This is a genomic window from Methylobacterium sp. ME121, from assembly GCF_000974725.1.
GTDB classification, from domain to species: Bacteria; Pseudomonadota; Alphaproteobacteria; order Rhizobiales; family Beijerinckiaceae; genus Methylobacterium; species Methylobacterium radiotolerans.
In genome coordinates, this window is record NZ_BBUX01000006.1 from 1 (window position 1) to 113,516 (window position 113,516).

The 113,516-nt window shown below is 72.5% G+C and carries 101 protein-coding genes and 1 pseudogene (1 of these 102 running past the window's edge); 56 read left to right on the top strand and 46 right to left on the bottom strand.

All coding sequences use genetic code 11. The annotated features are described in order from the left end of the window. A partial coding sequence (locus tag ME121_RS06725; protein WP_491892823.1) for a response regulator occupies positions 1-731 on the top strand: 731 nt, incomplete at its 5' end. Between the two features lie 33 nt (positions 732-764). Here the strand turns inward: ME121_RS06725 and ME121_RS06730 are convergent. The 4 genes from ME121_RS06730 to maiA all read right to left on the bottom strand — a co-directional run bounded on the left by ME121_RS06730 (position 765) and on the right by maiA (position 3,572). Continuing rightward, on the bottom strand, positions 765-1,079 hold the full coding sequence (locus tag ME121_RS06730; protein WP_059408562.1) for a hypothetical protein: 315 nt from the start codon (positions 1,077-1,079) through the stop codon (positions 765-767). Continuing rightward, positions 1,076-1,387, bottom strand: coding sequence for an EthD family reductase (locus ME121_RS06735; RefSeq protein ID WP_012320616.1), 312 nt, complete (start codon positions 1,385-1,387; stop codon positions 1,076-1,078). Before ME121_RS06735 ends, ME121_RS06730 begins: the two co-directional genes overlap by 4 nt. A 65-nt stretch (positions 1,388-1,452) precedes the next feature. Beyond that, entirely contained in the window at positions 1,453-2,784 is a 1,332-nt protein-coding gene (locus tag ME121_RS06740; RefSeq protein WP_053621509.1) for an NAD(P)/FAD-dependent oxidoreductase, read from the bottom strand. Positions 2,785-2,924: 140 nt separating this feature from the next. After that, positions 2,925-3,572, bottom strand: coding sequence for a maleylacetoacetate isomerase (gene maiA, locus ME121_RS06745; RefSeq protein WP_043074248.1), 648 nt, complete (start codon positions 3,570-3,572; stop codon positions 2,925-2,927). Between the two features lie 155 nt (positions 3,573-3,727). Here maiA and moaB point away from each other — a divergent pair, with 155 nt between their 5' ends. Then, a complete protein-coding gene (moaB, locus tag ME121_RS06750) occupies positions 3,728-4,285 on the top strand; it encodes a molybdenum cofactor biosynthesis protein B (protein ID WP_012320613.1) in 558 nt (185 codons plus the stop codon). A gap of 7 nt (positions 4,286-4,292) precedes the next feature. Here moaB and ME121_RS06755 read toward each other — a convergent pair whose 3' ends face one another. After that, on the bottom strand, positions 4,293-5,741 hold the full coding sequence (locus ME121_RS06755) for an amino acid permease (protein ID WP_012320612.1): 1,449 nt from the start codon (positions 5,739-5,741) through the stop codon (positions 4,293-4,295). 149 nt (positions 5,742-5,890) lie between these two features. Beyond that, positions 5,891-6,421: a hypothetical protein gene (locus ME121_RS06760; RefSeq protein ID WP_083461000.1), complete on the bottom strand. Its 531-nt coding sequence runs from the start codon at positions 6,419-6,421 to the stop codon at positions 5,891-5,893. Positions 6,422-6,578: 157 nt separating this feature from the next. Here ME121_RS06760 and ME121_RS06765 point away from each other — a divergent pair, with 157 nt between their 5' ends. Both ME121_RS06765 and ME121_RS06770 read left to right on the top strand, forming a co-directional pair. Beyond that, positions 6,579-7,694, top strand: a complete 1,116-nt coding sequence (locus tag ME121_RS06765; RefSeq protein ID WP_058607417.1) for a PA0069 family radical SAM protein — start codon at positions 6,579-6,581, stop codon at positions 7,692-7,694. A 745-nt stretch (positions 7,695-8,439) separates the two neighbouring features. Then, positions 8,440-10,542: a methyl-accepting chemotaxis protein gene (locus ME121_RS06770; protein ID WP_059408563.1), complete on the top strand. Its 2,103-nt coding sequence runs from the start codon at positions 8,440-8,442 to the stop codon at positions 10,540-10,542. Positions 10,543-10,557: 15 nt separating this feature from the next. Here ME121_RS06770 and rnhB read toward each other — a convergent pair whose 3' ends face one another. From rnhB to ME121_RS06785, 3 genes are read right to left on the bottom strand one after another with little or no spacing between them, the layout of a single operon-like run. Next, complete coding sequence (gene rnhB, locus ME121_RS06775) at positions 10,558-11,256, bottom strand: ribonuclease HII (protein ID WP_012320608.1); 699 nt, start codon at positions 11,254-11,256, stop codon at positions 10,558-10,560. A gap of 38 nt (positions 11,257-11,294) precedes the next feature. Further along, positions 11,295-12,341 (bottom strand): glycosyltransferase family 4 protein, encoded by a 1,047-nt coding sequence (locus ME121_RS06780; protein WP_024829182.1) that lies wholly within the window; start codon positions 12,339-12,341, stop codon positions 11,295-11,297. Positions 12,342-12,351: 10 nt separating this feature from the next. Further along, positions 12,352-13,167, bottom strand: coding sequence for a UDP-2,3-diacylglucosamine diphosphatase (locus ME121_RS06785; protein WP_024829183.1), 816 nt, complete (start codon positions 13,165-13,167; stop codon positions 12,352-12,354). A 519-nt stretch (positions 13,168-13,686) separates the two neighbouring features. Between ME121_RS06785 and ME121_RS06790 the strand changes: the two genes are divergently transcribed. From ME121_RS06790 to ME121_RS06825, 8 genes are all read left to right on the top strand, one after another. Then, entirely contained in the window at positions 13,687-14,895 is a 1,209-nt protein-coding gene (locus ME121_RS06790; protein WP_012320605.1) for an aminotransferase class V-fold PLP-dependent enzyme, read from the top strand. 103 nt (positions 14,896-14,998) lie between these two features. Next, on the top strand, positions 14,999-15,943 hold the full coding sequence (locus ME121_RS06795) for a D-2-hydroxyacid dehydrogenase (protein WP_012320604.1): 945 nt from the start codon (positions 14,999-15,001) through the stop codon (positions 15,941-15,943). 179 nt (positions 15,944-16,122) lie between these two features. Continuing rightward, complete coding sequence (locus tag ME121_RS06800; protein ID WP_012320603.1) at positions 16,123-16,986, top strand: NADP-dependent methylenetetrahydromethanopterin/methylenetetrahydrofolate dehydrogenase; 864 nt, start codon at positions 16,123-16,125, stop codon at positions 16,984-16,986. 10 nt (positions 16,987-16,996) lie between these two features. Further along, positions 16,997-17,638: a methenyltetrahydrofolate cyclohydrolase gene (gene fchA / locus ME121_RS06805; protein ID WP_029359841.1), complete on the top strand. Its 642-nt coding sequence runs from the start codon at positions 16,997-16,999 to the stop codon at positions 17,636-17,638. A 433-nt stretch (positions 17,639-18,071) separates the two neighbouring features. Next, positions 18,072-19,250: a malate--CoA ligase subunit beta gene (locus tag ME121_RS06810; RefSeq protein ID WP_012320601.1), complete on the top strand. Its 1,179-nt coding sequence runs from the start codon at positions 18,072-18,074 to the stop codon at positions 19,248-19,250. 16 nt (positions 19,251-19,266) lie between these two features. After that, positions 19,267-20,157 carry a succinate--CoA ligase subunit alpha gene (sucD, locus tag ME121_RS06815; RefSeq protein ID WP_010687110.1) on the top strand — a complete coding sequence of 297 codons (891 nt, stop codon included), beginning with the start codon at positions 19,267-19,269 and terminating at the stop codon, positions 20,155-20,157. A gap of 223 nt (positions 20,158-20,380) precedes the next feature. After that, positions 20,381-23,131, top strand: coding sequence for a phosphoenolpyruvate carboxylase (locus ME121_RS06820; protein ID WP_059408564.1), 2,751 nt, complete (start codon positions 20,381-20,383; stop codon positions 23,129-23,131). 188 nt (positions 23,132-23,319) lie between these two features. After that, positions 23,320-24,291, top strand: a complete 972-nt coding sequence (locus tag ME121_RS06825; protein ID WP_059408565.1) for an HpcH/HpaI aldolase/citrate lyase family protein — start codon at positions 23,320-23,322, stop codon at positions 24,289-24,291. 189 nt (positions 24,292-24,480) lie between these two features. On the opposite strand, the gene ME121_RS06830 is transcribed toward ME121_RS06825, so the two are convergent. From ME121_RS06830 to ME121_RS06845, 4 genes and pseudogenes are all read right to left on the bottom strand, one after another. Continuing rightward, positions 24,481-25,332 (bottom strand): glycosyltransferase family 2 protein, encoded by an 852-nt coding sequence (locus ME121_RS06830; protein ID WP_012320598.1) that lies wholly within the window; start codon positions 25,330-25,332, stop codon positions 24,481-24,483. Next, the gene (locus ME121_RS06835) at positions 25,329-25,922 is read right to left on the bottom strand and encodes an SAM-dependent methyltransferase (protein WP_012320597.1); all 594 of its coding nucleotides are present in this window, start codon (positions 25,920-25,922) and stop codon (positions 25,329-25,331) included. The genes ME121_RS06830 and ME121_RS06835 overlap by 4 nt, the downstream gene beginning before the upstream one ends. After that, a pseudogene (locus ME121_RS06840) lies at positions 25,919-26,657 on the bottom strand (PIG-L deacetylase family protein). The gene ME121_RS06835 and the pseudogene ME121_RS06840 overlap by 4 nt, the downstream one beginning before the upstream one ends. A 177-nt stretch (positions 26,658-26,834) precedes the next feature. After that, the gene (locus ME121_RS06845; RefSeq protein WP_024829187.1) at positions 26,835-27,158 is read right to left on the bottom strand and encodes a helix-turn-helix domain-containing protein; all 324 of its coding nucleotides are present in this window, start codon (positions 27,156-27,158) and stop codon (positions 26,835-26,837) included. A 221-nt stretch (positions 27,159-27,379) separates the two neighbouring features. Between ME121_RS06845 and ME121_RS06850 the strand changes: the two genes are divergently transcribed. Both ME121_RS06850 and ME121_RS33400 read left to right on the top strand, forming a co-directional pair. Further along, positions 27,380-27,895 (top strand): META domain-containing protein, encoded by a 516-nt coding sequence (locus ME121_RS06850; protein WP_012320594.1) that lies wholly within the window; start codon positions 27,380-27,382, stop codon positions 27,893-27,895. A gap of 94 nt (positions 27,896-27,989) precedes the next feature. Then, entirely contained in the window at positions 27,990-28,154 is a 165-nt protein-coding gene (locus ME121_RS33400; RefSeq protein WP_165851008.1) for a hypothetical protein, read from the top strand. Positions 28,155-28,520: 366 nt separating this feature from the next. On the opposite strand, the gene ME121_RS06860 is transcribed toward ME121_RS33400, so the two are convergent. Continuing rightward, entirely contained in the window at positions 28,521-28,799 is a 279-nt protein-coding gene (locus ME121_RS06860) for a hypothetical protein (protein ID WP_053621504.1), read from the bottom strand. Positions 28,800-28,956: 157 nt separating this feature from the next. Between ME121_RS06860 and ME121_RS06865 the strand changes: the two genes are divergently transcribed. Beyond that, positions 28,957-29,490, top strand: coding sequence for a gamma carbonic anhydrase family protein (locus ME121_RS06865; RefSeq protein WP_024829190.1), 534 nt, complete (start codon positions 28,957-28,959; stop codon positions 29,488-29,490). A gap of 42 nt (positions 29,491-29,532) precedes the next feature. On the opposite strand, the gene ppa is transcribed toward ME121_RS06865, so the two are convergent. Further along, the gene (gene ppa, locus ME121_RS06870) at positions 29,533-30,066 is read right to left on the bottom strand and encodes an inorganic diphosphatase (RefSeq protein ID WP_012320589.1); all 534 of its coding nucleotides are present in this window, start codon (positions 30,064-30,066) and stop codon (positions 29,533-29,535) included. Positions 30,067-30,177: 111 nt separating this feature from the next. Then, the gene (locus tag ME121_RS06875) at positions 30,178-30,684 is read right to left on the bottom strand and encodes a GNAT family N-acetyltransferase (protein ID WP_012320588.1); all 507 of its coding nucleotides are present in this window, start codon (positions 30,682-30,684) and stop codon (positions 30,178-30,180) included. Positions 30,685-30,893: 209 nt separating this feature from the next. On the opposite strand from ME121_RS06875, the gene ME121_RS06880 reads away from it, so the two are divergent. Beyond that, positions 30,894-31,619 (top strand): tyrosine-protein phosphatase, encoded by a 726-nt coding sequence (locus ME121_RS06880; protein WP_012320587.1) that lies wholly within the window; start codon positions 30,894-30,896, stop codon positions 31,617-31,619. 4 nt (positions 31,620-31,623) lie between these two features. Here the strand turns inward: ME121_RS06880 and ME121_RS06885 are convergent, their stop codons facing one another. Beyond that, the gene (locus ME121_RS06885; protein WP_012320586.1) at positions 31,624-32,481 is read right to left on the bottom strand and encodes a prephenate dehydratase; all 858 of its coding nucleotides are present in this window, start codon (positions 32,479-32,481) and stop codon (positions 31,624-31,626) included. 24 nt (positions 32,482-32,505) lie between these two features. After that, positions 32,506-33,249, bottom strand: a complete 744-nt coding sequence (locus ME121_RS06890) for a 3-deoxy-manno-octulosonate cytidylyltransferase (protein WP_012320585.1) — start codon at positions 33,247-33,249, stop codon at positions 32,506-32,508. Between the two features lie 366 nt (positions 33,250-33,615). On the opposite strand from ME121_RS06890, the gene ME121_RS33405 reads away from it, so the two are divergent. Both ME121_RS33405 and ME121_RS06900 read left to right on the top strand, forming a co-directional pair. After that, complete coding sequence (locus ME121_RS33405; protein WP_024829192.1) at positions 33,616-34,587, top strand: c-type cytochrome; 972 nt, start codon at positions 33,616-33,618, stop codon at positions 34,585-34,587. 176 nt (positions 34,588-34,763) lie between these two features. After that, positions 34,764-35,924: a multidrug effflux MFS transporter gene (locus ME121_RS06900; RefSeq protein WP_012320583.1), complete on the top strand. Its 1,161-nt coding sequence runs from the start codon at positions 34,764-34,766 to the stop codon at positions 35,922-35,924. 37 nt (positions 35,925-35,961) lie between these two features. Here ME121_RS06900 and ME121_RS06905 read toward each other — a convergent pair whose 3' ends face one another. Then, complete coding sequence (locus tag ME121_RS06905; RefSeq protein WP_012320582.1) at positions 35,962-36,471, bottom strand: GNAT family N-acetyltransferase; 510 nt, start codon at positions 36,469-36,471, stop codon at positions 35,962-35,964. Positions 36,472-36,535: 64 nt separating this feature from the next. Beyond that, positions 36,536-37,732, bottom strand: coding sequence for an MFS transporter (locus ME121_RS06910; protein WP_059408566.1), 1,197 nt, complete (start codon positions 37,730-37,732; stop codon positions 36,536-36,538). Positions 37,733-37,794: 62 nt separating this feature from the next. Here ME121_RS06910 and ME121_RS06915 point away from each other — a divergent pair, with 62 nt between their 5' ends. Further along, positions 37,795-38,613, top strand: a complete 819-nt coding sequence (locus tag ME121_RS06915; protein ID WP_024829195.1) for an AraC family transcriptional regulator — start codon at positions 37,795-37,797, stop codon at positions 38,611-38,613. A gap of 7 nt (positions 38,614-38,620) precedes the next feature. On the opposite strand, the gene hmpA is transcribed toward ME121_RS06915, so the two are convergent. Beyond that, positions 38,621-39,862 (bottom strand): NO-inducible flavohemoprotein, encoded by a 1,242-nt coding sequence (hmpA, locus tag ME121_RS06920; protein WP_059408567.1) that lies wholly within the window; start codon positions 39,860-39,862, stop codon positions 38,621-38,623. A gap of 192 nt (positions 39,863-40,054) precedes the next feature. Here hmpA and ME121_RS06925 point away from each other — a divergent pair, with 192 nt between their 5' ends. Beyond that, positions 40,055-40,546, top strand: coding sequence for an Rrf2 family transcriptional regulator (locus ME121_RS06925; RefSeq protein ID WP_029359850.1), 492 nt, complete (start codon positions 40,055-40,057; stop codon positions 40,544-40,546). Positions 40,547-40,565: 19 nt separating this feature from the next. Here the strand turns inward: ME121_RS06925 and ME121_RS06930 are convergent, their stop codons facing one another. The 7 genes from ME121_RS06930 to ME121_RS06960 all read right to left on the bottom strand — a co-directional run bounded on the left by ME121_RS06930 (position 40,566) and on the right by ME121_RS06960 (position 52,774). Further along, positions 40,566-41,672 (bottom strand): microcin C ABC transporter permease YejB, encoded by a 1,107-nt coding sequence (locus ME121_RS06930; protein ID WP_012320577.1) that lies wholly within the window; start codon positions 41,670-41,672, stop codon positions 40,566-40,568. Positions 41,673-41,676: 4 nt separating this feature from the next. After that, positions 41,677-43,524 carry an extracellular solute-binding protein gene (locus ME121_RS06935; protein ID WP_059408568.1) on the bottom strand — a complete coding sequence of 616 codons (1,848 nt, stop codon included), beginning with the start codon at positions 43,522-43,524 and terminating at the stop codon, positions 41,677-41,679. Between the two features lie 14 nt (positions 43,525-43,538). Further along, entirely contained in the window at positions 43,539-45,464 is a 1,926-nt protein-coding gene (locus ME121_RS06940; RefSeq protein ID WP_059408569.1) for an extracellular solute-binding protein, read from the bottom strand. 148 nt (positions 45,465-45,612) lie between these two features. Next, positions 45,613-47,694 carry a hypothetical protein gene (locus tag ME121_RS06945; RefSeq protein ID WP_059408570.1) on the bottom strand — a complete coding sequence of 694 codons (2,082 nt, stop codon included), beginning with the start codon at positions 47,692-47,694 and terminating at the stop codon, positions 45,613-45,615. A gap of 334 nt (positions 47,695-48,028) precedes the next feature. Then, the gene (locus ME121_RS06950) at positions 48,029-50,848 is read right to left on the bottom strand and encodes a DUF4159 domain-containing protein (RefSeq protein ID WP_053621501.1); all 2,820 of its coding nucleotides are present in this window, start codon (positions 50,846-50,848) and stop codon (positions 48,029-48,031) included. A gap of 7 nt (positions 50,849-50,855) precedes the next feature. Then, positions 50,856-51,767 carry a DUF58 domain-containing protein gene (locus ME121_RS06955; RefSeq protein ID WP_012320572.1) on the bottom strand — a complete coding sequence of 304 codons (912 nt, stop codon included), beginning with the start codon at positions 51,765-51,767 and terminating at the stop codon, positions 50,856-50,858. Positions 51,768-51,769: 2 nt separating this feature from the next. After that, complete coding sequence (locus tag ME121_RS06960) at positions 51,770-52,774, bottom strand: AAA family ATPase (protein ID WP_012320571.1); 1,005 nt, start codon at positions 52,772-52,774, stop codon at positions 51,770-51,772. 345 nt (positions 52,775-53,119) lie between these two features. On the opposite strand from ME121_RS06960, the gene ME121_RS06965 reads away from it, so the two are divergent. The 5 genes from ME121_RS06965 (at position 53,120) to ME121_RS06985 (ending at position 60,649) form a co-directional block, all read left to right on the top strand. Next, the gene (locus ME121_RS06965) at positions 53,120-56,254 is read left to right on the top strand and encodes a rhamnan synthesis F family protein (protein WP_059408571.1); all 3,135 of its coding nucleotides are present in this window, start codon (positions 53,120-53,122) and stop codon (positions 56,252-56,254) included. Positions 56,255-56,273: 19 nt separating this feature from the next. After that, complete coding sequence (locus ME121_RS06970; RefSeq protein WP_029361350.1) at positions 56,274-57,806, top strand: glycosyltransferase family 2 protein; 1,533 nt, start codon at positions 56,274-56,276, stop codon at positions 57,804-57,806. A 128-nt stretch (positions 57,807-57,934) separates the two neighbouring features. After that, positions 57,935-58,438, top strand: coding sequence for a cupin domain-containing protein (locus ME121_RS06975; protein WP_012320568.1), 504 nt, complete (start codon positions 57,935-57,937; stop codon positions 58,436-58,438). 133 nt (positions 58,439-58,571) lie between these two features. Beyond that, positions 58,572-59,624 (top strand): acyltransferase family protein, encoded by a 1,053-nt coding sequence (locus ME121_RS06980; RefSeq protein WP_012320567.1) that lies wholly within the window; start codon positions 58,572-58,574, stop codon positions 59,622-59,624. 74 nt (positions 59,625-59,698) lie between these two features. Next, complete coding sequence (locus ME121_RS06985; protein WP_059408572.1) at positions 59,699-60,649, top strand: phosphatase PAP2 family protein; 951 nt, start codon at positions 59,699-59,701, stop codon at positions 60,647-60,649. 21 nt (positions 60,650-60,670) lie between these two features. On the opposite strand, the gene ME121_RS06990 is transcribed toward ME121_RS06985, so the two are convergent. Further along, complete coding sequence (locus ME121_RS06990; RefSeq protein ID WP_059408573.1) at positions 60,671-61,936, bottom strand: FAD-dependent monooxygenase; 1,266 nt, start codon at positions 61,934-61,936, stop codon at positions 60,671-60,673. A 100-nt stretch (positions 61,937-62,036) separates the two neighbouring features. Between ME121_RS06990 and tesB the strand changes: the two genes are divergently transcribed. The 3 genes from tesB to ME121_RS07005 all read left to right on the top strand — a co-directional run bounded on the left by tesB (position 62,037) and on the right by ME121_RS07005 (position 65,156). Next, complete coding sequence (gene tesB, locus ME121_RS06995) at positions 62,037-62,936, top strand: acyl-CoA thioesterase II (protein WP_083743690.1); 900 nt, start codon at positions 62,037-62,039, stop codon at positions 62,934-62,936. 300 nt (positions 62,937-63,236) lie between these two features. Next, positions 63,237-63,575, top strand: coding sequence for a P-II family nitrogen regulator (locus ME121_RS07000; RefSeq protein ID WP_010683623.1), 339 nt, complete (start codon positions 63,237-63,239; stop codon positions 63,573-63,575). Positions 63,576-63,656: 81 nt separating this feature from the next. Further along, positions 63,657-65,156, top strand: coding sequence for an ammonium transporter (locus ME121_RS07005; protein WP_024829209.1), 1,500 nt, complete (start codon positions 63,657-63,659; stop codon positions 65,154-65,156). 152 nt (positions 65,157-65,308) lie between these two features. Here ME121_RS07005 and ME121_RS07010 read toward each other — a convergent pair whose 3' ends face one another. Next, a complete protein-coding gene (locus ME121_RS07010) occupies positions 65,309-66,478 on the bottom strand; it encodes a phosphoserine transaminase (RefSeq protein WP_059408574.1) in 1,170 nt (389 codons plus the stop codon). A gap of 352 nt (positions 66,479-66,830) precedes the next feature. Continuing rightward, positions 66,831-67,595, bottom strand: a complete 765-nt coding sequence (trmD, locus tag ME121_RS07020; RefSeq protein WP_059408575.1) for a tRNA (guanosine(37)-N1)-methyltransferase TrmD — start codon at positions 67,593-67,595, stop codon at positions 66,831-66,833. A 75-nt stretch (positions 67,596-67,670) separates the two neighbouring features. Between trmD and ME121_RS07025 the strand changes: the two genes are divergently transcribed. Then, positions 67,671-68,402 carry a class I SAM-dependent methyltransferase gene (locus ME121_RS07025; RefSeq protein WP_012320559.1) on the top strand — a complete coding sequence of 244 codons (732 nt, stop codon included), beginning with the start codon at positions 67,671-67,673 and terminating at the stop codon, positions 68,400-68,402. A 7-nt stretch (positions 68,403-68,409) separates the two neighbouring features. Here the strand turns inward: ME121_RS07025 and ME121_RS07030 are convergent, their stop codons facing one another. Together ME121_RS07030 and ME121_RS07035 are read right to left on the bottom strand one after the other, a co-directional pair. After that, complete coding sequence (locus ME121_RS07030) at positions 68,410-69,447, bottom strand: aromatic ring-hydroxylating oxygenase subunit alpha (RefSeq protein WP_408902620.1); 1,038 nt, start codon at positions 69,445-69,447, stop codon at positions 68,410-68,412. A gap of 450 nt (positions 69,448-69,897) precedes the next feature. Then, a complete protein-coding gene (locus ME121_RS07035) occupies positions 69,898-70,527 on the bottom strand; it encodes a hypothetical protein (RefSeq protein WP_012320557.1) in 630 nt (209 codons plus the stop codon). 311 nt (positions 70,528-70,838) lie between these two features. Between ME121_RS07035 and ME121_RS07040 the strand changes: the two genes are divergently transcribed. The 5 genes from ME121_RS07040 to rimM are packed head-to-tail and all read left to right on the top strand — an operon-like array spanning position 70,839 to position 74,045. Further along, positions 70,839-71,057, top strand: a complete 219-nt coding sequence (locus tag ME121_RS07040) for a glutathione S-transferase (RefSeq protein ID WP_012320556.1) — start codon at positions 70,839-70,841, stop codon at positions 71,055-71,057. Positions 71,058-71,075: 18 nt separating this feature from the next. Further along, on the top strand, positions 71,076-72,638 hold the full coding sequence (gene ffh / locus ME121_RS07045; RefSeq protein WP_024829213.1) for a signal recognition particle protein: 1,563 nt from the start codon (positions 71,076-71,078) through the stop codon (positions 72,636-72,638). Further along, positions 72,635-72,967 (top strand): chorismate mutase, encoded by a 333-nt coding sequence (locus ME121_RS07050; RefSeq protein ID WP_012320554.1) that lies wholly within the window; start codon positions 72,635-72,637, stop codon positions 72,965-72,967. The genes ffh and ME121_RS07050 overlap by 4 nt, the downstream gene beginning before the upstream one ends. 7 nt (positions 72,968-72,974) lie before the next feature. Continuing rightward, positions 72,975-73,337, top strand: a complete 363-nt coding sequence (rpsP, locus tag ME121_RS07055; RefSeq protein ID WP_012320553.1) for a 30S ribosomal protein S16 — start codon at positions 72,975-72,977, stop codon at positions 73,335-73,337. Positions 73,338-73,349: 12 nt separating this feature from the next. Beyond that, the gene (gene rimM, locus ME121_RS07060; protein ID WP_059408577.1) at positions 73,350-74,045 is read left to right on the top strand and encodes a ribosome maturation factor RimM; all 696 of its coding nucleotides are present in this window, start codon (positions 73,350-73,352) and stop codon (positions 74,043-74,045) included. 72 nt (positions 74,046-74,117) lie between these two features. On the opposite strand, the gene ME121_RS07065 is transcribed toward rimM, so the two are convergent. Both ME121_RS07065 and ME121_RS07070 read right to left on the bottom strand, forming a co-directional pair. After that, positions 74,118-75,782, bottom strand: coding sequence for a DHA2 family efflux MFS transporter permease subunit (locus ME121_RS07065; protein ID WP_012320551.1), 1,665 nt, complete (start codon positions 75,780-75,782; stop codon positions 74,118-74,120). Continuing rightward, positions 75,779-77,047, bottom strand: coding sequence for an HlyD family secretion protein (locus ME121_RS07070; protein ID WP_029361078.1), 1,269 nt, complete (start codon positions 77,045-77,047; stop codon positions 75,779-75,781). Before ME121_RS07070 ends, ME121_RS07065 begins: the two co-directional genes overlap by 4 nt. A gap of 194 nt (positions 77,048-77,241) precedes the next feature. Here ME121_RS07070 and ME121_RS07075 point away from each other — a divergent pair, with 194 nt between their 5' ends. Both ME121_RS07075 and ME121_RS07080 read left to right on the top strand, forming a co-directional pair. Continuing rightward, a complete protein-coding gene (locus tag ME121_RS07075) occupies positions 77,242-77,904 on the top strand; it encodes an HdeD family acid-resistance protein (RefSeq protein WP_024829216.1) in 663 nt (220 codons plus the stop codon). A gap of 160 nt (positions 77,905-78,064) precedes the next feature. Further along, the gene (locus tag ME121_RS07080) at positions 78,065-80,509 is read left to right on the top strand and encodes a PBP1A family penicillin-binding protein (RefSeq protein ID WP_059408578.1); all 2,445 of its coding nucleotides are present in this window, start codon (positions 78,065-78,067) and stop codon (positions 80,507-80,509) included. Between the two features lie 4 nt (positions 80,510-80,513). Here ME121_RS07080 and ME121_RS07085 read toward each other — a convergent pair whose 3' ends face one another. Next, positions 80,514-80,942 carry a DUF1810 domain-containing protein gene (locus ME121_RS07085; RefSeq protein ID WP_012320547.1) on the bottom strand — a complete coding sequence of 143 codons (429 nt, stop codon included), beginning with the start codon at positions 80,940-80,942 and terminating at the stop codon, positions 80,514-80,516. A gap of 138 nt (positions 80,943-81,080) precedes the next feature. On the opposite strand from ME121_RS07085, the gene ME121_RS07090 reads away from it, so the two are divergent. After that, positions 81,081-81,464, top strand: a complete 384-nt coding sequence (locus ME121_RS07090; protein WP_043074220.1) for a hypothetical protein — start codon at positions 81,081-81,083, stop codon at positions 81,462-81,464. Positions 81,465-81,518: 54 nt separating this feature from the next. Here the strand turns inward: ME121_RS07090 and ME121_RS07095 are convergent, their stop codons facing one another. Then, the gene (locus ME121_RS07095; protein ID WP_012320545.1) at positions 81,519-81,788 is read right to left on the bottom strand and encodes a hypothetical protein; all 270 of its coding nucleotides are present in this window, start codon (positions 81,786-81,788) and stop codon (positions 81,519-81,521) included. A 207-nt stretch (positions 81,789-81,995) separates the two neighbouring features. Between ME121_RS07095 and ME121_RS07100 the strand changes: the two genes are divergently transcribed. Continuing rightward, positions 81,996-82,268: a DUF2061 domain-containing protein gene (locus ME121_RS07100; protein ID WP_012320544.1), complete on the top strand. Its 273-nt coding sequence runs from the start codon at positions 81,996-81,998 to the stop codon at positions 82,266-82,268. An 88-nt stretch (positions 82,269-82,356) separates the two neighbouring features. Continuing rightward, positions 82,357-83,154, top strand: coding sequence for a 3-oxoadipate enol-lactonase (gene pcaD, locus ME121_RS07105; protein WP_043074219.1), 798 nt, complete (start codon positions 82,357-82,359; stop codon positions 83,152-83,154). Positions 83,155-83,227: 73 nt separating this feature from the next. Here pcaD and ME121_RS07110 read toward each other — a convergent pair whose 3' ends face one another. From ME121_RS07110 to ME121_RS07140, 7 genes are all read right to left on the bottom strand, one after another. Further along, entirely contained in the window at positions 83,228-83,515 is a 288-nt protein-coding gene (locus ME121_RS07110) for a hypothetical protein (protein ID WP_059408579.1), read from the bottom strand. A 355-nt stretch (positions 83,516-83,870) separates the two neighbouring features. Next, on the bottom strand, positions 83,871-84,284 hold the full coding sequence (gene lanM / locus ME121_RS07115; protein ID WP_012320541.1) for a lanmodulin LanM: 414 nt from the start codon (positions 84,282-84,284) through the stop codon (positions 83,871-83,873). A gap of 196 nt (positions 84,285-84,480) precedes the next feature. Further along, positions 84,481-84,726, bottom strand: coding sequence for a hypothetical protein (locus ME121_RS07120; RefSeq protein WP_012320540.1), 246 nt, complete (start codon positions 84,724-84,726; stop codon positions 84,481-84,483). Positions 84,727-84,824: 98 nt separating this feature from the next. After that, positions 84,825-86,444 carry an ABC transporter substrate-binding protein gene (locus ME121_RS07125; protein ID WP_059408580.1) on the bottom strand — a complete coding sequence of 540 codons (1,620 nt, stop codon included), beginning with the start codon at positions 86,442-86,444 and terminating at the stop codon, positions 84,825-84,827. A gap of 185 nt (positions 86,445-86,629) precedes the next feature. Next, positions 86,630-87,691: an MBL fold metallo-hydrolase gene (locus tag ME121_RS07130; protein WP_012320538.1), complete on the bottom strand. Its 1,062-nt coding sequence runs from the start codon at positions 87,689-87,691 to the stop codon at positions 86,630-86,632. Positions 87,692-87,808: 117 nt separating this feature from the next. Further along, positions 87,809-88,045, bottom strand: a complete 237-nt coding sequence (locus ME121_RS07135) for a DUF6894 family protein (RefSeq protein ID WP_012320537.1) — start codon at positions 88,043-88,045, stop codon at positions 87,809-87,811. Positions 88,046-88,507: 462 nt separating this feature from the next. Continuing rightward, complete coding sequence (locus tag ME121_RS07140) at positions 88,508-89,728, bottom strand: transglycosylase SLT domain-containing protein (RefSeq protein ID WP_024829223.1); 1,221 nt, start codon at positions 89,726-89,728, stop codon at positions 88,508-88,510. 337 nt (positions 89,729-90,065) lie between these two features. On the opposite strand from ME121_RS07140, the gene ME121_RS07145 reads away from it, so the two are divergent. The 11 genes from ME121_RS07145 (at position 90,066) to ME121_RS07195 (ending at position 102,482) form a co-directional block, all read left to right on the top strand. After that, positions 90,066-91,256, top strand: coding sequence for an inositol-3-phosphate synthase (locus ME121_RS07145; protein WP_012320535.1), 1,191 nt, complete (start codon positions 90,066-90,068; stop codon positions 91,254-91,256). 40 nt (positions 91,257-91,296) lie between these two features. Then, a complete protein-coding gene (locus ME121_RS07150) occupies positions 91,297-92,226 on the top strand; it encodes an HD domain-containing protein (protein ID WP_059408581.1) in 930 nt (309 codons plus the stop codon). 44 nt (positions 92,227-92,270) lie between these two features. After that, entirely contained in the window at positions 92,271-93,452 is a 1,182-nt protein-coding gene (locus tag ME121_RS07155) for a class I SAM-dependent methyltransferase (protein ID WP_059408582.1), read from the top strand. Then, entirely contained in the window at positions 93,452-94,447 is a 996-nt protein-coding gene (locus ME121_RS07160; RefSeq protein WP_059408583.1) for a Gfo/Idh/MocA family protein, read from the top strand. The genes ME121_RS07155 and ME121_RS07160 overlap by 1 nt, the downstream gene beginning before the upstream one ends. A gap of 216 nt (positions 94,448-94,663) precedes the next feature. Continuing rightward, positions 94,664-96,265, top strand: a complete 1,602-nt coding sequence (locus tag ME121_RS07165; RefSeq protein ID WP_059408584.1) for a YcaO-like family protein — start codon at positions 94,664-94,666, stop codon at positions 96,263-96,265. After that, positions 96,262-97,134: a sugar phosphate isomerase/epimerase family protein gene (locus ME121_RS07170; protein WP_059408585.1), complete on the top strand. Its 873-nt coding sequence runs from the start codon at positions 96,262-96,264 to the stop codon at positions 97,132-97,134. Before ME121_RS07165 ends, ME121_RS07170 begins: the two co-directional genes overlap by 4 nt. Before the next feature lie 85 nt (positions 97,135-97,219). Continuing rightward, positions 97,220-98,458, top strand: coding sequence for a glycosyltransferase family 4 protein (locus ME121_RS07175; protein WP_024829228.1), 1,239 nt, complete (start codon positions 97,220-97,222; stop codon positions 98,456-98,458). Positions 98,459-98,573: 115 nt separating this feature from the next. Beyond that, the gene (locus ME121_RS07180) at positions 98,574-99,332 is read left to right on the top strand and encodes a PIG-L deacetylase family protein (RefSeq protein ID WP_024829229.1); all 759 of its coding nucleotides are present in this window, start codon (positions 98,574-98,576) and stop codon (positions 99,330-99,332) included. After that, positions 99,322-99,951, top strand: a complete 630-nt coding sequence (locus ME121_RS07185) for a uracil-DNA glycosylase (RefSeq protein ID WP_012320527.1) — start codon at positions 99,322-99,324, stop codon at positions 99,949-99,951. Before ME121_RS07180 ends, ME121_RS07185 begins: the two co-directional genes overlap by 11 nt. 151 nt (positions 99,952-100,102) lie before the next feature. Beyond that, on the top strand, positions 100,103-101,191 hold the full coding sequence (locus ME121_RS07190; protein WP_059408600.1) for a lysylphosphatidylglycerol synthase domain-containing protein: 1,089 nt from the start codon (positions 100,103-100,105) through the stop codon (positions 101,189-101,191). Positions 101,192-101,210: 19 nt separating this feature from the next. Continuing rightward, positions 101,211-102,482, top strand: coding sequence for an ATP-binding protein (locus tag ME121_RS07195; RefSeq protein WP_012320525.1), 1,272 nt, complete (start codon positions 101,211-101,213; stop codon positions 102,480-102,482). Here ME121_RS07195 and ME121_RS07200 read toward each other — a convergent pair. Further along, positions 102,464-103,075 carry a glutathione S-transferase family protein gene (locus tag ME121_RS07200; protein ID WP_024829230.1) on the bottom strand — a complete coding sequence of 204 codons (612 nt, stop codon included), beginning with the start codon at positions 103,073-103,075 and terminating at the stop codon, positions 102,464-102,466. The genes ME121_RS07195 and ME121_RS07200 overlap by 19 nt on opposite strands. Positions 103,076-103,250: 175 nt before the next feature. On the opposite strand from ME121_RS07200, the gene ME121_RS07205 reads away from it, so the two are divergent. From ME121_RS07205 to chrA, 4 genes are all read left to right on the top strand, one after another. Continuing rightward, positions 103,251-105,725: a heavy metal translocating P-type ATPase gene (locus ME121_RS07205; protein ID WP_089231576.1), complete on the top strand. Its 2,475-nt coding sequence runs from the start codon at positions 103,251-103,253 to the stop codon at positions 105,723-105,725. Continuing rightward, complete coding sequence (gene cueR, locus ME121_RS07210) at positions 105,722-106,180, top strand: Cu(I)-responsive transcriptional regulator (protein ID WP_059408587.1); 459 nt, start codon at positions 105,722-105,724, stop codon at positions 106,178-106,180. Before ME121_RS07205 ends, cueR begins: the two co-directional genes overlap by 4 nt. A 65-nt stretch (positions 106,181-106,245) precedes the next feature. Continuing rightward, complete coding sequence (locus ME121_RS07215; protein WP_059408588.1) at positions 106,246-107,418, top strand: M20 aminoacylase family protein; 1,173 nt, start codon at positions 106,246-106,248, stop codon at positions 107,416-107,418. Further along, a complete protein-coding gene (gene chrA / locus ME121_RS07220) occupies positions 107,376-108,758 on the top strand; it encodes a chromate efflux transporter (RefSeq protein WP_059408589.1) in 1,383 nt (460 codons plus the stop codon). Before ME121_RS07215 ends, chrA begins: the two co-directional genes overlap by 43 nt. Positions 108,759-108,795: 37 nt before the next feature. Here the strand turns inward: chrA and ME121_RS07225 are convergent, their stop codons facing one another. Further along, complete coding sequence (locus ME121_RS07225; RefSeq protein ID WP_059408590.1) at positions 108,796-110,196, bottom strand: leucyl aminopeptidase family protein; 1,401 nt, start codon at positions 110,194-110,196, stop codon at positions 108,796-108,798. A 126-nt stretch (positions 110,197-110,322) separates the two neighbouring features. Between ME121_RS07225 and ME121_RS07230 the strand changes: the two genes are divergently transcribed. After that, positions 110,323-111,141, top strand: a complete 819-nt coding sequence (locus ME121_RS07230; RefSeq protein WP_089231580.1) for a tetratricopeptide repeat protein — start codon at positions 110,323-110,325, stop codon at positions 111,139-111,141. A gap of 414 nt (positions 111,142-111,555) precedes the next feature. After that, positions 111,556-113,516 carry the 5' portion of an aconitate hydratase AcnA gene (gene acnA / locus ME121_RS07235; RefSeq protein ID WP_059408591.1) on the top strand. Its footprint extends 739 nt past the window's final position, so only the first 1,961 of its 2,700 coding nucleotides appear in the window; it begins with the start codon at positions 111,556-111,558; its stop codon lies beyond the right edge, outside the window.

Sequence of the window (113,516 nt, forward strand, 5' to 3'; positions counted from 1 at the left end):
ACGTGCCGCTCAACCAGGAGCTCGCCTGCGCGGTGCTCGAATCCCAGGGCTACGCGGTGGACGTGGCCGGAGACGGCGCCGAGGCGATCACAGCCGTCGGGTCGTCCGTCGCGGCCGGCCGGGCCTACGATCTCGTGCTGATGGACGTCCAGATGCCCCGCGTCGACGGGCTCACGGCCACGCGCCGCATCCGCGCCCTGGCGCCGCCCGCCTGCGACATCCCGATCGTCGCCATGACCGCCAACGTCCTGCCGTCGCAGATCGAGGAGCTGCGCGAGGCCGGGATGGACGATTACGTCGGCAAGCCGTTCCGGCGGGCCGACCTCTTCGCCACGATCAGCCGCTGGACGGCGCCGGGCGCGCGGCGGCCGGCGCGGGCCGAGGAGCCGCGCCGCCTGCCGCAGGTGGATTCGGCGGTGCTCGACGCGGCTGTGCTGACCGAGATGGAGGCGAGCTTCGGGGCCGACCGCGTCGGGGCGCTGCTCGATCTCCTGGCCAACGAGCTGTCCGAACGGTTCCGGCCGAGCGAGACCGACCGCCTGCAGATCGCCCACGACGCGCACGCCCTGGTGGCGGCGGCCGGGCTCCTGGGCTTCGTCGGGCTGTCGAGCCTCTGCCGCGAGGTGGAGGCCGCCGCCCACGCCGGCGCCGACCTGATGCCGCTGATCCGGCGCCTGGAGATCCAGCGGGCGACCGCGCTCCGCGCCATCCGGCAGCTGCGCGCGGCCTGACCCGGTGCGGCGCCCGCCGGCGCCGCACCGCTCTCAGGGGCCTTCCGCCGCGTCGGCCTCGGGCAGCGGGTCGCCGGTCCAAGTCGTCGCGAAGGCGGCGAGCTCCCGCGCGTCGGCGAAGGCCGCCACGGTGACCTCGCGCGCGACCGGCTCCGCGCCCGGATAGGGCGCCAGCAGGACGCGCACCCGGGCGAGCCGGCCGCCGGGTGCCTTCTCGGCGATCCAGGCCTGCGCCTCCGGCGTGAAGCGCTCCGGGCCGTCGAGGGCCCGGGCGTCGGTGCGCAGCACGACCACGTAGGTGCCGAGGCTCGGATCGGCCTCCTGCACCGCCTTGACGATGTCGATCACGGGTTCTCCGCGAAGTCGTTGAGCTGGACCTGGGCCTGCGCCGAGGTGAAGTTCGGGATGTCGGCGAAGATCTCCTCGCCGTGGGCGGCCACGGCCTTCTTGAAGGCGTCGACCGACTCGAAGGTGAGCAGGGCCATCACCTGGAACGGGGCGGCGCCGCCGTCCGGCGTGCCGGCGCCCTTGACGACCTTCGCGTCGTGGAGGCCGAGGGACGACCAGCGCTCGCGCACCAGCGGCATGTGGTGGCCGAGATAGTAGCCCATGTCGAAGCTCGGGCCGGCCGGGTACATCACGCTTACCAAGATCATGGTGTTTCCTTCCTGTGGCGCGCCCGGTCGATCCGGGCGCCCGTCCTCGGTTCGTACGGCGACGGTCAGTGCAGCTTCACCCGCGGCTCGGTGCGCCGGGTGAGCGCGCGGGCCAGGGTGTCGAGGGCGGTCTTGGCCGTGCCGTGCAGCGCCCGCTCGTGCATCTTGTAGAGCGAGCGGTACATCATCCGGGCGAACAGACCGGCGATGAGCATGTTCTTGCCGCGGACGAACCCCATCAGGCTGCCCACGGTCGAGTACTCGCCGAGGGAGACCAGCGAGCCGAAATCCTTGTACCGGAACGGCTTCAGCGGCTTGCCGTCGATCTTGGCCGGGATCTGGCCGATCAGGTGGCTCGCCTGCTGGTGGGCCGCCTGCGCGCGCGGCGGCACCGGCGTGTCGGATCCGGCCTCCACCAGGTAGGCGCAGTCGCCGATGGCGAAGATGTCGGGATCGCGGGTCGTCTGCAGCGTCGGCGTCACCACCAGCTGGTTGGTCCGCGTCGTCTCCAGGCCGCCGATGCCCTGCAGGAAGGGCGGCGCCTTCACGCCCGCCGCCCAGACGACCAGCTCGGACGGGATGAAGGTGCCGTCGGCGAGCTGCACGCCGTCCGCGCGGACCTCGGTGACCCGCGCCTTCACGCGCACGTCGACGCCGATCTTGCTGAGGAGCTGCATCACCTCCGCCGAGAGGCGCTGCGGCACCGCCGGCAGGATCCGGTCGGCGGCCTCGACCAGGGTGATGCGGATGTCCTTGCCCGGGTCGATCTTGTCGAGCCCGGTGGAGACGACGTGGCGCAGGGTCCGGTGCAGCTCGGCGGCGAGCTCCGTCCCGGTCGCGCCCGCGCCGATCACCGTGACGTGGAGCTGCCCGGGCCGGACCGGGCCGGCCTGCGTGTGCGCCCGCAGAGAGGCGTTCACCAGACGCTGGTGGAAGCGCACCGCCTGGTCCTGGGTGTCGAGGGCGATGGCGTGCTCGGCGACGCCCGGCGTGCCGAAATCGTTGGTGGTGGAGCCCACCGCCATCACCAGCGTGTCGTAGGGGACGGCGCGCTCGGGCGTGACCTCGCGCCCTTCCGCGTCGTAGCTCGCGGCGAGCTGGATCGTGCGCGCCTCCCGGTCGAGCCCGGTCATCCGCCCGATCCGGTAGCGGAAGCCGTGCATGTGGGCGTGGTGCAGGTAATCCACCGCGTGGTGGCCGACGTCGAGGCTGCCGGCCGCCACCTCGTGGAGCAGCGGCTTCCAGATATGCGTCCGGGCGCGGTCCACGAGGGTGACGTGCGCGCGCTTGCCGCGCCCGAGCTTGTCGCCGAGCTTCGTGACCAGCTGCAGTCCGGCGGCGCCGCCGCCGACTACCACGACGCGATGAAGGCCCGACTCGTTCTCGACGGATGCCATCGACACTCTTTCTCCCCCCGGACCGGGATCAGTCGCCGGCCTCCTTACACGGCCTGGGTTGCCGAATACCACATCGCCGGCCGCGACCCCCGGTCACGAGTGCGACGTCGCGCACCGGGCGGGCGGCGCGCGGAGCCCGGTCACCCCTGCGGGGCGCCCGGCTGGCGCAGCGGGTGTGCCTCCGCGACCGCCGGCAGGGCGAGGCAGGCCTCGCCGATTCGCGCGACCGTCGGGTAGGCCGCCGTGTCGATGCCGAAGATGCCCGTCCCGACCCAGAGGCTGACTAGGCAGAGGTCGGCGTGGCTCACCGAATCGCCCTGGCAGAACCGGCCCGTTCCCGGCTCGGTGGCGAGGCGCGTCTCCAGGGTCCGGAGGCCGGTCTCGAAGGCGTTGCGCAGGAAATCCAGCATGCGCTCCCGGGGCAGGCCGTAATGCTCCATCAGGAAGGTGCGCACCCGGGGCACGTAGAGCGGGTGGGTGTCGCACGCGACCACCTGCGCCAGCGAGCGGGCCCGGGCCCGCGCCCGGGGCTCCTCGGGCAGGAGGCGGACGCCGTCCCGCGTCTCCTCCAGGTAGTCGAGGATCGCCAGCGACTGGGTGAGCGGCGGGCCGTCGCCGTCGAACAGCGCCGGCACCGCGCCCTGTGGGTTGATCCTGCGGAACTCCGGCTTGTGCTGGTCGCCCGCGTCGAGGTCGATGAAGGTCTCCTCGTACGCGATGCCCTTCAGCTTCAGGGCGATCCGCACCCGGAAAGCCGCGGCCGAGCGCCAGTTGCCGTACATGTGCATGGGTGAGCGATCTCCGACGGGGCCGGACGAGCACAGCCGAGTTTGCGGCGGGCCGCAAGGGGGGGCGCGGGGGGGGCGCGGGCGCGGCGGCCCCCGGGGGCGACAAGCGGTCCCGCCGGGCCCATATCGGTCTCCCGCACCGGAGAGCCCGCACGATGGCCGATCAGACCGACGCCCGCCGCTTCATTCCCCTGAACATCGCGGTCCTGACCGTCTCCGACACGCGCCGTCCGGAGGACGACCGCTCGGGCGACACCCTGACCCAGCGCCTCACCGAGGCGGGGCACAGTCTGGCGGCCCGGTCCATCGTTCCGGACGAGATCCCGGCGATCCGCGAGCGGGTGGAGGCGTGGCTGCGCGATCCCGGCGTCGACGTGGTGATCACCACCGGCGGGACCGGCTTCACCGGCCGCGACGTCACCCCCGAGGCGCTGGAGCCGCTGTTCGAGAAGCGCATGGACGGCTTCTCGGCCGTGTTCCACCGGATCTCGTACGACAAGATCGGCACCTCGACCCTGCAATCCCGCGCCACCGCGGGGGTCGCGCGGGCGACCTACGTGTTCGTGCTGCCGGGCTCGCCCGGCGCCTGCCGCGACGCCTGGGACGGGATCCTGGCCCAGCAGCTCGACTACCGGCACCGGCCCTGCAACTTCGTCGAGATCATGCCGCGCCTCGACGAGCACCTGCGGCGCGGCGCGAGCCTCACCGTGTGAGGCGGCGCTAGGCCAGATTCCCCTCCTTGCGGCGCAGGACAGAGTGCTTGCGGCCGTAGAAGAAGTACACGACGAGGCCGATCGCCATCCAGATCACCAGCCGCAGCCACGTGTCGAGGGGCAGGCCGATCATCAGGAGCAGGCAGGACAGGATGCCCAGGATCGGCACGACCGGCACGGCGGGCGCCCGGAACGGCCGCTTCATGTGGCGCTCGGCGCGCCGCAGGTAGAGCACCGAGCCGCAGACGAGGATGAAGGCGGCGAGCGTGCCGATGCTGACCATCTCGCCGAGGATGTGGATCGGCACCAGGGCCGCCACCACGGCGACCGCGGCCCCGATGAGCGCCTGGCTGCGATACGGCGTCTGGTAGGTCGGGTGGACGTGGGAGAACATCTTCGGCAGCAGGCCGTCCTGGGCCATGGTGAAGAAGATCCGGCTCTGGCCGTAGAGCAGGACGAGGATCACCGTGGTCAGCCCGGTCAGCGCCCCGAGCTTGATCAGGAGGGCGAACCAGCCGATGCCGATCACGTCGACGCCCTTGGCGATCGGGTCCGGGACGTTCAGCTCCTTGTAGGGCACGAGCCCGGTGAGCACGGCGGCGACGAGCACGTACAGGATCGTGCAGACCGCCAGCGAGCCCAGGATGCCGATCGGCATGTCCTTCTGGGGTCTGCGCGCCTCCTGGGCGGCGGTCGAGACCGCGTCGAAGCCGATGAACGCGAAGAACACCACGCCCGCGCCGCGCAGGACGCCGCTGGTGCCGAAATGTCCGAAGGTCCCGTCGTTCTCGGGGATCAGCGGGCTCCAGTTCGCGGCGTTCACATGGCTCCAGCCGAGAACGATGAAGGCGATCACGACGGTGAGCTTCACCGCGACCATGACGTTGTTGAAGCGCGCCGATTCCTTCGTGCCCCGCATCAGCAGGATCGTGATCAGCGCCACGATCAGCACGGCCGGCAGGTTGAACAGGGCGGTCCCGCCGCCCTCGATCGGCGTGCCCGGCGCGTTGGCGAACTGCGCGGGGATCACGATGCCGACACTCTTGAGGATGCTGGTCATGTAGCCCGACCAGCCGACCGCCACGGTGGCGGCGCCCATGGCGTATTCGAGGATCAGGTCCCAGCCGATCAGCCACGCGAAGAACTCGCCGAGCGTCGCGTAGGTGTAGGTGTAGCTCGAGCCGGCGACCGGGATCAGCGCGGCCATCTCGGAGTAGCAGAGGCCGACGAAGGCGCAGGCGATGCCGCCGAGCACGAAGGACAGCATGATCCCCGGCCCGGCATACTGGGCCGCGGCGGTGCCGGTGAGGACGAAGATGCCGGCGCCGATGATCGCCCCGATACCCATCGCGGTGATCGAGAGGGCGCCGAGCGACTTCGAGAGCTGCTGCTCGCCCTCGCCGCTCTCGACGATGTCGTCGACCGACTTCCGCCCCATCAGGCCCGACGAATCCATGGCACCATCCTTCCAAGTCGGGGAGATTCAGCGCGCGTCGACACGGCCGGAGGCGGCGCCGTTTCTGCCGCGCTTCCAGAGTTGTAGCGGCGAATCGACCGACAACAACGTGAGCCGGCGCAAGATTCGCACGGTCGCGATTCTTCCGGTCAGGCGCGCTCGATCCGGGCGATCAGCGGCCTGACCTTGAGGCGGCCCGCGAACGCGCCCTCGGCCCGCAGGGCCTCGCGCCGGACGACGTCGCCGGCCCGGGCCTGCCGGGCGCCGGCGACGGTCTCCGCGCGCCTGACGAGGCGGCCGAGCCAACCCCCGGCCGGGCGGTGCAGGCGGCCGAGCGCCGTCTCCGGCCGCGCCGTCCCGACGAAGCGGTCGAGGGTGCGGATCCAGCCCTCGGCCGGGACGTCGCCCGCCTCCAGGCACAGGATCCAGTCCCGCCGGGCCGCGACGGCGCCCGCCGCGTAGGGATTGCCGCCCCGGTGCAGCACGAGGGTCGCACCCGTGGCCTCCGCGACGGCCGCCACGGCCTCGCTCTCGCGGCCCGCGACGATCACCGCGTCGCCGACGAGGCCGCCGGCCACGCCGGAGACGAGCACGCTGAGCGTGTCGGCCAGGCGATCGATCGCGTCCGGCTCGGCCGGGTCGGCCAGATAGGTCACGGCGGAGAGCATGAGCGCGCGCATAGACGATTCTGCGGCGCCGTAAACTGCCCTGCCGTCTCCGCGCGGACGCGCCGCTGCCCGGACGGGCCGCGGAGCCGGATTTGCCTGAAAAAGAGGCGATCGCCGGCGGTTTGTTCGTTGTATGTTCCGATCCGTTTCCGGAGTGGGGCGAGTCGGGATGGTGGACACGCGCGACGGAACCGCGTCCGGGACCGTGACGCGACTCGGCACGAGCGCCGCGGATCCGGCCGCCCGGCGCGGGCGCGGCGCGACGGCCAACCCGACCGGCCGGTACGAATCCGCCCGGCGCGAGGCGTTCCACGACGGGACCTGGACGGCGGACCCTCCGGCGCCCCTGCGCACGCAGGTCACGCCGGAGCGGTCCGCCCGGATCATCGCGCGCAACGGCTCGCCCGACATCCCGTTCGATCGGTCGATCAACCCGTACCGGGGCTGCGAGCACGGCTGCATCTACTGCTACGCGCGCCCCACCCATGCCTGGCTCGGCCTTTCGCCGGGGCTCGATTTCGAGTCGCGGATCTTCACCAAGCCGGACGCCGCCCGGCTCCTCGCCCGCGAGATCGCCGCGCCGGGCTACCGGCCAGAGACGATCGCCCTCGGCACCGCCACGGATCCCTATCAGCCGGTCGAGCGGGAGCACCGGCTCACCCGCGGGGTGCTGGAGGTGCTGCGAGAGGCCCGCCATCCCGTCAGCATCACCACCAAGTCGGACCTCGTGCTGCGCGACCTCGACCTTCTGGCCGAGATGGCGGCGGACGACCTCGTGCTGGCGGCGATCTCGCTGCCGACGCTGGATCCGGACCTCGCCCGCCGCCTCGACCCGCGGGCGCCGCGGCCGGACAAGCGGCTCGCGGCGATGCGGGCGCTGAGCGCGGCGGGAGTGCCCGTCATGGTCAACGTCTCGCCGATCATCCCCGGCCTGACCGATCACGAGATCGAGTCGATCCTGGACGAGGCGCGCGCGCACGGGGCGAGCCGCATCGGCCACGCGCTGCTGCGCCTCCCCGGCGAAGTCGCCGACCTCGTGGCCGACTGGTTCGCCGAGCACTATCCGGAGCGCCGGGCGCGGGCCTTCGCACTCCTGCGGGACGCCCGGGGCGGGCGCGAGAACGACCCGCGCTTCGGCCACCGCTTCCGCGGGGAGGGGGCCTACGCGGCGATGATCGGCCAGCGGGTCCGACTCGCCGGCACCCGTCTCGGCTTCGCCTTCGGACGGATGGATCTGAACCGCGACGCGTTCCGCAAGCCCGGCTCGCAGCTTGTGCTGCTCTGAAACGCGACCGACGCGGTGTAGCCCGCGCGCGAGGCGGCGGATCTGCCCGATCACCATATCTCCTCGATAAATTCAGTAGTTGTTCCATGATCGTCGTCAATATATTAAATACAAGTTATATTTGTTCCGCGGTTGTGAATGTTTTTTATAGCGTGATATTCTATGACGCTCAACCTAGGAACGTAAGGTTGACATCTGTTGTTTTGTGAGTCAAATGCCGGGAACGATGAGCTTTCGTGGTGCATAATGAGTCCACAGCGATTAATATATTGTATTAATGCAAGATATTGAGGTCGATGCTATGCGTAGAAAAGGGATTGTGTTCGGCGTTTGTGTCCTCCGATCGCACCTCTGTACCGCGCGCGCGGTGATCCGGTCGCGGGCGAGCCGCGCTCCGCGGCCCTGCCCGATGCGGCCGGTCGCGGCTGCCGGCCTCCCTTGAGGCGGTGGAGTCTCGGGACGCCGACCTCGATGCCGACCGGGCGCGCTTCCTGTCCGATGACCGGACCGGGATCGCCGGCGAGCCCGCGACCTCGCCGCGCCCTCCGGGCGAACCGGGCCGGCGCCGCGTCGGGGTGCCCCTGGGGGTCCGGCCGTCCCCGGATCGCGCGGTCACGGCCCCCGGGGGCCGTCGTGTCGCTCAGCCTTTCCGGCGACCGAGGCCGACCGGCCGCCCTGCTCGAACCGGGCAGCCCGGCGGCGGGCCGCACGTCTCGACGCACTGCGAAGAGAGAACTCGACCCTCATGCTGCGTCTTCCGCGTCCTTCGATCGGCACGATCCTGTGCGCGATCCTGTTCTCACTCAGCGCCATGCTGCTGGCCGCGGGCGCCCGGACGGCACACGATGCCCGCGCGCAGGAGCGGGAGAGCCGCCGCGTGGTCGCGCTCACGGAAGGCAGCCGGATCCTCCTCGAGGTCCTGCTCGCCGTGCGCCTCGAGCGGGCACGGACTCTGCAGGCGCTGATCGCCGCGGGCAGGATCCCGCCCGCCGACGCGGCCCTGATCGCCCGACAGCGCGCGACCCGGACCGAACGGCTGGAGGCTCTCCTGATCCTGGTGCGCGCGATCGACACCGCCGCGGTGGCGAAGACGGTCGATCCGCTCCGACGCGCGCACGAGGCCGTCACCGGCCTGTCCGCGCGGATCGACGCGGCCCTCTCGGTCCCGATCGCGGAGCGCGCCGCCGCGACCGCGGAGGTCGCCGCGACCGCTTTCCGGGATCTGCTCGACGCGCTCTCGGCGACCAGCGGGGCCGTCGACGTCACGATCCCGCGCCGCGACGCGGCGCTGGCCCGCGCCCTGGACATCAAGCGTGCCGCCTGGATCACGCGGGTCGCGATCGGCGGCAACGTGGCGCGGGCCGAGACGGCCGTGACGCGGGGGACGGGCTGGTCCGAGGAGGAGCGCCTCGCCGAGGCCGAGGAGCGCGGCCGCGTCGCGGCGAGCTGGGCGAACCTCGTCGAACACATGGACGACACGCTGCCGCGGGAGGTCCAGGACGCCTTCGTGAGGGCGGGCGCCAGCAACTTCGAGGGCGAGGTCGCGGCGCGGCGGCAGGCCCTGCGGGCGGCCCTGAGCCGGGGCCAGTCGCCGGGCGTCGCGATCCAGGACCTGCGTGACCGCAACACGCGGGAGGTCAACACCATCGCCGACCTCGCCCAGGCGGCGCTGAACGCGATGGTCGCCCGCGCGCAGGCGCTCGCCGCGGAGGCGGAGGCGACGCTGCTCCACACCAGCCTGTTCCTGGCCGCCTCGGTGGTGCTCGCCGGTGTCGGCGCCGTCACGGTCTTCCGCCGCGTGCTCGGACCGCTGCAGGCCATGATCCGGGCGATGCGGGTGCTCGCCTCCGGGAACGTCGCCGTGGAGATCCCGGCCCGCGGACGGCGGGACGAGATCGGCGCGATGGCGGCGGCCGTGCAGGTCTTCCGCGACAACCTCGTCCGCACCCGCGCCCTGGAGGCGGACGCGGCCGAGGCGGCGCGCGCCGCGGAGGCGCAGCGCCGGACGATGACGCACACGCTGGCGCAGACCTTCGAGGCGGCGGTGGCCGGCATCGTCGGGCAGGTCTCCGCAGCCGCGACCGAGCTGCAGACCACGGCCTGGCAGATGACCACGACCGCCCAGGAGACCGCCAGCCAGTCCGATACCGTGGCCGCCGCCGCCGAGGAGGCCTCTGCCGGCGTCAGGACCGCCGCCGCCGCGGTGGAGGAGCTCGGCACCTCCGTCCAGGAGATCGGCCGGCAGGTCCAGGGCTCGTCCGAACTGGCCCGGATCGCGGTCGGCGAGGCCGACCAGACGGCCGCCCTGGTGGCGGCGCTCAACGCGTCCGTCGCCCGGGTCGACGCCGTCGTCGAACTGATCGCCGGCATCGCCGCTCAGACGAACCTGCTCGCGCTCAACGCCACGATCGAGGCGGCGCGGGCCGGTCAGGCCGGGCGCGGCTTCGCGGTGGTCGCCACCGAGGTCAAGGAGCTGGCCGCTCAGACCGGCCGCGCCACCGACGAGATCGGCCGGCAGATCGGCGAGATCCGGACCGTGACCGGTCAGGCGGTGCGGGCGATCGGCACGATCACCGGCCGGATCGGCGAGATCGACACCGTGGCCGCCGCCATCGCGGCCGCGGTGGAGCAGCAGGGGGCGGCCACGCGGGAGATCGTCCGCAACGTCGCCCAGGCCAGTGTTGGCACGCAGGAGGTGACCGGCAACATCGCCGGGGTGGCGCAGGCGGCCGACCAGACCGGGCGCGCGGCCGACCACGTGCTCACGGCCGCCACAGCGCTCACGCGTCAGTCGGAGGAACTCGCCGCGGAGGTCCACCGCTTCCTGGCGGGCGTCCGGGCCGCGTGACCCGTCTTGCCCGGCTCAGTCGAACCCGCGGGTGAAGCTGAGCCGGTGATGCGCGCTGCGCCCGAGCTGCGTCAGGCCGGCGCGGTGGACGGCCGTCCCGTAGCCGACGTTCCGCTCCCAGCCGTAGCCGGGATGGCGCCGGGCGAGGCGCCGCATCAGCTGGTCCCGGAGCACCTTGGCGACGATCGAGGCGGCGGCGATCTGCGGCACGAGGTGGTCGCCGCCGATCACGGCGCGGCCGGGCAGGCCCGGCAGGGCGTCGCGCCCGTCGACCAGCACGGGCGCGGCGAGGCCGAGTCGCGCCACCGCCCGCGCCATGGCGTCGAGGGTCGCGCCGCGGATGTTGATCCGGTCGATCAGGGCGCGCGATCCCGCCGCCACCGCGACCCGCGCGTGGGCGCGGATCAGGGGCGCCAGCCGCTCCCGCACCGGCTCGGGAACGCGCTTGCTGTCGTCGAGGGCCGCGAGCAGGTCGGGCGGGATCGCCGTCGGATCGAACCAGACCGCGGCCACCACCACCGGTCCGCAGAGCGCGCCGCGCCCGACCTCGTCGCAGCCGATCGCCGCCGGATACGCGGCGGCCCGGGCGGGATCGAACGGGCCAGCGCCCGGGGACCGGGTCCTGACGGACGCGCGCGGTCCGGCGGTCGATCCAGTGGGCGGTCCGGCGTGCGGCTTGGCGTGCGGCTTGGCGAACGATTTGGCGGACGGCATCGCGCCGTCCTGCCATCCCGCGCGGGCGCCGTCACGCGTCAGGCGGCGTCCCGGGTGCTCCGGGCACCGCCATGCGCCTCGACGATGTTGCCGAAGAACTGCCGGGCGCTCACGTCCCAGCCGCAGCGCAGCGCCTCGGCCCGGCACTCGGCGCGCGACAGGCGCAAAGCCGCCAGCGCCGCGACCCGCAGATCCGGGTCGAGCACCCCGACCCGGGTGCCGCCGACGACGTCGTTGGGGCCCGGCACCGGGAAGGCCGCCACCGGAAGGCCGCTGGCCAGCGCCTCCAGGAGCACGATGCCGAACGTGTCGGTGAGGCTCGGGAAGACGAAGACGTCGCAGGCCGCGTAGACGGCCGAGAGGTCCGCGCCGGTGCGGGTGCCGAGGAAGCGGGCCTCCGGCGCGAGCGCCTGCAGCCGCGCGCGGTCCGGCCCGTCGCCGACCACCACTTTCGTGCCGGGCAGATTGAGGCTCAGGAAGGCCGCGACGTTCTTCTCCACCGCCAGCCGCCCGACGTAGAGGAACAGCGGCCCCGGCAGGCCGGCGAGTTCCGCCGGCGCGGGCGTCCCGGGCTCGGCCGGCCGGAACCGCTCCGTGTCCACGCCCCGAGTCCAGCGCATCAGGCGGCCGAAGCCCCGCGCCGCGAGCTCGCCCTGGAGCGAGGCGGTGCTGACCATCGTCCCCCGGGCGGCGCCGTGGAACCGGCGCAGATACGCGTAGGACCACGCCTCCGGCACCGGGGCGCGGGCGGCGAGGTATTCCGGGAAGCGCGTGTGGTAGCTCGTCGTGAAGGGCAGGCCGTGCGCGAGGCAGTGCCGGCGCGCCGCGAGGCCCACCGGCCCCTCCGTGGCGATGTGCACGTGGCTCGGCCGCTCGGCCCGCCAGCGCGCCGCCACCCGCTCGCGCCCGGCATAGGCGAGGCGGATCTCGGGGTAGCCTGGCAGCGGCAGCGAGCGGAAATCCGCCACCGACAGCAGGGCCGTGGCGAAGCCGTGCTCCGGCGCGCGGCGGACCATCTGCTCGAGGGAGCGCACGACGCCGTTCACCTGGGGGTGCCACGCGTCGCTGGCGATCAGGAGCTTCACGGCGGCGCCCTCACGCCACCGCGCGCCGGCCCGGCAGGGTCTGCGGCACGATCTCGGCCGCCCGCGCCCGCAGGAGGCTCGGGTAGTGCAGCACCTCGATGCGGCCGTCGTAGTGCTCCACGAGCCCCGTGCAGGATTCCACCCAGTCGCCGGTGTTGAGGTAGCGCAGGTCGCCGATCGGCCGGTCGGCCGCGTGGTGGATGTGGCCGCAGATCACCCCGTCGGCGCCCTGGCGGCGCGCCTCCTCGGCCAGGATCGTCTCGAAGCGGCCGATGAAGCTCACGGCGTTCTTGACGCGCAGCTTCGCCCAGGCGGAGAGCGACCAGTAGGACAGGCCGAGACGCCGCCGCACCTTGTTGATCAGCGTGTTGAGCGAGAGCGCCAGCGTGTAGGCGCCGTCGCCCAGATGGGCGAGCCACGGCGAGTGGCGCACGACCATGTCGAACTGGTCGCCGTGGATGACGAGGTAGCGCTTGCCGTCGGCCGCCTCGTGGATCGCGGTCTCGGCCAGCTCGATGCCGCCGAAGCTCGTGCCCACGTAGTCGCGCAGGAACTCGTCGTGGTTGCCCGGCAGGTAGACGATCCGCGCGCCCTTGCGGACCTTGCGCAGGAGCTTCTGCACGACGTCGTTGTGCTCCTGCGGCCAGTACCAGCCCGAGCGCAGCTGCCAGCCGTCCACGATGTCGCCGACGAGGTAGATCGTGTCGGCGTCGTAGTCCTTCAGGAACGACAGCAGCAGGCCGGCCTGGCAGCCGCGCGTGCCGAGATGCAGGTCGGACAGGAACAGCGTCCGCACGCGGACCGGCATCTCCTCAACCTCGGCCACGGCACCCTCTCCCGGCGGCTGTACGGTGCCGGGATCCAGAGCGCGATCCGATCTCAGTTTGATGACGCGGGTTCGGACGGGGCGGAAAGACTTCGGTGTGCGGTGCCGCGAAGCCTCTCAACCGGAGCTCGACTTCGTTGCGTCGCACAAAAAATTTTTTTGGCAAGTTCCGGAAGTTTTTCCGGTTTTCCTTTCGAGCTTCACCGCCTCATAATACCAAGAACCGGCCGCTCGGCACGAGCACGGCCGGACCTTGACAGGAAGGCGGCGAGGACGGCCCTGGAGCCGTTGGACGGGACGGCAATTCGGAGGCGACCGGCGCGCGGGGGCGCGCCGCGACGCGAGCGGCGTGAGGCCGCCTGCCGCTCCGCGGAGACCCCCCGATCACGGCAGAGGATGGCGTTCGAGGGGGTGCGGCGCGAGCCGCTTTCGACGGCGCCGGACCGACTCCCTGAGGACGCTTGGACAACCCGGCGCGGGTTCACGCCCGCGCGCAATGGACTTTTCGGAGGAAACATCATGGCCGCAACCCGGCGCCCCGGTCGCAACCACCTCTTCATCCCGGGTCCCACCAACATCCCGGAGCGCGTCCTGCGCGCCATGCACGTGCCGTCGGAGGATCACCGGTCGCCGAGCTTCCCCGAGCTGGTGAAGCCGCTGCTGCAGGACTCCAAGATGGTGTTCGGCTCGACCAACGGGACGGTCATCCTGTTCCCGTCCTCGGGCACCGGCATCTGGGAATCGGCCCTGTCCAACACCCTCTGCCGCGGCGACAAGGTGCTCACCGCCCGCTACGGCCAGTTCAGCCACCTCTGGGTCGACATGGCCCAGCGCCTCGGCCTCGACGTGATCGTCCAGGAGGAGGAGTGGGGCGCGGGCGCCGACCCGCAGAAGATCGAGGAGGCGCTGCGCGCCGACAAGGACCACGCCATCAAGGCCGTGATGGTCGTCCACAACGAGACCGCCACGGGCGTCACCAGCGACATCGGCGCGGTGCGCAAGGCGATCGACGCCGCCGGCCACCCGGCGCTGCTGTTCGTGGACGGCATCTCGTCGATCGGCTCGCTGCCGTTCAAGATGGACGAGTGGGGCGTCGACTGCGCCATCGCGGGCTCGCAGAAGGGCTTCATGCTCCCGGCCGGCCTCGGCCTGATCTGCATCAGCCCGAAGGCGCTCAAGATCGCCGAGGGCGGCACCGGCCGCAACGACCGGCTCGGCCACGCCTACTTCGCCTGGAAGGACCAGCTGGCCGCCAACGCCACCGGCTACTTCCCCTACACCCCCGTCCTGCCGCTGCTCTACGGCCTGCGCGAGGCGCTGGCGATCGTGAAGGAGGAGGGGCTGGAGAACGTCTACCACCGCCATCACGTGCTCGCCGAGGCGACCCGTCAGGCCGTGGCGGCCTGGGGCCTCAAGCCCTGCGCCAAGGAGCCCAAGTGGAACTCCGACACGGTCACGGCGATCGTGGTGCCGGAGGGTGCCGACGCCGCCAAGGTGATCACCCACGCCTACGAGCGCTACAACCTGTCGCTCGGTGCCGGCCTGTCGAAAGTCGCCGGCAAGGTGTTCCGCATCGGCCACCTCGGCGACCTGAACGAGCTGTCGCTGCTGGGCGCCATCGCGGGCGCCGAGATGGCCATGCTCGATTGCGGCATCAAGGTCACGCCGGGCTCGGGCGTCGCCGCCGCCTCCAGCTACCTGCGCGAGAATCCGCTGCATAAGGCGTGAACTGCGCACGCGATCGGGGCGGGACCGGGTTGCCGGGCCCGCCCCGACGCGCAAGTAAGAACAAGACTATCGAGGAAACCGCCCGTCGTTCGAGAGGGGTCCTATGACCAAGAAGATCGTGTTCCTGGATCGTGAGTCCCTCGATGCCAGGGTCCGACCGTTCAACTTCCCCCACGAATACGTCGAGCACGAGTCGACCTGGACGCCGGAAGAGATCGTCTCGCGGCTCCAGGGGGCGGAGATCGCGCTGATCAACAAGGTCCCGATGCGGGCCGAGACGTTGAAGCAGCTCCCCGACCTGAAGCTGATCGCGGTCGCCGCCACCGGCACCGACGTGGTCGACAAGGCCCAGGCCAAGGCCCAGGGGGTCACGGTCGTCAACATCCGCAACTACGCGTTCAACACCGTGCCGGAGCACGTGGTCGGGCTGATGTTCGCCCTGCGGCGGGCGATCGTGCCCTACGCCAACTCGGTGCGGCGCGGCGACTGGGCGAAGTCCAAGCAGTTCTGCTACTTCGATTACCCGATCTACGACATCGCCGGCTCGACCCTCGGCATCGTCGGCTACGGGGCGCTGGGCAAGTCGATCGCCAAGCGCGCCGAGGCGCTCGGCATGAAGGTCATCGCCTACGACGTGTTCCCGCAGGACGGGCTCGTGGATTTCGAGACGATCCTCACCCAGTCCGACGTGATCACGCTGCACGTGCCGCTGACCCCGGACACCAAGGGGATGATCGGCGCCGCCGAGCTCAAGAAGATGAAGAAGAGCGCCATCCTCATCAACACGGCCCGGGGCGGGCTGGTGGACGAGGCGGCCCTGCTCGAAGCGCTCAGGGACGGCACCATCGCGGGCGCCGGCTTCGACGTGGTGGCGCAGGAGCCGCCCAAGGACGGCAACATCCTGTGCGAGGCCGACCTGCCGAACCTGATCGTCACGCCGCACGTCGCCTGGGCGAGCAAGGAGGCGATGCAGATCCTGGCCGACCAACTCGTCGACAACGTCGAGGCGTTCGTGGCGGGCAAGCCGCAGAACGTGGTCGAGAGCTGAGGGCGGCGCGCAGCGCGCCATCATTCCGGGGCGCCGCGGGCGGGCTCGGAACCCAGTGTCGCCGACGGTGTCGGCAGAGAACCACCTGAGCGTCTCGATTCCGGGTCCCGCCTCGCGGACCCGGAATGACGGGGTGGAGTGTTCACGTCGATGATGCCCACCCTGGGCCGAGGTAGAGAATGACCAAGAAGCTGCTGTTCCTGTTCGACACCGATGCCGTGCCGAACGTGTTCGACACGGTCGTCGGCTACGACGGCGGCGCGGACCACATCACCGGCTACGGCGGCGTGAATCCCGACAATGTCGGCGCGCTCGTGGACGGCACGATCTACACCCGCGGCGGTTCCGAGAAGAAGTCGACGGCGATCTTCGTCGGCGGGGGCAGCATGGCGGCCGGCGAGGAACTGTTCACCGCCGTCAAGAAGCGCTTCTTCGGCCCGTTCCGGGTCTCGGTGATGCTCGATTCCAACGGCTCCAACACCACGGCCGCCGCGGGCGTCGCGCTGGTGGCCAAGGCCGCCGGCTCGCTCCAGGGCAAGAAGGCCGTCGTGCTGGCGGGCACCGGGCCGGTCGGCATGCGCTCGGCCGCTCTGCTCGCTGGCGAGGGCGCCGAGGTCACCATCGCGGGCCGCGCCCTCGACAAAACCCAGGCCGCCGCGGACCAGATCAACAAGCGCTTCAAGGTCAACGTGAAGGCCGCCGCGACCCCCGACGAGGCCTCCCGCGTCGCCCTGGTGAAGGGCACCAACCTCGTGTTCACGGCCGGCGCGATCGGCGTCGAGCTGCTGCCCGAATCCGCCTGGGCGCAGGAATCGTCCATCGAGTTCGTCGCCGACTACAACGCCCAGCCTCCGACGGGCATCGGCGGCATCGACGTGATGGACAAGGGCAAGGACCGCAACGGCAAGCAGGCCTTCGGCGCGCTCGGCATCGGCGGGCTGAAGCTCAAGCTGCACCGGGCCTGCGTCGGCCAGCTCTTCGAGAGCACCGACAAGGTGCTCGACGCCGAGGAGATCTACGCCCTCGCCAAGACGATGGCTTGAGGAGGCGCCGGTGACCGAGACGCATCGCCCCGAGGGCGACAGCATCGAGAAGTTCCTGACGGAGCTGGCGAGCGCCGCCCCGACCCCCGGGGGCGGCGGCGCGGCGGCGATCTCCGGCGCCATGGGCGCGGCCCTGGTGTCGATGGTCTGCAACCTCACCATCGGCAAGAAGAAGTACGTCGAGGTCGAGGCCGAGCTGAAGGACGTCCTGGCCAAGTCCGAGGGCCTGCGGGTCGTGCTCACCGGCATGATCGGCGAGGACGTCCAGGCCTTCGACGCCGTCATGGGCGCCTACGGGCTGCCCAAGGCCACCGACGACGAGAAGGCGGCCCGCGCCGAGAAGATCCAGGCGGCGCTCAAGACCGCCTGCGACGTGCCGCTCGCCTGCTGCCGGGCCTGCCGCGCGGTGATCGACCTCGCGGCCATCACCGCCGACAAGGGCAATCTCAACGTCGTGTCGGACGCCGGCGTGGCGGTGCTCTCCGCCTATGCCGGCCTGCGCAGCGCGGCGCTCAACGTCTACGTCAACGCCAAGGGTCTCGAGGACCGCGACTTCGCCGACGAGCGGCTGAAGGAGCTCGAGGAGCTGCTCGGCGAGGCCGGTGCGCTGACCGAGAAGGTCTACGGGATCGTGAAGGCCAAGGTCAACTGAGAGGGCCGCCCTCCGTCCTTCGCAGGGGGAGGGCGCGTGCCCGCTGCGGCGGCGCCAAGCTGGACAGCGTGTCCGGTTGATCCCGTCGACGCCGCCGTCTCCGCGAGCGAAGCGAAGCAATCCCGTCGGCGGTACGATCTCAGAAGTCGCGCTGCCCTGGGTCACTTCGGTGCGCTCGCGATGACGGAGCGGGCGCCTCGAACGAAGCGTTCTGAAGAAAAGTCCATCGGATCGACAATCGAGGCCGGGTGCATCATGCCCCGGCCTCGTTGTTTTTCTGTATGTTGCGTCGCAATATCGAATACGATCCGTGCTGCGGATGCGAAAAAGCCGTCGTCAAGCCCGAGATCAAAAAATTTGACGGGCGTAATCTTTCGACTCAACTAAAGTAGATGGCGTCAACGGCGGCAACGAACCGCGGAGGAGGCGCCGAATGGACGTCCACGAGTATCAGGCCAAGGAGCTGCTCGCGAGCTTCGGCGTGGCCGTCCCGAAAGGCGCGATCGCCTTCAGCCCGGACCAAGCGGTCTACGCGGCGACCGAACTCGGCGGCTCGTTCTGGGCCGTGAAGGCGCAGATCCACGCGGGCGCCCGCGGCAAGGCCGGCGGCATCAAGCTGTGCCGGACCTACAACGAGGTCCGCGACGCCGCCAAGGACCTCCTCGGCAAGCGCCTCGTCACGCACCAGACCGGGCCCGAGGGCAAGCCGGTGCAGCGCGTCTACGTCGAGACCGCGGACCCGTTCGAGCGCGAGCTCTACCTCGGCTACGTGCTGGACCGGAAGGCCGAGCGCGTCCGGGTCATCGCCAGCCAGCGCGGCGGCATGGACATCGAGGAGATCGCCGCCAAGGAGCCGGATTCGCTCATCCAGGTGGTGGTCGAGCCGGCGGTCGGCCTGCAGCAGTTCCAGGCGCGGGAGATCGCCTTCCAGCTCGGGCTGAACATCAAGCAGGTCTCGGCCGCGGTGAAGACGATCATGAACGCCTACCGGGCGTTCCGCGACTGCGACGGCACCATGCTGGAGATCAACCCGCTCGTCGTGACCAAGGACGACCGGGTGCTGGCGCTCGACGCCAAGATGAGCTTCGACGACAACGCCCTGTTCCGCCGGCCGGGCATCGCCGACATGCACGACCCGTCGCAGGGCGACCCCCGCGAGGCCCAGGCCGCCGAGCACAACCTCAGCTACATCGGCCTCGAGGGCGAGATCGGCTGCATCGTCAACGGCGCGGGGCTGGCCATGGCCACCATGGACATGATCAAGCACGCGGGCGGCGAGCCGGCGAACTTTTTGGATGTCGGCGGCGGTGCGTCCCCTGAGCGGGTGGCGACGGCCTTCCGGCTCGTGCTCTCCGACCGCAACGTGAAGGCGATCCTGGTCAACATCTTCGCCGGCATCAACCGCTGCGACTGGGTCGCCGAGGGCGTCGTCCAGGCCGCCCGCGAGGTGAAGATCGACGTGCCGCTGGTGGTCCGGCTCGCCGGCACGAACGTGGAGGCGGGCAAGAAGATCCTGGCCGAGAGCGGCCTGGATCTCATCACCGCCGACACCCTGGCGGAGGCGGCCAAGAAGGCGGTCGACGCCTGCGCCGCCGCCAAGACCCAGCACTGAGAGGGGAGACCGCGCCATGAGCATCCTCATCGACGAGACCACCCCGATCATCGTCCAGGGCATCACGGGCGACAAGGGCACCTTCCACGCCAAGGAGATGCTCGACTACGGCACGAACGTCGTCGGCGGCGTCACCCCGGGCAAGGGTGGGCGCACCCATCTCGGCCTGCCGGTGTTCAACACCGTCAAGGAAGCGGTGGCGGCGACCGGGGCCACGACCTCGATCACCTTCGTGGCGCCCCCCTTCGCGGCCGACGCGATCATGGAGGCGGCCGATGCCGGGCTGCGGCTGGTCTGCTCGATCACCGACGGGATCCCCGCCCAGGACATGATGCGGGTGAAGCGCTACCTCTACCGCTATCCCAAGGAGAAGCGGACGATGGTGGTCGGCCCGAACTGCGCCGGCATCATCTCGCCCGGCAAGGCCATGCTCGGCATCATGCCCGGCCACATCTACCTCCCGGGCAATGTCGGGGTGATCTCGCGCTCGGGCACGCTCGGCTACGAGGCGGCCTCTCAGCTCAAGGAGCTGGGGCTCGGGATCTCGACCTCGGTGGGCATCGGCGGCGACCCGATCAACGGCTCGTCCTTCCTCGACCACCTCGCCCTGTTCGAGACTGACCCGGACACCGACGCGGTGCTGATGATCGGCGAGATCGGCGGCCCGCAGGAGGCCGAGGCCTCGGCCTGGATCCGCGAGAACATGTCGAAGCCGGTGATCGGGTTCGTGGCCGGACTCACGGCTCCGAAGGGGCGCCGCATGGGGCACGCCGGCGCGATCATCTCGGCGGCCGGCGACAGCGCCGCCGAGAAGGCCGAGATCATGCGCTCGTACGGGCTGACCGTAGCGCCGGATCCGGGCTCGTTCGGCCAGACGGTGGCCGACGTGCTCGCCCGGGCGGCGTAGCCGCGCTGCACCCCTTCCCCCTCTGCGGGGGAGGGTGCCCCCGGATGCGCGGCGGGAGAGGGGCAGCGCGACGGTGCGGGCTTTCAGCTCCCGTCGCGACCTCTCCGGAAATGGCGCTCCCCTCTCCCGACCCCCGCTGACGCGGGGGCCACCCTCCCCCGCAGAGAGGGGAGGGGGCGCGTCGCGCCTCGTCCTTCAAGAAAGAGCGCCACGAGGTGGCCCCATGACCCGCACGCTTCACGCAACCCCCGGTCTCGTCGATGCCACGGCCTTCGCGCCGCCGGTGATCGTCGGCACGTCGTCGGAGCAGGCGCTGGACATCCTGTTCCAGGCGCTGCTCGACGTCGCCCGCCGGCACGACCCCGACCTCGAGGCGGTCCTGCACGGCACGGCCGACATCTCGCGCTTCTCGCCGCAGATGCTCGCACGCGCGCTGCAGGTTCAGGGCATCTGGTTCCAGCTGATCTCCATCGCCGAGCAGAACGCCGCGATGCGCCGCCGCCGGCACGTCGAGCGCACGGAGGGGCGGGCCGCGCTCAGCGGCTCGTTCGCGAAGGTCTTCGCTGACGCGCGCAAACAGGGGGTGCCGCCCGAGAAGATCCAGGCGCTCCTCACCGACCTGCGCATCCGCCCGACGCTGACCGCCCATCCCACCGAGGGCAAGCGCGTCACGGTGCTGGAGAAGTTCCGCCGGATCTACCTCGTGCTGCGCGAGCTGGAGATGCCGCGCTGGACCGATCGCGAGCGCAACGGGCTCATGAACGAGCTGCGCGACCAGATCGAGCTGGTCTGGATGACGGGCGAGCTGCACCTGGAGAAGGCGACCGTCGAGCGGGAGGTGGCCTGGGGCCTGCACTTCTTCGACGAGACCCTGTTCGAGATGCTGCCCGAGACCCTGGAGGCGCTGCACGAGGCGCTGGCCGAGACCTATCCGGGCACGGAGTTCAGGGTGCCGCCGTTCTTCCAGTTCGGCTCGTGGATCGGCGGCGACCGGGACGGCAACCCCTACGTCACCGCCGCGGTCACGCGGCAGACCCTGCACCGCAACGCGCTCGCCTCGCTCACCCGCTACCGCGACCGCGTGCGCGAGTTGGGCCGGACCCTGTCGCTCACCGAGCGCTCGCTGCCGCTGCCCGAGGGCTTCCGCGCGGAGCTCGACCGGCAGCTCGCCGAGAGCGGCCAGGCCCGCGCCATCACCCGGCGCAACCCGGGCGAGCCCTACCGACAGTACCTGTCCTGCGTCCTGCGCAAGATCGAGGCGACGATCGCCCGCAACGAGGGCGAGCACCCGTCCGGTCCCGATTATGCCAGCGCGGACGGGCTGATCGAGGATCTGCGCACCCTGGAGCGCGGCCTGACCGAGGCCAAGTGCGGGGCGCTGGCGCGCGATCTCGTCCGCCCGGTGCGGCGGATGGTCGAGATCTTCCGGTTCTCGACGGTCCGGCTCGACCTGCGCGAGAACACCACCCGGACCACCGACACGCTCCACGCCCTCTGGCGCCAGCGCAACGGCGACGGCGAGCCGCCGGCCCTCGGCTCGGCCGCGTGGCGCCAGTGGCTCGACGCGGAGCTCGCCCGGCCGCGCGATCCCGAGCGGTCCTTCGAGGATCTGCCCGACGCCGCCCGCGAGACGCTCGCCACCTTCGCCCTCGTGGCCGAGATGCGCGAGGCCCTCGACCGCGAGGCGTTCGGCGCCTTCGTGCTGTCGATGACCCGCTCGGTGGAGGACGTGCTCGGCGCGTACCTGCTGGCCAAGGAGGCGGGGGTGTTCCTCGACGCCGCCGGCACGGAGATCTGCCCGCTGCCGATCGTGCCCCTGTTCGAGACCATCGACGACCTGCGCGCCGCCCCGGCGATCATGCGGGCGCTGCTCGGGACGCCGGTGGTGCGCCGCTCGACCCGCTGGCAGGGCGGGGTGCAGGAGGTGATGATCGGCTACTCCGACTCCAACAAGGACGGCGGCTTCGTCGCCGCCAACTGGGAGCTCTACAAGGCGCAGAGCAAGCTGACCCGCCTCGGCGAGGAGCTCGGCGTCGGGATCGCCTTCTTCCACGGGCGCGGCGGCTCGGTGAGCCGCGGGGGCGTGCCGACTCACCGGGGCATCATGGCCCAGCCGCCGGGCTCCATCCGCGGCCGGTTCCGCACCACCGAGCAGGGCGAGGTCGTCTCGTTCAAGTACGCCAACCGCGGCACCGCCGCCTACCAGATGGAGCTGCTGGCGGCCTCGGTGTTCGAGCACGCGCTGGCGGGCGACGGCGAGCGGGCGGGGCCGGGCCACGACGACGCCCTGGAGGCATTGGCCGGCGCCTCGCGGGCGGCCTACGTCCAGCTGCTCCAGACCGACGGCCTCGTCGACTACTTCCAGGCGGCGAGCCCGCTGGACGAGATCGCGCTCCTCAACATCGGCTCCCGCCCGGCCCGCCGCTTCGGCGCGCGCGCGCTCTCGGACCTCCGGGCGATCCCCTGGGTGTTCGCGTGGTCGCAGAACCGGCACGTGATCACCGGCTGGTACGGGGTCGGATCGGGGCTCGCGAGCTTCATCGACGTGCGCGGTCGGGACGGCGAGGCGGCGCTCAAGCGGCTGTTCACCGAATCCCGCATCCTCCGCCTCGTCCTCGACGAGGTCGAGAAGACGCTGATGATGGTCGATCTCGATATCGCCCGCGTCTACGCGGGCCTCGTCCCGGACCCGGGAACCCGGGACCGGATCTTCTCGATGATCGAGGCCGAGTACGCGCTCACCCGCGAGATGGTGCTGCGGGTGAGCGGCGGCACGGAGCTGGCCGAGCGCTTCCCGCTGTTCCGGGACCGCCTGAAGGGCCGGCTCCCGACCATCAATCAAGTGAGCCGCGAGCAGGTCGAGCTGCTCGCCCGCTACCGCGCGGAGACCGACGAGGATCGGCGCGAGGCGGTGAAGTCGGCCCTGCTCCTGTCCATCAACTGCATCGCGGTCGGCTTCGGGGCGACCGGGTAGGCGAGGGCAGAACGTGCGCCCTCTCCCGCTCGGGAGGGGGAACCCGCGCTGCGGCCGGACGCCGGTGGAACCGGTCCATTCGCGCGTCTGCGCTCTGTCAGAGCGTCCGGCGCGCGCCATTTGCCGCCGGTGAACGGGATCGCATCCCGCAACGGCACCAGAACCGTCACCAGGAGAGAGAACCCAAGATGAGCTTCACCCTGATCCAGCAGGCCAAGCCGCGCCTGCACCGCTCCGAACTCGCCGTGCCCGGCTCGAACCCGACCTTCATGGAGAAGTCGGCTTCCTCGGCGGCGGACGTGATCTTCCTCGACCTCGAGGACGCGGTCGCCCCCGACGACAAGGAGAAGGCCCGCACCAACATCATCCAGGCGCTGAACGACCTGGATTGGGGCAACAAGACCATGATGATCCGCATCAACGGTCTCGACACCCACTACATGTACCGCGACGTGGTCGACATCGTCGAAGCCTGCCCACGGCTCGACATGGTGCTGATCCCCAAGGTCGGCGTGCCGGCCGACGTCTACGCCATCGACGTGCTGGTCACGCAGATCGAGCAGGCCAAGAAGCGCGAGAAGCAGATCGGCTTCGAGGTGCTGATCGAGACGGCGCTCGGCATGGCCAACGTCGAGGCGATTGCCCAGTCGTCCAAGCGCCTGGAGGCGATGTCCTTCGGCGTCGCCGACTACGCCGCCTCGACCCGCGCCCGCTCCACCGTCATCGGCGGCGTGAACCCCGACTTCTCGGTGCTCACCGACAAGGACGAGGCCGGCAACCGTCAGACCCACTGGCAGGATCCGTGGCTGTTCGCCCAGAACCGCATGCTGGTGGCCTGTCGCGCCTATGGTCTGCGTCCGATCGACGGACCGTTCGGCGACTTCTCGGATCCGGACGGCTACCGCTCGGCCGCCCGCCGCTGCGCCGCCCTCGGCTTCGAGGGCAAGTGGGCGATCCACCCGAGCCAGATCGAGCTCGCCAACGAGGTGTTCACCCCCTCGGAGGCCGAGGTCACCAAGGCCCGCCGCATCCTCGAGGCCATGGAAGAGGCCGCCAAGGCCGGCCGCGGCGCCGTGTCCCTGGACGGTCGCCTCATCGACATCGCCTCGATCCGCATGGCCGAGGCGCTGATCGAGAAGGCGAACGCCATGAAGGGCTGAGGCCGCCCGCGGGCGCGCCGAGCTTCGACGCGCCCGAGGCCGGGGCTCTCTGGGAGGCGGACCGCGGTCACGTCCGCGATCCGCCCGACACGTTCGGTTGAGGGTGGAGAAGGCCCCGGAGCGGGCGCGTCCCTCACCTGTCCCTTCGGGCGAAGGGACCAACTCTGCGGCGCGGCGGCCGCGACGGCCCTAGAACGGCCGATCGTCCGGCAGCCGCGCCGCAGCCATCTCGTCCGGCGTCGGATCCCGGTGAACCACGATCCCGGTCGACCGATCCGCCGCGATCAGCCCGAGCCGGGCGAAGCCGTCGAGCCACCCATCCATCGGCCAGAGCCCGTGACGGTCGCGAAAGCGGGCCGCGTTGGCGACGATGTCGCGGAAATGCTGCAGCGGCGGGTCGTAGCCCGGATGGTGCTGGTGGTAGGCCCGGGGCCCGCCGAGGAACAGGATCGGCACGCCGGCCCGCTCGGCCCGGAAGGCGAGGTCGGTATCCTCCGCGCCGTAGCCCGAGAAGGTCTCGTCGAAGCCGCCGAGCCGGTCGTAGGTCGCGGCCCGCACCGCGAAGGCGAGGGACCAGAACAGGCCGGGCTGCGGCGCCGGGGCCACCGCACCGGCCGGCGGGAAGACCCGCACGGGGTGCGGCCGGCCGAGCCGCTCCAGATCCGCCGCGCGCCACCCGTCCGTGACCGCGCCGGCCGGCAGATAGCCGATCTCGCAGCAGATCAGGCCGTCCCGCTCGGCCACCGCCCGCGACAGGCCGGCGACGAGCCCCGCCGAGGGGATGCAGTCCACGTCGAGGAAGATCAGCGTGTCGGCACCGGCCGCCCGGCGCCCGGCATTGCGCGCCGCGGCGAGCGGCAGGCCGGCATGCGGGAACGGCACGCGCTCCACCGGGAAGGGCAGGTCCGGATAGGGCGCCGCGTCGCCGCCGATCTCGACGACGACGCAGCGATCGGGCGGATCGCCGCGGCCCAGGCCTTCGAGCAGGCGGGTCAGGTGCGCGCGCCGGCCCTTGTTGAGGGTGATGACCGCGACGCTCACGGGGCTGCTCCGGCGCTCAGGACGTCGATCCGGTAATCGGCGGTCCGCGCCTGCGCCCGGACTTGGGCGAAGGGCGCGGCCAGCCGGATGAACGCCTCGGCGGCACCGTCGCCCGACAGCGGGTAGTCGGTCTCGCCCAGCCAGTGCACCAGCACGATGTCGCCGTCCGGCTCGATCGTCTCGCCGGCCCGGCGGACGAGCGCGGCGAAATCCGACGGCGCCAGGAAGTACAGGAACTCGGAAAGAACGATCAGGTCGAACCGTTCCGCGGGCCAGTCCGCAGGCATCGCGCCTTGCCGGACCTCGACATGGGGGCGATCCGCGCAGCGCGCCCGTGCGGCCTCCACGGCGGCCGGGACCAGATCGGTGGACAGGAGTCGATCGCAGCGCTCAGCCAGGGCGTGCGTGAAGACGCCGATGGAGCAGGCCGGCTCGAACCCGGCCCGGTAGCGCGCCCTCGGCAGCGCCGCCAGCGTCGCCGCGTACTTGTCGCGCTCGTAGGACGACGTGGTGAAGCGCCAGGGATCCGGGTCGCTGGCGTAGATGCCGAGGAAGTAATCCTCCGGGAGGGTCTGGGTCCGCCGGGTCATGCGGGCACGGCGACGAAGCGTTCGTAGGGGCCGCAGAGCCGGTCGATCATGGCGGGCTCGAGACGGAAGCCCTCGGGATCGTCCGCGATCAGGTTCGTGGTCTGCGATTCGTGGGCCGCGACGGCGCGGGCCTTGGTCTCGCGATAGGCGGAGACGTCGAGGCGCAGGCCGGCCGGGCTCGGCCCGACCTCGGTCTCGGGCGGCAGGGTCCAGCCCCAGACGGGGTACTCGTAGACCCGCACGCCCGGCATCCGCGGCCGGGCGAGGGCGACGATCGCGGCGGCCGCCTTGTGATCGCAGTGGGGATCGTGACGCCACGTGACGAAGACCGCGCCGGCCCCGATCGCCGCGGCCGCGCTGGCCACCGCGGACGCGGCCGCCTCGGCCTCCGGCCCGTCGCTCGGGACGTGCGCGTCCGGCAGGCGCAGGAAGGTGACGGCATCGGGCCCGAGGCCGAGGACGGCCACGGCCCGCCGGGTTTCCGCCTCGCGCAGGGCGCGCAGCTTCTCCGGCGGGTAGAGGCGGGAATGCGTGTGCGAGCCGCAGCCGTCGCTGACCACGACGAGGTGCACGGGCCGTCCCGACGCCCGGGCGGCGGCGATCAGCCCGCCGCATCCGAGGCTCTCGTCGTCGGGATGGGGCGCGACGACCACGAGCCCCCCGGCTCCCCAGGAGGGCGTCGAGGCTCGCCACGGGCAGCGCGTCGGCGGCGGCCAGGAAGGCGTCGGCGCGCATCAGCGGCCTCCGATCCGGTCGGGGGCCGAGGGAGAGCGCTGGTCGCACCGCGACGGGCTGCAGACGGGATCGATCACGGGACGCTCCAGGGACGGTGCGCGGGTTCGGGCGTCCCCGGTTCTCGGGTGCGGCGCATGAACGCGCCATGAGCGGCGCGTTCGGGAAGGCCGGCGGGTGTTAGCGGTCGTTCTCGGTCGTCAGATCGTCGGCGCGGGTGCCCTCGTCGACGCCCCGGCCGGCAGCGAGGTGGACGCCGGGCGTCGGCGCGTCGCTGAACACCGCCCCGGCCGCGCCGAGAGCGCTGCGCAGGGCCTCGACCTGCCCGCTGGGCGCATCGCTGTAGCCGCCCTCGAAGTCCCGCACGAATCGCTCGTCCAGGCCGACCTTGCCGGCGAGATCGGCCTCCGACCAGCCGAGCAGCCCGCGGGCCGCCCGCGACTGCGCCGGGGTCATGGCGAGCGCCCGGCTCCCGCTCTGCGCCCCCTCGTCCGATCCTGCCAAGGTCATCCTCCTGCTTCGCGATCATCAACAACGATTGCGGTCCCGGATCGTTTCCGGGCGGTCTTCGGCCGAGCGCGACCATAATTGTGCTGAAATCCTGTCGCATCCGCCAGGGCGCAAGGATTCGGAGCGGCCTCGCGAGGGGCCGGACCGCGCGGCCGGCGCGGCGCTTCCGGACCGGGGTGACCTGCGCGCGGCGCGCGCGACATGGGGACTGGACGATGAGAGGGGTGCTGATCGCGAGCTTGGCCTGTGCCGTGCTGGCCATGGACCTGTCCGCGGCGACGCAGGCGCAGGCGCAGATGGGCGGCTCGCCCACGGGCTTCGGCCGGGGCAACCGCCGGCCGGGCGGCGAGGAGGAGAAGAAGCCCCAGTACGTGCCGGGGACCAAGGCCAGCGAGAAGATGTTCCCGCTGGATTCGACCTGGACCGCCGTGAGCCTGAACGGCAAGCCGTTCACGGGCGGCGACCGGCCGAGCTTCATCATCGACAAGCAGTACCGCGCCCGCGGCTACGGCGGCTGCAACACCTTCGCGGCCACCGCGTTCCCGCTCAAGGAGCAGCACATCGCCGTCGGCCCGCTCGCGCTGACCAAGAAGAGCTGCGACAAGGGCCTCGCGGCCACCGAGCAGGCCTTCTTCATCGCCCTGCGCACCTCGGCGGTGTGGGACATGGTCGGCTCGCAGCTGGTGCTCAAGAGCCCGAACGGCGAGCTGAAGTTCGACCGGGCCCTTTAAGGTCCGGTTCACCACGCCGGACGAAGGCGGCCGCCGATTCAGACGCCCTTGAGAGGCGTCGAGGCTCAATCCTCGCGGATCGAGGAGGCCACGGATGCCAGTCGGGATCGGGATCGGACGCGGGGACTCCCTGCGTCCCGCGGTGACGCGGACCTCGCGCTTCTCGGGGCCCGAGGGGTTCCACCCCGGCGCCCTCTGGCTCGCCACGGCGGTCCCCGTCGCGGCGACGCTTCTCCTGCTCGTCCGGCTCGCCGCCTGAGGCGGATACCGCTCCGCGCGGGCCGCCGGTCACCGGGAGCCGGTCGTGTCCCGCGACTGGTTGGTTCCGGAGGGGTGACTTCCGGAGGGGCGACGCGGTTCCGGCGCCGTCTCCGATCGCAGCATGACCGGCGGGAACAGGGCGGCCAGACCTGCGGCCACGCCGTACAGGACGGGGTCGGCGTTCGGGCCCGCTTCGGGCGGACGCAGATCGCTCGTCAGCCCCGTGCGCCTGCGGGCATCGCGCGCGTTCGCGAGCATCTGTCCGCGTCCCCTTGTTCACCTGTTCGCGAACGATCAATGCCGCGTTCCGCGTTTCGTTGCCGCGGACGCGGAATTTCGCCCGGGGAGCGGTCGCGGCGGGATCTCAGCCGCGGCGCCGGAGGACCGTCAGGGGCCGGCCCTCGGACAGCGGGCAGGCGGCCGGGACGACCTCGACGATCGACGCGCTCGGGCAGCGCGCCCGGCAGCCCTGGGCCGCCGCGATCTGGTCGCCGCCACAGGCATCGGCGAAGCAGAAGGTCCCGAGATCCTCGCAGGTCGCCCGGAACCGCCCGAGCGGTCCGGCCTCCCGCAGATCCGCGGCCCTGGCCCCGTGTGTCAGCAGGAGCGCCGTCAGACCGATCAGGGCCGGGAGCCGTGCCATCTCTGTTTCCCATCCGGGTCGCGACCGCTTGCGGAGCCAGCCTAGCATTGGCAGCCTGGGCGCGCCGTACCATTCCCGCGACAGGCGCTGCGCGTCATCCGTCGCGATCCCGGCCGCGCCGCGCGGTCGGGACGACCACTCCCTCCGAAAGGCCGCCATGCCGCTCTACGCCCTCGACGATCACGTCCCCGACCTCGCCGACCCTGACCGGGTCTGGATCGCGCCCGACGCGCAGGTGGTCGGCCGCGTGCATCTCGGCCTCGATGTCGGGATCTGGTTCGGCGCGGCCCTGCGCGGCGACAACGAGCCGATCCGCATCGGCGACCGCACCAACGTCCAGGAAGGCGTGATCATGCACGTCGATCCCGGCTTTCCCCTCGACATCGGGACCGACGTCACGATCGGGCACGGCGCGATCGTGCACGGCTGCACCATCGGGGACGGCAGCCTCGTCGGCATGGGGGCGACGGTTTTGAACGGGGCCCGGATCGGCCGCGGCTGCCTCGTCGGCGCCAACGCGCTGGTCACCGAGGGCAAGGAATTCCCGGATCACAGCCTGATCGTCGGGGCGCCGGCGAAGGCCGTGCGCACCCTCGACGAGGCCGCGATCGAGGGCCTGCGGCAGGCCGCCCAGCGCTACGTGGAGAATGCCCGGCGCTACCGGGCGGGCCTGCGCCGCATCGACGGCTGACGGGTACGGGCCGCTCCCCGGGCGGGAGCGGCCGGGCCGCCCTTACTTCTTGGCCTTGCCGCGCTCGATCGCCTCCTCGATCAGCCGGTGGGCCTCTTCCTTGTCGCCCCAGCGGACGAACTTGACCCACTTGCCGGGCTCCAGGTCCTTGTAGTGCTCGAAGAAGTGCTGGATCTGCTGGATCGTGATCTCGGGCAGGTCGGTGTAGTTCTCGACGCGGTCGTAGCGCTTGGTCAGGTGGCGCGAGGGCACCGCGATGATCTTCTCGTCCTCGCCGCCCTCGTCCTGCATCACCATGACGCCCACGGGACGCGCGCTGATGATCGCGCCCGGCAGCACGGCGCGGGTGTTGGCCACCAGAACGTCGCAGGGATCGCCGTCGCCCGACAGGGTGTGGGGGATGAAGCCGTAATTCCCGGGGTAGAACATCGGGGTGTACAGGAACCGGTCGACGACCAGCGCGCCGGATTCCTTATCCATCTCGTACTTGATCGGCTCGCCGCCGAGCGGCACCTCGACGATCACGTTGACGTCGTGCGGCGGCTTCTTGCCGAGCGGGATGGCGTCGATCTTCATGGCGTGTCGCTTCCGGAATGCGGTCTCGTCCGCTTCCCGGCTCTCTTAGAGGCGCGGCTTGGCAAAGCAAATCAGTCGATGGTGCGGCCCGGCAACGAGCGCTGGAAAACGTTAGCCGAAGAGATAGCCGACCTTGGGGAGCGGGAGGCCCGCCACCCGGTCCAGCACCCGCGGACCGGCGACGCCGCCGAGCCCCTCGTAGAAGGCGCTGGCGCGGGCGTTGTCCTCCAGGCTCCACACGCCGAGCCGCGTGAGGCCGTGATCCGCGAGGTCGTTGCGCACCGCCCGGAACAGGCGTCGGCCCAGGCCGACGCCCTGGTACTCCGGAAGCAGGTAGAGCTCGTCGATCTCGGCCTCGGTCCCGAGCGACCGGCTGCGCGTCCGCCCGTAGGCCGCGTAGCCGACGACGAGTTCGCCCGTCTCGACCACCGCGATCGGCCGCCCGCGGCGCAGGGCGCCCCGCCACCACGCCCGGTCCCGGGTGGCGATCAGCCGCTCCAGGGCGACGCCGGGGATGATTCCGCGATAGGCCTCGCGCCAGGACGCATCGAACACCTTGGACAAGCCGCCGAGATCGGCCTCGCGGGCCCGGCGGATGCTCGTGGTGCGCGTGCTCATGGGCTTCGGGCCTCCGATCGTCCGACCGGCGGATAACTCGCGCGGCCCGCGCAGGTTCGGTGCCGATCCGGGCGGAGTGAAGGCAAGAATGGCGCCGGATCGCGCCGGCTCCGGGGCGTTGCCCGCCCGCCGGTCACCTGCCGGCCCGCGAATTGCGGGGTGGGCGGGTGGCTGGTAGAGCCCGGGCTCGTTCCCTCGGCAGCACGGCCTTGTTCAACCGCTTCCTCAAGCCCGAGACGCGCTACGCGCGGCGCATGGCCCGGATCGCCCGCTTCGAGCGGCCGATCGCCGGCCCCGGCGACCGGCTGATGGCCTGGGCCAACATGCTGCTGATGGACCACGGGGTCTTCCGCCTCGCCTACCTCAATCGGCACCGGGTCGGGTCCGGCGCCCTCTGGCGCTCGGCCCAGCCCGGTCCCCACCAGCTCGCCCGCTTCCGGGCCGAGGGGGTGCGGACGATCATCTCCCTGCGCGGCGGGCGCGAGCACGGGTCCTGGCCGCTCCAGCGCGAGGCCTGCGAGCGCCACGGGCTCAAGCTCGTCGAGTTCGTGCTCCGCTCGCGGGAGGCGCCCGACCGGGCCACCATCCTCGGCGCGAAGGCGTTCTTCGCCGGCATCGAGTACCCGGCCGTGATGCACTGCAAGTCCGGCGCCGACCGGGCCGGCCTCGCCTCGGCCCTGTACCTGATCCTGCACGAGGGCCGCCCGGTGGCCGAGGCCGCGCGGCAGCTCTCCGCCCGCTACGGCCATCTCCGCTTCGCCAAGACCGGCATCCTCGACGCGTTCTTCGCCCGGTACCGCGCCGAGGGCGAGGCGAAGGGCCTCGACTTCCTGACCTGGGTCGAGACCGTCTACGATCCCGAGGCGCTCAAGCGCGACTTCCGGCCGGGCTTCTGGTCGGATCTGGCGGCCGACCGGGTGCTCCGGCGGGAGTGAGGGCTCACTCCGCCGCCGGCCGCGCCGCCTCCCGGAACGGGTGGGCCGGGTAGGTGCCGATCACCCGCAGCTCGCGCGAGAAGAAGCCGAGCTCGTCGAGCGCGCGGCTGAGGCCCGGATCCTCCGGGTGGCCGTCGACCTCGGCGTAGAACTGCGTGGCGGTGAACTCGCCGTCGACCATGTAGCTCTCGAGCTTCGACATGTTGACGCCGTTGGTCGCGAAGCCGCCGAGCGCCTTGTAGAGGGCGGCCGGGATGTTGCGGACGCGGAACACGAAGCTCGTCACGCAGGGCTCGGTGCCCTGGGCGACCGGCACGGGCTCGGGGGAGAAGACCACGAACCGGGTGGTGTTGTGCGCCTCGTCCTCGACGTCGCGCTCCAGGATGTCGAGGCCGTAGACCTCGGCGGCGAGCGCGGGCGCCAGGGCCGCCCGGCTCGGGTCGCCGATCTCGGCGATCTCGCGGGCCGCCCCGGCGGTGTCGCCGGCGACCACGGCCTTCAGGCCCATCCGCCGGATGATCCGGCGGCACTGGCCCAGCGCGTGGACGTGGCTGTGGACGCTCCTCAGCGACTCGCGCTTCGTGCCCGGCAGGACCATCAGCTGGAAGTGGATCGGCAGGAAGTGCTCGGCCACGATGTGCAGCGGCGAGATCGGGATCAGGTGGTGGATGTCGGCGACCCGGCCCGCGATCGAGTTCTCGATCGGGATCATCGCCCGCTGGGCGCGCCCCTCCGTCACCGCCGCGAAGGCGTCCTCGAAGGTCGGGCAGGGGAGGGGTGTCCAGTCCGGGTAGGCCTCCGCGCAGATGATGTGCGAGTTGGCCCCGGGCTCACCCTGGTAGGCGATGGTGCGGTCGGTCATGGCGGCGCGGATTCGTTCGGCGTGTCAGTTCAGGCGCCGGCCCTGCAGCAGGGCGCGGGCCCGTTCCAGGTCGGCGGGGGTGTCGACGCCGAGCGGCAGGTCGTCGACGATGGCGGCATCGATGCGCATGCCGGCCTCGAGGGCCCGCAGCTGCTCCAGCTTCTCCCGCACCTCCAGCTCGCCGGGCGGCAGGGCCACGAATCGGCTCAGCGCCGTGCGCCGGTAGGCGTACAGGCCGATATGGTGCCAGAGGGGCCCGTCGCCCCAGGGCGCGCGGGCGCGGGTGAAGTAGAGGGCGCGCAGTCGCCCGGGACCGACCGCGTGGCCGACGAGCTTGACCACGTTGGGGTTGTCGGCCTCGTGCGGATCGGTGATCGGCGCGCACAGGGTGACGATGTCGACGGTGCGGTCGGCGAGCGGCACGATAGCGGCGCCGATGATCGCCGGGTCGATGGTCGGCAGGTCGCCCTGCACGTTGACGACCACGTCGTGGCGCCCCTCCGGATCGACGATCTCCAGCGCCTCGGCGAGCCGGTCGGATCCCGACGGATGGTCGGCCCGGGTCATCACCGCGAGGCCGCCCGCGGCCTCGACCGTGCGGGCGATCTCCGCCGTGTCTGTGGCGACCACCACGGGGCCGATGCCGGCCTCCACGGCCCGGCGCCAGACATGGACGATCATGGCCTCGCCGGCGATGTCGGCCAGCGGCTTGTTCGGCAGGCGGGTCGCGGCGAGGCGCGCCGGGATCAGGACCAGGGGATCGGACATCGAGATTCGGATCCGGAAGCGCGGGTCGAGCGGCCGCGGCGGGAGGCGGCCGGCTGCTTAACAGGCCGGCCCCCGGTTGTCGTCCCCGGAAACGGGCCGGTCGAGGGCCGGGCAGAGGGCCGGGCAGAGGGCCGGGCAGAGGGCCGGGATGCGGCCGGACCGCGGTGGAGAAAAGGTGCCACCTGGTGACAAGCTGGGCAATTCGGTGGAACAATCCTGCGCTGGAGCGACGCGGAACGCCCCTGCGGCATTGTCAGGAACCGCCCGGAACCGCTAAGGCAACCTCGAAATCTTCCAATGTCCGGTGTCCGAGCCCGCTCGCCCGTGTCAGGCGCGCGATCGGCACGGCCGAGTTGCGAGAAGAGCATGAACTCGTTCGAGGTGAACAAGGTCCTGGGTGCAGTCCTCGGCGCCCTTCTGTTCGCGGCCGGATCGGGTTTCGTCGCCGAATTGATCTATCACCCGAAGCCGGCGGGCAAAGCCGGCTACGACCTGCCCGAGCCGCAGCCCGAGGCCGCCTCCGCGGCGCCCGAGGCCAAGGTCGAGCCGATCGCCGTCCGCCTCGCCAGCGCCAACGTCGAGAAGGGCGAGGCCGGCACCAAGGCCTGCCACGCCTGCCACAGCTTCGAGAAGGGCGGCCCCAACAAGGTCGGTCCCGACCTGTACGGCATCGTCGAGCGGCCGAAGGGCGCGCATGCGGGCTTCGACTACTCGGCGGCCATGAAGGAGAAGGGCGGCACCTGGACCTACGCCGACCTCGACGAGTTCCTCACGAGCCCGAAGGCCTACGTGAAGGGCACCAAGATGGCCTACGCCGGCATCGCCGCGCCGCAGGAGCGGGCCAACGTCATCGCCTACCTGCGGACGCTCGCCGAATCGCCGAAGCCGCTGCCGGCCGTCGAGAAGAGCGACGCCGCGCCGGCGGCCGCGCCCGCCGCGGCCAAGCCCGAAGACAAGCCCGCAGCCGACAAGCCGTCTGCCGACAAGCCTGCCGCCGGCAAGGCGTCCGAGGGCAAGGACAGCCCGGCCAAGCCCGCCGATACCGGCACCGCCAAGCCGGTCGAGGCGAAGTCGCCCGGCAGCCCGCGCACGACCGGCGAGTCGAGCGACCGCAACGCGCCGGCCCCGCCGGCCAGCGCCCACGACAGCGACCAGCAGGGCCAGCCCTCGAGCCTGATCCCCGCCGAGCCGACCGCGCCGACGGCGCCGGCCGCCAAGGAGCCGCCCGCGCAGGCCAATCCCGAGGCCGTCGACCGGGCGAAGGATCTCGAGGTCGGCGGCCCGACCAAGGATCTGAACGCGCCGCTGCCGACCCCGCAGCCGCTGCCGAAGGAGTAGGCGGCACCTCCGGGTCCGGGTCCGGGTCCGGGGCCGGGGACGGTCCCGCCCCTCGCGTGTCTGGCGCGTTCCGCCGGCATGGCTCCGGGCGCGGCCCTTGCTCTAAGGCGGCCGCGCCCCGGCATCCTGCCGGATCGAGAACCGCGTAGGACCCCTTGGCTGATCGAAGTCCCGATGTGGCGGAGCGCCGGGCACCCCTGCCGCTCCTGGTTGCCGTGACCATGACCGGAACGGTGGCGCTGCACATCTTCGTGCCGGCGCTGGCGGCGGCGGCCGTCGACCTCGGCACCAACGCCGCTGGCGCCCAGCTGACGATCACCGTCTACCTGATCGGGCTCGCGGGCGGTCAGCTCCTCTACGGGCCGCTCTCGGACCGGTACGGGCGGCGCCCGATCCTGATCGGGGGACTCGGCCTCTACCTCGCCGGGCTGCTGCTCGCGATCCCCGCGCCGAATATCGGCGTCCTGCTCGTCGCCCGTGTCCTGCAGTCGCTCGGCGCCTGCGGCTCGCTGGTGATCGGCCGGGCGATGGTCCGCGACGTCTCGACCCGCGAGGACGCCGCCCGAAAGCTCGCGATCCTCACCACGGCGATGACGCTCACGCCCGCGCTGGCCCCGGCGATCGGCGGCGTGGTGAACGAGGCCTTCGGCTGGCGCGCGGTGTTCGTGGTGCTGGCCGGCCTCGTCGCCGTGCTGGGCGCGCTCGTGGTCTTCACCCTGCCCGAGACCAACCGCCACAAGGTCGCGCTGCCGGGCTTCGTCGCCGTTCTGTCCGGCTACCTGCGGCTGGTGCGCGTCCCGGTGTTCCGCGCCTACCTGGTGGCGGGGGCCTGCGGCGGCACCAGCCTCTACGCCTTCCTGGCCGTGGCGCCGTTCCTCCTCGTGGACCGGCTCGGGCGCTCCTCGCAGGAGGTCGGGTTCGACTGCCTGATCGTCGTGTTCGGCATGGTCGGCGGGGCCGTCCTGGCGAGCCGGCTCGCCGCCCGGGTGCCGATCCGCAAGGCGGCGCGGAGCGGCAACCTCCTCTGCATCGGCGCGGCGCTGTCGCTGCTGCTCGTGGACCGCACCGGCATGCTCGGCGTGGTCAGCCTGATCGTGCCGCTCTTCGCCTACGCGGTGGGCGTCGGCCTGCTCAGCCCCAACGCGGTGGCGGGGCTGATGAACGTCGACCCGCACGCGGCCGGCTCGGCGTCCAGCCTCTACGGCTTCACGCAGATGACCTTCGGGGCGCTGTTCACGGTCGCCGCCTCCGCGTGGCCCGCGACCTCGGCGACGCCGGTGGCGCTCGCCCTGCTCGCGGCCGGCCTGATCGCCGCGCTGGCGCTCCGGCGGGCCTGACGGGACCGCGCGCGACGGCGGCGCGGGACCGTCTCCGTCACCGCGTCGGGCCGAGCGCCTCCACGGCGCCCGACGCGCCGGCGCCGAAACCGTCGGCCAGTTCCAGCCACAGCAGGCGCGCCGGGTCGACCGGCCCCGGCAGCGTCAGGCGCCCGGGCGGGACCGGCGTGAAGCCGAAGCGGGCGTAGTAGGGCGCGTCGCCGACGAGGATCACCAGGCCCTCGCCCGCCCGCCGCGCCCCGTCGATCGCCGCGCGGGTCAGGGTGCCGCCGATGCCGCGGCCCTCGAAGCTCGGATCGACCGCCAGGGGGCCGAGCATCACGAACGGGGTCGCCCCGGTCCGCACCGGACCCATCCGGACCGAGCCGACGAGGAAGCTGCCGACCGAGGCGGTGATGCCGAGGTCGATCCGCTCGGCCGCGCCCTCGCGGAGGCGGTAGGCGGTGCGGGCGAAGCGGCCGGGGCCGAAGGCCCGGGCATGGAGGCGCTCGATGGCGGGGGCATCCTCCGGCCGCTCCGGCCGGATGACGAGGGACAGATCGGTCACGGGGTGCTCGCGGGTCGGACGGCCGCCGCGTAGCAGCGCCGGGCCGGACCCGCAAACCGTCGCGCTACTCGGCGGCGGCCAGCGCGGGCCGTTCGCCGCCCTGCGTCAGCCTCAGGAAGCCCAGGGCCGAGAGCCAGATCACCGCGCCGCAGGCGGAGGCGACGCCGAGGACCAGCGCGAAGCCGCCGCGGTCGTGCAGGAGGGCGATCGCCGGCACCACGAAGCCGCTCGCCGTGAAGCCCACGAAGTACCGCACGCTGTAGGCGCGGGCCCGGTAGGCGGGCGGGACGTAGCGGGCGATCATCGCGTCGTTGATCACCACCTGCCCGTAGATCGCCGTCATGGCGAGGACGAGCCCGGCGAGCAGCGGCAGGCCGGTGGAGACGGCCGCGATCCCGAGCCCCAGCGGCTGCAGCACCGAGAGCGCCACGAACAGGGACGGCAGGCTGTAGCGGTCGATCAGCCGGCCCATGGCGAGCTGCATCAGCGCCCCGAACAGGAAGACGCCCGTGGCGAGGGAGCCGGTCAGCGCCAGCGGCAGCGCCTGCCCGACGCCCTCGTCGATCACCTTGGGCAGGCTGATCGTCGTCAGGTTGAAGGTCAGGCCGCCCGCGAAGATCGACAGGGCGAACATCGCCATGAGGGCCCAGGGCCGGGTCACCGGGATCACCGCCGCGCCGCCGGCCTTCCTTCCCGCGGCGTCGCCGTCGCCCGGGACCAGCGCCACGAACGCCGCCCCGCAGGCGAGGCAGACGAGGCCGGGAACGACGAAGGCCGCGCGCCAGCCGATCGTGGCGGCGAGCAGCGCGGTGAGGCCGGAGGCGGCGGCCGCGCCGAAATTGCCCCAGACGCCGTTGATGCCGAGATCGTGCCCGAGCCGGCGGGCATGGGTCACCAGCATGGCCGAGCCGACCGGGTGGTAGATCGCCGAGGCGAGCCCGAGGACGCAGAGCCAGAGGGCGAAGCCGAGCGGCGTCGAGGCGCTCGCGACGCCGAGGCAGGACAGGCCGTAGCCGAAGAAGAACACCGCCAGCATGTTGCGCCGCCCGAACCGGTCGGCGAGCGAGCCCATGGGCAGCGAGCACAGGCCGAAGGCCACGAAGGCGCCGGTGGCGAGCCCGATCAGCTCGCCGTAGCCGAGCCCGGTCTGGGCCGCGATGGCGATGACCGCGGTCGGGTAGATCAGCAGCACGAAGTGGTCGAGGGCGTGCGCGACGTTCACGAAGCGCAGGGTGCGGCGGGACAGTGTATCCGAATCCATCGCGGCGTATCCTCCGGGACGGCTCCCTGATAGCCTGACCCGATGGCGGTGTTGGGCCGGATATGTACGCGAACGGGCCAATGTTGACGGGGGCGCGCGCCGCCGCGGGGCGGTCGACGGAGGCGGCCGACTATCAGGACGTACCCCGCCCGGTCGCGGTGATGCCCAAGACCTACGCGGCCGGGATGCATCTCGACCGGCACTTCCATCCCCGCGCGCAGCTGCTCTACGCCACGTCCGGGCTGATGATGGCCTTCGCGGAGGACGGCACCTGGGTCGTTCCCGAGGGGCACGCCCTGTGGATCCCGCCGCGGCTGCCGCACGCGGTCGCGACCCACGGCGCGGTCTCGATGTGCTCGGCCTATCTCGATCCCGCCGCGGTCCGGTCCTTCCCGGCGAGTTGCCGGGTGATCGCGGTGTCGCGGCTCCTGGCCTCGGCGCTCACGGCGCTGGCGGAGGAGCCGGTGCTCTACGCGGTCGACGGCCGCGGCGGCCACCTCGCCGCCCTGGTGCTCGACGAGATCGGCCGGGCCCCCGCGACGCCGCTGGCGCTGCCGCTCCCGCGCGACCCGCGCCTGCGCCGCGTCTGCCTCGCGCTGATCGAGGATCCGGCCTCGGAGGCCGATCTCGACGCCTGGGCCGACCGGGCCGGCGCGAGCCGCCGCACGCTCACGCGCGGCTTCCGTGCGGAAACGGGCCTCAGCTTCGGCGACTGGCGGGCCCGGGCCCGCGTGATCCGGGCGCTGGCGCTCGCGGCCGAGGGGCGGCCGCCGCGGGCGGTCGCGGCGGCGGTGGGCTACCGAAGCGCGCAGGCCCTGCGGACGACCGTGGCGCGGGTGCTCGGCCCGCGGAGCGCCCGCTCCGCGGCCGGGCCGGCTTGAGCGCCGCCTAGGCCGCCTGCCGGGGCTCCTCGAACAGCTCGTCGGCCGGGCCGAAGAACTCGAACTTCACCCGCTCGGCCGGGACGCCGCGGCGCAGCAGGCCGGTGGCGAGATCCCGAAGGAACGGCTTGGGACCGCACAGATAGTAGGTCGCTCGGTCGTGCGGCGTGTGCTCGACGAGCCAGTCCGCCGTGATCAGGCCCTGGACGTCGTAGTGCTCACCCGGCCGGTCCGCGGCTTCGGGCTCCGCGTAGAAGGTCACGAGCCGCGCGTTGCGGGCCCGCGCCGCGAGCGCCCGGGCGTGGTCGCGCAGGGCGTGCACGCGGCCGAACAGGGCGCCGTGCACGTACCAGGTCGGCCGGTCCGGGCTGTCCGCCGCGATGGTCTCGAGCATGCTGATCATCGGGGTCAGCCCGACGCCGCCGCTGACCAGCACCACGGGCGCGTCGCTCTCGGCCTCGAGGCTGAAATCGCCCGCCGGAGCCGCGACCTTCAGCACGGTGCCGGGATGTGCGTGGTCGTGCAGCCAGTTCGAGGCGATCCCGGCCGGCCGGCCCGGCGCCGCCTCGCGCTTGACGGTGATGCGGTAGGCCCGGTCGCTCGGCGCGCAGGACACCGAGTAGTTCCGCTTCAGCACGCCGCGGCCCGGCAGGTCCAGGAGGAAGCCGAGATACTGGCCCGGCCGATGCCGCAGCACCGGGCCGCCATCGGCTGGGACCAGGACGAAGGAGCGGATCGTCTCGCTCTCCTGGGTCACGCTCTCGATCACGAAGTCGCGCCAGCCGTTCCAGCCGCCCGGCTCGGAGGCGTGGTCGCGGTAGATCGCGGCCTCCCGGCCGATCAGCAGTTCCGCCAGGAACCAGTACGCCTCCCCCCAGGCCGCGGCGATCTCCGGCGTGGCGGCCTCACCGAGGACGTCCCCGATCGCGCCGAGGAGCGCGTCGGCGACGTGGGGATAGTGCTCCGGCAGGATGTTCAGGGCGACGTGCTTCTGCGCGATGCGCTCCACCGCTCCGGCCAGCACACCGAGATTGTCGATGTTGCGGGCGTAGGCGAGCACGGCCTGGGCCAGGGCCTTCGGCTGCGCGCCGGTCTCGCCGTGATGGGACTGGTTGAAGAGGTCGCGGATCTCCGCGTTCTCGAACAGGCGCTCGTACATGCGCCGCGTGATGGTGAGGCCGTGGGCCTCCAGGGCCGGGACGGTAGCCTTGATGAGAGCGACGGTGGCGGGGGACAGGGGCGCGGGCATGGCACGGCTCAGAAGGTGCGTACGACATGCATCTTCTAGCGCGCCCCTCGAAAAGGTGCAATCGAAATATATCTTATGGGGCGGCGCTCGGCCCCGCGTCGGCGGTGGTGCCGCTCCTCCGCAGGGCGTACGGACGCGGCTCGCGGCGGACACCGCATCGCCCCACGGCAGAGATCGTCTTCTGGAGTTGAGATGCGCCTGACCCGCTACACGGATTACGCGCTGCGCACGCTGATCTACGTCGGGCTCCACGAGCCCGAGCAGAGCTCCATCGCCGCGATCGCCCGCGCCTACGGCATCTCGGAGAATCACCTGACCAAGGTGGTCCACCAGCTGGGACGGCTGGGCCTGATCCGGACGATCCGCGGCCGGGGCGGCGGCCTCCGCCTGGCGATGCCGCCGGGGGAGATCGTCGTCGGTGCGGTGGTGCGCCAGACCGAGGACGACCTGGCGCTGGTCGAGTGCTTCGGCGGCGGCGCCTGCGCCATCACGGCCCCGTGCCGGCTCCGGCGGGTGCTGGGGGAGGCTCTGGCGGCGTTCCTCGCCGTCCTCGACCGCTACACCCTGGCGGATCTGCTCGGCTCGCCGGACGGCGACGCGATCGCGGCGCTGCTGGGCCTCGCCGGGCCTCCGGGCGGCGAGCCGCCGATGCCGGCCGGTGCCGCGGGCCTGCCGGAGACCTGACGGCCCGCGCGCCGCGCGGTCAGGTCGCCCGGGCCGAGAAATCGATCCGCGGGTCGATCCAGACGTAGATCAGGTCGGACAGCAGGTTCACCGCGAGCCCGAGCAGCGAGAAGATGTAGAGCGTGGCGAACACCACCGGATAGTCGCGCCCGACGATCGCCCGGAACGACAGCTCGCCCAGGCCGTCGAGGGAGAAGATCGTCTCGATCAGCAGCGAACCGGTGAAGAAGGCCGAGATGAAGGCGCCCGGAAAGCCCGCGATCACGATCAGCATGGCGTTGCGGAACACGTGCCCGTAGAGCACGCGCCGCTCGGAGAGCCCCTTCATCCGCGCGGTCAGCACGTACTGCTTGCGGATCTCGTCGAGGAACGAGTTCTTGGTGAGCAGGGTCGAGGTGGCGAAGGCGCCGATCACCAGGGCTGTCAGCGGCAGCACCATGTGCCACGCGTAGTCGGTCACCTTGTGCCAGGGCGAGAAGCTCTCCCACCCCTCGCTGGTCAGCCCGCGCAGCGGGAACCACTGGTAGAACGAGCCGCCGGCGAACAGGATGATGAGCATCAGCCCGAACATGAAACCCGGGATCGCGTAGCCGATGATCACCACGAAGGAGGTCGCGCGGTCGAAGCGCGTGCCGTCCGCCACGGCCTTGCGGATGCCCAGCGGGATCGAGATCGCGTAGGACAGCAGCGTCATCCACAGGCCCAGCGAGATCGAGACCGGCAGGCGCTCCTTGATCAGCTGGATGACCGTGACGTCGCGGAAGTAGCTGCGGCCGAAATCGAACCGGACATAGTCCCACAGCATCTTGGCGAAGCGCTCGGGCGCCGGCCTGTCGAAGCCGAACTGCTTCTCGAGCTTGGCGATGAATTCCGGGCTCAACCCCTGGGCGCCGCGGTAGCGGGAACTGGCGTCTCCGCCGCCGCCCGACGGCCGGCTGGCGCCGCCGAGGTCGCCCGAGCCGCCGGTGACGCGGGACATGGCCCCGTCGCGCTGGCCCTGGAGCTGCGACAGCACCCGCTCCACCGGGCCGCCGGGGGCGAACTGCACGATGGTGAAGGTGATCAGCATGATCCCGAACAGGGTCGGGATCATCAGGCCGATGCGGCGCAGGATGTAGGCGAGCATGGCGTCAGTCCCGCCCGATCCGCTTGGCCTTGTCGGCGTCGAACCACCACGTCCCGGGGGCGCCGAGGTCGTATTTCGGCGGGGTCGTCGGGCGGCCGTACACGTCCCAGAGGGCGAGGCGGTGGGTCGAGGCGTACCACATCGGCACCCAGTAGCGCCCGGCCCGCAGGACCCTGTCGAGGGCTCGGCAGGCGGTGGTCAGGTCGGCCCGCGACTTCGCGTCGGCGACGGCGGTGAGCAGCGCGTCGATCGCCGGGCTCGCGATGCCGGAGAGGTTGTTGGAGCCCGCGGTCCCGGCGGACCGGGAGCCGTAGGTCTCGCGCAGCTCCGCGCCGGGGGTGAGCCCGCTGCTGTAGCGGCGCGGCGTGACGTCGAAGTCGAAATCCTTCAGCCGCGCCTGGTACTGGGAGGGATCGACCGTGCGCAGGCTCGCCCTGATGCCGAGCAGCCCCAGGTTGCGGATGAAGGGCTGCGTGACCGCCTGGAAGATCGGATCCTCGTCGAGGAACTCGAGGGTGAGCGGTTGGCCGCCCGGCAGCACCAGGCCGCCACCCTGGCGTGTGCAGCCGGCCTCCCGCAGGAGCGCGTCGGCGCGCTTCAGCAGCGCCCGGTCCTGGCCGGACCCGTCGGAGACCGGCGGCGCCCAGGCCTCGCCGAACACCTCGGGCGGCAGGTCCTTGAACGGCTCCAGCAGGGCGAGTTCCTCGGCCGAGGGCTTGCCGGTCGCCTTGAGGTCGGAATTCTCGAAGAACGAGGCCGTGCGCGCGTAGGCGCCGTACATCAGGTTGCGGTTCGACCACTCGAAATCGAAGCACAGGCCGATCGCCTCGCGCACCCGCGGATCGCGGAACGCCGCGCGGCGGGTGTTGATCCACCAGCCCTGCGTGCCGCTCGGCCGCGCGTCCGGCACCGTCTCCCGGACCACGCGGCCCTCGGTCATCGCCGGGAAGTCGTACCCGGTGGCCCAGACCCGGGCGGTGAATTCCTCGCGGAACGTGAAGGCGCCGCTCTTGAACGCCTCGAACGCCACGGTGCGGTCGCGGAAATACTCGTAGCGGATCGCGTCGAAATTGTTCTGGCCGACATTCACCGGCAGTTCGGCGGCCCAGTAATCCGGGACGCGCTCCAGGCCGATGGACCGGCCCGCGTCGACGGCGCCGACCCGGTAGGGACCGGAGCCGAGGGGCGCCTCCAGGGTCGAGGCCTCGAAGTCCCGGCCGGCGTAGTAGGCGGCGGAGAAGAGCGGCAGCTGCGCGACGAACAGCGGCAGATCCCGGGCGCGGCCCGGCTCGAAAGTCACCACGAGCCGCCCGTCGCCCTCGGCCCGGGCGTCGGTCATGGGACGGATGACCTCGGCGATCTCGGGATGGCCCTTGTCGCGCAGGAGCTTGAGGCTGAAGGCCGCGTCCCGCGCGGTCAGCGGCGAGCCGTCGTGGAACCGCGCCTGCGGGCGCAGCGCGAAGGTGTACGTCAGGCCGTCCGGACTGACCGTGACGGCGCGCGCGACCAGCCCGTAGAGGGCGTCCGGCTCGTCGAGGGCCCGGACCATCAGACTGTCGAAGGTCAGGTTCATGCCGGCGGCCCCGTCGCCGCGCAGCACGTAGATGTTGAGCGTGTTGAAGGTGTTGAGCGACTGGTTGCCGGTCGTCGCGGCGAGCTGCGCCGAGAAGCGCCCGCCGCGGGGCGCCATCGGATTGACGTAGTCGAAATGCGCGAAGTCGGGACCGTATTTCAGCTCGCCGAAGCTGGACAGGCCGTGGCGCTCCGCCCCCTCGGCCGCGCGGGCGCGGCGCCACGGCGGCATCGCCGCGAGGGCGCCGGCCCCGAGGACCAGGCCGCGCCGGGTCGGCATCCCGGGCGCCCCCGTCAACGGGGCGCCCCGGTCTTGGCCGCGAGCTTCTCGTCGTACCACCACGTCGTCGGGAAGCCGGAACTGGCGTAGAGCGGCAGGATCGCCGGGTGGCCGAACCGGTTCCAGCGCAGCGTCCGCTGCTGGTCGGAGGACCATTGCGGGACGACGTAGTCGTGGGCGAGGAGCACCCGGTCGAGGGCGCGCGTCGCCGCGATCACGGTGTGCCGGTCCTTGGCGAAGATCACCTTCTCGATCAGGGCGTCGATGCCGGGATCCTTGATCCCGATCAGGTTGCGCGAGCCGGGCTTGTCGGCCGCCGCCGAGCCCCAGTACTCGCGCTGCTCGTTGCCGGGCGAGAGCGACTCGCCCCACGACGCCGTGGTGACGTCGAAGTCGAAGTTGCGGATGCGGTTCTGGTACTGCGCCTGGTCGATCACCCGGAGGGTGGAGTCGATGCCGATCAGCTTCAGCTGCGCCGCGAACGGCAGGATGACCCGCTCGAAGGTGTTCTGGAACTCCAGGAACTCGACGGTCAGCGGCTCGCCGGTGGCCTTGCTGACCATCTTGCCGCCGCGCAGCTCGTAGCCGGCCTCGCGCAGCAGGCCGACGGCCTCGCGGAGGTTCTTGCGCACGGCCTCGGGGCCGTCGTTGACCGGGTTGGCGTAGGGGGTGGTGAAGACCGAGGCCGGGACCTTGTCCTTGACGCTCTCGAGGATCGCCTTCTCCTCGCCCTCGGGCAGGCCGGAGGAGGCCAGCTCCGAGCCGAAGAAGTAGGAGTTGATCCGCTTGTACAGGCCGTAGAACAGGGCCTTGTTCATCTCCTCGTAGTTCAGCGCGAGGTTGAAGGCCCGGCGGACGCGCGGATCCTTGAACTTGTCCCGGCGCGTGTTGAACGCGAAGGCCTGCATGATGCCCATGCCGCGCTCGGGGAACGCCTCCTTGATCAGCCGGCCCTCCTTCACGGCCGGGAAATCCTCGTAGGCGGTCGCCCAGTTCCGGGCGATGTTCTCCACCCGGAAGTCGTAGAGGTCGCCCTTCAGCGCCTCGACCAGCACCGTGCCGTCGCGGAAATACTCGTAGCGCTCGGTGTCGAAGTTGTAGCGCCCGGCGTTCACCGGCAGGTCCTTGCCCCAGTAGTCGGGCACGCGGGTGTAGGTCGTCGTGCGGCCCGGCTCGAACTTCGCGAGGCGATAGGGGCCCGAGCCCAGCGGCGGCTCCAGGGTCGTCTCGGTGACGCTGCGCGGCTTGCCGTTGGCGTCCTTGGCGGTCCACCAGTGCTTGGGCAGGACGCGCAGCTGCCCGATCACCTGCGGCAACTCGCGGTTGCCGGTCTCCGTGAAGGTGAAGGTCACCTCGTGCGGCCCGGTCACCGCGGCCTTGGCCACGGTCTGGTAGTAGGCGGCGTAGAACGGGCTGTTGGCCTTGAGCACGTCGAAGGACCAGACCACGTCCTCGGGCGTGATCGGCTGGCCGTCGTGCCAGCGGGCGTTCTCGCGCAGCCGGTACGAGACCGAGCCGAGATCGGGGGCGATCCGGACCGCCTCGGCGAGCAGGCCGTAGGAGGTGAACGGCTCGTCCGAGGACTCGGTCATCAGCGGATCGTAGATCTGCTGGATGCCGTTCTCGAGGTCACCCTTCAGGCCGGCGACGACGATGTTGAAATTGTCGAACCCGCCCTGGGCCCCGAACCGGACCATCCCGCCCTTGGGCGCGGCCGGGTCGGCGTAGTCGAAATGCTTGAAGTCGGGGCCGTATTTCGGCTGGCCCATCAGCGTGATCGCGTGGGTCCACTGGCCGTTGGCGGCCGGCAGGGTGGCAGGCAACTCAGCCGGCGTCGACGGCATCGCGGCCGGTTCCTGCGCACGGGCCGGGGCGAACTGGAGGCAGGCGGCGAGGAGTGTCGCGGCGAGGAGGCGTCCAGTCACGGTCTGCGCTGTCACGGGCAGGCTGTCTCCGTTGCGTCGGGCCCGCGCGCGGCGCGGACATCTCGAGAGTACCGGGGTCATAGGACGCGGGCGGCCACCCGTCGACCATGCGCCGCCGCACAGGACCGCGCGCGCGCCGCGCGCGACCCGCCGCGGGGCCGCGTCACGCCGCCCGCCCCCGGCGGCCCTCGACCAGCCACATGGCGAGCAGGGCGGCCGCCAGCGCGGCCAGCGCCGCGAGGCCGAGCGCCAGCGGGTAGACCTCGACGCCGCGGATGTTGGCGCTGTCGCTCGGACGGAAGCCGATCCAGTCGCTGCCGGCGAGGCGGCCGCCGCGCACCAGCGCGAGGCGCGGCACCTGGATGCCGCCGGTCTCGGCGACCCGGCGGACCGAGCCGCCCGATCCGTCGGCCGCGGCCTTCAGGCGCTCGGTGTCGCTGAACACGTCGGCCAGCTCGCGCGGGTTGGCCGGCCCGACGCTGACGAAGGCCACGAGGTTGCCCGAGCGCAGGGTGTGCAGGCCCAGGGTCTCCGCGTCGAAGGTCGCGGTGAACAGGCCGGGCTCCTTGGGCTTGAGCGTCAGCGTCGTCACCTTGCCGGTCGGGCCCGTGACGGTGACCGGCTCGGCCTGGTCCGCCATCGTCTGGCGCTCGACCCGCACCTCGCGGCCGCGCCCGGTGGTCTGGGCGCGCAGGGCCTCCTCCTCGAGGGCCGGCTCCTTCATCAGCCAGTGGCCGAGGCGGCGCAGCAGGTCGAGATAGGGGCCGCCCTCCTGGTAGCCCCGCGCCCAGAGCCAGGCGTGGTCGGACAGGAGCAGGGCGACGCGGCCCTTGTCCTCGCGCGACAGCGCGAGCAGCGGCAGGCCCTCGGCCCCCGACAGGATCGGCTGGATCCCCGGCCGGGTCCTGGCCTCGACGATGCGCAGCCAGTCGCCCCAGGCGGGCGGGTTCGCGTCCGAGCCCGGCAGGGCGCGCGTCACCGGGTGGCGCTGGCCGATCTGGGTCGGCGTCGCCTTGTAGGGCTTCTCGACGACCCGGCCGTCGGGGTCGCCGGGCAGGATGCCGGCGAGCCGCGTGCGGGCGAGGCTGGCCGGTCCGGCGAATTCGGGACCGGCGGCGATCAGCAGGGCGCCGCCCTCGCGGACGTAGCGGACGATGTTGTCGAAATAGGCCTGCGGCAGCACGCTCTGGTTGGCGTAGCGGTCGAAGATGATCAGGTCGAAGTCCTTGATCTTCTGGACGAACAGCTCGCGCGTCGGGAAGGCGATCAGGGAGAGTTCCGAGATCGGCGTGCCGTCCTGCTTCTCCGGGGGCCGCAGGATCGTGAAGTGGACGAGGTCGACGTTGGCGTCCGACTTCAGGAGGTTGCGCCACGTGCGCTCGCCCTGGTGCGGCTCGCCGGAGACGAGCAGCACCCGGAGCTTCTCGCGGATGCCCTCGATGGGCAGGACCGCCCGGTTGTTGACCGTGGTGAGCTCGCCCGGCAGCGGCTCGACCTCGATCTCCACCACGTTCGGGCCGCCGTGCTCGATGCGCAGGTTCAGGGAGAACGGCTTGTCGGTGGCGACGTCCCGCCGGCCGATCTCCTCGCCGTCGCGGCGCACCGTGACGACCGCGTGGCCGGTCCCGCCGCGCTCCATGACCTCGGCGCGGATCGTCAGGTCCTTGCCGACGATGCCGAAGCGGGGCGCCTCCAGGAGCTTGATCTGCCGGTCGCGCTCGTCCGGGTGTCCGGTGACGAGGACGTGGAGCGGCGCCTTGATGCCGAGCTGGGCCAGGGAGGCGGGGATGTCGTGCACCACGCCGTCGGTGAGCATCACGATCCCGGCGAGCCGCTCCGGCGGCACGTCGGCGAGCGCCTGGCTCAGGGCCGTGAACAGCTTGGTGCCGTCGTCGCCGTCCTTGGAATCGGGCACGTCGATGAAGCGGGGCTCGATGTCGGTCAGCGCCCCGAAGCGGCGCTGCAGCTCGGCGCGGACCGCGTCGGTCATCTGCGGCCGGTCGCCGAGCTGCTGGGAGCCGGACCGGTCGACCACGATGGCGGCCACGTCCTTCACGGGCTCGCGGTCCTCGCGCACCAGCGCGGGATTGGCGAGCGCCGCCAGCACCAGGGCGAGGACGAGGACGCGCAGCAGCGCGGTCCGGCCGCGGGCCAGGACGGCGAAGACCGCCAGGACGGCGACGATCGCGCCTAGGACGGCGATGGCCGGCCAGGGCAGGAGGGGGGTGAAGCTGAGGCTCAGCATCGGGCGGAGCACTCCGGATCCGTGAGGCGACGCCGCGCTTCGCTCCGGGCACCGCCACGCTCACGCGGCGGCGCGGGCAGGCGCGACGGGCTCCCTCTCCCGTACGGGAGAGGGCTGGGGTGAGGGCCGGGAAGTTTCGGGCTCAAGCGCGCCGTCGACGTGCCGACAGGGAGCGCCGCGTCCGGGGAGACATGGTCCCTCACCCTGTCCCTCTCCCGCACGGGAGAGGGGACCCGCGCCCCGTCCTGCCGACGCGCCGCCGCGCGCGCGCTTCGGATCTGCAGGCACGCAGAGAAGGGAGGGGAGGCGGCCGCGCGCTGTCTGTCCAAAACCATCACTGCCCCAGCCGCTCCAGCAGCGCGGGCACGTGGACCTGATCCGCCTTGTAGTTGCCGGTGAGCGTGTACATCACGATGTTCACGCCGCCGCGGAACGCCATCTCGCGCTGGCGCTGGTCGCCGCCCACGACCGGGTAGAGCGGCTCGCCCCGGCGGCCGACAGCCCAGGCGGCGGCGAGGTCGTTGCCGGTGATGATGATCGGGCTCACGCCGTCCCCGGCGCGGGCCGGGCGGCGCTCGGCGCCGTCCGCGGCCGGCGGCAGCGCCTCCACCCAGGTCTGGCCCGTGGCGTAGCGGCCCGGGAAGCTGTCCACGAGGTAGAAGGCCTTGGTCAGCACGTGGTCGAGGGGCACCGGCTCCAGTTCAGGCACCTCGAGCGTCGCCAGCATCTTCCGGAGATAGGCCCCTTCCGGGGTGGGCGGCCCGCCCGGCCGGGCGGTCAGCGCGTCGCGGGTGTCGAACAGGACCGTGCCGCCGTTGCGCATGAACGCGTCGATCTTGCGGATCGCGACGTCCGAGGGCTGCGGCCGGTTCGGGGCGATCGGCCAGTAGATCAGCGGGTAGAAGGCCAGCTCGTCCTTCGCCGGATCGATCCCGGCGGGCTCGCCCGGCTCCAGGGCGGTGCGCGCGGCCAGCATCTGGGTCAGGCCGGTGAGGCCGGTGCGGCTCGCCTCGTCGACGGCGGCGTCGCCCGTGATCACGTAGGCGAGGCGCGTGACCAGCGCCGATTCGATGCCGTTCGGCCGGTTGGCCGGGGGCTCCTCCGCGCCGGCCGGGCGCACCGGCAGGGCGGCGAGCAGGACCAGGCCGGCGAGGGCCAGCACGGCCGGCCGTCCGCGCAGGCGGGCCGCCAGACCGCCGCGGCGCAGGAAGCCGCCGAGCCACAGTCCTGCTAGGGTGTCGAGCGCCAGCAGCAGCAGCGCCAGGGTGAACAGGCTCGGCCGCAGGTCCAGAGTCTCGGCCCCGGCGAGCGACCCGAACCGGGCGCCGTCGAGGGCCGCGGTGTCGAGGGGCGTCAGCCGGTCATCCGGCTTCAAAGCGTTCACGCTGATGCCTCCGTCCGGCGGGCCGTAGAAGCCCGGCGGATGCTCAAGGTTCGCCCGGTCGGCGTAGTCGGCCGACACCGCGGTGGCCGAGGCCGGCGGCGAGCCCAGCGCGCCGAACCCGTCCAGCGTCACCCGCGGCGCGAGCACCGGCGCGGCGGCCCGCGCGGCGTCGCCCTGCACCGGCGCCGAGGCGCCGGCCAGCGCCACGACGCGCCGAAGCATGTCGATGAACAGCCCGGAGAGCGGCAGGTTCGACCACGTCGTGTCGGCGGTGACGTGGAACAGCACGATCGTGCCCTGGCCGCGCTTCTGCGCGGTGACGATCGGCGTGCCGTCCTGCAGGGACGCCCAGGTCCGGTTCGGCAGGTCGCCGTCCGGCTCGGCCAGGATCTGGCGGCGCACGCCGATATCGGCGGGCGGCGTCAGGCCCGCGAAGGGGCTCTCGGGCGGGAAGGGCGCCAGGGTCTTGGGGCTGTCCCAGGAGAGCGTGCCACCGAGCGTCCGGCCGCCGCGCCGCAGCCGCACCGGCACCAGCGGGTCGTTGCCGGCGGCGAGCCGCGGGCCGGCGAAGCGCAGCAGCATACCGCCGTCCTTCACGAAGCTCTCGATCCGCGCGGTGGTCCTCTCGTCGAGGGCGCCGACATCGGCGAGCACGAGGACCGAGACCTGGTTGTCGAGGAGCTGGTTGATCGAGTCCGCCGTCCCCTTGGCGCCCCGCGGCTCCTGCACGTCCGCGAAGGGCTGGAGCGCCCGGGACAGGTAATAGGTCGGCGCCAGGAGGGGCTGCGCCTGGTCGAGCGTGCCGCCGAACACGAGGCCGACGCGGCGGCGCTTGCCGCGCTCGTCCTGCAGGACCACGGCGCCGGCCGAGCGCTCGCCCGCGATCTCCAGGCGGCTGATGCTGTTGCGCAGCTCCACCGGCATCTCGAAGGTCGCGTCCGCCTCGGTGGCGTCGGCCGCGAAGGCGAAGTCGCGCTCGGCCAGCGGCAGGCCCTTCTGGTCGAGCGCCCGGATCACCCCGGCGTCGCGCCCGTTCGGCGCCGCCCGCAGGGCGTGCGTCACGAGCTTGCCGGCATTCTCGGTGGCGGTGAGGGCGAGGGCGGGCGGCCTGTCGGCCCGCAGCACCGTCAGGGCCGCGCCCTTGTCGCCCGCGAGGTCGGCGAGGCCCTTGGCGAAGCGCGTGTCGTTCGCGCCGGCGACGCCGTCGCTGATCCAGACGAGGCCGGCGCCGCGGTTCTTGTCGAGGAAGGTCTCGATCGTCGCGAGATGCGCGTCGCGGGAGGGGAGGATCGGGCGCGGCGCGAGGGCGCGCAGGCGCTCCAGGGCGGCGGCCGGCGTCTTCGCCTCGAAGGCCGCGGGGGCGTCGGCGAGGCCGATCACCGCGACGGGCCGGCCGTCCCGGGCGGCGCCCTCGACCGCGTCGGTGGCGACGCGCAGGCGGTCGCGCCAGTCGTGGGCGGCCGGGAAGCCGTTGTCGAGGAGCACGAGGAGCGCGCTGCGGCCACCGCCGGCCCCGACGCCCCCGGCGTTCCAGACCGGACCCGCGACCGCGAGGATCAGCGCGGCGGCGATCAGGAGCCGGAGGATCAGCAGCCAGGGCGGCGTGCGGGCCGGGGTCTGCCGCTGTGGGACCAGGTCGGCGACGAGCTTCAGCGGCGGGAAGTTGATCCGCCGCGGGCGCGGCGGGGTCACCCGCAGCAGGAACCACAGGGCCGGCAGGCCGATCAGGGCGGCGAGCGCCAGCGGGGCGGCGAAGGTCAGACCCAGCATGGCGGCCTCACTCCGTGCCGCGGGCGGCGATCAGCGTGGCGAGCCGCAGGGCCGCCTCGCTGGCCGGCCGGTCCGTGCGGTGGATCGTCAGCGTCCAGCCCTGTCCGCGGGCGATGGACGCCAGCGCGGCCCGGTGCTCGGCGATCCGGGCCCGGTAGCGCGCCCCCCAGGCGTCGGCGTCGCCGATATCGAGGCTGAGGCCGCCCTCGAGATCGTGCAGGACGGCCTGGCCGGTGAACGGGAAGGTCTCCTCGATCGGGTCCACGACCATGAGGAGATGGCCGCGGCTGCCGCGGCCGGCGAGGCTCTGCACGGAGGCCGCGATCCGGTCCGGCGCGGTCAGGAAATCGCCGATCAGCACCACCTCGTCGAAGCGGGCGGGGCTGGCGCGGGGCGGCAGGTCCTGAGTCAGGCCCGCGTGGTCGGCCACGAGCGCCTGGGCCAAGCGCTCGACGATCCCGCGGGAGGCGCTCGCGCGGGTCAGCCCGAGCAGGCCCACCCGCTCGCCGCCCTCCACGAAGGCGTCGGCCAGGGCGAGCCCGAGGACGAGCGCCCGCTCGACCTTCGGGGCCGAGGCGAGGTCCGACACGAACCCCATCGAGGCCGAGCGGTCGATCCACAGCCAGATATTGTGGGCCGCCTCCCATTCGCGCTCGCGCACGTAGAGCCGGTCGTCGCGGGCCGAGCGGCGCCAGTCGACGCGCGCCGCGGCCTCGCCGGTCACGAAGGGGCGGAACTGCCAGAAGCTCTCGCCCGGCCCCGCGCGGCGGCGGCCGTGGAGGCCGTGGGCCAGCAGGCTCGACACGCGGCGCGCCTCCAGGACGAGGCGGGGCATCTTGTCGGAGAGGGCGGTCGCGCCCTCGCTCTCGCGCCGGCCTGGGGTGCGCCTGCCGGCGTCGAGGGCGTTCGTCGCGACCAAAGTCAGAGCTTCTCCGCGAGCTTGGCGATCAGGCCCTCGATGGTCTCGCCGTCGGCGCGGGCGGTGTAGCTCAGTGCCATCCGGTGCTTGAGCACCGGCTCGGCCAGCGCCTTCACGTCCGCCACCGAGGGCGCGACCCGGCCCTCGATCAGCGCCCGGGCGCGGGCGGCGAGCGTCAGCGCCTGACTCGCGCGGGGGCCCGGGCCCCAGAGGAGCTTGTCCTTCACGATGGCGTCGCCGCTGTCCGGCCGGGCGGCGCGCACGAGGTCGAGGATCGCCTCGACCACGGCCTCCCCCACCGGCAGCCGGCGCACGAGGCGCTGGGCGGTGAGCAGCTGCTCGGTGGACATCACGGCCCGCGGCCGCGCCTCGTCCACGCCGGTGGTCTCGATCAGGATCCGGCGCTCGGCGGCGCGGTCGGGGTAGCCGACGTCGATCTCCAGGAGGAACCGGTCGAGCTGCGCCTCGGGCAGCGGGTAGGTGCCCTCCTGCTCGATCGGGTTCTGGGTCGCCAGCACGTGGAACGGCCGGGGCAGGTCGTGCCGGGCGCCCGCCACCGAGACGTGGCCCTCCTGCATGGCCTGGAGCAGGGCCGACTGCGTGCGCGGGCTCGCCCGGTTGATCTCGTCGGCCATCAGGAGCTGCGTGAAGACCGGCCCCTGCACGAACCGGAAGGCCCGGCGGCGCTCGGCGTCCTCCTCCAGGATCTCGGTGCCGAGGATGTCCGAGGGCATCAGGTCCGGGGTGAACTGCACGCGCCGCGCGTCGAGGCCCAGCACCGTGCCGAGCGTCTCGACCAGCTTGGTCTTGGCGAGGCCCGGCAGGCCGACCAGCAGGCCGTGGCCGCCGGCCAGGATGGTCACGAGGGCGAGATCGACGACCTCCTCCTGGCCGAAGATCACCCCGTGGATCGCCTCCCGCGCCGCGCCGACGGCGGCGAGGCAGCTCTCCGCCGTCGCCACGATGCCGTCGTCCAGGGTGGTGGCCGGGCTGATCCCCTGCGTCATGCCGATATCCATCTCCTGCCCGGGCCCCGCGGGACCCGCCGGCCAATCCCGCAAGTGTGGGGCTTCTGGTGCCGGGCTGGCAAGGTCGGGATCGCCGCACGCCCGTTCGCGGCCGATTTCGCGCTGCGCGAGGCCGGCGCGCATGCCGGCGGACGCGACCTCCGCGTCTCTGGGCGATTGCCGAGCTTGCCCCCGCTCTTGGCGTGGGCGACCCGGACCTTTAGGAAGGCGCCCAAGCCGGGGCGATCCTCACCCGCGACCGCCGGACCGGCCGAACCCTCTGATGTCTCTCGCGGATCGCGGCGTGGGCAGCTTTGCGGGCTTCCCGCGTATCCGGACCTGACCATGCGCCTTCGAGATGTGTTCGTCGTCGGATCGTCGGACAAGGCCGGCCTCGCCGGCGCGGCGCAGTCCCTCACGCGCCCGCTGACCCGGCGGCTCAAGGGCCGCCGCCGCGGCGAGCCCCGGCAGGCGGACCTCGTCCGCGCGGTCAAGGAATCCGGCCTGTTCGATCCGGCCTGGTACGCGAGGCGCTACCCCGACGTGGTCGGCGAGGGGATCGACCCGGCGGTGCACTACGCGGTCCACGGCGGGCGCGAGGGGCGCTGGCCGCACCCGCTGTTCCACGGCGATCTCTACCTCGATTCCGTCCCGGGCCTCCGGGCCGAGGGCACCAACCCGCTGCTCCACTACCTCGACCGCGGCGCCGCGGCGGGCATCCGTCCCAACCCGCTGTTCGATCCGGACTGGTACGCGACGCGCTACCTCGGCGGCGCGGAGCACCGCGCCCGGGCGTTCTCCGACTTCCTGTCGCGGACCGACACCGACCCGTCGCCTCAGTTCGACACCGCCTGGTACCTGTCGCGCTACCCGGACGCCCGCGCGGCCGGCGGCAACGCCCTGAGTCACTTCTACGAGACCGGCCGGAAGCAGGGCTACCTGCGCAACCCGGAGGAGTTCGCCGGCCTGTCGCGGCACGTCGACCTGATCCGCCGGTCGGGCCTGTTCGACGCCGCGTTCTACCGCGCGCGCTGCCCGGAGGCCGAGACCAGCGGGCTCGAGCCCCTGGAGCACTACGTGATGGCCGGCGGCTACCGCCGCTACGCGCCCCACCCGCTGTTCGATCCCGACTGGTACGCGGCCCAGTCCGCCGCGGTGCGGGCCGACAGCCTCAACCCGCTGGTCCACTACCTCGAGCACGGCGCCGCCCAGGGCCTCGACCCGGGCCCCTGGTTCGACACGCGCTGGTACACCGAGACTTTCCTCGGTGACGACGCGGCCGGGCAGAACCCGCTGGCGCATTTCCTCGCCGATGGCGGGCGCACGACCAGCCCGTCGCCGCGCTTCGACGCGCCCTGGTACCGCGCCCGCTACCCGAAGGTCGCCGCGCTCGGCCTCAACCCGCTGATCGACTACGTCACGACCGGCCTGGAGGCGGGCCGCCTGACCCGCCGCGTCCCCGGCGCCGCGGTGCCGGAAGCCTCGGACGCGCGCCTGTCCTGCCTGAAGCGCGAGCCCCGGCGGCACGGCCGCACGGCCCTGTTCATCACCCACTGCCCCGAGGGGCGGATCCGCGGCCACGTCGAGCCCTACCTGCGGGCGTTCGCGGAGAACGGGACCGACCTCGTCCTGATCATCGCCGCCGACCAGCACAAGAACGCCGTGCCCCAGGCGATCCTGGATCTCTGCGCCTCGGTCTACCTGCGCGAGAACAGCGGCTTCGACTTCGCCGCCTGGGCGCATGTTCTCTTGGAGGACACCGACCTCCTCGATTCCGAGACGCTCTACCTCGCCAATGACAGCCTCGTCGGGCCCCTCGACCGCGACGACTTCGCCGGCCTGCTCGCCAAGATCGACGCCTTCCCGGAGGCGGTGATCGGGCTCGCCGACAATTTCTACTACAGCCACCACCTCCAGAGCTTCTTCCTGGCCCTGAAGCGGCGCTGCCTGTCCTCCTACGCGTTCAGCCACTTCCTCCTGTCGGTGGCGAACTGGCCGGACAAGAACGCGGTGATCACCGAGTACGAGCTGACCTTCTCGCAGCGGATGCGCGCGGCTGGGCTCGGGATGCGCAGCCTGTTCTCGGCCCAGAACAAGCACATGTCGCTGGTCAACGACCCGCGCAACAACCGCACCCTGTTCGACTGGGAGAACATGCTCAGCCAGGGCTTCCCGTTCGTGAAGCGCTCGCTGCTGGGCGAGCACGCCGCGATCGGCGGGGCGGCGGTGCGGGAGGCGATCGCCGAGCGCGGCTTCGACCTCGACCGGCTCGACGTGACCTACACGTATCCGGGCGCCAGGATCTGGGCGGATCTGCGCAGGCCCCAGGCGCCGGCGCGGCCGCTGCGCGTCGCCTTCGTCTCGCCGATGAACTACGCCAACGGCCTCGGCGTCGCGGCCCGCAGCTACGCCCGCGCCCTGCATCGGACCCCCTTCGCGCTGAACGTCCACCCGATGGAACGGCCGTTCCACGTCCACGCCCGGGTGGCGCCGGCGTGGCAGGCCCGGACCTTCTCGGGCCCCGCCGACGTCGCGCTGGTGCATTTCAACGGCGACAGCTGGCACTCGCTGATGAGCGACCGGCAGCGGGCGATCGCCGCGGAGGCGCGGCTCAAGATCGGGCTGTTCGTCTGGGAGACCTCGCACGTGCCCGGCGGCTGGCTGCCGACCGTCGACGGCCTCGACGCGATCTGGGCGCCCACGGAGTTCTGCGCGGCGATCTTCCGGCAGATCACCGACATCCCGGTCGACGTCGTGCCCTACGTGGTCGAGAACGAGGCCGGCGAGCCGCCGAGCGCCGCCGCCAAGGCCAACCTGCGCAAGACCTTCGCGATCGACCCGTCCAAGCGGGTGATCCTCTACGCCTTCGACGGCTCGAGCTACCTCGCCCGCAAGAACCCGCACGCGCTGATCCGGGCCTTCCGGGCGGCCGGGCTGGGACAGGCGGGCTGGCAGCTCGTGCTCAAGACCAAGCACGTCTTCGACCTGCCGGAGGAGGGCAAGAAGCTCCTCGACCTCGTGGGCACGTCCGGCGACGTGGTGGTGATCGACCAGCCGCTCTCCCAGAACGAGCTGGGCGCGCTGTTCGACCTCTGCGCGGTCTACGCCTCGTCGCACTCCTCGGAGGGGTTCGGCCTGACGATCGCCGAGGCGATGGAGATGGGCAAGGTCGTGGTCGCCACCGATTACGGCGGCTGCCGCGACTTCCTCGACGCCACCTGCGGCTTCCCCGTCAAGGCCGAGGTCACGGCCCTCGACCAGACCTACGGCCCGTACCTGCGGGGCGCCGAGTGGGGGCAGGTGGACGAGGCGGACCTGACCCGGGCCCTCAACGACGCGGCCCGGGCGGTGACCGGCGGCGACGCGGCCCGGATCGGCGCCGCCGCCCGGGCGCGCATCCGCGAGCGGCTGTCCATCGGCGCGGTGGCGCGAGCCATGGAGGCGAGCCTGACCCGCCTCCTGGCCGCCGAACGATCCTGACGTTCCGGAGACGCGACCCGTGTTGAAGAAGAAGCCGGTCCCGGCCCCGTCGAGCTCGTGGGGCACGCTCCCGTGGCCGGACGCGATCCTGCCGCTGCCCCTCGACGCGCAGCTCCGCCCCCTCGACGAGCGCCGGCTCGCCCAGGTCGCGGCCGGCCAGTTCCCCGCCTGCCGGGCGATCTTCGTCGCGCCCGCGGCCTCCGAACTGCGCCCCGACCTCGCCGCGCACCTGACGCGCGCGCTGGCGGAGCGGCCCGATATCGGCATCTTCTACGGCGACGACGCCGTCGTGGACGGCGCCGGCCAGGTCCGCAGCGTCCACTGCAAGCCGGCCTTCAACCCGGCCCTGCTCATGGCCGACGATTACATCGGCTTCCCGCTGCTGATCCGCGTCTCGGCCCTGGCCGGGCTGAGCCCCGACTTCGGCCTGCGCCACGGCAGCGCCGCCTGGTTCCGGTTCCTGCTCGGCGCGATCTCCGCGGGGATCGGCATCGACCGGATCCCCCAGACCCTGATCGCCTCGCCGCTGGAGCGCCCGAAGGCGACCCGTGCGGGGCGCGCCCACGCCCTCGACCGGTGGTTCGAGGCGTCCGGCATGCCGCTGCGCGCCGCCCCCGGGCTGACCGCGGACACGCTGGAGATCCGCCGGAGCTTCGACGCGCGGCCGGCCGTGACCCTGGTCGTGCCGACCAACCAGAGCCGCCCGAAGGACGATCAGGGCCGCGTCGCGGAGGGCGCCAAGCCCCACGTGATCAACCTGCTCGACAGCCTCGGCCGCAGCACCTACCCGGCCGACAGGATCCGGGTGCTGATCGGCGACGACGTCGCCGACGACGCGATCTATCGCGGCCGCTCCGACCGCTTCACCGTGACCCGCCTGCTGACGACCCGGGCGCCGGGCGAGCGGTTCAACTACGCGGCCAAGATGAACACGCTCTGGCGCGCGGCCGAGACCGACCTCGTCATCCTGATGAACGACGACCTCGTCGTGCGCCGGCCCGGCTGGATCGAGGCGCTCCTCACCTTCGCGCTGGACCGCGGCGTCGGCGGCGCCGGCGGCCGGCTGCTGTTCCCCACGGGCAAGATCCAGCATGCCGGCATGACCGGCGGCATCTTCGACGTGTTCGCCCACCCCTGGTACAACCGGGACGCGGCCGAGCCGACCTACGGCGACTGGGCCCTGACGCAGCGCGACTGCTCGGCGGTGACCGGGGCGCTCTTCGCGACCCGCAAGGCGGTGCTGGAGGCGGTCAACGGCTTCGACGAGGGCTTCGCCCTCGACTTCAACGACGTCGACCTGTGCCTGAAAATGCGGCAGCTCGGCTACCGCATCGTCTACACGCCCTTCGCCGAGATGGCGCACCACGAGAGCGCCTCGCGGCAGACCAGCTTCGCGCCGGGCTCGCAGATCGCGCGCTTCCTGCGCCGCTGGGGCGACGTCATCGCCGAGGATCCGGCCTACAGCCCGCAGCTGCGCATCGACACCGACGTTGTCGCCCCGCGCGCCGACGCGACGCGCTGGATCGCGGAGCGCCGGGCGGACGCCGCCTGAGCGGGCCCCCGGGGTTAAGCTAAACGCGCGAAGTTCGGCGCGGCGGGCTGGAACGGAGCGACCCGAGCCTCTACCCCCTTGCGGGGACGCGCGGACAGACTCGACCGCGCCGGGGTGGGGAGCCGACCGTGAAGAAGCTGCTCGCCGCCGCGGCCCTCCTCGTCGGCCTCGCCCTGGTCGGCCTCGCGGCGGAGATCCGGCTGCACGAGCGGGGCCGCCCCGTCGCCAGCACGGCGGTCCGATCGAGCGGGGCCGCCTTCGTCCCGGCGCCGATCCCGGCGGACTGGGTCGTCTCCGGCGACCCCGTCACCGAGGTCGCGGAGGTCTCGCAGACCCATGATGGGAGCGCGCAGGTCTACCTGTGGCGCACCACGGCCAGCGCGTTCCGCTGGACCCACCACGCCGACGAGATCATCACCATCCTCGACGGCGAGGTCTTCGTCACCGACGCGGACGGAAGCCGCCACCACCTGACGCCGGGCGACGTGGCGCATTTCCCGGTCGGCTCCGTCCAGCTCTGGGAGGTGCCCCGGACGCTGCTGAAATCGGCGATCCTCAAGCACCGCGCCCCGACCCTGGTCGAGGCGTCGCTGCGCTGGCTGCGCCGGGCCCGGGCGCTCGTCACCGGCTGAGGCGCGGGCGCCCGTCACTCCCGACGCGCGGCCGCGATGAGGTGCCGTCTAGGTTGAATTCCGCAATCTGGTGACACGGCTTGCTAAGGCTTGGCGCGGCATCATCGGATCCCCGACGCCGCGAATTGCCCCGATGGCCCCATCCCGCGACCTGCAGCTCGACGCCGCGCGCGGCCTCGCCGTGCTGCTGGTCCTCTCCGGCCACCTGCTGCAGCCCGTCTTCTACGGCCCGTCGGGCCCCGAGCCGGGGCCGGCCCTCGCGGTCTGGCGGGTGATCTACGCCTTCCACATGCCGTTCTTCTTCCTGCTCTGCGGGATGGTCGACCGGATGAAGGGAGAGATGGATCTCGCCGCCGCCTGCGCCTCCGCGCTGAAACTCGTGGTGGTGGCGCTGACGTTCAGCACCCTCGCGCTGATCCCCCGCGCCCTCGACGGCACCCTGTCGGCGGCGGACGCGCTGCGCGACGCGCTGTACGGCCAGACCTTCGGCCTGGGCGTGCTCTGGTTCCTGGTCGTCCTGGGGCTCGTGCGGGTGATCGACGCCGCGGCGCGCGCGGCGGCCTTTCCGGGGGGCTACTGGATCGTCCTCGGCGGCGTCCTGGCCCTGTCGTGGATCTGCAGCGCGCGGGCGTTCCCGTACTGGCAGGTCCACGCGCTCGTGGGCGCCCTGCCGTTCTACGTCGCGGGCCTGCGGCTCGGGCGGCGCGCGTTCGACGTGTCGGCGCTGCTCGGCGCCTGCGGCCTCGCCGTGCTCCTGCTCTGCGCGCCGCGCAACTTCGTCCACGTCGCGACCGGGCAGTACGGCGACCCGGCGCTGTTCGCCGTGTCGGCCGTGGCGGGCTCGGCGTTCATGCTGGCGGCCGCCGGCCGGCTGCGCGGCCCGCCGCGCGCCGCGGCGGGCGTCCTGGGGCGGGCGAGCTTCGAGCTCTACATCGTGAGCGGCCTCTTCCTCCTCTGGGCGCCGCACCGGCCCGCCTGGGACCGGTGGCATCTCCTGGCGCTGCTCGTGGTTCTCGGCCTGCCTCTGCACCTGATCGCGGCGCGCGCGCTGCGCGGGCCGATCCGGGCGGTCCGCCGGGCCGCCGACGCCGTGGTCGACGGCGTCGTCGACGGGCTCGCCGGCCGCCGGTATCGCGCGCCGCCGGGCTCCGCGCCGAGGCCGGGCTTCTCCGGGGCGGATCCTTAAGACTTGTGCGGGACCATCCGCCGGCATTCCGGCCACAAGACCCTCGATGACAGCGCCACCCGCCCGGGGCCCCGATGTTCGCTGAGCGCCCGCGCGGCGGCGTCGGCACGTGGCCCCTGATCGCCGCCACGCTGGTCGCCACGGTCGTCTGGATGGCGGTCGCCGGGCTGCGCTTCGCCTGGGACAGCGCCCTCGTCACCGGGGTGGCCTGCGGCGGGCTCGAGGCCCTGGCGCAGGTCTACCGCACGCGCCGCCCCGAGCCGCGCATCGCCGCCACGCTCAGCGCGCTGGCGCAGGTCATCGCCTTCAGCGCCTGCGCGGCCGCCCTGTCGTACACGGTCGCGAGCACCGGCGGCCCGCTCTGGGATTCGACCTTCCACGCCTGGGACCGGCGGCTCGGTCTGGACTGGCGGGCCTACCTGGCCTTCGTGGACGGCCATCCGCGACTCGGGCTGGCGCTCTCGCTCGCCTACCGGAGCCTGATCCTGCAGACCATGCTGGCGGTCATCCTGCTGGGCTTCAGCGGCCGGCTTCGAGCGCTGCGGGACTTCGTCCTGGCCTTCGCCCTCGCCGGCACGGTGACGGTCCTGGTGTCGGCGCTGACGCCCGCCCTGGCGAACTTCGTGTTCCTCGGCCTGTCCCCGGCCGACTTCCCCAACCTGCACCCGGCCGCGTCCTACGTCCACGTCGCGGACCTGACCGGCCTGCGCGACGGCACGCTCCGGACGATCAACCTCGATCACGTCGAGGGCATCATCACGTTCCCGAGCTTCCACGCGGCGCTCGGCGGCCTCTACATCTGGGCCTTCTGGCGTCTGCGCGCGGCCCGGATCCCGGCCCTCGTCGTCAACGCCCTCCTCGTCGCCGCCACACCGATCGATGGCGGCCACTACTTCGTCGACGTGATCGCCGGGCTGGTCATCGCCGCCCTGGCGATCTGCGCCGCGCGGGCGCTCGGGCGGCGGGCCGCGGACGCGCTCCGCCCCGGAGCGCCCGAGGGCGGCCCCGCGCCGAAACGGGCCTGAGGCCGGCGGCTGGCGGGCGCCTCAGAGCGCCTCGCCCCGCATCAGCCGGGGCCGCGAGTCGCGCGCGGCCGCGGCCTCGCCGATGAAGAAGCGCTTGAGCCCCGGCAGCCGGTCGACGATCCCGAGGCCGAGGTCGCGGGCGAGCCGCAGCGGCAGGGCGTCGTTCGAGAACAGCCGGTTCAGCCCGTCGGTCGCCGCCGCCATGGCGAAGCTGTCGAAGCGCCGGGCGCGCTCGTAGGCGCGCAGCACGTCGGGGCTTCCGGGGTCGAGGCCGAGGCGCAGCGCGCCGGTCACGGCCTCGGCCAGCGCCGCGGCATCCGCGAGCCCGAGGTTGAGGCCCTGGCCGGCGATCGGGTGGATCACGTGGGCGGCGTCGCCCAGCAGGGCGAGACGCTCGGCGCGGAAGGCCCGGGCGATGCCGAAGGCGAGGGGGTGCCGGCTCGGGCCGTGCTCCAGCGCGAGCGTGCCGAGATCCAGGGTGAACCGGCGCTCGATCTCGGCGAGCACCTCGTCGGGCTCGCCGGAGAGCAGGGCCTCGGCGTCGTCCGACCGCTCGGTCCAGACGATGGACGAGCGGTGCCCCAGGGGACCGCCGTCCCGCAGCGGCAGGATCGCGAACGGGCCCGCGGGCAGGAAGTGCTCGAAGGCGCGGCCTTCGTGCGGCCGCGCGTGGCCGATCGTCGCCACGATGCCGACCTGCGGGTAGGACCAGCCGACCCAGCCGATCCGCGCGGCCTCGCGCAGCCGCGACCGTGCCCCGTCGGCGGCCACCAGCAGGTCGCCCCGCAGGGTCTCGCCGGTGGTGATCGCCGCGCGGATCGCGGCCCCCTCCGGCAGCGCGCGCACCACCCCGGCGGCGACGATCGCCACCCCCGCCGCCCGGCAGGCCTCCGCCAGGGCCGCGGCGAGCGGCTCGGCCTCGATCATGTGGGCGAAGGGCTCGCCGTCGTCGCGCTCGGCGTCCGCCTCGCGGCCGAAGGTCAGGAAGGCCGGCCGCACCGGGTCGGCGAGGCGGCTGTCGCTGATCACCATCTCGGCGATCGGCTCGGCCGCGTCGGCGACCCGGGCCCACAGGCCGAGGCGCTCCAGCATCCGCCGCCCGCCCGCCGCCAGGGCGTAGGCGCGGCCGCGATGCCGGGCGGGGTCGGCCGCGCCCGGGTCGATCACCGTCACGGCCAGGGCCGGCCCGTGGGCCTGCTTCAGGGCGAGCGCCAGGGCGAGGCTGGGCAGGCCGCCGCCGGCGATCAGGAGGCTGCGGCTGCCGGGGCGAGGCGTCTCGGCCGTCATCGGGGCGGATCTCCTAGGGTTGCCGCACGCGGGACGCGTGGATTGGTTCGTCCGAACAGCCTATGTCGCACGCGGGCAACGAACGGAAACCCCGCGGGTCATGACCGACGCCAACACCGACGCGATGACGGACGCCGTCGCCGAGCTGATCGCCATCCTCGACCTGGAGCGCCTGGAGGTCGACCTGTTCCGCGGCCAGAACCCCAAGACGGGCTGGCGGCGCGTCTTCGGCGGGCAGGTGGTGGCGCAGGCGCTGGTCGCCGCGACCCGGACGGTGCCGGACGACCGCCCCGCCCACTCCCTCCACGCCTACTTCATGCTGCCCGGCGACCCGCGCACGCCCATCGTCTACGAGGTCGAGCGGATCCGGGACGGGCGGAGCTTCACGACCCGGCGGGTCAAGGCGATCCAGCACGGGCGCGCGATCTTCGCCACGACGGTCTCCTACCAGGTCGTCGAGGAGGGGCTGACGCACCAGCCGGCGATGCCGGCGGTGGCCGGACCCGAGGGGCTCCTCGACGGCAAGGCCCTGGCGGCCGCCGGCGGCACCGGGATGCCGGAGGCGATCGCCGCCTATTTCGGCCGCGAGCGACCGATCGCGCTGCGGCCGGTCGATCTCAACCGCTACCTGCCCGCCGGCGCGGGCGGCCGGGCGCCCGATCCGATCTTCAATGTCTGGCTGCGCGCGGCCTCGGCGCTGCCGGACGATCCGGCGCTGCATCGGGCCGTACTGGCCTACGCCTCCGACATGACCCTGCTCGACGTCTCGCTGATCCCGCACGCGCGCTCCGTGTTCGATCCGGCGATCCAGGCCGCGAGCCTCGACCACGCCCTCTGGTTCCACCGGCCGGTCAAGATCGACGACTGGCTGCTCTACGCGCAGGACAGCCCGGTCGCGGGCGGCGCCCGCGGCTTCGCGCGCGGCCAGATCTTCGACCGCGCCGGCAACCTCGTGGCGTCGGTGGCCCAGGAGGGTCTGATCCGGCCGACGCGGGATTAAAGCGGGTTCCCGCGCGTGTGTTACCGGCGTGCCACAGCGCGGGCTGCACGGATTCGGGCAGATTGCCTCGACTTTGTGCGCGATCGCTCCGGAGCCTGCCCGCGATCTGTCCGTTTCGGGCTAATCCATGGGCAAAATGACGATCGGTGAAAATGTTCCCGGTCAAGCTTGTCTGGCATAGTCCTTGAATAGCGGCCTTCGACCGCGGGTCATCCCGAGCCTGCGGACGGTCCGTTCCGGCTCGTCCCGCAAATCGGGTGACGGCAACGGTTCCCGAGGACTTCGAAGGGGGCGTCGCCCATGAAAATCGTGATGGCCATCATCAAGCCGTTCAAGCTCGAGGAGGTGCGCGACGCGCTCACCGGAATCGGCGTCCACGGCCTGACGGTGACGGAGGTGAAGGGCTATGGCCGCCAGAAGGGCCACACCGAGATCTACCGCGGCGCGGAATACGCGGTCAGCTTCCTGCCCAAGCTGAAGATCGAGGTCGCCGTCGCCTCGGACCTGACGTCCAGCGTGATCGACGCCATCGCGGGGGCCGCGCGGACCGGCCAGATCGGCGACGGCAAGATCTTCGTGATGCCGCTGGAGAAGGCGGTGCGCATCCGGACCGGCGAGACCGACGCCGACGCCCTCTGATCCGCGGCCCGGCGCGTCCGGGCCCGCCGATCGCCAGACCTCCTGAAACAATACGGACTTGAGACCGGGAGCCACGTGCCCATGAAACTTCGTCATGCCCTCATGCTCGGCTTGGGAGGGGCGGCGATCGCCGCCCTCCTGATCGAGCCGTCCCTCGCGCAGACCCCGACACCGGAAGCCGCCTCGCCGCCGCCCTCGCCGATCCCCAACAAGGGTGACACGGCCTGGATGATGATCTCGTCGGCCCTGGTGCTGATGATGAGCATCCCCGGCCTCGCGCTGTTCTACGGCGGCCTCGTGCGCACCAAGAACATGCTGTCGGTGCTGACCCAGGTGTTCGCGATCGTGTCGATCGTCGGCCTGCTCTGGGTGTTCTACGGCTACAGCCTCGCCTTCACGAGCGGCGGCGGCCTCAACGACTTCGTCGGCGGCTTCTCGAAGGCGTTCCTGAAGGGCGTCGACGCGAACTCGACGGTCGCGACCTTCTCGAACGGCGTCGTGATCCCGGAATACGCCTATCTGTGCTTCCAGATGACGTTCGCCATGATCACGCCCGCGCTGATCGTCGGCGCCTTCGCCGAGCGGATGAAGTTCTCCGCGCTGGTGGTGTTCACGATCCTCTGGGTCACGATCATCTACTTCCCGATGGCCCACATGGTCTGGTACTGGGCCGGCCCGGACGCCGTCGGCAACGCCGCCAAGGCTCTGGCCGCCGCCACCGACGACGCCTCGAAGGCGACCGCCCAGGCGGCCCTCGACGCGGTCAACAAGGATGCCGGCTTCCTCTTCCAGAAGGGCGCCCTCGACTTCGCCGGCGGCACCGTGGTCCACATCAACGCGGGCATCGCCGGCTTCGTCGGCTGCCTGATCATGGGCAAGCGCATCGGCTACGGCCGTGACCTGCTCGCCCCGCACTCCCTGACCATGACGATGATCGGCGCCTCGCTGCTGTGGGTCGGCTGGTTCGGCTTCAACGCCGGCTCGAACCTCGAGTCCAACGGCACCGCCGCGCTCGCGATGCTCAACACCTTCGTGGCGACCTGCGGCGCCGCGGTGGCGTGGCTGTTCGCCGAGTGGGCGCTCAAGGGCAAGCCGTCCCTGCTCGGCATGCTGTCGGGCGCGGTCGCCGGCCTCGTCGCGGTCACCCCGGCCTCCGGCTTCGCCGGCCCGATGGGCTCGATCGTGCTGGGCCTCGTCGCCGGCGTGGTCTGCTTCGTGATGTGCTCCACCGTGAAGAACGCGCTGGGCTACGACGACTCGCTGGACGTCTTCGGCGTCCACTGCATCGGCGGCATCCTGGGCGCGCTGGCGACCGGCATCCTGGTCGACCCGAACCTCGGCGGCGTCGGCATCCCCGACTACACCTCGAAGCCGGGCGAGCTGGCCGTCGGTGCCTACGACATGATGAGCCAGCTCATCGTCCAGGCCGAGGCGGTCGGCCTGACCCTGCTGTGGTCGGGTATCGGCTCGGCGATCCTCTACAAGCTCGTCGACGTGACGATCGGCCTGCGCGTCACGCAGGAGGAGGAGCGCGAGGGTCTCGACATCGCCGATCACGGCGAGCGCGCCTACAACTACTGAGACTGACGGCGCGGCCCTGCTGGGCCGCGTCTCCCGAACGAGAAAACCCCGGCTCCGCGAGGGCCGGGGTTTTCTTTTGCGTCAGGCCGTCTCGCTTCGCCCCGCTCGCGAAGACGATGCGGGGTGGCGATCGGGCATCGACCCCGAAGCGCTCACGCCGCCCGCGTCAGCGCCGCCTTCTCCTCCGCGAAGGCCCAGTCGAGCCAGGGCGTCAGCGCTTCCAGATCCGAGGTCTCCACGGTGGCGCCGCACCAGATCCGCAGGCCCGCCGGGGCGTCGCGGTAGGCGCCGATGTCGAGGGCGACGCCCTCGCGGTCGAGGCGCTCGACGATCCCCGCCGCGAAGGCCGAGACCGCCGCGTCGCCGCGGGCGAGCACGTCCGGATCGGCGATCACGAGGCAGACGCCCGTGTTCGAGTAGGTCGCGGGATCGGCGGCCAGCGGCGCGATCCAGGGCGTGCGCGCGACCCAGTCGTAGACGACCTTCGCGTTGGCGTCGGCCCGCGCGTGCAGCGCATTCAGGCCGCCGATCCGCTCGGCCCAGTCCAGGGTGTCGAGGTAGTCCTCGACGGCCAGCATCGAGGGCGTGTTGATCGTGTCGCCCTTGAAGATGCCCTCGATCAGCTTCCCCTCCTTGGTGAGGCGGAAGATCTTCGGCAGGGGCCAGGACGGCGTGTGGCTCTCCAGCCGCGCCACGGCGCGGGGCGAGAGGATCAGCATGCCGTGCGCCGCCTCGCCGCCCATCACCTTCTGCCACGAGAAGGTCACGACATCGAGCTTGTCCCAGGGCAGGGGTTGGGCGAAGGCCGCCGAGGTCGCGTCGCAGATCGTCAGCCCCGCGCGGTCGGCCGCGATCCAGTCGCCGTCCGGCACCTTCACGCCGGCCGCGGTGCCGTTCCAGGTGAAGACCACGTCGCTGTTCTTCGTGTCGATCGCCGCGAGGTCCGGCAGGATCCCGTAGGGCGTCTGGTGGATGCGCGGCGCGATCTTGAGCTGCTTCAGCGCGTCCGTCACCCACTCCTTGCCGAACGCCTCCCAGGCGGCGACCTCGACGGGCTTCGGCCCGAGCATCGTCCACATCGCCATCTCGACGGCGCCGGTGTCGGAGGCCGGCACGATGCCGATCCGGTACTCGGCCGGCACCTGCAGCACCGCGCGCGTCAGGTCGATGGCCCGGCCGAGCTTGGCCTTGCCGAGGGGCGAGCGGTGCGACCGGCCGAGCGCGGCGTCGGCCAGGGCGGCCGGGGTCCAGCCGGGGCGCTTCGCGCAGGGACCGGAGGAGAAATGGGGCACGCGCGGGCGCTGCGTGGGGCGGCTGGTCATGGCGGATCCATCCTTGCAGAGGGCCGCGCTCCCGCGGGGAGGCGCGTCCCGACTCGCGCATGCGCCGAAACCGGCCGGCTTGCAAGCGCCCGTCCCACCGGCAGTCTTCGCGGCGCTGCCCCCGGTCGGGACAGGGGCCCGGGCGGCGGGGAACAGTCGATTAATCCGGGCCCGTTAGCCTTAATGAGGTGCCGCGTTGCGTTTGAGGTGCGCCGATGTCTTTCCACAGCGCCGCGATATTGGCGGTCTGGTCCGTTCTACTCTTGGTTATTGGGGCCTTAATACCCCGCATCGTGCTGGCGAGCCGGACACCGCGCGTCGTGCCGCGGCCGCTGCAGCTCGACCCGCTGGATTACGACCGCGACGGCCCGGTGATCGACCTCGAGCCGGCCTGACCGGCCACAGACCCGTGGCGCAGATCGGGGCGGCGCTCGGCGGTGATCCGCTCGGCCTCCGCCCGCCGCCAGCGGGCGATGGCGGCGTGGTTGCCGCTGGACAGGACGTCCGGGATCGCGCGGCCCTCCCAGTCGCGGGGGCGCGTGTAGTGCGGGTACTCGAGGAGCCCGCCCTCGAAGCTCTCCTCGACGCCGGATTCCATCTTGCCCATCACGCCGGGCAGGAGCCGCACGCACGCATCCAGCACCACCAGGGCGGCGATCTCGCCGCCGGACAGCACGTAGTCGCCGATCGAGACCTCCTCCAGGCCGCGCCCGGCGATCACGCGCTCGTCGACGCCCTCGAAGCGGCCGCAGACGATCAGCGCGCCCGGTCCCGCCGCGAGGTCGCGCACGCGCGCCTGGGTGAGCGGCCGGCCGCGGGGCGACATGAGCAGGCGCGGGCGCGGGTCGTCGGCCCCGGTCGCGGCGTCCACGACCGCGGCGTCGATGGCGGCTGCGAGCACGTCGCAGCGCAGGACCATCCCGGCCCCGCCGCCGGCCGGCGTGTCGTCGACCGAGCGGTGGCGGCCGAGGCCGTGCTCGCGGATGTTGCGGGCCTCCAGGGTCCAGTCGCCCCGCGCCAGGGCGTCGCCCGACAGGGAGAGGCCCAGCGGGCCCGGGAACATCTCCGGGTAGAGGGTGAGGATCGTGGCCCGCCAGGGCGTGTCCGCGCGCGTCATGGCGCTTGATGGCGCGCGGGGTGCGGCACGGTCAACGGGCCCGGCACCGCGGACGCGCCCCGCGGGTTGTCGGCCATGATCCGCGCCCTCGCCCTCCTCGCCGTCGCCGCCCCTGCCGCCCTGGCCGGCCCGGCCCGCGCCGCCGAGCCCCTGGCGCCCCCGGGCGCGCCCGCCGCCGCCTTCCCCAGGCCCGACCGGCCCGTGGCCGAGATCGTCGCGCCGCGCTGGTCCTCGGAGGCCGAGCGCGACAGGGCCGGCGAGTTCGAGCAGGTCGCCACGGGGATGGGCATCGCCCCCGGCGAGACGGTGGCGGATATCGGCGCCGGCAGCGGCTACTACGCGGTGCGGCTGAGCCCCCGGGTCGGGCCGCGGGGCCGCGTGCTCGCCGAGGACGTGACACCGTCCTACCTGGCGGCCCTGGAGACACGGGTGCGGCCGCTCGGGAACGTCACGGTCGTGCGCGGCGAGCCGCACGACCCGCGCCTGCCCCCGGCCTCGGTGGACGCGGCGATCCTCGTCCACATGTACCACGAGATCACCCAGCCCTTCGGCCTGCTCCACAACCTCGCCGCCGCGATGCGCCCGGGCGGCCGGGTCGGGATCGTCGACGCCGACGCGATCCCGTCGCGGCACGGCACGCCGCCGGCGCTCCTGCGCTGCGAGCTCGCCGCCGCGGGCTACCGGGAAACCGGCTTCCGGCCGCTCGCGGACGGGGCCTACCTGGCGGTGTTCGCCGCCCCTGCCCCGGAGGCGCGCCCGAGGCCGGAGACGATCCGGCCCTGCCGCGACGACGCGACGGCGCGGTAGCGGCGTCTCAGGAGCGCCAGCGCAGCTCGCGGCGCTCCAGCGGGTTGACGAACGGGCGCCCGTCGCGGGCCGATTCCAGGGCCTCGCGCTTCAGCCGGAAATACCATTGCGAGGGCAGGTCGCCCTGGCCGAACAGCACCATGGTGGGCTTGCGGTCGAGCCCGTCCTGCGCGTGCTGGAGCACCTGCTGGTCCTGGGTCAGGAACTGCCGCATCAGCGGGCGCGCGACCGGCTTGAGCAGGTTCAGCGCCGGCATGCTCCAGTAGAGCGCGTTGGTGAGCAGGGTCCGGTCCGGCGTCAGCGGCGTCGCGAAGGTGTAGTTCGCCACCCGCTTCCCCCCCGCGCGGATGCGCTCCAGCCGCACGCCGGGCAGGCGGAACTCGATCTCGACCTCGGGGATGCCGCCGAGCAGGCGGTAGACCGGCGAACTCGTCGTGGTCGCGTGGCTCGTCATCACGAAGCCGTGGGGCACCGGCTGGAAGGTCTTCACCTTCTCGCGGAGCTGCTTCGAGGGCCGGAACCACCACGAATCGTGGACGAAGGCGACGTGCCCGGGATCGACGAGGCTCAGCGTCGTCAGGTCGAAGGAGGCCTCGACCTCCAACTCGACCACGAGGGAGCCGGCGGGCTCGAAGTCCAGCGCCGGCACCTCCGGCACCGCGCCCGCGGCGGGGCCGAGATGCGGGTTGACCCACAGGAAGCCGGCGCTCTCCCGCACGGGGAAGCGCTGCACCTGGATGCGCGAGAAGTCGGCCGCGTCGTGCTCCGACAGGGTCGGGACGTCGCGGCAGCGCCCGTCGGTGCCGAAGCGCCAGCCGTGGAACGGGCACATCAGGGTGTCGCCGTCGAAGCGGCCCTTCGACAGGGCCATGCCACGGTGGGGGCAGCGGTCGCGCAGCGCGAAGGGCGTGCCGTCGGGGGCGCGGCCCAGCACGATCTGCTCGCCGTTCAGCGCCACGGCCCGCAGGGCCGATCGGCCGCCCGCCCTGCCGAGGCTCCGGGACTGCCCGACGCAGTACCACGCGTTGCCGAGCGGCTGGCGCATCGCGTCGGGATCGAGCGCGGCCTCGTCGGCGGGGCGCGGCGGGTTGGCGAAGGGCGCGTTCAAGGCGGTTCGGGCAGACCTCGGGACGCCCGTCATACGCCCGGCCGCCGGGGCGGGGAAGCGCCGGCCCCTGGGAGAGCCCGGTCCGGCGCGGCGCCGGTTCGGCACCGATCTGGGGAGGACAAACGGGCGCAGGCGCGGGGCTTCACAAGCCGGGTGCGGCCACCTACCTTCGCTTCATCCGCAACCAACGAAAGGAGGTGATCCAGTGTCTCATTGTCATCAGCCGTGTGTCTCGGCTCATCGGACCTGGACCGTCGCCTCCGGCGCGTCGCTCTAAGACGCGCTAGAGACCCGATCTCGGGACAGTTCCGCCGGACGACACGGTTCGGCAATGGAAGGGCCACCCTCTCGGGTGGCCCTTCGGCGTTTCAGGGTCCGGGTGCGCGCTCAGCGCCGCTGTGACTGGAACAGCGGTTGGGCCAGCGCCTCGGTCCGGGCGCGCCACAGGTCGCGCTCCTCGCGCAGGGCGTCGCGCTCGCCCGCCAGGGTCAGACGCTCGGCCCGCAGGGCGTCCCGCTCCGCGATCGCCCGGTCGCGCTCGGCGCGCAGCTCCTCGCGCTCGGCCCGGAAGCGCTCCCGCTCGCCGCGGAACTCCTCGCGCTCGATGCGGACGTCCTCCTGCTCGGCCCGGAGATCCTCCAGGGAGCCGATCTCGTCGCGGATATGCTCGCGCAGGGTCCGGATCTCGTCGGCCAGGATGGCCTGCAGCTCGTCCTGGCGCTCGGCCTCGACGCGCAGCTTGGCCTTCAGCATCAGGTTCTCGGCCATCAGCTCGGCGATGTCGGGATCCTCGGCCGCGACCCGCGGGGCCTCGTGGGTCGCGACGACGCGGGGCGACCACGCCGTCTCGCCGCCGCGGGCCCGCTTCGCCTCGGGCGGGGCCTCCGCCGGCCGCGCCTCGCCGCGGGTCTCGACCGGCGCCTGGGCCTTCATCGCCGTCAGCCAGTCGCGGAGCGGACCGGTCGCGGGAAAGCTGCCGGGCTCGGTCGGCGAGTGAGAGCGGGCGGGTTCCGACATCGGCGGGCGTCCTGAGCGAATATGGGCTGAAGACAATCCCAACATGCTTAACGATCGGTAAAAGTTAACGCGGTTCGTTCCGCCCGTCCCGGCGCCGGAGCGAACCGCGGTGGCCCGGACCGGGCGCGAAAATTGACTTTCCGGTCGGCTGCCGCTACGCCCCGGCCTCCCGATCCGTTGCAGATCGACCGATGCCAAGCCGACCGGTCCCGTGAGGCCGGAGGTCAACGCCCGACAGCGCGTCCGCGCCCTCGGGCGCGATGGGCGTTGGCCGATATGCGAGGACGGGATCCGCCGGCCGAGGCACCCGCATGACGCGAGATCAAGAAGCGTTGAAGATCGAGGACGCGATCAACGAGACCTGCCCGTGGTCGGGCAAGCCGATCTCGGCCGACTCGCTGACGCTCTACAACGGCGCCGTGGTGGGCTTCTGCAACCCGGAGTGCCGGGACAAATTCGCGAGCGCCCTGCGCAGCTTCGAGGCCGCCCTCCAGGCGCGCCGCGTCGAGCGCGCCGGGCTCGAGCAGTAACGGCGGGGCGTCAGGATCATGTTCGAAGGCCTGTCCGACCGCCTCTCCGGCATCCTCTCGGGACTCACCCGTCGCGGTGCCCTGACCGAGGCCGACGTCACCGCCGCCATGCGCGAGGTGCGCCGCGCCCTGCTGGAGGCCGACGTCGCCCTCGAGGTGGTCCGCGGCTTCACCGACCGGGTGAAGGAGAAGGCCGTCGGCGCCGTCGTGCTCAAGTCGGTGACGCCCGGCCAGATGGTCGTGAAGATCGTCAACGACGAGCTCGTGGCGATGCTCGGCACCGACGCCGAGACCGTCGATCTCAACGCCCCCGCCCCGGTGCCGATCCTGATGGTCGGCCTGCAGGGCTCGGGCAAGACCACGACCACCGCCAAGATCGCCCGGCGCCTCTCCGACCGCGAGAAGCGCAAGGTGCTGCTCGCCTCCCTCGACACGCGCCGCCCGGCCGCCATGGAGCAGCTCGCGGTGCTGGCCAAGCAGGTCGGCGTGGAGAGCCTGCCGATCGTCGCCGGCCAGTCTGCGGTGCAGATCGCCAAGCGCGCCATGGACGCCGCCCGTCTCGGCGGGTTCGACGTGGTGATGCTCGACACCGCCGGCCGCACCACGGTGGACGAGGGCCTGATGGCCGAGGCCGCCGAGGTGAAGGCCGCGACGAAGCCCCACGAGGTGCTGCTCGTCGCCGACGCGCTCACCGGCCAGGACGCGGTCAACACCGCCCGCGCCTTCGACCAGCGCCTCGGCGTCACCGGCATCGTCCTGACCCGGATGGACGGCGATTCCCGCGGCGGCGCGGCTCTGTCGATGCGCGCCGTCACCGGCAAGCCGATCAAGCTCGTCGGCGTCGGCGAGAAGGTCGACGCGCTGGAGGAGTTCCACCCGGCCCGCGTCGCCAACCGCATCCTCGGCATGGGCGACATCGTCTCGCTCGTCGAGAAGGCCGCCGAGACCATCGACCACGAGCAGGCGCTCCGCACCGCGGAGAAGATGCGCAAGGGCAAGTTCGATCTCGAAGACCTGTCCATGCAGCTCGCCCAGATGGAGAAGATGGGCGGCATCGGCGGCCTGATGGGCATGCTGCCCGGGATGGGCCAGATCAAGAAGCAGGTCGAGGGCGCCAACCTCGACGAGAAGATGTTCAAGCGCCAGCGGGCGATCATCTCGTCGATGACCCCGCAGGAGCGCAAGAACCCCGACCTCCTCAAGAACAGCCGCAAGAAGCGCATCGCGGCGGGCTCGGGGGTCGACGTCTCGGAGATCAACAAGCTCCTGAAGATGCACCGGACCATGGCCGACATGATGAAGGCGATGGGCCAGGGCAAGCGCGGGATCGGGCAGGCGCTCGGCTCGATGTTCGGGCTCGGCGGTGGCGGGATGGGCGGTGGAATGCCCGGCCTCCCGCCCGGCATGCCGGAGCCGACGCCGGAGCAGATCGCGCAGCTCGAGAAGCAGTTCGGCGGCAAGCTGCCGCCGATGCCGCCGGGCCTGGGCGGGGGCGGGATGCCCAAGCTTCCCGGACTTCCGGGCCTCGGCGGCCCGAAGCTGCCGGGTCTCGGTGGGTTCATGCCGGGGAAGAAGAAATGAGCGTGCTCGCGGCCCAGGCCGTCGATCCCGAACTCGCGCGCCTGCGGGACAGCATCGACAATTTCGATGCGGCGCTGATCCACCTCCTCGCCGAGCGTTTCCGCTGCACGCAGCGGGTCGGCGAGCTCAAGGCCCGAAAGGGGATCCCCCCTTCCGATCCGGACCGGGAGGCCCGTCAGGTCGCCCGGCTCCGCAAGCTCGCGGTCGAGGCCAAGCTCGACCCCGACTTCGCCGAGAAGTTTCTGGCCTTCGTGGTCAAGGAAGTCATTCGGCACCACCAGTCGATCAAGGCGGACCACGAGTCCCAGATCGAGCAACAGCGAAAGTAGTCAGACCATGGCCCTCAAGATCCGTCTCACCCGCGGCGGCGCCAAGAAGCGCCCCTACTACCGCATCGTCGTCGCCGACGCCCGCGCCCCGCGCGACGGCCGCTTCATCGACAAGGTCGGCGCCTACGACCCGATGAAGGCCAAGGACGATCCGGCCCGCATCGTGCTCGACAACGAGAAGATCCAGAGCTGGCTCGCCAAGGGTGCGCAGCCGACCGACCGCGTCCTGCGCTTCCTCGACCAAGCCGGCCTCGCCAAGCGTCCGGCCCGCAACAACCCGCAGAAGGCGGAGCCGGGCGAGAAGGCCAAGGAGCGCGCCGCCAAGCGCGCCGAGAAGGCCGCCGCCCCCGCCGAGGACGCCGCCGCTTAAGGCGCACCGGTCATGGCGCGCCGCCCCGCAGGTCCCACCTCCCGCGACGGCGGCCGCCGAGGCCGCACGAGCTCGGCGATCGGCAAGATCGCGCCCGACGCGGCGACCTCGCCCAAGGCACCGGCCCCCAGGCCGGCGCCGCCGCCCGCGCCGCCCGATCCCAACCTCGTCCTGCTGGGCGAGTTCGGGCGGGCGCACGGCCTCACCGGCGAGGTCCGGCTCAAGTCCTACACCGGCGATCCGCAGGCGATCGCCGGCTACGGAGCGCTCCTGACGTCCGACGGCCGGACGCTGGCGCTCGCCGACGTGCGTCCCGCCCCCGGCTCGTCGCCCGACATGCTGATCGCCCGGGTGAAGGGTGTCTCGGGCCGCAGCGCCGCGGAGGCGCTCAACCGCGTAGCCCTGTTCGTTCCCCGCGACCGTCTGGCCGCGCCCGAGGACGACGACGAGGTCTACGCCGCCGACCTGATCGGCGCCGCGGCGGTGGACGAGGCCGGAACCCTCGTCGGGACGATCGTGGCCGTGCCGAATTACGGCGGCGGCGATCTCCTGGAGCTGCGACCGCCGAACGGCGGCGCCACCGCGCTCCTGCCCTTCACCAAGGCCTTCGTGCCGGTCCTCGACGTGGCGCAGCGCCGCGTCACCGTGGCCGCGCCGGAGGATCTGTTCGCGGCACCGGGCGAGAAGCCCGCCGACGATCCGGGCTAGGGCTCGAGCGCCGGTCCGCGGGCCGGGGGCGCGTCCGGGATCCGGGCGCCGTCCCGGCCGCGGCCGCCGCCCTCAGTGCCCCCCGGCCGGCGCCCCACCGCCGAGCTTGACGCTCTTCAGGCTCAGGGCCAGCGGGACCGCGCAGGCGGCGACGAGGCCGAGCACCCAGAACACGTCGATATAGGCCCAGTAGGCCACCTGGGTGCTGAGCACGCTCCCGATCCACGCCGTCGCCTGGTTCTGGGCCTCGACACCGGCGTAGCCGTGCTCGGAGAAGTACTGCGTCGCCTGCCGCATGGTCTCCTGGTAGGCCGGCGAGGCCGGGTTGACGCTCTCCACCAGGCGGCTCTGATGGAACTGGCTCCGGTAGGCCAGGATGTTCTGGGCGAGCGAGACACCCATCGAGCCGCCGACGTTGCGGGCGACGTTGATCAGCGCCGAGGCCTGATCGGTCTGGTCCTTGCGGATCCCCTCGTACGAGGCCGAGGTGATCGACAGGAACACCATCGGCAGGCCGATGCCGATATAGACCCGCGACCACGCGAAGAACGCGAAGGTCGTGCTGCCGTCGATCCGCGTCAGGTCGTACATGCCGAGCGCCACGATCGTCATGCCGGTGGCGATCAGCCATTTCGGCTGGACGTAGGACGAGATCCGGCCGGTGAGGAACATCATCACCACCGTGACGATGCCGCCCGGGCCGAGGACGAGGCCCGACAGGGTGGCGGTGTAGCCGTAATATTCCTGCGTGATCTGCGGGATGAACTGCGTGGTGGCGATCAGGATCGCCCCGGTGAACATCATCACCAGGAAGCACGAGCCGAACTGGCGATTGCCGATCAGGCGGAGGTCGACGACCGGGTTCTCGCGGGTCAGCAGCCACGGGATCATGGCGATGAACGAGACCACCATCAGCACGCCGGAGACGTTCATCAGCGTCGAGGTGCCGAACCAGTCCTTCCGCTGGCCCTCGTCGAGGATCACCTCCAGCGAGCCGAGGAACAGGGCGACCAGCACGAAGCCGACGATGTCGAAGCGGATGCCCTTGCGGACCAGGGCGCGGCGCTCCTTCTTGGCCGCGTCGCTGTCCTCGATCAGCCAGTACATCAGCCCGAGGGCGATCACGCCCACCGGCCCGTTGATCAGGAAGCACCAGTGCCAGGAAGCGTTGTCGGAGAGCCAGCCGCCGAGCGTCGGGCCGATCACCGGCGCCACCACGATGGCGACCCCGTAGAGCGCGAAGGCCTGGCCGCGCTTCGCCGGCGGGAAGGAATCGGCCAGGATCGACTGCGCGAGCGGCGCCATGCCGCCGCCGCCGAGCCCCTGCATCACCCGGAACAGCAGCAGGGATTCCAGGCTCCAGGCGAAGCCGCACAGGATCGACGAGGCGGTGAACAGCGCCACCGACCACATGAAGAAGGCCTTGCGGCCGTAGCGCTTGGCCAGGAAGCTCGACGCGGTCAGGGTGATCGCGTTGGCGACGAGGTAGCTCGTCACCACCCAGGCCGCCTCGTCGGGGCCGACCGCGAGCCCGCCCGAGATGTAGCGCAGGGCCACGTTGGCGATGGTGGTGTCGAGCACCTCCATGAAGGTCGCCAGCGCCACCACGCCCGCGATCAGCCACGGATTGTGGCCGCCCGGGGCCTTGCCGGACGCGGCCTTGCTTCCTCTCGCCTGCCCCGCACCCGGCTTGCGTCCGGGCGCGGCCGCGCTCGCCTGGCCGGCCACGGCGCTCACCGCACCGTGACGGTCGGGACGATCGACATGCCCGGGCCGATCGACACGTCCGTCGGCCAGTTCTTGACCACGATCTTGACCGGGATGCGCTGGGTCACCTTCACGTAGTTGCCGGTGGCGTTCTGTGCCGGCAGCAGGCTGAAGGCCGTGCCCGAGCCCGGCTGCACCGAGGCCACGGTGCCCTGGATCTTGCGGCCGGGATAGGCGTCGATCTCGATGTCGACCGGCTGGCCCGGCCGCATGTCGGTGATCTGCGTCTCCTTGAAGTTCGCCGTCACCCAGATGTCGTCGGGCACGAACATCGCCAGGGTCTGGCCGGCCTGCGCGAGCTGGCCGACGCCGCCGGTGAGCCGCACGATGCGGCCGCCCTGCACGGCGCGCACCGTCGTGTAGCCGAGGTTCAGCTCGGCCTGCTCGACCTGCGCCCGGTCGCGGCCGAGCTGCGCCTGGGTCGAGGCCTTCTGGGCCTGGAGCGAGCCGACCTGCTTCTGCGCGGCGACCACGCTGGCATTGGCGCTCTGCACGGCCGCCTGCCGCTGCTGCAGCGTCGAGGTCGCCGACTGCGACTGCTGGACCGAGCCGGAGCCGCGCTCGGCGAGGTCCTTGTAGCGGGCCGCGTCCTCCTGGGCGAATTTCAGCGCCGCCTCGGCGGTGGCGACCTGCGCCTTGGACACGTCGATGTTGGCGTACTGCGCCTGGATCTGCGCGTCGATGTTCTTGATGCCGGCCTCGTCGGCGGCGACCTGCGCCTTCGCCTGGTCGAGGGCGATGTCGTAGTCGCGCTGGAAGACCTGGAACAGGATCTGGCCGGCCTCGACGTGCTGGTTGTCGGTGACCGGCACGTCCACCAGGTAGCCGCCGACCTTCGGCTGGATCGAGATGCTGCGCGCGTCGACGAAGGCGTCGTCGGTGCTCTCGTAGGGATGCATGTAGAGCAGCCAGTAGAAGAACACCCCGACGCAGAGCGCGACGACCGCGAGGCCGCCGAGCAGGAACGCGACGGGGTGGCGCCGCAGGACGCTGGGGCGCCGCGCGCCGTCGTCGTCATCCTCGGCGTCGTCTCCCGCCTGCCCGTCCTGCGCCTCGGGCGCGTCGTCGGCCCCCTCCGTGCCGGGCTTGCGCGCGGCCTCGCGATCGGCCGCGCGATCGGCGGCCGGCTCGGTGCGGCCGAGATCGAGCACGTCGCGTTCGCGCGCGACGGCCGGGCCGTCGGCCGGCCGCGGGCGCGCCTCGTCCTCGGAGAGGTGCCGCTGATCGTCAAACATGGGAAGTCGTCGCCCGATGGGCCGGCCACCCGGGGGTGACCGGGCTTGTCGCATCGCCCGCCTCAGGCAGCAAAAGCCGGCCGCAGGCTCAAGGTTCCACGCGCAGATCGGCCCGTCTAGGAACGCATGCCGCACTGCGGCGTTCTGCGCCCGGAACCTTCGCGGTTCTCGGCCTCAAGGCCCAGGAGTTCGCCATGACCAGCAGCCCATCCCCGACACCGAACAGCCCCGGATCCGGCCCCGCGACGACGCCCTCCGGCATCCCGCTCGTCGGCGTGGCGCGCCTCGACGCCATGAGCGCGGCGCTGGCGCGGAACTGGTGGCTCGTCGCCCTGCGCGGCGTCATCGCGATCCTGTTCGGGGCGGTCGCGTTCATCGCCCCGGGCGCCTTCGTGCTCTCGCTGGTCCTGTTCTTCGCCGCCTACATGCTCGTCGACGGCATCTTCGCCGTCGTCGGCGCGGTCCGGGCCGCGCAGCGCCACGAGCGCTGGGGCTTCCTGCTGCTCGAGGGCCTCGTCGACATCGTCGTGGGCGTCGCGGCGGTGCTGGTGCCGGCCGCGGCCGTCTGGGCGTTCGTCCTGCTGCTCGCCGCATGGGCGCTGGTCACCGGCGGCCTGATGATCGCCGCGGCCTTCCGCCTGCACCTCCATTACGGGCGCTGGTGGCTCGTCCTGGGCGGGGTCGTGTCGATCCTGTTCGGCCTCGCGCTGCTCATCAACCCGGGCATGTCGGCCCTGGTGCTGACGTGGTGGATCGGCTCCTACACCTTCGCCTTCGGCATCCTCCTGCTGATCCTGGCCTTCAAGCTGCGCGCCCAGCACGGGGCCGTCGGTCCGGGAGCGCCGCTCGGCCGGTGAGCCGGCCCCGGCCGGACCGGACCCCGTGGCCCGATCCACACGGTCGCGGCGCGATCGACGCAGCGCCCGTCCCGCGACCCCGCACCGGCGGGACACCGGGACGGATGCGGCTTAGAAGGCTCGGTCGGCCGGATCGACCGGTCCCGGAACACGCACCACGATGACGCCCGACGCGCCGGAACGCGCCCCGGCCGACGGGCCGAAACCGCCGAAGCCGGATCCCGCCGCCGACGCTCCGGACCCGCGGCTCGCCGCCCGGGAGGCTGGGCGCGCCGCGCGCGACCTCGCGCGCCATCTCCGGACCCTCCTCGCCGCGGCCGGACTCGGCCTCGCGCGGACCGGCCGGGCCCTGTCGGCCCGCGCGGCGGAGCGCGCGGCGCGAGCGCGGGCCGATCTCCCGCCCGCCGCCGAGACGGGCGCGCGCGTCCGGACTCGGCGACGTCGCCCGATCCTCGGCCGCCGGCACCCGGCCGTGATCGCCGCCGCCCTGGTGGTCCTGCTGCCGGCGCTGGCGCTGGCGATCTACCTGTTCGCCGCCTTCGTGAGCCTGCCGCCGCTGGGCGGCGCTGTGGTCGAGACCGGCCAGCGGGCGATCACCGTCGAGGCCGACGACGGCCGGGTCTTCGCCACACGCGGCAGCTTCCGGGGCCAGAAGCTCACCGCGGCCGACCTGCCGCCGCACCTCGCCCAGGCGATCGTGGCGATCGAGGACCGCCGCTTCTACAGTCACTGGGGCATCGACCTGCGCGGCCTCGCCCGGGCGACGTGGCGCAATCTCCGCGGCGGCGGCGTGCGCGAGGGCGGCTCGACCATCACGCAGCAATACGTGCGCCTGACCTCCCTCAACCAGGAGAAGACGCTCTGGCGGAAGGTGCAGGAGGCCTTCCTGGCGCTGCGGGTCGAATCGACGATGAGCAAGGACGCGATCCTGCTCGGCTACCTCGACTCCGCGTATTTCGGCGCCGGCGCCTACGGGGCGGACGCGGCGGCGCGGCGCTACTTCGGCAAGCCCGCCAAGGCGCTGAACCTGCCGGAATCGGCGATGCTGGCCGGTCTGGTGCGGGCGCCCTCGCAGCTCGCCCCGACCCGCAACCTCGGGGGCGCCAAGGAGCGCGCCGACGTGGTGCTCCAGGCCATGGTCGAGACCGGCGCGATCTCGCAGGCCGAGGCCGACGCTGCGCGCAAGCAGAGCGTGACCCTGAAATCGCCCCCCGAGGCGCCGCCCGGCACCAACTACTTCCTCGACATGATCGCGGGCGACGTGAAGCGCCTCGCCGGCACCGACGGCGACATGACGGTGCGCTCGACCCTCAACCTCGACCTGCAGAGCCTCGCCGAGGGCGTCGTGGCCCGCCGCCTCGACAAGGACGGCGCCCGCCGCAAGGTCGGCCAGGCCGCCATGGTGGTGCTGTCGAAGGAGGGCGCGATCCTCGCCATGGTCGGCGGCCGCGACTACGAGGACAGCCAGTTCAACCGCGCCGTCCAGGCCAAGCGCCAGCCCGGTTCCCTGTTCAAGCTCCTCGCCTACCTGACGGCCTACGAGAAGGGCTACACGCCGGAATCCGTGATGGTCGACCGCCCGATCCAGATTGGCGACTGGCAGCCCGAGAACGACGACGGCCGCTACCGGGGGGCCGTGCCCCTGCGGACCGCCTTCGCGCTCTCGATCAACACCGTGGCGGCCCAGCTCGGGCAGGATGTCGGCATCCCGGCGGTGATCGCCACCGCCCGCAAGCTCGGGATCCAGTCCGACCTGCCCAACGTGCCGAGCCTCGTCCTCGGCTCGGGCGCCGTGAGCCTCCTGGAGATGACCCGCGCCTACGGCTCGGTCCTGTCCGGGCGCACCCCGCTCCAGACCTACGGCATCCAGGCGATCCGCGGGGCCGCGCCGCAGCCGCTCTACGTCCGCACCGACGCGGCCCCGGGGCCGATGCTGGCGCAGGAACCGCGCACGATGATGCTCGACTCGCTGCAGGCGGTGGTGGAATCCGGCACCGGCCGCGCCGCGCGGGTGCCCGGCCAGATCATCGGCGGCAAGACCGGCACGAGCCAGGATTTCCGCGACGCGTGGTTCGTCGGCATGACCCCCGACCTCGTGGTCGGGATCTGGGTCGGCAACGACGACGACAGTCCGATGAACCGCATGTTCGGCGGCGAGATGCCGGCCGGGATCTTCCACGACTTCGTCCAGCGCGCCGCCGAGAAGCTCGCGAAGGGCAGGGCCCGCCCCTCGGCGGAGCGGGCCGAGCCGGCCCGGGCGACGGCACCCGCACCCGAGCCGGCCGCGGTTGGCGAGGTCCGCGGCGTGCCGGAGGTGATCGACACCGGCACCCTCAACCTGCGCGGGCGAGTCGTGCGCCTCCTCGGCGTGGTCGGCGAGCGCGGCCACCTCGCCCGCCAGCTCGCCAGCTACCTGCGCCGTCGCGAGGTCGTCTGCAGCGGCCTGTCCGACGGGGCCACGGCCCGCTGCCGCATCGAGGGCGACGACCTCGCCGGGCTGATCCTGGCGGCGGGCGGCGCCCGCGCCTCGGAGGACGCCCCACCGGACCTCCTGGGCGCGGAGGAGCAGGCCCGGGCCGAGCGGGTCGGCCTGTGGGGCCGGTGACGCCCTAGCCCGCCCCGAGCTTCGCCAGAGTCCGCGGGTCGGGGACGCCGTCGAAGTAGCGCGCGAGCGCGTCGGCGAAGACCGGCTCCCCCGGCACGGCGCGGGCGAACAGCGTCATGCTGGAGCGGAACTTCAGATCGTCGGGCGAGCCGAAGATCGCGTGTGCCGAGCGCCCGGCGACGGCGTTGACGGCCGCCGTGCAGGCGCGCAGGCGCGCGCCGAGCACCGGGTGCGCCGCGTAGGCCTCGGCCTCCGCGAGCGACCCGATGGCGTAGCGCTGCGCCATCGGGCTCGCGCCGAGCCCGGCGATCTGCGGGAAGACGAACCACATCCAGTGGCTGCGCTTGTCCCCGGCCTGCAATTCCGCCAGGGCGCGCGGGTAGACGCCCTCCTGCGCGGCGACGAAACGGCCGAGTTCGTAGGTGTCGGTCATACGCGGCTCCGATGCCCTTGCCTCGCCGGGTCAACCGCGCGGCGCCGGCCGCGGATGCACACGCGAAGGCACGCGCGAACGCGGGCGCGGATCCGGGTCGCCGCAGACGCCGCGTCGGGATTGGTGTAAGCGCCGCCCATGCTCGGAACGCTCGTCGCCTACATGGTCGCGAACCCGGCGATGAGCCACGCGCTGACGGCGATCCCCGAGACCGCCGGAATGGCGGCCGCGCTGATCCTGCTGCGCAGCCCCCGCCCGGAAGGCGTCGCGGCGCTCGTGGTCTCGACCTACTATTACGGCCGCGAGGCCGGGCAGCGGGAGCACGACATCAAGCATGCGGGCTGGGACGCCGTGCAGGCGCATCTCGGCGCCGAGTTCCTGTACGGCTGGTCGCTGCCGAACCTGCAGCAATGGGTGGCGCCGACCTGCGCCGCCTGGGCGGTGGCCGCGGCGATCTACCTGGTCCGGTCGCGGGCGGCGCGGGCGGTGCCCCCTCGGCCGCCGGGGCGCGGGCGGCCCTGATGGGCAGCCCGGCCGCACCCGCCGCGCGATCGCGCGCGGCGCCGGGTGCCCGGCTCAGGCGCGGGTGAACGGCCCGTCCGCTGGCCCGATCTCGCTGCGGTCCCCGAGAAGCCGCCGCCCCGAGGCGATGATCTGGACCGTCTCGCGGCTGCTGCACTGGCGCCGCGCCAGGGCCTCCAGGTCGCGCAGGTAGTCGATCACCGGGCTGCGCTGCTTGTCGGCGCGGCCGATCACCGGCTCGACCTTCGCGGTCACCAGACCGCCGACCGTGTCCCAGAACTCCGCCGGGCGGGTCGCGGCGTCGCCCATCGCAGGCTCGTGCATCGCTGATCTCCTCTGGCCTCGCCGCCGCTCTTGTCGAGCGTTTCGGCCGCCGGCGCATTAGCTCATGTTGAAGACGATCCTCCGGATCGCCGGGCTCGCGGCATCGTCATCCGCGCGCCGGGCGGTCCGACGGGACGGCATCCGGTGGCGCGGCCCGCAACGGACAGCGCCGCCGCGCGTGTCTCGGATGGACAGCAGGGAGCCCGTATGCCCGCCGACAACGTCCCGACCCAAGATGGCCGCGCGCCGGAGCCCGCCCGGACGGGCGCGTCCCCGGCCGGGGAGAGCCGCCTCCGCTCGATCGCCAAGGCCATGAGCTGGCGCGTCGTCGGGAGCCTCGACACGCTGCTGCTGTCCTATCTGTTCACCGGAAGCGTGCTGGTCGCCGGCTCGATCGCCTCGACCGAGACCGTGACCAAGACCGTGCTGTACTACCTCCACGAGCGTGGCTGGGGCCTGATTCCCCTTGGTCGCGCCTGAATGCCGTCGGGGGATGGCGATGCCCGCGATCCCCGCCCCGCCGCCCGCCGGCGCGACACCCTCGAGAGCCCGGACCGGAGAGAGCCGCATGCCGCAGATCACCGTCGGAGGACTCGGCCTCCGCTACCACCTTGAGGGTCCCGAGGACGCTCCGGTCGTCGCCTTCTCGAACTCGCTGGGGGCGACCCTTGAAATGTGGGACGCGCTCCTGCCGGCGCTCGCGGGACGCTACCGGACGCTGCGCTACGACACCCGCGGCCACGGCGGATCGGACACGCGCGACCGGCCCACGGCGATCGCGGATCTGGCCGGGGACCTCGCGGGCCTGCTGGACGCCCTCGGCATCGGCCGGGCCCATCTGGTCGGCCTGTCGCTCGGCGGGATGACCGTGCAGGCGCTGGCGAGCGCCGATCCCGGACGGGCGCTCAGTGCCACCCTGATGGCGACGGCGGCCTTCCTGCCGAGCCAGCAGAGCTGGGATGAGCGGGCCGCGACCGTGCGCGCCCAGGGAACGTCGGCCGTGGTCGAGGCGACGCTGGGGCGCTGGTTCACGCCGGGCTTCGCGGCGCGCGACCCCGAGGCGGTCCGGGCTGTCCGCGAGCGATTCCTGGCCTGCGATCCGGCCGGTTACGCGGTCTGCTGCGGGGCGATCGGACGCATGGATCTCCGTCCGGCGCTCGGAGCCATCACCGCGCCGACCCTGGTCATCGCCGGCCGCGACGATCCCTCGACACCTCCGGCCATGGCCGAGGAGATCTGCGGCGGCATCGCCCAGGCCGAGCTCGTCGTGCTGCCCCGCGCGGCGCACCTGCTGGCCGTCGAGCGCGCGGGCGCGGTCGGCGCCTACCTGCGCGCCTTCCTCGACCGCGCCGCGCCGGGCGCGTAGCCGGGCCGCCGCGGCGTCCCGGCGATCGCCTCAGGGGAGGGGTCGCGCGCCGCGAGCGGGATCCTGCGCCGCTTCAGTGGCAGGCGATGCCGACATCGGTGGGCGACATGCCGCGCGCCAGGCGCCGCCCGGTCCGCAGCAGCGCCTGTTCGAGCAGCGCCACGGTCAGCGGATCGCCGTCCTGCTCGGCCAGTTGATAGGCGGCGAGCAGCGCGTCGCCGAGCTCGCCGAGCCGGTCCGTCGGGTCCGCATCCGCGACGTCGGCGTCCCGCCCGGTGCCGGTGTCACGCCCGTCGGCCAGCGCGCACAGTTCCGCGCGGCGTCTCGCGTTCGCTTCGTCCTCTGGTGAGCCGTTGCGCATCGTGTTGGTCCCTCAACCAGCTCGAGGGTGCACCTACAGGTTGCGAGCCGTCAACTCCCCCCGGCGTGCCCGGCGAGCGGTCGAGCGTCGCATCTCTCCGGATGGGTAAACCGGGTGGCGAACGGTCCGCCGGACCGCGCGACGGAGCGCGGAGACACCGATGCCCGATGCCGTATGAGGGCCGATGCGGGGGCATGCCAGAAAAGGTCGGCGACAAACCACAACTTTTGCGTGCAGATCCGGCGGATGGCACGGTCCGGCAAGGTGAACGGATGGTTAAAACGCGGTGAGGCCCCCGCGGCAGCTCCGCGGGGGCCTCACTCATCGACGCACCATCAGGAGCGTCCGGCCGGTATTACTTGATGAGGGCGAGGAGGGCCTTGCCGGCCTTGGAGTTCAGCTCCTTGGCGTCGAGCGTGCCGTCGTTGTCCGGATCGGCCATCTTGAAGCGCTCGCCGACGGCCGCGAGGTACTCCTTCTTGTCGAGGGTGCCGTCGTTGTCCGGATCGGCCTGCTGCACGCCGGCCTTGCTCAGGCGGCCCTTCAGCTCCTTGGCGTCGAGCGTGCCGTCCGAGTCCTTCTCGAGACGGTCGAAGGTCGCCGAGGCCACCGCCTCCACTTCCTTCATGTCGACGGTGCCGTCGTTGTCGGTGTCGATCATCTTGACGGCGCTCGCTCCGCTCACCGGCTTGGCGAGAGCGGCCGGAGCAGAGAGGCCGCACACCGCGAGGGTCACCGCCGCGAAGCCACTGATGAAACGGAGGGTCATTGCCAGATGCTCCCGAAATTTGATGCTCGATCTTCCTAGTCTCCGACTCGCCGTGCTGCAAGTGCGAAATTCGACCCTGTGGGTTGAGCGCGCCGTCTCGGCTCGGTCGCCGGCGAGTCGGCATAGAAAAAGGGGCCGGCGCGAGCCGGCCCCCGAAGAGGACGCGTAATCACCGGACGGCGATCCGCGCGGCGAGTCAGTATCCGTAGCCGCGCCGCATCACCGGGCGGTCGTCGTCGAAGCGCTGCCGCCGGTAGAGGCGGTCCTCGTCGTAGGCGCGGTCGCGCCGATACTCTTCGCGGCGGAAGTCGCGCTCCCGCTGGGCGCGGGAGCGCAGGTCGACGCTCGGCCCGTCGGGGCCGATCTCGATTCGCTGCGCCGCGGCGGGGACGACGCTCGCGAGGGAGGCGGCCAGGACGGCGCCGGCAAGCAGGGTCTTCATGGGACTCTCCTTCGTGCGTTCGGGGTCCAACCCGTCTTCGCGCCGATCGTTCCCGATGTTCCCCCGTTCTTCCCGCGCGCCTCACAGTTCCGGATGGATCAGGCGAGCGTCGCGAGGTCCTGAAACCAGTGCTGCGCCTGGACGTAATTCTTCACCCGCGACGACAGCGCGTGCGGATTGGTGTCGTGAACCACCCAGACCTGCACGGCGTCGTCGACGACGATTTCGTGGATGCGCGCGAGCAGCCGGTTCTGCTCGGCCACGTCGAGGCTCGCCTTCACCTTGTCGCAGAGGGCGTCGACCTCGGGGTTGCGGTAGTGGCTCCAGTTCACGCCGTTCGGCGCGATCTGACGCGAATCGTAGAAGCGCAGGATCGCGTAGAACGGGTCGGACGTGACGTAGGCGATGTTGCCGGCGCTCACGCCCTTGAGGCTCGGATCCGCGGCGCCCTGGCGCCACGCCGTGTAGGCGACCTCCAGCTCGACGGTCTTGAACTCCACCTGGATCCCGATGTCCGCCCAGCTCTGCTGGACGAACTCGTTGATCGGCAGCGACAGCATCTGCCCGGTGCCGCCGGTCGGGATCAGGACCGTGGCCTTCACGGGGTTCTTCACCGAGTAGCCGGCCTCCTCGACGAGCTTGCGCGCGGCCTCGACGTCGGTCCGGATCCTGAAGCCCGGCTTGCCGAACCACGGGCTCGACTCCTGGACCTGCCCGACCGCGGGCTGGGCGAGACCGCCCATCAGCTCGACGACGCCCGCGCGGTCGATGGCGAGGTTGGCGGCCTTGCGCAGGCGCAGGTCGCGCCAGGGCGATCCCTCCAGCATCGACAGGTGGTAGTTCCAGACATGGGGCGTCTCGTTGCCCACGACCCGCATGCCGGCGGCCTTCAGGCGCGGCACCGCGTCGGGCGCGGGCGCCTCGATCAGGTCGACGCTGCCGGACAGGAGCGCGTTCACCCGCGCGAGATCCTCGGGCACGCAGGTGAGGGTCAGCTTCGCGAGCTTCGGGACCCGCTTCGGGTTCCAGTAGCCGACGTTCGGCAGCAGCTCGAGGCGCACCCGCGGCACCAGCTGCCCCATCCGGAACGGCCCGGTTCCCGAGGGCTCGAAGGCGAACTTCGCCCAGTCCTTCCCGACCTTCTCGTACTGCGCCGGCGACGAGATCAGGAACCAGAGCATCTGGTAGGGGAACAGGCTGTCGGGCGTCTTGGTGACGACCTGGACGGTCTTGGCGTCGAGCTTCCGGTAGCTCGCGACCCCGGGCAGGCGCGGCCGGACCTGGGCGGCCTGCCGCTGGTCGAAATGCGGCGCCTCCTTGTTCAGCACCTTGTCGAAGTTCCAGATCACCGCGTCGGCATCGAAGGCCGAGCCGTCGTGGAAGGCCACGCCCTCGCGCAGGTGGAAAGTCCAGACCTTGGGGTCGGCCGGGTCGGCCTCCCACGCGGTGGCGAGGCCCGGCACCATCTTGCCGGGCCGGTCGGCGACGTCGAGCTCCCAGGCGACCAGGGGGTCGTAGAGGGTCAGGCCGGTGAACTGGTAGCCGCCCGCGCCCCGGTCCGGCTGCCCGGTGGTCAGCGGCAGGTCGGTCATGGAGATGCCGTAGGTCAGGGTGCCGGGGGCAGCGCCCTGCGCGCCGGCCCGGCCCGCCGCTCCCAGCGCCGCGAGGGCGACGCCCCCGGCCATCAGGGATCGGCGTGTCGGCTTGATCGGGTCCATCGTGTCTCTCGGCTGAAGGCGCGGGCGCCGCACGGAGCGGCACCGGCCGTCAGGCGCGCGACGGCGCTGCCCCGGCCTCCTCCCCATGCTGCATACAGAATGATGCACGCATCGTGCCCAATGCCCGCCTGCGCCTGCCGCCGCTTCCCAGAGACAGCCCGAAGACAGCCCGGAGACAGCGCGGGTCAGGCCTCCCAGACCTGGCCCGGCCGGAGGGCGACGAAGCGCTCGGCCGGGATACCGGCGCCGCCGAGGGCCGCCGCGAGCGCCTCGACGGGCCGCTCGATGCCTTCGTCGGTGAGCTGGAACGTGCCCCAATGGTGGCCGAGGGCCTGCTCGGCGCCGAGCAGGGTGAAGGCCTTCACGGCCTCGGCCGGATCGACGTGCTGGGCCTGCATGAACCAGCGCGGCTCGTAGGCGCCGATCGGCAGCGTCGCGAGGCGCGGCGGCCCGAACCGGGCCCGGACGTCGGAGAACAGCGCGCCGTCGCCGAAGCCGGTATCGCCGACATGGTAGTGCACGCCGCGGGGCGAGGTCAGCACGAAGGCGCACCACAGTGCCATCCGTCGGTCGTTGACGCCCCGGGCCGACCAGTGGTTCGCGGGGGTCAGGTGGACCTGCAGCCCGTCGCCGAGATCGACCGACTCCCCCCAGTCGCGGGTCTCGACATGCATCGTGTCGTCGTAGCCGCGCAGGATCGTGTCGTTGCCCAGGGGCGCCACGATCAGCGGCTGGTGCGCCTGCCAGATCCGGGCGAGGCTCGGCCCGTCGAGATGGTCGTAGTGATTGTGGGTGATGAGGACCGCGTCGATGGGCGGCAGGTCGGCGAGGGCGATCCCCGGCGGGTTGACGCGCTTCGGCCCGGCGAAGCGGACCGGGCTCGCGCGCTTGGCGAAGACCGGATCGATCAGGATGTTCCGGCCGGCGACCTGCACGAGGTAGCTCGCGTGGCCGATCAGCACGACCCGCAGGCCTTCGACCCGCTCCGGTGGCCGGTCGGCGGGATAGGGGCTGGGGAAGCTCTTCGGCCAGGGCTCGCGCTGCCGCTTGGCCTGCCAGCGCAGCACGTCCGGCAGCGCCTTGTCGGTCGACTGTCCCGGCAGGAAGAACCGCAGCCCGTCGAAATGGTCGGAGGTCGGGCCGCGGTAATAGGGATTCCGTCCGCGCCGGTGCGCGGCGTAGCCGACGCCGCCGAGCGTCATGACCGTGGCCGCACTCGCGACCGTGAGCAGGCTGCGCCGTTTCATGGATCCGAGATGGCCGGAACCGGGGGGCGGTCAAGCGCTGCCGCGGCGCGGCGGGGAGCCTCAGGGCGGATTCGGCGCGGTCTCAGGGGCGCATCGCGGGCGCGGAGGACGCCCGCCTCACTCCACCATCTCGGCGGCGAGGGACAGGCGCGCCCGGTAGACCACCTTGCCGACGCCGTCGCGGACGCAGGCCACGTAATCCTGGCGCTCGACGTCCGGCAGCATGTCGCGGGCGATCGCCGACATGATCCGGGTGACCTTGGCGCGGGCCGCCGGCAGGTCCGGCAGGTCGAACCCGACCTCATCGTGGATCGGCTGCGAGCCGTCGTGCAGATCGATGAAGTAGCGGGGCATCGGCGCCAAGCGTCTCTTAGAGAAGTAGTCTGCCGACAGGATTGGTCTTGCTATGGTTAACAGTGCCTTAAAAGCCGAGGTCTGACGCTGCTCGGCGCTCGGGCGAGAGCCCGGCTCCGGCCCCGATGCGCCGCCCCTGAACCGCCGGATGCTCCGGGGCGCCGCGGGCGGGGCCGGAAGCCGGAACCGCGGTCGGCGCGAGAGCCGTTCCCGATCGCGTCGCGACGGTTCGGAACGAAGACGATTCCGTGCGGGAGAGCCGCGCCATTCCTCATTTTCACGCCCCCCTCTCCCGACGGGTCTCGGGCCTGCCCGAGATCCGCCCGAGGTGACATCTGGGCGCCTCGATCGGGGACGATGTCGGCAGGGAGGACTGTCAATCCGACAGACCCGGCGCGCCGAAGCGGCGATCCAACTTGCTCAGGCAATTGGCTCAGGCGAGCGGTCGCCCCGACGGGGTCCTCACACCCCGTCCGGTGGCAGCGCCTCCGTCACCTCGACGCGGCGGTTGCCGGCCACGGGAGCCGTCTCCTCGGCGGCGGCGACGTCGCTCTGGACCGGCGCCTTGTCGAGGGCCTCGGCGACCGCCGCCACGCCCTGGTAGCGGGTCAGCCGCCGGTCGATCATGCCGTCGATCCGGTCGTGCAGCTCGGACACGGTTAGGCTGCGGCGCTTGCCGCCCGTCTTCTCGGTGAACAGGCTGCGATTGGCCCGGGCCGCCGTGCGGAACTCGCGTCCGGCGACCTCGTCGGGCTTCTCGGAGGAGAGCGACAGGAAGCGGCCGGCGCTCGCCGTGCCGAGGAAATGGGCGAGGTACAGCTCGGTCGTGGTGAGCGCGCGCCCGACCCGGGCCTCGATCCGCTCGCGATCGCGCTTGATCAGCTCGGCCGCCATCAGGGCGGCGACGCGCGGGTCGTTGCGCAGGCCGAGCACCCGGGCGCGCATGCTGCCCGCGACGGTGATCGCGGCGCCCCGGCCCTTCACGGCGGCGGCCTCCTCGGCGAGCCCGTAGCGGGCACCGTAATCGCGGATCATCTCCAGCCAGGTGCGGGCGACGAACTGGAACAGCCCCTGCGCCGAGGATGTGGCAGCCTTCGCGTCCGTGTCGAAGCTCGATTCCTTGTCGGCCAGCGCCATCATGTAGACCGGATCGACGCCGGCCTCGTCGGAGGCCTTGACGATCGTGTCGACCACCTTGCGCGGCACGCTGCGCTCGCCGAACTTGACCGCGTCCTGCTCCTGCGTGACCCGCGGCAGGGCCGCGAGGTCTTCCTGGATCAGGGCCGTGGTGGCGGGCTCCTGCTCCGGCACCGGCAGGCCGTTCCAGGCGTCCTTGGCCGCCGGCGCCTCCGCGGGAACCGCGGGCTCGGACGCGCGTTGTGCGAGGGCCTGCGCGGCTCGCGGGCTGGTGTCGACCCGGTCGTGGGCCTGGGCGGCCGGCGCGAAGTAGGCGGGCGCGAAGGCGGCCTGCGGCAGGCCGAACCCGGCGACGAGCCCCAGGGCCAGCGTCCCGGAGATCCGGCCGAGGCCGGTGCGGCGAAGTGACCGGCGCCCTGTCTCGCGTCCGGCCCGCGGCAGCCACGCCACGGCTTCATCCTCGAAATGGCCCGTGCCGGTCAGGGTCTGCGGCACGAGTCGGCTCACGTCGTCGGCGCGACGCGCCGGCTCCGGGAAAACCCCCATCATTGGTCCTCTTCAGATCGGTCCTTGCGTCCGCCCGGCTCTGACGGCCGGGTTTTTTCCGGAAGCGGCGGCCCTATCGACGCCGGCCGTGACCAGAATGGGACGGCCCCGTGATCCAAGCGTGGCACGGTCAAGGAAGGGTTAACCCTGCTCCTTAGGGTCGCGTTAACGCCGCCGGCCGGCCCCGCGCGGGAGGACGGTGGGGCAATGTTGTCGCATTCGGCTTGGAACGCGGCACCGCCGAGCCAGTTAGGTACGGCCCCGGGGGGGCGAATTTCCGTCCCAGGACGGACCCTTCAAGACGCCACCCGCGTCCGCACAAGGACATCAGTTACCGATGAGCATGCAGTCCGGTCGCCGCGTCGGTGTCGCGTTCGTAGGCATGGGAGGCGCTGTCGCCACCACTGCCATCGCCGGCATCGAGATGATCAAATCCGGCTCCAACCGTCTCGACGGGCTGCCGCTCGCCGGTCTCTCCGTGGCCGGCATGGCCGACTACAAGGACCTCGTCTTCGGCGGCTGGGACCTGAACGGCGACGACCTCGCCTCCGCGGCGAGCGGGCACGGCGTGCTCTCGAAGGACGATATCGAGAACGGCGCCCAGGTCCTGAAGGGCATCACGCCCTGGCCGGCGGTCGGAAGCGCCAAGTTCTGCAAGAACATCGACGGCCAGAACCGGATCGTCGCCAAGGACCACCGCGAGGCGGTCTCGGTGATCGCCAACGACCTCCGCCGCTTCCAGAAGGAGAGCAACCTCGACGACGTCGTCGTGGTGAACCTCGCCTCCACGGAGCGCTGGCCCGACCTCAACGACCCGACCCTGAACTCGACCGCTGCCTTCGAGAAGGGCCTGGATTCGAGCGACGAGGCGATCTCCCCGGCGATGCTCTACGCCTACGCGGCGATCAAGAGCGGCATCCCCTACGCCAACTTCACCCCGAGCGTGGCCGCCGACGTGCCGGCGCTCCTGGAGCTCGCCAAGGAGCTGAACGTCCCGGTGGCCGGCAAGGACGGCAAGACCGGGCAGACCATGATGAAGACTGTGCTGGCCCCCGCCTTCAAGGCGCGTGCGCTCCACGTCGACGGCTGGTTCTCGACCAACATCCTGGGCAACCGCGACGGCCTCGCCCTGAACGACCCGAACTCGCTGCAGTCGAAGCTCAACACCAAGGGCACGGTGCTCGACTCGATCCTCGGCTACCCGGTCGAGGACCACTTGGTGCACATCCACTATTACCGGCCGCGCGGCGACGACAAGGAGGCCTGGGACAACATCGACGTCACCGGCTTCATGGGCCAGCGGATGCAGATCAAGGTCAACTTCCTCTGCAAGGACTCGATCCTGGCCGCGCCGCTCGTCATCGAGATCGCCCGCGTGCTCGATCTCGCGAGCAAGCGCGGCGACGGCGGCGTGCAGGAGCAGCTCTCCACCTTCTTCAAGGCGCCGATGGTGAAGAACGGCCACGGGCCGGAGCACGCCTTCGGCAAGCAGGAGCAGATGCTCCGCGACTGGCTGGGCGTGCACTAGGCGTCGTCGAAACCAGGGGGCGGCTTTTCGGAACGAGACGATGCCAAGCGAGACTCAGTCGCCCCATTCCGGCGCCGCCGCGCCGGAGGCGTTGCGCGACCTCCTGGTCGAGATGAACGACCTCAAGCGCGTCCGCTCGGCGGGCCGCCAGGGGTCGATTGCCGAGCGGCTGTTCGCGCAGGGGTGGGGGCTCCTCACCGGCGGCGGCGCGCCCGACGACGTCGCCCTCGACATCGCGGCCGTCACCCTCGCGGCGACGCGCCTCTGCGACCTCGACGCGGCCTTCCTGACCGCGGCGGGGCTCTCGGACGAGGCCGCCTCCGCGGTGCTGGTGGCGGGCTTCGACGCCGTCACCGAAGACCTCGATCCCGATCTCCGCGACCGCCTGCGCGCGCGGCTCGCGCCGCGTCCGGCGGGTCGGCCCGGGCCGCTGCCGAGCTTCGTCGGCGCCCTGGCGCAGCAGCCGCGGGCGGGCGTCACCTGTCCCGGCCGCGCCCGGATCCTGCTGGAGCCGCCGGAGAACCACGCCGAGCACTGCCTGATCGTGGCGGTCTACGGCGTCTGCCTCAGCCCGTTCTACCGGGCCGATCCCGGCACCGTGTTCCTGGCCGCGATGGCCCACCACTTCCACAACGCCGCGATGCCGGATGCCGGCTTCACCGGCGAGATGCTGCTCGGCGACCATCTCGGGCCGATCATGGCGACCACCACCGCCTGGGCGCTCAATGAACTCGACGAACCCCTGCGCGGTCAGGTCGAGCGCGCCCGCGCGATCCTGCCCGACGACGCCACCGCCGAGGGCCGCGCCTTCCACGCGGCCGACTGCATCGACCGCGTTCTCCAGATCGCCCAGCACCTGCGCGGGGCCTCGACCACGATGGGGATGGTGCTCGACGAGTGGGAGCTGGTCCATGCCGGCCCGGTGAAGGGCTTCCACGATCGTGTCCTCGCCGACATGCGCATCCCTTGATCGCCGGACCCGGTCGCCCATCTGCCCGGGCGGCTCCGAGAACCATGATCCCGTTCGAACTCAGATCGCCGGACACCGGCAACCCGCTGAAGGCCGACGGCCCGCACGCCCTGCGCGACGCGGAGACCGGCGCGCGCTGGCCCGTGATCGACGGCATCCCGTACCTGCGGATCAACCGCGCGGCCCTGATCGAGCGGGTGCTCGCCCATCTCGACGCCGGCGAGCCCGACGAGGCGCTCGCCGCCCTGCTGGTCGATCAGGACGATTGGTGGAACGGCCCGCCGGCCGATCCGGCCGGGATCATCCGCCTGATCAAGACGCGCCGCGAGGCGACCCTGCGCGACGCGGTCGAGCTCCTCGGCTGGGGACGCGTCGGCGACTACTTCCTGCACCGCTGGAGCGACCCGACCTTCCTGGCCGGCCTGTCGCTGCTGGAGGCACACTGGAACGAGCCCGTGTGCGTCTTCGAATTCGCCTGCGGCATCGGCCACTACCTGCGGGAGCTGCAGCGGCGCGGCTGCAAGGTCGCCGGGGCCGACGTGGTCTTCGCCAAGCTCTGGGTGGCCCGCCACTGGGTCGTCGCCGAGAAGGCGCAGCTCGTCTGCTTCGACGCCGGCTCAGCCCACTGGCCGATCCCGGGGGCTCCCGTCGATCTGGTCGTGTGCAACGACGCCTTCTACTTCCTCGACGACAAGGCGGCTCTGCTCGAGAGTCTCCGCCAGAATGCCGGCGATGACGGCTGGCTGGCGCTGAGCCACATCCACAACCGCGACTGCCCGGGCTTCTCGGCCGGCCGGGCGGTGACGGCCGAGGAGATCGCCGAGCTGTTTCCCGACGCCCTGGTCTACGACGATGCGGAGTTGACCCGGGCGCTGGTCGCGGCGCGGGCGCCGGGCCCGCAGGAACCCGCGGCCCTGCGCACCTGCGAGGCGTTCTCGGTGGTGTGCGGTCCCGGCATGCGCCCGGCGCCGCGCGCGCTGGTCGATGGCCTGACCCTGCCGAAGCCGGGGACCGTGCTGCGGCTCAACCCGCTCTACGCGCCTGACGGCGACGGTTACGTCGTGCGCTGGCCCTCGGAGCGCTACGAGGCGGAGTACGGCCCGCGCGCGACCTACCCGCTGCACTCCCCGGGACCCGAGACGCTGACCTTCGACGAGAGCCTCGATGCGCCGGAGACGCAGCGCGTGCGCGTGCGCGAATTCGTCGATCTGCCGGAGCGGTGGTGATGGACGCGGTCGGCTGGGGCATCGTCGGCTACGGCTGGGTCGCCCGCGACTACATGGAGCCGGGCATCCGCGCCGCCGGGCACCGGCTGGTCGCCGTCTGCGATCCGAACCCGGAGAGCCGAGCCGCAGCCGAGCGAGCGGGCGCGCGCGTCCATGCCGACCTCGCCGGCCTCATCGCCGAGCCCGCGGTCGAGGCGGTCTACGTGGCGACGCCGAACCACCTCCACCGCGGCGCCGTGGAAGCGCTGGCGGCGGCCGGCAAGGCGGTGCTCTGCGAGAAGCCCATGGCGGCGACGCTCGGGGACGCCGAGGCCATTGCCCACGCCGTCGGGTCGCAAAGAATCTTCTACGGCACGGCCTTCGACCAGCGGCACCACCCGGCCCACCGGGCGATCCGCGCGCAGGTCCAGGCCGGGCGGCTCGGCACCGTGACGGCGGTGCGGATCGTCTATGCCTGCTGGCTCGGGCGCGACTGGTCGGAGGCCGGCCAGCCGAACTGGCGGATCGACGCCGCCCAGGCCGGAGGCGGCGCGCTGATGGACCTCGCCCCGCACGGGCTCGACCTCGTGGACTTCCTGCTCGGCGAGCCGATCGCCGACCTCGCGGCCCTGACGCAGACCAGGGCCCAGGACTACGCGGTCGACGACGGCGCCCTGCTGATCGGGCGGACCGCGGGCGGCGCGCTGGCGAGCCTCCACGTCGCCTACAATTGCCCGGACGCGCTGCCCCGCCGCCGCCTGGAGGTGGTCGGCACGAAGGGCCTGCTCGTCGCCGAGAACACGATGGGCCAGACGGCCGGCGGATCCCTGACCTTCATCGACGGCGCCAGCGGCTGCGCGGAGCCGCTCGCCTTCGACGCCGACAGCTCGCCCTTCGCCGAGCAGGTGCGCGCCTTCGGCTCGGCCCTGCGCCGGCCCGAGGAGCGGGTGGCCTACTCGGCCGCGCGCGACCTCCACACGATGCGGCTCGTCGCGCGCGCGTACGGGCAGCGGTAGCGGACAGGAATTTCAATCACGCAACCGACCCAAGCATCTCCCACTCACCCCCTCATCCTGAGGTGCCGGAGCGCAGTAAAGGCCTCGAAGGAGGGCTCCAGGGATCCCGGCGTTATCTGGAGCCCTCCTTCGAGGCCCGCTTCGCGGTCACCTCAGGATGAGGGGGAATGGGACGAAGGTGGGAAGGCAGGCGGTCGCGGCAGACGGGAACACGACTTGAGCAACGCAGACGCCTTTCACGACCAGGACGACCGCGCCCGCCACGAGCGGATCAAGGCGCCGCGCCCCTACCGCTTCGGCGCCAAGCGGCCGATCGAGGGGTTGCCCGGGACCCTGCCGGACCCGGTCAAGGCCTATCTCGACGTCCTGCCGGAGGGGCGCGTCGTCGGCTTCCCGCTGGCGCCCCTCGATCGCACCGGCATCCCGGTCTGGTTCGTGGCCCTGTTTCTCGACGACCCGTTCTTCGTGGGCGCGATGCCGTCGGGCATCGGCTACGGCGCCACCGACGACGAGGCGCTGATCGGCGCCGTCGCGGAGATCGCCGAGAACCTGATGCCGTCGCTCGCGGTGCTGCCGCGGGCGAAGGAGCGGGCGAGCTACACCGATCTCGTCCGGGTCTACGGCGCCAAGTCGGTCGCCGACCCGCTGACCCTCTGCCTGCCCGCCGGCTCCCCGGTCGGCCGCGACACGGTGCTCGAATGGACCCCCAGCGTCCGGCACGCGACGGGCGAGATCGTCCTGATGCCCCTCGACGTCGCCGCGACCGACTATTTCGAGCTGTCGGAGGGCTACAAGCCCTTCACCAACCTGATCACCAACGGCCTCGGCGCCGGCCCGGACGTGCCCTTCGCGCTGGGCCACGGCGTGCTGGAGCTGCTGCAGCGGGACGGCAACGGGCTGCTGTTCCGGGCCCTCGACCAGGGCGTGATGCTCGACCTCGAGGGGATCGGTCCGGAGAACGCCGCGATGCTGGCCCGGCTCAAGGAGCTCGGGATCCGGGCGCTCCCGAAATTCGCCACCGACCAGTTCGGCCTGACCAACCTCTACGTCGTCGGCTACGACGAGGATCCGGCGCGGACCCCGGCGCCGATCGCCCTCTCGGCCTGCGGCGAGGCCTGCGACCCGGACCGGGAGCGGGCGCTGCGCAAGGCGCTCCTGGAGTTCCAGGCCGCGCGGGTCCGCAAGACCTTCGGCCACGGCCCCCTCGACATGGCCGCCACGGTGACGCCGCCGGGCTACGTCGACGCGTTCATCCAGAAGGCGCTGCCCAGCCTGGACCTGGAGGAGAGCCGCGCCCTGCAAGCCATGCTCGAATGGATCGAGATGCCGGCGGCCGACCTGCGCGGCGTGCTGGCCGACACGGTCTATTCCGAGCGCAGCACGAAAAGCTTCGCCGAGCTGCCCTCGACCCCGGCCGCCGACGGCCACGCCCGGGGGAAGATCGCCTGCGACCGGCTGCTGGAGGCCGGGTTCGACGTGCTCTACGTCGATTGCACGCCCCCGGGGGGCGGGGTCGGCGTCGTGAAGGCGATCGTGCCGGGGCTCGAGGTCGAGACCATGAGCTACTACCGGATCGGCGAGCGCAACACGAAGAAGCTTCTCGACCGCGACCACCCGCTGATCACGTTCGGCACCGAGAGCGAGACCCTGCGCCCGGTGCGTCTCACCCCGGAGGCCTTGGAGCGGTTCGGCGGCCAGCCGCTGTTCGACGTGGCCCTGGCCGAGCGGATCGTCGGGCGGCACTATCCGCTCTACCGCGAGCCGGAATCGCACCACGCGCCCTTCCGCCTCGCCCAGCGGAAGGGGAGGGCGGCGTGACGCTCCGGTTCGCCTACAACACCAACGGCGCGGCCAACCACCGCCTCGACGACGCGCTCCACCTGATCAAGGCGGCGGGCTACGATGGCGTGGCGCTCACCCTCGACATCCACCATCTCGACCCCTTCGCCGAGACCTGGGCGGCGGAGGCCGGCCGGGTGGCGAGTCTGCTGGAGAAGCTGGAGCTGACCTGCGTCATCGAGACGGGTGCCCGCTTCCTGCTCGATCCGTCCGCCAAGCACGAGCCGACGCTCGTGACCGCCGACGCCGCGGGCCGCGCCCGGCGCGTCGGCTTCCTGAAGCGCGCGATCGAGATCGGCGCGATGCTCTCCGCCGAGGCGGTCTCGTTCTGGGCCGGCGTGCCGAAGCCCGGCGTCGATCACGGCGAGGCCCGGCGCTGGCTGGTCGAGGGTCTGCACGAGGTCGCGGCCTTCGCGGCCGAGTCCGGAATCGTGCCCTGCCTGGAGCCCGAGCCCGGCATGCTGATCGAGACGCTCGACGATTACGCGGCGCTCGACGTGCCGGGGCTGAAGCTCGCCCTGGACACGGGTCACTGCCTCGTCACCGGCGAGCGCGAGCCGGCGGCCGCCGTGCGGGAATTCGCCGACCGGATCGGCACCGTGGCGATCGAGGACATGAAGCGCGGCAGCCACATCCACCTGCCCTTCGGCGAGGGCGACATGGACGTGCCGGGCGTGCTGGAGGCTCTGGAGGCGGTGGGCTTCGGCAAGCTGATCTGCGTCGAGCTCTCCCGCGAGAGCCACCGGGCCGACGTGATGATCCCGCAGGCGCTGGACTATCTCCGCGGCTGCCGGCGCCCCGGCCCGGTCCTGGCGGGCGAGCAGGAGACGCGGCGGCAATGGCAGTGAGGGCCGAATTGCGGCGAGGCGAGGATCGGGCACGGGAGAGGGAGCGCCTCGGCGCCTCTCCCGGTCTCTGCGAAGGTGCGGTGCGATGAGAATCCTCTTCCTCAGCCGCCGCTATTTCCCGGCCATATCGGGCATGAGCGTCTACGCGCAGAACCTGCTGCGCGAACTCGTCGGCGCCGGCCACGACGTCACGATGATCTCGCAGTACCGGGGCGACGCCTTCGGCACCCGGGTCTACGGGGGCGGGCCGCCGCCGCCGGTGCCGGGCGTGCGGGTGATCGGCCTGGAACAGCTCGGCGAGCAGACGTCGGGCGATTTCGAGCGCGACATCGCCACGATGGTGGACGCGATCGTCCGGGAGCACGCCCGGAACCCCTTCGACATCCTGCACGCCCAGTACGGCTACCCGACCGGCTGGGCGGTGCTGCTCGCCGCCCGCAAGCTCGGCGTGCCGAGCGTCGTCTCGATCCAGGGCGGCGACGGCCACTGGGTCGGCTCCTGCTGCGAGACCCACCGGGTCGCCATGTGCGAGGTGCTGGCCCACGCCAACGCGCTGCTGATCGGCGGCGCCTCCTTCGTGGACGAGGTCTGCGAGCGGCTCGGGTCGGACCCGGCCCGCTTCACCATCGTGCCCGGCGCGGTCGACACCGATCGGTTCGCGCAGGGCACGTCCGACGGGCTGCCGGCGCCCCATGACGGGCCGGTGCGGCTGTTCTACCACGGCCGGGTCGACCGTCGGAAAGGCGTGCTGGACTTCATCGAGGCCCTGGCGATCCTGCGCGCGCAGGGCACGCCCTTCGCGGCCACGATCTCGGGAATCGGGCCCGACGTGGACCCGGCCAAGGCGCTCGCCGCGGAGCGCGCCTTCTCGGAGCGCGCGATCGCCTTCACGGGCTACGCGGAATACGGCTCCGTGCCCGACCTCTACCGCCGCGCCGACGTGTTCGTCTCGCCGACCTACGCGGAGGGCTTCTCCAACACGATCCTGGAGGCGCTGGCGGCCGGGCTCGCCACCGTGTCGTGCCACGCGGTTGGCGTCTCGGACTGCCTGCGCGACGGGGAGAACGGGCTGCTGGTCAACCCGGGCGACGTCCCGGCGCTGGCCGCCGCGCTCACCCGGATCGTCACGGACGCCGATCTGCGCCGGCGCATCGCGACGGCCGGCCTGGAGGAGTGCCGGCGGGTCTACTCGTGGCACGCGGTCGGGCGGCAGATCATGGAGGTCTACGCGCGGGTGCGCCACGAGCAGCCCGCCACCGATTTTCCCGAAGACCTGCCCGACGACCCGACCTGCCGCTTCCGCGCCGAGCCGCACCTGCTCTGAACGGTCCGCCAGCGTCGGGAATCCCGATCCACCCCCTTCGAGGCCCCCGCTGCGCAGCGGTACCTCGGGATGAGGTCGCGGCTCGGACGTCGTGCCCGCCGACAGGCTCTGAACCATGCCCACCGCGCTCGCCCTCTCCCCCCATCTCGACGACGCGGCCTTCTCGTGCGGCGGCCTCCTGGCAAGCCTCGCGCAAGCTGGCTGGCGCGTCGTGATGGCGACCCTGTTCACCGGCAGCGTCGCCGAGCCGAAGGGCTTCGCGCTCGCCTGCCAGCTCGACAAGGGCCTGGGACCGGAGATCGACTACATGGCCCTGCGCCGGGAGGAGGATGTCCGCGCGGCTGCCGCGCTCGGCATCGCCCCGCCCGTGCACCTGCCGTTCCGGGAGGCGCCGCATCGGGGCTACGGCTCGGCGCCGGAACTCTTCTCCGAGACCCGCGCCGATGACGGCATCGCGGCCGACCTCGCGCCCGCCGTCGCGGCGCTGATCGCCGCGGACAAACCGGATCTCCTCCTCGCCCCCCAGGCGATCGGCGGCCATGTCGATCACGTCCAGGCGGTCCGGGCGCTGCGCGGCCTCGACCCGCTTCTCCCGATCCTGTGGTGGCGCGACTTCCCCTACACGGTGCGCGAGGCTGCGCCCCGGGAGCCGCTCGCGGATGTCTTCGCGGAACTTCCCGAGGCGACGGTGACCCTCGCCCCGGAGGCCCAGGCCCGGAAGCGCGCCGCCTGCGCGGCCTATGCCAGCCAGATCGGCTTCCAGTTCGGCGGCGTGGCCGGCCTCGACGCGCGCCTCGCCCGGGAGGCGGGCACCGAGCGCTTCCGCCGGTCGCGTCGCGGCGGCCCGACGATTCCCGGCCTCGATGCCGGCTGAGCCGCGGGCCCCGAAGGCGCTGGCCGATCCGGAGGCCCTGGCGGCCCGCCGCGCCCTGATCGACAGCCCCCACATCGCCCCGATCCGGGCCCTCGCGGCGCGCATCGCGGCCGAGCGCGGCGCCCCGGTCCCGGCGCCCGACCCCCTGGATGGCGGCGTCGGGGCGCGGATGCTCCTCCTCCTCGAGACGCCGGGCCCGGCGGTGCTGCGCACCGGCTTCGTCACCCGCGACAGCGCGAACGGCACGGCCGCGAACCTGTTCCGCTTCCTCGCCGAGGCCGGGCTCAGCCGGGCCGACACGCTGATCTGGAACGCGGTCCCCTGGCTGATCCACGCCGAGGGCGCCCGCAACCGGGCGCCCCGCCGGGCGGAGGTCGCGGCGGCCGCGCCCTATCTGGCCCCGCTCCTCGACCTGCTGCCGCGCCTCGCCGTGGCGGTGCTGGCCGGCCGCTTCGCCGGGGAGGCGGCGCCGTCCCTCGCGGCGCTCCGCCCCGACCTGCCGGTGATCCGGGTGCCGCACCCGAGCCCGACCTATGTCTGCACCGCGCCGGAGGTGCCCGAGCGGATCCGGCGCGGCCTCGCGGAGGCGGCCGCGATCCTCGATCGGGCCTCCGGCTGAGGATAGATCGCCCGTCACGGGCCTGCCTTCCCTGGCCTTGCGCGCCGGTTCGGCCTACATGCGGGGCAACGGGCCGCGGTCCGGGAGATTCCGGCACGGGCTGACGGCCTTCGGCCGGGCCGCGCAGCCGGAAGGGCGGACGCCGATCGGCATGAATTTTCAGGGACAGCACCGGAGCCCGGTCGAGCCGGTCGAGCCGGTCCAGCACGATGCCGGAGCGGGCTCGAAGCGGAAGAGCCGGCGCAGCCGCTATGCCTGGATCGGCACGGCGGCCAGCATCGTGCTGTTCGCGGTCTCCCTCGGCGTCCTGTGGAAGCTCGTGCAGAGCGTCAGCTGGGCGGAGGTGCGCAGCGCCATCGCGGCCGCGACCGCCGAGCAGCTCGGCCTCGCCTTCCTGTTCGTCGGCGTCAGCTACCTGTTCCTGACCGGCTACGACGCGCTGGCCCTGCGCCAGCTCAAGATCAAGGTGCCGTACCGGATCACCGCGCTCGCCTCGTTCACGAGCTACGCGGTGAGCTTCACCCTCGGCTTCCCGCTGCTCACCGCCGGGACGATCCGCTACTGGATCTACGCGCGGCAGGGCCTCTCGACGGCCAAGATCGCCGCGCTCACCGTCATCGCCGGCTTCACCTTCTGGCTCGGCATGGGCGTGGTGCTGGGCCTGAGCCTGATCATCGAGGCCGGCCAGCTCGCCGGGCTCGCCTTCACGTCGATCCGGATCAACCAGGGTGTCGGCCTCGCGGCGCTCGCCCTGGTGCTCGGCTACCTGGCCTGGGTCTCGGCCAAGAAGCGCAGCATCACCGTGAAGCACTGGCGCCTGGAGCTGCCCGGGGCGTCCGTGTCGATCGGCCAGATGATCGTCGGCATCGGCGACGTCTGCGCGGCGGCGGCTGTGCTCTACGTCCTGCTGCCGCAGGAGACGACGCTGGGCTTCACCACCTTCCTGGCGATCTACGTGCTGGCCGCCATGCTGGGGATCGCGTCGAACGCGCCCGGCGGCATCGGGGTGTTCGAGGCCACCGTGCTCCTCGCCCTGTCGAGCCTGCCGCGCAACGAGGTGCTGACCTCGCTGCTGCTGTTCCGGGGCTGCTACTACGTCGTGCCGTTCGTGACCGCCCTGGCGATGCTCGGCCTCTACGAGATCGTGAAGCGTGCGGGCGGTGCCCGCGATTCCGGCCCGCCGGAGGGCACGGCCGGGCCGTCCGGCCGGGCGTGGCGCGACGAGTCCGAGTCCCGCTGATCGGCCGGCCGCGCCCGCCATGTCCGGCCGCCTGCGCAGCTCCCCCGCCTGGACCGGCGCCGCGATCGCCGCGGGCCTGCTCGGGCTCGCCACCGCCCTGGCCGGGCGGCTCGACCTCCCGCTGATCCTGATCGGGCTCGCGGCGGTCTGCCTGGGCGGCTGGCTCGGCGGGCGCGGCCGCGAGGCCCCCGTCGCGCGACCGGCCGCCGCCACGCCGCGCCACGCCGTCGCCGAGGCGCTGCTCGCCCACGTGCCGGACCCGGTCATCCTCGTGGACCGGCGTACCCTGGTGCTGGAGGCCAATCCCGCCGCCCGGGCGCTGCTGCCGGCGCTCCATCAGGCCCGGCCCCTGTCCTTCGCGCTCCGCGACCCGGAGGTCCTCGACGGCATCGAGGCGGTGCTGAGTTCCGGCCTCCCGCGCCGGGTCGCGCTGTCGACCCGGGTGCCGCTGGAGCGGACCTTCGAGGTCCAGATCGGCGCGCTGCCGATGCCCGACGGGTCCGGCGTGAGCGCGCTGCTGTTCCTGCGCGACCTCACCTCGGCCCGGCGTCTCGAGGCGATGCGGGTCGATTTCGTCGCCAACGCGAGCCACGAGCTGCGCACGCCGCTCGCCACCCTGATCGGCTTCATCGAGACCCTGCAGGGTCCGGCCCGCGACGACGCCCAGGCCCGGGAGCGCTTCCTGGAGATCATGCGCGTCCAGGCCCAGCGGATGACGCGGCTGATCGACGACCTGCTGTCGCTGTCGCGGATCGAGCTGCGCGAGCACGTGGCGCCCACCGCGGTGGTCGATCTCGGGGCGCTCGCCCGCCAGATGGTCGACGCCCAGGGCCTGCCCGCCGAGGCGCGGGGCGCCACGATCCGACTGGAGGAGGGGGCGGGCCCCTACGCGGTCCCCGGCGACGCCGACGAGCTCGCCCGGGTGATCGAGAACCTGATCGAGAACGCCGTGAAGTACGGCGGCGGCCGGATCAGCGTCGGGCTCGCCCGCGAGGACGACCCGCGCCTCGGGCGCCGCGTCGTCCTGTCGGTGGCCGACGACGGGCCGGGCATCCCGCCCGAGCACATCCCGCGGCTGACGGAGCGCTTCTACCGGGTCGACGTCGCGTCGAGCCGCGCCCGCGGCGGCACGGGCCTCGGGCTCGCCATCGTCAAGCACAGCCTCAACCGCCACCGCGGGCGGCTTGCCATCGAGAGCGCGGCCGGGGAGGGCACGACCGTGCGGGTCAGCCTGCCGGAATACGGCGCCGCGCCGCCGCAGGCCGCGGCCGATCAGGCCGGCCCGGCGTAGGGGCCGATCCCGAGCCCGTCCTCGACGCGCTCGACCCACGCGCGGATCGCCGGGTAGTCCGCGAGGTCGTAGCCGCCCTCGTGGGCCATGCGCGTGTAGGCGACGAGCGCCACGTCGGCGAGGGTCAGGGTGTCGCCCACCATGAAAGCCGAGCGCGCGAGGGTTCGCTCCATCAGCCGCAGGGCGTCGGCGCCGCGCTCGGCGAGCTTCGGGTCGAGATCCTCCGGCGACCGCGCGAGATAGTGGAGCTGGTAGCGGCGGACCGCGATGTAGGGCTCGTGGCTGTACTGCTCCCAGAACATCCACTGCAGCATGCGGGCGCGGGGCAGGGCCTCCGCGGGCACCAGCGCCGAGCCCTCCGCGAGGTAGACGATGATCGCGTTCGATTCGGACAGCACGGTGCCGTCGGACAGGACGACGATCGGCACGCGGCCGGCGGGGTTCAGGGCGAGGAACTCGGGCCTGCGCGTCCCGCCGCCCGGGACGTCGACGTCGCGCCAGAGCGCCGGGATGCCGAGATGGGCCGCGACCCACTTGACCTTGAGGCAGTTCCCGGAACCCGGGTCGCCGTAGATCGTCAGCGCTTCGCCCATCCGTGTCCCCGCCGCTCCAGTGGCGCGGACCTTGGCCGGGCGCGCGCGATTCGACAACGGCGGCGGCCCCGCATCGGCGGGCCCGACCGGGGAGGTCGCCCGCCAACCCCTTGACCTTCCCATGATGGGAAGCCCCATCTGACCGGGCATGGACGCTTCGAACCGGATCACTGCCATGTCGAAATCCGTCGCCCTCACCCTGCCCGTCGAGGGCATGTCCTGCGCCTCCTGCGTCGGCCGCGTCGAGCGCGCCCTCGCGGCGCTGCCCGGCGCCCGGGACGTGGCGGTGAACCTCGCCACCCACCGCGCCAGCCTCGTCCTCGACGGCGCCACGGGCCCGGGCGACGTCGCGACGGCGCTCGCGGACGCCGGCTACCCCGTCCCCGAGACGCAGAGCCTGCTGGCCGTCGAGGGCATGTCGTGCGCGAGCTGCGTGGGTCGGGTCGAGCGGGCGCTGGCCGCCGTTCCGGGGGTGACCGGGGCCAGCGTCAACCTCGCCGCGGGCCGGGCCGCGATCCGCCATCCGGAGGGCGTGGTGCCGATGGACGCGCTGGTGGCGGCCGTCGAGACGGCCGGCTACGAGGCCCGGCCGGTCGAGGCCGGCCATCCGGCCGACCCCTCGGCCCGTCAGGCCGAGGAGGGCCGCGCCCTGCGCCGCGACCTGATCGTCGCCGCCCTGCTGTCGGCGCCCGTCGTGGTCCTCGACATGGGCGGCCACCTCCTGCCCGCCCTGCACGGAGGCCCCGTGACGGCCCTGATCCAGGCGGTGCTGGCCACCCTGGTCCTCGCCGGCCCGGGGCGGCGCTTCTTCCTGCGCGGCGTTCCGGGCCTGCTGCGCGGCCATCCCGACATGAACGCCCTGGTCGCCCTCGGTGCCGGCGCCGCCTACCTGTACTCGCTGGTCTCGACGCTGGCGCCCGATCTCCTGCCGGCGGGGGCGGCGCACCTCTACTTCGAGGCGAGCGTCCTGATCGTCACGCTGATCCTGCTCGGCCGGACGCTGGAGGCGCGCGCCAAGGGGCGCACCGGCCAGGCGATCGCGCGGCTGATGGACCTGACGCCGAAGACCGCCCGCGTCGTCCGCGACGGTGCGGAGAACGAGGTCCCCCTCGACGCCCTGCGCGTCGGCGACGTGGTCCGGGTGCGCCCGGGCGAGCGCGTGGCGGCTGACGGCGCCGTGGTCTCGGGCACCAGCCACGTCGACGAGAGCATGGTCACGGGCGAGCCGGCCCCGGTGCGCAAGGGGCTCGGCGATCCCGTTGTCGGCGGGACGCTCAACGGCCGCGGCAGCCTCGACCTCCGGGTCGGGGCCGTGGGCGGCGCCACCGTGGTGGCGCAGATCGCCGCCATGGTGGAGCGCGCCCAGGGCGGTAAGCTGCCGATCCAGGCGCTGGTCGACCGCGTCACCGGGCGGTTCGTGCCGGCGGTGATCGGCATCGCCGCGGTGACCTTCCTGGCCTGGCTGATCCTGGCGCCGGCCCCGGCCCTGGGGCCGGCCCTGGTGAACGCCGTGGCGGTGCTGATCATCGCCTGTCCCTGCGCCATGGGGCTGGCGACGCCCACCGCCATCATGGTCGGCACCGGGCGCGCGGCGGCGCGCGGCGTGCTGTTCCGCGACGGCGCGGCGCTTCAGGGCCTGCGCGACGTGCGGGTCGTGGCCCTCGACAAGACCGGCACCCTGACCGAGGGGCGCCCCCGGCTCACCGAGATCGTCCCGGCCGCCGGTGTCGCGGAGGACGCGGCGCTGGCCCTCGCCGCCGCGCTGGAGACCCGCTCCGAGCACCCGCTGGCCGGCGCCGTCGTGGCGGCGGCCCGCGACCGCGGCCTCGCCACGCCCGAGCCCGACAGCTTCGAGGCGGTGGCGGGTTTCGGGATCTCCGGACGGGTCGCGGGCCGGGCCGTGGCCCTCGGCGCGCCGCGCTACCTGGACCGCCTCGGAGTCGCCCTGGACCCGGATCTCGCCGCCCGGGCCGCGTCGCTGGCGGGCGCGGGGCGGAGTCCGATCCACCTCGTCCTCGACGGCCGCCACGCGGCGATCCTGGCGGTGGCCGATCCCGTGAAGCCGGGCGCCCGCGCGGCGGTGGCGGCCCTGAGGGCGCGCGGGCTCGCGGTGGCGATGGTCACGGGCGACGATCCCGTCACGGCGGCCGGCGTGGCGCGGAGCCTCGGCATCGACGCCGTGGCCGCCGGCGTGCTGCCCGGCGGGAAGGTCGAGGCCGTGCAGCGGTTCCGGGCCGCGCACGGGCCGGTGGCCTTCGTGGGCGACGGCATCAACGACGCGCCGGCGCTGGCCGAGGCCGATGTCGGGCTGGCGATCGGCACCGGCACCGACATCGCCGTCGAGAGCGCCGACGTGGTGCTGATGTCGGGCGACCTGGAAGCCCTGGTCGAGGCTCTCACGCTGTCGCGGGCGGTGATGGCCAACATCCGCCAGAACCTGTTCTGGGCCTTCGCCTACAACGCCGCGCTGATCCCGGTGGCGGCGGGCGTGCTGGTGCCGTTCGGCGGCCCGGCCCTGTCGCCGGTCCTGGCCGCGGGCGCCATGGCGTTCTCGAGCGTGTTCGTCCTCGGCAACGCCCTGCGGCTGCGCCGGGCCGGCGGGCGGCCCGCGGCGGCCGCGACGCCGGCCCTCGCCGCGAGGCCGGCATGAGTGCGGCGAACCTGACGATCGGCGAGGCGGCGCGCCGCACCGGCGTCTCGGCCAAGATGATCCGCTGGTACGAGGCGACCGGCCTGCTTCCGCCGGCCGCCCGGTCCGAGGCCGGCTACCGCCATTACGGCGAGGCGGACCTGCACACGCTGCGCTTCATCCGCCGCGCCCGCGACCTCGGCTTCAGCGTGGACGCGATCGCGGATCTCCTGGCGCTCTGGCGCGACCGGGCCCGGCCGAGCGCCGGGGTGAAGGCGATCGCGCAGGAGCAGATCGCCGATCTGCGCCGCCGCATCGCCGAGATGGAGGGGATGGCCCGGACGCTGGAGCATCTGGCGGAGGCCTGCTGCGGCGACGCGCGTCCAGAATGTCCGATCCTCGATGATCTCGCGGCGCCGGATCACGGGCCGACGCGGCAGCGGGCGATCCGCGCGCTCGTCAAGCGTGGCCGTTGACGGCGGCTCTGGCCCCGGCTTTGCTGGTCCGACCCACCCGCAAAGGCCACGAGAGCCCCGACCCGATGCCCGTCCTCGAACGGATCCACGCCTTCGCCGACACGATGACGGCGTGGCGGCACGACCTGCACGCCCATCCCGAGCTGCTCTACGACGTCGACCGCACCGCCGGCTTCGTCGCCGAGACGCTGCGGTCCTTCGGCTGCGACGAGGTCGTTACCGGTATCGGCCGCACCGGGGTGGTCGGCGTCATCCGCGGCCGGGGACGCAGCTCGAACCGCGCCATCGGCCTGCGCGCCGACATGGACGCCCTGCCGATCCAGGAGGTGCGCGACCTGCCCTACCGCTCGACCGTGCCGGGCAAGATGCACGCCTGCGGCCACGACGGGCACACCGCCATGCTGCTCGGCGCCGCCAAGTACCTGGCCGAGACCCGGGATTTCGACGGGGCGGCCGTGCTGATCTTCCAGCCCGCCGAGGAGGGCGGCGGCGGCGGCGAGGCGATGGTCGACGACGGCCTGATGGAGCGGTTCGGGGTCGAGTCGGTCTACGGGATGCACAACATTCCCGGCATGGCGGTCGGCACCTTCGCGATTCGGCCGGGGCCGATCATGGCCTCGACCGACCGCTTCACCGTCACGATCGAGGGACGGGGCGGGCACGCGGCCCTGCCGCAGAACGCCGTCGACAGCGTGCTCGTGGCGAGCCACGTCATCATCGCCCTGCAGAGCATCGTGTCGCGCAACCTCGACCCGGTGCAGTCGGCCGTCGTCTCGGTCTGCGCGCTGGAGGCCGGCGAGGCCTTCAACGTGCTTCCGCAGACCGTCACCTTGCGGGGCACGATGCGCACCCTGTCCCAGGCCGTGCGCAGCCAGATCAAGGCGCGGATCGAGACCCTGGTGGCCGAGATCGCCGGCGGCTTCGGCGCGCGGGGCCGGGTCGAGTACGGGGCGAGCTACCCGGTGACCGAGAACCATCCCGCCGAGACCGACTTCATGGCCGGCGTCGCCGCGGCGCTGGTGGGTGGGGAGAACGTCGACCGGGCGGTGGCGCCGATGATGACCGCCGAGGACTTCTCCTACATGCTCGGCCGCCGCCCCGGCGCGTACATGTTCATCGGCAACGGCGACAGTGCCTCGCTCCACCACCCGCACTACGACTTCAACGACACGGCCGCGCCGTACGGGGCTTCCCTGTGGGCGCGCCTGATCGAGACCGGGCTGCCGCGCAGAGCCTGAGCGCGCCGCCCGCCGCCCCGTCGCTGACCGAGGCCGTCCCGGTCTGGCTGCGGGTGGCGGCGCTCTCCTTCGGCGGGCCGGCCGGGCAGATCGCCGTGATGCACCGCATCCTGGTGGACGAGCGGCGCTGGATCTCGGAGCGGCGCTTCCTGCACGGGCTCGGGTTCTGCACCCTGCTGCCGGGGCCGGAGGCGCAGCAGCTCGCCACCTATATCGGCTGGCTCATGCACGGGCCGGCGGGCGGCCTCGTCGCCGGGGGGCTGTTCGTGCTGCCCGGGCTCCTCGCCCTGATGGCCCTGAGCTGGCTCTACGTGCTCTACGGCCATGTCGACGCGGTCGCCGGGCTGTTCTTCGGCCTCAAGGCGGCGGTGCTCGCCATCGTGCTGCACGCCCTGTGGCGGCTCGGCGGCCGCGCCCTGCGTGACCGGACGGACCGGCTCGTGGCCCTCGCGGCCTTCGTGGCGATCTTCGCCCTCGCGGTGCCGTTCCCGCTGGTCGTGGTCGCCGCCGGCGCGCTCGGCCTCGCCCGCGGCCGGCGCCCGGCCGCCGAGCGCGCGGTGGATCCGGCGGAGGAGGCGGACGTCCTGATCGGCGAGGCGGCGCTGCCGCGGGAGCGCGTCGGCGCCGCGTCCTCGCTGCGGACGGCCGCGCTCTGGCTCGCGGTCTGGCTCCTGCCGGTGGCGGCGCTGCTGGTCCTGCCCGGCGTGCCGCCGGTCTTCGGGCAGGTGGCGCTGTTCTTCTCCAAGATGGCCCTCGTGACCTTCGGGGGCGCCTACGCGGCGCTCGCCTACGTGGCGCAGCAGGCCGTGGAGCAGTTCGGCTGGCTGAAGCCCGGCGAGATGCTCGACGGACTCGGGCTCGCCGAGACCACGCCCGGCCCGCTGATCATGGTGCTCCAGTTCGTGGGCTTCCTGGCGGGCTTCCGGGCGCCCGGCGCCCTGCCGCCGCTGCTCGCCGGGACGCTCGCCGGGCTGCTGACGACCTGGGTCACCTTCGTGCCGTGCTTCCTGTGGATCTTCGCCGGCGCGCCGCTGATCGGGCGCCTGCGCGGCAGCCGCCGGCTGGCCGGCGCCCTCTCGGCGATCACCGCCGCGGTGGCGGGCGTGATCCTCAACCTCGCGGTGTGGTTCGGGCTGCGGACGCTGTTCGCCCAGGTCGAGACGGTGCCGCTCGGGCCGCTCAGGCTCGACCTGCCGGTGCCGGGCAGCCTGGACCCGGCCGCCCTGCTGCTGACCCTGGCGGCGATCCTCGCGGTCTTCCGGTTCGGGCTCGGGACGCTCCAGACCCTGGCGCTGTGCGCCGGGGCCGGGATCCTGCTGCGGCAGGCGGGGCTCGTTTGAGCCGCTCCGTCGTCCCGAGCGCAGCGAAGAGCGGCGATCAGCCGCCGTAGCGGGCCTTGAGCAGCGCGTAGGTCAGCCGCGCGGTCTGGACCTCGCCGCCCTCCGGCCGGCCGGGCTTGGTCGAGGGGTTCCAGCCGTAGAGGTCGAAATGGCCGTGCGCCCTCGTGTTGGGCGCGAAGCGGCGCAGGAACAGGGCCGCGGTGATCGCCCCCGCGAACGGCCCGCCGGAGACGTTGTTGAGATCGGCCACCTTGGAGTCGAGCAGGCTCGCGTAGGGCGCGTGCAGCGGCATGCGCCAGACCGGATCGATCGCCGTCCGCCCGGCCCGCGCCACCGCCTCGGCCAGCGCGTCGTCCTCCGTGAAGAAGGCCGGCAGGTCCGGCCCGAGGGCCACCCGGGCCGCACCGGTCAGGGTCGAGAAGTCGAGGATCAGCTCGGGCGCGTCGGCGTCCGCGAGGGCGAGCGCGTCGGCGAGGATCAGCCGGCCCTCCGCGTCGGTGTTGCCGATCTCGACGCTGAGCCCGGCCCGGCTGGGCAGCACGTCGCCGGGGCGGAAGGCGTTGCCCGCGACCGCGTTCTCCACCGCGGGGATCAGCAGGCGCAGGCGCAGGGTCAGGCCCGCGCCCATGACCATGTCGGCGGCGGCCAGCGCCGCGGCGGCGCCGCCCATATCCTTCTTCATCAGCAGCATCGCGGCCGACGGCTTGAGGTCGAGGCCGCCGGTGTCGAAGGCGACGCCCTTGCCGACCAGGGTCACGCGCGGCGCGTCCGCCGGCCCCCAGGTCAGGTCGATCAGCCGCGGTGCCCGGGGCGAGGCGGCGCCGACCGCGTGGATCAGCGGGTACCCCTCGGCGAGGGCCGCGCCCTCCGTCACCGTGACGGTGGCGCCGTGACGGTCGCCGAGTGCCCGGGCAGCCGCCTCGATCTCGGCGGGTCCGAGATCGTTGGCCGGCGTGTTGACGAGATCCCGGCCCAGCGCGACCGCGGCGGCGATCCGCTCGACCTCGGCCGCGTCGATGCCGGCCGGCGCCGCGAGCCGGGCCTTGGTCCCGCCGCCGGACCGGTAGCGGCCGAAGCGGTAGCTCCCCATCAGCCAGGCGAGGGCGGCCTCATGCGGCTCGGCGGCGTTCTCGAGGCGGAAGATCCCCTCCGGCAGCAGCCCCGGCAGCTTGCCGACGAGGAGACGGTCGTAGGCGGCCGCCTCCGGATCGCCGAGGCCGAACAGGACCCGCGCGAGGCTGGCGTCCGGGCCGGGCAGGAGCGCGAGGCTGCCCGCCTTCGGCGTGAAGCCGATGGCCTGGGCGAAGCTCCGCTGGGCCGGCTCCAGGCCGGACTCGACGACCGCCCAATCCCCCGTCGTGACCAGCGTCACCGGTACGGCCTGGGTGTCGCCGGGCAGGAGCCCGCGGGTCGTCGCCGGAATCTCGGCCTGGGTCATGTGCCTCTCGCGTGCCGCCCGGAGCGGCGGCTTAACCGGTGATTAGGGTTAACGCTCTATCACCGGCCGGCCGGGAGCGTGAAGCGCGTGCCATCGCGTCCGGTCCAGATGCCGGCGGAGCGCACCATGATGACGGCCCTGTTCCGGGTCACCCAGTCCCAGGCCCGTGCCGGACGCCGCGCGGCCCTCGCGGCCGCCGTCGCGCTCGGCCTCGCCGGCTGCAACACCGGCTCTCCGGAAACGACCGGCTCGATCGGCCCCCTCGGCGGCCCATCCGCGGCCGCCGCGGCGCCCTCGCGGCAGGACGTCGACCGGCTGGCCGAGCGCTTCAACGCCGACCCCGCCGACGGGCGCACGGCGATGGCCTACGCCCGCGCCCTGCGGGCCACCGATCAGATCAGCCAGGCCTCGGCGGTGCTGCAGCAGGCCGCCCTGCGCAACCCGCGCGACCGGGCCCTTCTCGGCGCCTACGGCAAGTCGCTGGTCGAAGCGGGCCGCTTCCGCGAGGCGATCGACGTGCTGGCCAACGCGCACACCCCCGCCAATCCCGACTGGCGCATCCTGTCGGCGCAGGGCTCGGCCTCCGCCCAGCTCGGCGAGCAGGCCCGCGCGCAGGGCTTCTACGAGGCCGCCCTCAAGATCCGGCCGAACGAGCCCTCGCTCCTGTCCAATCTCGGCCTGTCCTACGCGCTGTCGCGCAACCTCGATCAGGCCGAGCAGACCCTGCGGCTCGCCGCCGACCAGCCCGGCGCCGACGCGCGGGTGCGGGCGAACCTCGCCATGGTCCTGGGCCTCAAGGGCCGCTTCGCCGACGCCGAGGCCGTCCTGCGCCGCGACATGAGCGCCGAGGAGGCGGCGACCAACGTCGCCTCCCTGCGCCGGCTCGCGGCCCAGCCGAATCGGTCGAAGGCGCTGTCCGGCGCTGGGCTGCCGGGGCAGGGGTGATCGGGCGACCCGCCCGGCCTTGCGCGGCTCAGCCATGCCGGCCCTCACGCCGGCTCGACACCCCCGGTCCCGGCTCCGCGCCCCGGATCGGTGCTGCGCCGTCGCGCAGGACGCCTTCCCGACGCGTCCCAGCGCCCGGCCGCTGACCGCGCTCGCGCCCTCGCGCCCCGCGCCCGACAGGAAAACGCGCCTGTCATGACGACCCGGTAGCGGCCAGATTCGAAAAGTTCTATATCCCTCCGCGGCTGCGCCGCGCGGCATCACGGGCGTCCAAATCGCCCCCGCGCATCGTCCTGCCCGGGCACTCCCGGGGCGGCGCGCGCCCGTCGGGCGCTACACAGGCCGAACACAGATCTCGTAGCGCAGGTCTTGCCTGCGCGTGTTCGACAACCCGCAGCGAGGATAGAACCAGCCGTGCCCTCACTCGACAGCTTCAAGGCCCGCCAGACGCTCGAAGCCGGCGGCAAGACCTACACCTACTACTCCATTCCCGCGGCCGAGAAGAACGGCCTCGCCTCCGCCGCCGCGCTGCCCTTCTCCATGAAGGTGATCCTGGAGAACCTGCTGCGCTACGAGGACGACCGCTCGGTCAAGAAGGCCGACATCGAGGCCGCCGTCGGCTGGCTCGACCAGAAGGGCAAGGCCGAGGTCGAGATCGCGTTCCGCCCCTCGCGGGTGCTGATGCAGGACTTCACCGGTGTGCCGGCGGTGGTCGACCTCGCCGCCATGCGCGACGCCATGGTGGCGCTCGGCGGCGACCCGCAGAAGATCAACCCGCTGGTGCCGGTCGATCTCGTGATCGACCACTCGGTGATCGTCGACGAGTTCGGCACCCCGAAGGCGCTGGCCGACAACGTCGCCCTGGAATACGAGCGCAACGGCGAGCGCTACACCTTCCTGAAGTGGGGCCAGTCGGCCTTTGACAACTTCTCGGTGGTCCCCCCGGGCACCGGCATCTGCCACCAGGTGAACCTCGAATACCTTGCCCAGACCGTCTGGACGAAGTCGGAGAACGGCGCCGACGTCGCCTATCCCGACTCGCTCGTCGGCACCGATTCGCACACCACCATGGTCAACGGCATGGCCGTGCTGGGCTGGGGCGTCGGCGGCATTGAGGCCGAGGCGGCCATGCTCGGCCAGCCGCTGTCGATGCTGATCCCCGAGGTCGTGGGCTTCAAGCTGTCGGGCAAGCTGCCCGAGGGCACCACCGCCACCGACCTCGTGCTCACCGTCACCCAGATGCTGCGCAAGAAGGGCGTGGTCGGCAAGTTCGTGGAGTTCTACGGTCCCGGCCTCGACGACATGGCCGTCGCCGACCGGGCCACGATCTCCAACATGGCGCCCGAGTACGGCGCGACCTGCGGCTTCTTCCCGGTCGACCAGAAGACCATCGACTTCCTGAAGGTCACCGGCCGCTCCGACGATCGGATCGCCCTGGTCGAGGCCTACGCGAGGGCGCAGGGCATGTGGCGCGACGCCCAGACCCCCGACCCGGTCTTCACCGACACGCTGGAGCTCGACATGGGCGAGGTCCGGCCCTCGCTCGCCGGCCCGAAGCGCCCGCAGGACCGGGTGCTCCTCGACGGCGCCAAGGCGGGCTTCGCCGCTTCCATGGAGACCGAGTTCAAGAAGGCCGCCGACCTCGCCCGCCGCTACCCGGTCGAGGGCACCAACTTCGACATCGGGCACGGCGACGTGGTGATCGCCGCGATCACGAGCTGCACCAACACGTCGAACCCCTCGGTGATGATCGGCGCGGGGCTGCTGGCCCGCAACGCCGTCGCCAAGGGCCTGCGCTCCAAGCCCTGGGTGAAGACCTCGCTCGCGCCCGGATCGCAGGTGGTCGGCGAGTACCTGGAGAAGTCCGGCCTGCAGGAGCCGCTGGACGCGCTCGGCTTCAACCTCGTGGGCTTCGGCTGCACGACCTGCATCGGCAATTCCGGCCCGCTGCCGGAGGCGATCTCGAAGGCGATCAACGACAACGACGTCGTCGCCGCGGCGGTGCTCTCGGGCAACCGCAACTTCGAGGGCCGCGTGAACCCCGACGTGCGGGCGAACTACCTCGCCTCGCCGCCGCTGGTCGTCGCCTACGCGCTCGCCGGCTCGCTCCAGATCGACATCACCACCGAGCCGCTGGGCCAGGGATCCGACGGCAAGCCGGTCTACCTGAGGGACATCTGGCCGTCCTCGGCCGAGGTGCAGCAGTTCATCGAGGAGAACATCACCTCGGCGCTGTTCAAGTCCCGCTACGCGGACGTGTTCGGCGGCGACCAGAACTGGAAGGACGTCGAGGTCACCGAGGCCGAGACCTTCGCGTGGAACCCGGGCTCCACCTACGTGCAGAACCCGCCCTACTTCGTCGGCATGGAGAAGAC

Bases quoted from the DNA above. Each gene is read 5' to 3' on its own strand.
- ME121_RS06735 (WP_012320616.1), bottom strand. From the start codon at position 1,387: ATGATCTTGGTAAGCGTGATGTACCCGGCCGGCCCGAGCTTCGACATG.
- ME121_RS06740 (WP_053621509.1), bottom strand. From the start codon at position 2,784: ATGGCATCCGTCGAGAACGAGTCGGGCCTTCATCGCGTCGTGGTAGTC.
- maiA (WP_043074248.1), bottom strand. From the start codon at position 3,572: ATGCACATGTACGGCAACTGGCGCTCGGCCGCGGCTTTCCGGGTGCGG.
- moaB (WP_012320613.1), top strand. From the start codon at position 3,728: ATGGCCGATCAGACCGACGCCCGCCGCTTCATTCCCCTGAACATCGCG.
- ME121_RS06755 (WP_012320612.1), bottom strand. From the start codon at position 5,741: ATGGATTCGTCGGGCCTGATGGGGCGGAAGTCGGTCGACGACATCGTC.
- ME121_RS06760 (WP_083461000.1), bottom strand. From the start codon at position 6,421: ATGCGCGCGCTCATGCTCTCCGCCGTGACCTATCTGGCCGACCCGGCC.
- ME121_RS06765 (WP_058607417.1), top strand. From the start codon at position 6,579: ATGGTGGACACGCGCGACGGAACCGCGTCCGGGACCGTGACGCGACTC.
- ME121_RS06770 (WP_059408563.1), top strand. From the start codon at position 8,440: ATGCTGCGTCTTCCGCGTCCTTCGATCGGCACGATCCTGTGCGCGATC.
- rnhB (WP_012320608.1), bottom strand. From the start codon at position 11,256: ATGCCGTCCGCCAAATCGTTCGCCAAGCCGCACGCCAAGCCGCACGCC.
- ME121_RS06790 (WP_012320605.1), top strand. From the start codon at position 13,687: ATGGCCGCAACCCGGCGCCCCGGTCGCAACCACCTCTTCATCCCGGGT.
- ME121_RS06795 (WP_012320604.1), top strand. From the start codon at position 14,999: ATGACCAAGAAGATCGTGTTCCTGGATCGTGAGTCCCTCGATGCCAGG.
- ME121_RS06800 (WP_012320603.1), top strand. From the start codon at position 16,123: ATGACCAAGAAGCTGCTGTTCCTGTTCGACACCGATGCCGTGCCGAAC.
- ME121_RS06810 (WP_012320601.1), top strand. From the start codon at position 18,072: ATGGACGTCCACGAGTATCAGGCCAAGGAGCTGCTCGCGAGCTTCGGC.
- sucD (WP_010687110.1), top strand. From the start codon at position 19,267: ATGAGCATCCTCATCGACGAGACCACCCCGATCATCGTCCAGGGCATC.
- ME121_RS06820 (WP_059408564.1), top strand. From the start codon at position 20,381: ATGACCCGCACGCTTCACGCAACCCCCGGTCTCGTCGATGCCACGGCC.
- ME121_RS06825 (WP_059408565.1), top strand. From the start codon at position 23,320: ATGAGCTTCACCCTGATCCAGCAGGCCAAGCCGCGCCTGCACCGCTCC.
- ME121_RS06835 (WP_012320597.1), bottom strand. From the start codon at position 25,922: ATGACCCGGCGGACCCAGACCCTCCCGGAGGATTACTTCCTCGGCATC.
- ME121_RS06850 (WP_012320594.1), top strand. From the start codon at position 27,380: ATGAGAGGGGTGCTGATCGCGAGCTTGGCCTGTGCCGTGCTGGCCATG.
- ME121_RS33400 (WP_165851008.1), top strand. From the start codon at position 27,990: ATGCCAGTCGGGATCGGGATCGGACGCGGGGACTCCCTGCGTCCCGCG.
- ME121_RS06860 (WP_053621504.1), bottom strand. From the start codon at position 28,799: ATGGCACGGCTCCCGGCCCTGATCGGTCTGACGGCGCTCCTGCTGACA.
- ME121_RS06865 (WP_024829190.1), top strand. From the start codon at position 28,957: ATGCCGCTCTACGCCCTCGACGATCACGTCCCCGACCTCGCCGACCCT.
- ppa (WP_012320589.1), bottom strand. From the start codon at position 30,066: ATGAAGATCGACGCCATCCCGCTCGGCAAGAAGCCGCCGCACGACGTC.
- ME121_RS06875 (WP_012320588.1), bottom strand. From the start codon at position 30,684: ATGAGCACGCGCACCACGAGCATCCGCCGGGCCCGCGAGGCCGATCTC.
- ME121_RS06885 (WP_012320586.1), bottom strand. From the start codon at position 32,481: ATGACCGACCGCACCATCGCCTACCAGGGTGAGCCCGGGGCCAACTCG.
- ME121_RS06890 (WP_012320585.1), bottom strand. From the start codon at position 33,249: ATGTCCGATCCCCTGGTCCTGATCCCGGCGCGCCTCGCCGCGACCCGC.
- ME121_RS33405 (WP_024829192.1), top strand. From the start codon at position 33,616: ATGAACTCGTTCGAGGTGAACAAGGTCCTGGGTGCAGTCCTCGGCGCC.
- ME121_RS06910 (WP_059408566.1), bottom strand. From the start codon at position 37,732: ATGGATTCGGATACACTGTCCCGCCGCACCCTGCGCTTCGTGAACGTC.
- ME121_RS06915 (WP_024829195.1), top strand. From the start codon at position 37,795: ATGTACGCGAACGGGCCAATGTTGACGGGGGCGCGCGCCGCCGCGGGG.
- hmpA (WP_059408567.1), bottom strand. From the start codon at position 39,862: ATGCCCGCGCCCCTGTCCCCCGCCACCGTCGCTCTCATCAAGGCTACC.
- ME121_RS06925 (WP_029359850.1), top strand. From the start codon at position 40,055: ATGCGCCTGACCCGCTACACGGATTACGCGCTGCGCACGCTGATCTAC.
- ME121_RS06930 (WP_012320577.1), bottom strand. From the start codon at position 41,672: ATGCTCGCCTACATCCTGCGCCGCATCGGCCTGATGATCCCGACCCTG.
- ME121_RS06935 (WP_059408568.1), bottom strand. From the start codon at position 43,524: ATGCCGACCCGGCGCGGCCTGGTCCTCGGGGCCGGCGCCCTCGCGGCG.
- ME121_RS06945 (WP_059408570.1), bottom strand. From the start codon at position 47,694: ATGCTGAGCCTCAGCTTCACCCCCCTCCTGCCCTGGCCGGCCATCGCC.
- ME121_RS06950 (WP_053621501.1), bottom strand. From the start codon at position 50,848: ATGCTGGGTCTGACCTTCGCCGCCCCGCTGGCGCTCGCCGCCCTGATC.
- ME121_RS06960 (WP_012320571.1), bottom strand. From the start codon at position 52,774: ATGACGCAGGGGATCAGCCCGGCCACCACCCTGGACGACGGCATCGTG.
- ME121_RS06965 (WP_059408571.1), top strand. From the start codon at position 53,120: ATGCGCCTTCGAGATGTGTTCGTCGTCGGATCGTCGGACAAGGCCGGC.
- ME121_RS06980 (WP_012320567.1), top strand. From the start codon at position 58,572: ATGGCCCCATCCCGCGACCTGCAGCTCGACGCCGCGCGCGGCCTCGCC.
- ME121_RS06985 (WP_059408572.1), top strand. From the start codon at position 59,699: ATGTTCGCTGAGCGCCCGCGCGGCGGCGTCGGCACGTGGCCCCTGATC.
- ME121_RS06990 (WP_059408573.1), bottom strand. From the start codon at position 61,936: ATGACGGCCGAGACGCCTCGCCCCGGCAGCCGCAGCCTCCTGATCGCC.
- tesB (WP_083743690.1), top strand. From the start codon at position 62,037: ATGACCGACGCCAACACCGACGCGATGACGGACGCCGTCGCCGAGCTG.
- ME121_RS07000 (WP_010683623.1), top strand. From the start codon at position 63,237: ATGAAAATCGTGATGGCCATCATCAAGCCGTTCAAGCTCGAGGAGGTG.
- ME121_RS07005 (WP_024829209.1), top strand. From the start codon at position 63,657: ATGAAACTTCGTCATGCCCTCATGCTCGGCTTGGGAGGGGCGGCGATC.
- ME121_RS07010 (WP_059408574.1), bottom strand. From the start codon at position 66,478: ATGACCAGCCGCCCCACGCAGCGCCCGCGCGTGCCCCATTTCTCCTCC.
- trmD (WP_059408575.1), bottom strand. From the start codon at position 67,595: ATGACGCGCGCGGACACGCCCTGGCGGGCCACGATCCTCACCCTCTAC.
- ME121_RS07025 (WP_012320559.1), top strand. From the start codon at position 67,671: ATGATCCGCGCCCTCGCCCTCCTCGCCGTCGCCGCCCCTGCCGCCCTG.
- ME121_RS07030 (WP_408902620.1), bottom strand. From the start codon at position 69,447: ATGCGCCAGCCGCTCGGCAACGCGTGGTACTGCGTCGGGCAGTCCCGG.
- ME121_RS07035 (WP_012320557.1), bottom strand. From the start codon at position 70,527: ATGTCGGAACCCGCCCGCTCTCACTCGCCGACCGAGCCCGGCAGCTTT.
- ME121_RS07040 (WP_012320556.1), top strand. From the start codon at position 70,839: ATGACGCGAGATCAAGAAGCGTTGAAGATCGAGGACGCGATCAACGAG.
- ffh (WP_024829213.1), top strand. From the start codon at position 71,076: ATGTTCGAAGGCCTGTCCGACCGCCTCTCCGGCATCCTCTCGGGACTC.
- ME121_RS07050 (WP_012320554.1), top strand. From the start codon at position 72,635: ATGAGCGTGCTCGCGGCCCAGGCCGTCGATCCCGAACTCGCGCGCCTG.
- rpsP (WP_012320553.1), top strand. From the start codon at position 72,975: ATGGCCCTCAAGATCCGTCTCACCCGCGGCGGCGCCAAGAAGCGCCCC.
- rimM (WP_059408577.1), top strand. From the start codon at position 73,350: ATGGCGCGCCGCCCCGCAGGTCCCACCTCCCGCGACGGCGGCCGCCGA.
- ME121_RS07070 (WP_029361078.1), bottom strand. From the start codon at position 77,047: ATGTTTGACGATCAGCGGCACCTCTCCGAGGACGAGGCGCGCCCGCGG.
- ME121_RS07075 (WP_024829216.1), top strand. From the start codon at position 77,242: ATGACCAGCAGCCCATCCCCGACACCGAACAGCCCCGGATCCGGCCCC.
- ME121_RS07080 (WP_059408578.1), top strand. From the start codon at position 78,065: ATGACGCCCGACGCGCCGGAACGCGCCCCGGCCGACGGGCCGAAACCG.
- ME121_RS07085 (WP_012320547.1), bottom strand. From the start codon at position 80,942: ATGACCGACACCTACGAACTCGGCCGTTTCGTCGCCGCGCAGGAGGGC.
- ME121_RS07090 (WP_043074220.1), top strand. From the start codon at position 81,081: ATGCTCGGAACGCTCGTCGCCTACATGGTCGCGAACCCGGCGATGAGC.
- ME121_RS07095 (WP_012320545.1), bottom strand. From the start codon at position 81,788: ATGCACGAGCCTGCGATGGGCGACGCCGCGACCCGCCCGGCGGAGTTC.
- ME121_RS07100 (WP_012320544.1), top strand. From the start codon at position 81,996: ATGCCCGCCGACAACGTCCCGACCCAAGATGGCCGCGCGCCGGAGCCC.
- pcaD (WP_043074219.1), top strand. From the start codon at position 82,357: ATGCCGCAGATCACCGTCGGAGGACTCGGCCTCCGCTACCACCTTGAG.
- ME121_RS07110 (WP_059408579.1), bottom strand. From the start codon at position 83,515: ATGCGCAACGGCTCACCAGAGGACGAAGCGAACGCGAGACGCCGCGCG.
- lanM (WP_012320541.1), bottom strand. From the start codon at position 84,284: ATGACCCTCCGTTTCATCAGTGGCTTCGCGGCGGTGACCCTCGCGGTG.
- ME121_RS07120 (WP_012320540.1), bottom strand. From the start codon at position 84,726: ATGAAGACCCTGCTTGCCGGCGCCGTCCTGGCCGCCTCCCTCGCGAGC.
- ME121_RS07125 (WP_059408580.1), bottom strand. From the start codon at position 86,444: ATGGACCCGATCAAGCCGACACGCCGATCCCTGATGGCCGGGGGCGTC.
- ME121_RS07130 (WP_012320538.1), bottom strand. From the start codon at position 87,691: ATGAAACGGCGCAGCCTGCTCACGGTCGCGAGTGCGGCCACGGTCATG.
- ME121_RS07135 (WP_012320537.1), bottom strand. From the start codon at position 88,045: ATGCCCCGCTACTTCATCGATCTGCACGACGGCTCGCAGCCGATCCAC.
- ME121_RS07140 (WP_024829223.1), bottom strand. From the start codon at position 89,728: ATGGGGGTTTTCCCGGAGCCGGCGCGTCGCGCCGACGACGTGAGCCGA.
- ME121_RS07145 (WP_012320535.1), top strand. From the start codon at position 90,066: ATGAGCATGCAGTCCGGTCGCCGCGTCGGTGTCGCGTTCGTAGGCATG.
- ME121_RS07150 (WP_059408581.1), top strand. From the start codon at position 91,297: ATGCCAAGCGAGACTCAGTCGCCCCATTCCGGCGCCGCCGCGCCGGAG.
- ME121_RS07155 (WP_059408582.1), top strand. From the start codon at position 92,271: ATGATCCCGTTCGAACTCAGATCGCCGGACACCGGCAACCCGCTGAAG.
- ME121_RS07160 (WP_059408583.1), top strand. From the start codon at position 93,452: ATGGACGCGGTCGGCTGGGGCATCGTCGGCTACGGCTGGGTCGCCCGC.
- ME121_RS07175 (WP_024829228.1), top strand. From the start codon at position 97,220: ATGAGAATCCTCTTCCTCAGCCGCCGCTATTTCCCGGCCATATCGGGC.
- ME121_RS07180 (WP_024829229.1), top strand. From the start codon at position 98,574: ATGCCCACCGCGCTCGCCCTCTCCCCCCATCTCGACGACGCGGCCTTC.
- ME121_RS07185 (WP_012320527.1), top strand. From the start codon at position 99,322: ATGCCGGCTGAGCCGCGGGCCCCGAAGGCGCTGGCCGATCCGGAGGCC.
- ME121_RS07190 (WP_059408600.1), top strand. From the start codon at position 100,103: ATGAATTTTCAGGGACAGCACCGGAGCCCGGTCGAGCCGGTCGAGCCG.
- ME121_RS07195 (WP_012320525.1), top strand. From the start codon at position 101,211: ATGTCCGGCCGCCTGCGCAGCTCCCCCGCCTGGACCGGCGCCGCGATC.
- ME121_RS07200 (WP_024829230.1), bottom strand. From the start codon at position 103,075: ATGGGCGAAGCGCTGACGATCTACGGCGACCCGGGTTCCGGGAACTGC.
- ME121_RS07205 (WP_089231576.1), top strand. From the start codon at position 103,251: ATGTCGAAATCCGTCGCCCTCACCCTGCCCGTCGAGGGCATGTCCTGC.
- cueR (WP_059408587.1), top strand. From the start codon at position 105,722: ATGAGTGCGGCGAACCTGACGATCGGCGAGGCGGCGCGCCGCACCGGC.
- ME121_RS07215 (WP_059408588.1), top strand. From the start codon at position 106,246: ATGCCCGTCCTCGAACGGATCCACGCCTTCGCCGACACGATGACGGCG.
- ME121_RS07225 (WP_059408590.1), bottom strand. From the start codon at position 110,196: ATGACCCAGGCCGAGATTCCGGCGACGACCCGCGGGCTCCTGCCCGGC.
- ME121_RS07230 (WP_089231580.1), top strand. From the start codon at position 110,323: ATGATGACGGCCCTGTTCCGGGTCACCCAGTCCCAGGCCCGTGCCGGA.